The organism is Paraburkholderia sp. BR10141, from assembly GCF_056155635.1.
This window is the reverse complement of the sequence record NZ_JBMIQH010000001.1, coordinates 109503-221019: the sequence shown is the minus strand read 5'-3', so window position 1 is coordinate 221019 and position 111517 is coordinate 109503. Positions and strand designations below refer to the sequence as shown.

Here is a 111517-nt window from a genome sequence, read left to right as displayed (position 1 = left end):
GCTTATGCCATGCTGCGCCAGGCCATTGCCGACGCCGATATCTACCAGTCGCGCGAGGAAATCCGGCTCGACGAGCGCGTGCTGAGCGAATCGCTCGGCGTGAGCCGCACGCCGGTTCGCGAGGCCATGACGCTGCTCGAGCAGGAGGGCTTCCTGCGCATGGTGCCGCGCCGCGGCATCTATATCGTGCGCAAGAGCAAGCGCGAGATCGTCGAGATGATCCAGATGTGGGCCGCGCTCGAAAGCATGGCCGCGCGTCTCGCCACGATCCACGCCACCGACGAGGAAATCGCGCGGCTGCGCCACATGTTCGACGACTTCCGCGACAGCACGCCCGCCGAACACATCGCTGAGTACTCGGACGCCAACATCGCGTTCCACCAGGCGATCGTCGAGCTTTCCCGCTCGCAGATCATCCTCGACACCATCAAGAACATCTTCGTGCACGTGCGCGCCATTCGCCGCATGACGATTTCGCAGAGCGACCGGGCTTCGCGCTCGATCGTCGATCATCTGCGCATCATCGAGGCGCTGGAGAAGCGTGACACCGAGCTGGCGGAAAAGCTCGTGCGCCAGCATTCGCTCGATCTCGCGGCTTATGTCGAGAAGAACTGCGATTTTCTGGATTGACGCAGGCGGCTGACGCCGCCTCTGGGCAAAACGGGAGACCTTCGGGTCTCCCGTTTTGCGTTTACGTTCCTTCGCGTCCCATCACGCTCATTCATCACGCGTCGGCAGAACGGCCTCCGAGAGCCGACTTTATGCGCATCAACCCCTGGCAGCCCTGACCAAATCCCGGTGCAAAGCAGCCATCCTTCACACGGAATCTGGCATATCAGATGCGGCAAATGTTCGGGGTTTTCCCTCGTGTGCACCGCGTCAATGCCGTCGAACTTGCACCAAAGTCATGCTGGATAAGGCTTCGACGCGATTCTAATGGCATTCCCGATGGGCAATTCTCCTCTTGCTTCGTTGTGATATATCACATACCGTATTGCTCAAGGACGCAGATGACACGCCATCGCGCGAAACGCCTCTGCCCACGCAACCCCACCGATTTTCGAAAACTCGCCCGGCCACGATTAGATAAGGAGACATGACATGGGCAAGGCATTGAACGGCGTGCGCATCCTCGATTTCACACACGTGCAGTCGGGACCCACCTGCACACAACTGCTCGCCTGGTTCGGCGCGGACGTGATCAAGGTAGAGCGCGTAGGCGCAGGCGACATCACGCGGGAGCAGCTGCGCGACCTGCCGGACGCGGACAGCCTTTACTTCACGATGCTCAACGGCAACAAGCGTTCGCTCACGCTCGACACGAAGAACCCGCAAGGCAAGCGCGTGCTGGAGCGGCTCATTCGCGATTGCGACGTGCTGGTCGAAAACTTCGCGCCGGGCGCGCTCGAGCGCATGGGTTTCAGCTGGGAACGTATACAGACGCTGAACCCGCGCATGATCGTCGCCTCGGTGAAGGGCTTCGGCCCCGGCCCGTACGAGGACTGCAAGGTCTACGAGAACGTCGCGCAGTGCGTGGGCGGTGCGGCGTCGACGACAGGCTTCGACGACGGCCCGCCGGTCGTCTCCGGCGCGCAGATCGGCGACAGCGGCACGGGCCTGCATCTCGCGCTCGGCATCGTGACCGCGCTCTATCAGCGCACGCACACGGGGCGCGGCCAGAAGGTGCTTGCGGCCATGCAGGACGGCGTGCTCAACCTGTGCCGCGTGAAGCTGCGCGACCAGCAGCGGCTCGAGCGCACCGGCGTCATGAAAGAGTACCCGCAGTATCCCAACGACGGCTTCGGCGAGGCCGTGCCGCGCGCCGGCAATGCGTCGGGCGGCGGGCAGCCGGGCTGGATTCTCAAGTGCAAGGGGTGGGAGACCGATCCGAACGCCTATATCTATTTCATCGCGCAGGCACCCGTGTGGGACCGCATCTGCAAGCTGATCGGGCGCGAGGAGTGGATCGACGATCCGGACTACGCCACGCCGAATGCGCGCCTGCCGCGCCTGAAGGCGATCTTCGACGAGATCGAGCACTGGACCATGCATCGCACGAAGTTCGACGCAATGGCCGTGCTCAACCGCTACGACATTCCGTGCGGCCCGATTCTCTCGATGAAGGAGATCGCCAGCGACGAATCGCTGCGCGCGAGCGGCACGATCGTCGAGGTGGATCACCCGGTGCGCGGCAAGTACCTCACGGTGGGCAACCCGATCAAGCTCTCGGATAGCCCGACCGAAGTCACGCGTTCGCCGATGCTGGGCGAACACACCGACGAAGTGCTCGCCGAATTCGGCTACACGAAGGACGAGATCCACTCGCTGCGCGCGTCTGGCGCCGTTTGAAACCGAGGAGCGAAACATGGAAACGTGGATGCGTTTGATGGCGAGCGACGGCAGCATCGTGTTCGGCCGCGTCGAGAACGGTTACCTGCACGAATACGAAGGGCTCGATCAGCCGGTGCCCACTGGCGCAGTGCTGTCGCTGCGCGCGCTTACGCCGCTCGCGCCCTGTGCACCCGGCAAGATCGTTGCGCTGTGGAACAATTTTCACGCGCTCGCCGCGAAACTCGAAAAGCCGGTGCCATCGCACCCGCTCTTTCTCATCAAGCCGGCGGCTTCGGTGATCGGCTCTTCTGAATTGATTCGGCGTCCTGCTCACTATGCGGGAAAAATCGTCTTCGAAGGCGAACTCGGCATCGTGATCGGCAAGCGCTGCCGCGATGCGAGCGTGAAGGAAGCCGAGTCGGCGATCTTCGGCTACACGATCGTCAACGACGTCACGGCAGCGGGCCTCATCACCGAGAATCCGCACTTCCCGCAATGGTGCCGCGCCAAAGGTTTCGATACGTTCTGTTGTCTGGGTCCGGCGATCGTTTCCGGGTTCGACTGGCAGCGCGCACGCGTCGTCACGAAACTCGATGGCGTGGAGAGGCAGAATTATCCGCTCGACGACATGGTGTTTTCGCCGGCGCAGCAGGTGAGTCTTATTTCTCAGGATCTGACGCTCGAACCCGGCGACGTGATTGCGTGCGGCACCTCACTCGGCGTGGGCTCGATCGTTGATGGCGCAACGGTCGAGGTCACCATCGAAGGGATCGGTACGTTGAGCAATGCGCTGGGCGCCGCGTCAGCGCAAATCGAGTCGCTTGCCGCCGTAGAGGGCGCGGCTTGACGGCCTGAAACCAAAGACGCGCGCGGCAGCGATGCCGCGCGAGGAGGAGAAATGCCGGAGCAACTGGCTGGCGACCTGGCGTGGCTGGGCGCTGGCGCGCTGTTCGCATGGCTTGGCTGTGCATTTGCACAATTGGCGGCGCTCGCGCCGGTGCGTGCGTGGCCGTTGTCGCGTTCCCGCTCCACGCCGTCCTGCGCCAGGCGCGCTGGTGCGCCGCGCAGGCATCGGCTCGCCTTCGCCATTTCGTTCGCATTGCTACTGACCGTGCCGCCCGGCGTGATCGCTGCGGGCTGGATGCATGGGCCCGACGCGACCGTCGCGGTCGAAGCCGGCGTGCTGGGCGGTTTGTGCCTCGCGGGCCGGCGCGACCTCACGCGCCGCGCGCGGACGGCGGCGCTGCTGGGGGGTGTATCGGGCGCGAGTGTCTTGATCGGCGCGTTCGTTGGTTACGTGTTGCAGCCTGAGCGGAGTGCTGGCGAACGTGTAGCGCTATTCGTCGCGGCGGCGATCGGCGCATTGCTGACCGGCGGCGCGCTGCGTTTGCTCAGCCGTGGCGCGCAAGCGAGCGGCTCGGTCCGCAGGCGCGTGCCGTTCGGCCGCGGCGACCGTGTCATGCAGGTCATCGCGCTGCTGCTGGGCGCTGCGCTCGGCTACGAATTCCTGAGCGCGCGAGCTTCGCCCGATTTCGAGATCTCCGTGCTGGTCGCGGCGAGCGTGCTGTGCGCGGCGCTGGGCGTGCGGCTCATGAGCGGCGCGCGGCGGCCGCGGCTCGCCCGCACGGGCGCCGTCGAGGCGTCACCGCCACGCGAGCCCTTCAGCGCAACATTCCATGCAAGTTTTGCGGGTGTGCCGGATGAACTGCTGGTCGCGGCCTGCGGCAGCGGCGCGTTCGAACCCGCCTGGCTGGCCGCGAGCGACACGCCGCACGGAAGCGGAGGGCGCGCGGGTCATCACGCGTCACAGGATTTGCCACGGCGGCGACGCAGCCGGGGCGGTGCGCTGCGTCAGCGGCAAGGACCGCACTGACGTCTATCTGCGGGAGCAGGGGAAAACAACAGAACGCGCAATATGACGCGAATGATTAGTCATGCATGATGGTTTCTTGGCTATCCATTAAATCTTACTTATGCAAGCTCGCTTCTGACACTTTCGTAATGTTCTCGATGAGCGGCGCGCCTTCCTCCATGAGGAAGCGCTTGAACGCGAGCGCGACGGGCGGCAGGCGCTTGTTTTTCCGGTGCACGACGTACCAGTTGAGCATGACCGGGAAGCCTTCGACGTCGAGCACGGTGAGGTGACCGACCTGCAGTTCGAGGCTGATGGTGTGCGCCGAAAGAAAGGCGATGCCCATGCCCGCGATCACGGCCTGCTTGATCGTCTCGGTGCTCTGGATCTCCATGGCGATCTTGAGGTTCGTGATCTTCCCCGCGAAGCCTTCTTCCATCGAGTTCCACGTATCCGAGCCGCGCTCGCGCACGATGAACGCCTCGTTGGCGAGCGTGCTGAGCTTGATGGCGCGCTTGTTGGCGAGCGGATGCGTGGGCGCCGCAACGATCACGTACGGGTGAGGCGCAAACGGCTCGTTGATGGCGTCAGTCGCGTGGGGCGGACGCACCATCACGGCGAGATCGGTCTGATTGGTGGCGAGCTGCTGGAGCAGCTGCTCGCGGTTGTGCACGGAGAGATTGAGCGCGACGCCCTTGTAGCGGCGCGTGAACTCGGCCAGCAGGCGCGGAAAGAAGTAATCGCCGGCGCTAATGACGGCCACGTTGAGCTTGCCGCCCGAGACGCCCTTTAGCTGGCTCATCGCCTCGTCCACTTCGTGGAACTGCTGCATGATCGCGCGGCTGTAGTGGAGCATCTCCGTGCCCGCGGGCGTGAGATAGATCTTCTTGCCGAGCTGCTCGAAGAGCGGCAGGCCCGCGTGATCTTCGAGCTGCCGAACCTGCGTGGAAACGGCCGGCTGGGTGAGATGCAGCTCTTCCGCAGCACGCGAAAAACTGAGGTGGCGCGCCACGGTCTCGAAGACCTTGAGCTGGCGCAGCGTGGCGTTTCGCATCGTCATGGCCGAACCATAAAGGATACTGAATCCACATAATAACAAACTTTAATTGTGAGTAATTCAGCAATCACCCTAGCATAAGTTGAAAGGAGTCCGAATGCCGTGCAAAGCGCTCGAAGCCAGGTTCGGGTTAACGCTCGGAAATACGATTTCATAAGGGACAACACTGAGAAAAGCCCTTGTTTCACGATGTTTTCAGGGTCTGACGTAATGCCAGGGTGAATGAGGATTGACGAATATCCAATCGGATTCTTGATTCAGCCGGCGAATAAAAAACACAGCACAGCGAAGTGAAAAGCTAAAACCATAAGCCTTGATTTATGCAGACCCGTAATCATGCAGGCTGCAATGAATAGATAGCGGAGACAAGCGATATGAATGCAATCGGTCAGAGGAGCGAGAGCGGTCCGTTCTGGACGAACCGCTGGTTTCAACTGGTGGTGGGCATGCTATGCATGGCGCTCGTTGCCAATCTGCAATACGCATGGACGCTGTTCGTCGCGCCGATGAATTCGCGCCACCACTGGGGCCAGGCGGAGATTCAACTGGCGTTCTCGATTTTCATTCTGACCGAGACCTGGCTCGTGCCGGTGGAAGGCTGGCTCGTCGACAAGTTCGGCCCGCGTCCGGTCGTGGCGGGCGGCGCGGTTTGCGCAGGCCTCGCCTGGGTGATCAACTCCTACGTCACGACGCTGCCGATGCTCTACGTGTCGGCCGTGATCGCGGGTATCGGCGCGGGCGGCGTGTACGGCACCTGCGTGGGCAACGCGCTCAAGTGGTTCCCGGACCGCCGCGGTCTCGCCGCGGGCCTCACGGCCGCGGGCTTCGGCGCCGGCGCCGCCGTGACGGTGATTCCGATTGCGAACATGATCACGCGCTCCGGCTACGAGCACACGTTCTTCTTCTTCGGCGTGCTGCAGGGCGTGTCGATTCTCGTGCTCTCGCTCGTGCTCGTGAAGCCCGTGACGCGCCCCGTCACCGCGGCGGGCCGCCGTCTCGTCTCGCGCGTCGACTACACGCCGGGCCAGATGGTCAAGCAGCCGGTATTCTGGGTGATCTACATCTGCTTCGTCGCGGTGGCCGCCGGCGGCCTGATGGCAACGGCGCAGATCGGGCCGATCGCCAAGGACTGGGGCCTCGCCCGCATTCCGATGACGGTGTTCGGCATGACGCTGCCGCTCCTCACGCTCACGCTGTCGATCGACAACATCTGCAACGGCTTTACGCGTCCGCTGTGCGGCTTCATCTCCGACAAGATCGGCCGTGAGAACGCGATGTTCCTGATCTTCGTGGGTGAAGGGCTCGCGCTGCTCGGCATGATGCAGTTCGGCACGAACCCGTATGCGTTCATGACCTTCGCCGCGCTCATCTTCCTGTTCTGGGGCGAGATCTTCTCGATCTTCCCGGCCATCTGCGCGGACACGTTCGGCAGCAAGTTCGCCGCATCGAATGCCGGCACGCTGTACACCGCCAAGGGCACGGCAGCGCTGCTCGTGCCGGTGGCCTCGGTGCTGTCTGCTACGGGCGGCTGGAGCGCGGTGTTCATCGCGGCTGCGGTCATCACGATCGCGGCGGGCGTGAGCGCCAAGTTCTTCCTCGCGCCGATGCGCAAGCGTCTGATCGAACAGAGCAGCGAAGCCAGCGCTGACGCGAGCAACGAGCCCAACGTCACGCTGGCCACGAATACGGGCGCGGGGTTGCCGCACTGGTCCAACCAAAGCGGCGAATGAGGCGCGCTGGCCCGCCATGTCGATGAACGTATCGCTCCAGCAGCTCAAGGTGTTCGTCGCGGTGGCGCGGGCGCGCAGCTTCACGCGCGCTGCGCGCGAGTTCGGGCTCACGCAGTCGGCGGTGAGCCGCTGCGTGCGCGAACTCGAGGAAGCGATCGAACTCAAGCTCTTCGACCGCACCACGCGCCAGGTCGAGCTCACGCTCGCGGGCAGCGGCTTCGAGCGACGCATCGGCCGCCTGCTCGACGAGATCGAGATGGCGCTCAACGAGGGCCGCGACGCGCACCAGGCGCATAGCGGCGTCGTGCTCGTGGCGAGCAACCCGGTGCTCTCGTCGACCTGGGTGCCCGTTGCGCTCGCGCGCTGTGCAGCGGCTTTTCCTTCGCTCACGCTGCAGTTGCAGGACTTGCCGCAGGCGGCCGTGCTGCAGGCGGTCGAGCAGGGCGAGGCCGATTTCGGCGTGATCGCGGAAAGCGTGCCGTTCGCGAGCGGCAACCTCGATGTGCAACCGCTCTCGGCCACGCCGCTTTGCGCGCTCTTGCCAGCCCACCATCCGCTTGCGCTACAGGGGGCGCTGCGATGGGACGATCTCGCGCGCGAACCGCTCGTCACGCTCAATCGTGACGCTGGCTGCCGCGGCGCGGTGATGCGTGCGCTGGACGGTTTGCGGCCTGAGGGGAGGCCGCTGCAGGAGTTCGCGCACGTGGCGGGCGTGGCGCGCATGGCACAGCTCGGCATGGGCATCGGCGTGTTGCCCGTGTGCACGGATGGCGCGCGCGGGGGGCACGCGCAGCGTGCGGGCGACGTTGCGCACGCAACGTGTCACTGGCCCGTGCCCGCGGGGCCGCTCGTCACGCGTTTGCTGCATCCGGTCGTCAACGTGACGACGATGCTCGTGCGGCGTCGCCATCGTTCGCTACGGCCTTGTGCTCAGGCGGCGTGGTCCCAGTTCATGCCGGACGGGCCAGTCGCGGACGGTTCGGACCCGGAGGCCCCATCGCCGGATAGCGAGGCGCTGCCGCAAACGTCCATCGACGGCTCGCCGATGCGTGGCTCGAACGGCACGCCGATGCGCGTCGCGTTGCGCGGCGCCGATACGCCGCCGCCGCTCCAGGTAACCCGCACCCACGCCCGCATCGAATAGCGCGCGTTTCTTCTTCTGCAAAGCAAAACGGATCGCCCGAAGCGATCCGTTCTTGTTTTTCCAGCACCAGAACCGGGGCGCAAAAAAAGGCGGCGCTCGCGCCGCCCTTCGCCGCGACTTACGTTACGCCGGCTGCATCGCCATCCGCTCACGCTGCTTGACCAATGCGAGCACGGTGTCGATGGCCGGCGTCGGCTCGCCAACCAGGCTACCCATTTCCTGCACGACGGTAATCAGCGGATCGATCTCCATCGGCCGGCCGGTTTCGAGGTCGACGAGCATCGAGGTCTTGTGCGCGCCTACTGCGCCCGCACCGTCGATGCGACGCTCAACGTCCACACGGAAGTTCACGCCGAAGCGCTCGGCAATGCGCTTGCCTTCGAGCATCATCATGCGCGCTACGGCGCGCGTGGCCGGGTCGCTGGTGATGACGTCGAGCGTGGCGTGCGTGAGTGCGCTGATCGGGTTGAAGCAGAGATTGCCCCACAGCTTGAGCCAGATTTCGTCGCGGATGTTCTCGCGGATTGGCGCATCGAACCCGGCGGCCTCCATGGCTTCATGAAGCTGGACGATGCGCGGCGTGCGCTCGCCCGAAGGCTCGCCGATCGGAAACTTCTTGCCGTACACGTGGCGAATCACGCCAGGCGCGTCGATTTCGGCCGCCGGATAGAGCACGCAGCCAATCGCGCGCTCGGGCGTGAGACGGTTCCATTGCGCGCCGTCCGGATCGATGCTTTCGAGGCGGGTGCCCGCGAACTTGCCGCCATGCTGGTAGAAGTACCAGTAGGGAATGCCGTTGGTGCCCGTGACGATGGCCGTGTGCTTGCCGAGGAGCGGCTGCATCGCGTCGATCACGCCCGCCACCGAATGCGCCTTGAGCGTAATGATGACGACGTCCTGCACGCCCAGTTCGCGCGGATCGGACGTGCAGCGCACCTTCGCCACGTACTCTTCGCCGTCCATCAGCAGACGCGCGCCGTTCTCGCGCATGGCGGCCAGATGCGGGCCGCGAGCGACGAAGCTCACGTCGGCGCCTGCACGGGCGAGTTGCACGCCCATCATGCCTCCGATAGCGCCCGCTCCAAAGATGCAGATCTTCATATTGAAACCCCAATGACGTTGAAAACCGCTTGTCCGCAGGGCGTTTCGCGAGCGATGGGGAAGCTGCCCGCTCGCCGCGCCCCCGGACGATGGTTTGAGCATAGGGGGCGCTGTCGATTAACGACAGTTAAAGTTTGTCGGGAAAATCATCAAGAGAAGCTTATGGATAAGGGGCGCCTGAGGAGGCTGTTCAGGCGCGCCGCACGAGCAGAAAACTCACGCCGATCAGACCGAGAAATGCACCGCAGGTGCGATTGAACCAGCGGCGCACGGTGGTGCGGGTGAGCCAGCGGCCGAGGTACATGCCGGCGAGCGAGTAGAGCGCGATGGCCACGCATTCGAGCACGAGAAAGCTCGCGCCGAGCACGCCGAACTGCGGGGCGATGGGCCTGGCGACATCGACGAATTGCGGCAGGAAAGCCGTGAAAACGAGAATCGCTTTGGGGTTGCCCGCCGCCACGAGGCATTCGCGCCATGCGAGACGCGCGAGCGAGGCGTCGCCATCCATGCTTTCGCCGATGGGGTTGGCGTCGCTGCGCCAGAGCTGTATGGCGAGCCACACGAGGTAAGCGGCGCCCGCAAGCTTGATGACGAAGAAGACCGCCTCGGAAGCGCGCAGCACCACGGCCAGCCCCGTGGCCGCGAGCGCGATCATGGCGGCGAACGAAACGAGCCGGCCCGTGCCGCCGAGGAAGGCGCGCAGAAAACCGTGCCGCGCGGCCACATTGATCGAGAGGAGATTGTTCGGGCCCGGCGCCATATTCAGGGCGAAGCAGGCGGGCAGGAAGAAGAGCCAGGCGGTGAGGGACATGATGACGCTCGAAGAACGTTAGCGCCGTGCGCGGCGCGCCGTGAATCGGCACATTCTAGCGCGCCTCGCGCGGGCCACCAGGCCGCTCAATGGAAAATCGGCAGCATGAGAAAGAGCTTGATGGTGATGGCGTTGGCAATGTCGATGAAGAACGCGGCCACCATCGGCACCACGAGAAACGCCAGATGGGAATGGCCGAAGCGCGCCGTGACCGCCTGCATGTTCGCAATCGCCGTGGGCGTTGCACCGAGGCCGAAGCCGCAGTGCCCCGCCGTAAGCACGACAGCGTCGTAGTTCGCGCCCATCGCGCGGAACGTCACGAAGATCGCGTAGACCACCATGAGCAGTGTTTGCGCGGCGAGGATCGTGAACACCGGCAGCGCGAGCGCGGCGAGGTCCCACAGGCGCAGCGTCATGAGCGCCATGGCGAGAAAGAGCGCGAGGCTCACGTTGCCGATCAGCGCGACGGCATGCTCGGCCACGGGCCGCCCGATGAGCGCGAGCCCGTTGGCGAGCAGCACGCCGACGAACAGCACGCACACGAAGGCCGGCAATTCGAACGCGGTGCCTGCGATCAGCCCGGAAAGCGCTTCGCCCACGGCGAGGCTGATGGCGATGAGCGTGAGCGTGTTGATGAACGCGCCCGGCGTAGTGGGCTGCTCGGCTTTCGGCTCCTCGAATGCGTAGGGATCGGGCGTCGCCGCGCCGCCGGCGCCAGGCGTATCGGCGCCCGCCTGTGCGCCGATGCGTTTCATGAGGTGCTGCGCAACCGGTCCGCCAAGAATGCCGCCCATGACCAGCCCGAAGGTGGCGCACGCAATCGCCGCTTCGGTCGCGGACTGCAGCCCGTGATGCTCGGTGAACACCGCACCCCATGCGGCGCCCGTGCCATGGCCGCCCGCGAGCGAGACCGAGCCGCCCAGCAGCCCGAACAGCGGATCGACGCCGAACGCCATGGCGAGTGCGATGCCCAACACGTTTTGCAGCACGAGCAGGGCGACCACGACGGCAAGAAAGCGCACGAGTACCGGGCCGCCCTGTTTCAGGTTGGCGAGATTCGCATTGAGGCCGATCGTGGCGAAGAACGCTTGCATGAGCGGCGCCTGCAGCGAGGTGTCGAAGACCACGTCCGTGTGCGCGAAGCTGTGCAGGCCGAACACGATCAGCGCGGCGACGATGCCGCCTGCCACGGGTTCCGGTATCGTCCATTTGCGCAGGATCGGCACGGCGGCGACGAGCCACTGGCCGATCAGCAGCACGAGCGATGCGACGACGAGCGTTCCGTAGACTTTGACGTTCATGGCGGGTGTCCGGCGGGGCGATGAGAGGGCCAGGCTGGCGGCGCATCTTTCGCGCACGGTACACCAGGCGCCTGCGCGTTGCGCGCATGGTGCGCAGCCAGGCGCCGGTTCCGGCCGCGTTGCTTGCACGAAACGGGGCCCCACGCTTAAATTGGCAGGCATTCTCAGGCGCAAAGCCGCCGCCCATGCAGGACGAATACCCGCGCATTTCCCCGTTTGCCACGATCCGCGCGAGACCGTACAAGAACCGGAGAAGGTCATGAATGGGAGCACCGTTGCTGAACGCGAGGCGGCCGGGCGTGCCGCGCGCGAGCGCTCGAAACGTTCGAGCCACAAGGAAACCGGCACCATCAAGCGCGATCCGCTCGCCTTGCTGCGCGCGAGCAGCGAAGGCCGCGTGCCGAACCTCGTGCAACTGCGCTACGGGCGCATGATCGTCTCGCCCTTCACGTTCTTCCGCGGCAGCGCGATCCTCCAGGCGCACGACCTCGCGGGTGTGCCCAACACCGGCATGACAATGGAGATTTGCGGCGACGCGCATCTGCTGAACTTCGGCGCCTTCGCTACGCCCGAGCGCCAGCTCGTCTTCGATCTCAACGACTTCGACGAGGTCGCGCCCGGCCCCTGGGAGTGGGACGTGAAGCGGCTCGTGGCGAGCTTCGTCGTGGCGGCGCGGCACATGCGCTACTCGCGCGGCGTGGCCGAGGAACTGGTGATGACGGCGGTGACCAGCTATCGCGACCGGCTGCGCCAGTACGCGGAGTACGGCGCACTCGATCTCTGGTACGACAAAATCACCTTCGACCGCATGGTCGAAACCGCGCTCACGCCCGAAGGCCGTCGCCTGATCCGGCGCGGCATGGAGAAGGCCGCGAACCGCACGCACGAGAATCTGCTCGAAAAGCTCGCGGAGCGCGACGGCGACCACTGGACGATTCACGACGCACCGCCCGCGCTCTTTCACGTGCACGGCGTCAACACGCTATTCGAACCCGAAGACGACTGGTTCGCGCTTGGCGACTGGCGCACGCTGATCGAGCCCATGTACGAGGCTTACGCGAAGACGCTCGCACCCGACCGGCGCGAACTGCTCGATCACTTCGCGATTCAGGACCTGGTGTTCAAGGTGGTGGGCGTGGGCAGCGTGGGCACGCGCTGCCTCGTGATGCTGCTCGTCGATCATCACGAGAAGCCGCTCTTCCTGCAGGTGAAAGAGGCGCGCCGCTCGGTCGTTTCGCAGTACTTCAAGTCGCCTTCGATCAAGCACGAAGGCGCGCGCGTCGTGCACGGCCAGCGGCTGCTGCAGGCCGCGGGCGATATCTTCCTCGGCTGGACCACGGGGCCCAACGGCCGTCATTTCTACGTGCGCCAGTTGCGCGACATGAAGCTCTCGGTCGATCTGCAGCTGCTCGACAGTCCCCTGCTCTGCGGCTATGCGCGTCTGTGCGGCTGGGCGCTCGCGCGTGCGCACGCGAAATCGGGCAGCGCCGCCATCGAAATCTCTTCGTACATCGGCCGCAGCGACCAGTTCGCGGAGGCGCTCACGGGCTACGCATTCAGCTATGCCGACCAGGTGGAGCGCGATTACGACGTGTTCCTCAAGGCCGCGCGCAGCGGCGCGATCGTCGCGCGCAGCGACGACGACATGGCCGCCGATTTCCGCGTATGAGCAAAGGCTGAGTCGAACCTGCAGGCCAAGGCCCAAGCGTGCTGCGGAACGCGCTATCCTTGCGCTTTTCTTTCATCGCGCCGCGCATGAGCCTCGTACGCATGCACGGCACGCGCCCCATGCGTCTACGTCATATCGAAGTCTTTCACGCGATCATGCGCACCGGCTCGCTGTCCAAGGCGGCCGAGCTGCTTTGCGTTTCGCAGCCCGCGGTCAGCAAGGTGCTCGCGCATGCGGAGCGCAGTGCGGGCCTCAAGCTCTTCAGCCGCGCGCACGGCCGCCTGCAGCCCACGCGCGAGGCCGAGTTGCTGTTCGCCGAAACGCAGAAGCTGCAATCGAACCTCGACAGCATTCGCGATCTCGCGCGCAATCTTGTGTTGCGTCCGCAAGGGCTGTTGCGCATCGGCTGTCTGCCGAGCCTCGGCATGAGCCTGATCCCTGCTGCCGTGCAGACGTTTCGCGCGGGCTATCCCGAGGTGTCGCTCAGGATCCAGACGCGCCACACCGCGGAACTGCTCAACGCGCTGCTCACACGCGAACTCGATCTGGGCGTCGCGCTCAATCCACCCACGCGGCCGGGCATTGCCGCGGTCGAACTGGCGCGCACGGCCGTGGTCTGCGTCGCGCCGCCCGACGACCCGACGCCGGAACACACGCCGCTCGCGTTGCGCGATCTGGTCGATGGCGAGTGGATCAGCATCGGCAACGTGGATCCGCTTGGCGAAGCGATCGGCAACCTGCTCGAAGCCGAAGGCGTGGACGACCGGCTCGCGGCCGTCGAGGCGCAGACGTGGCACGTCGCGCGCGCACTCGCGGCGCGCGGCATCGGCCGCGTGCTGCTCGACGAACTCAGCGCGCGCGGGGCGGGCGATCCGGTGTCGATCCGGCGCGTCGAACCGGCACTCACGGTCGGCGTGTTCGCGATGTGGCGCGAAGGCGGCATGGACTCGCAGGCAGGCAATGCGTTCGTGGAGGTGCTGCGCGGTTGCCTCTCCGCTACGTGCACGGCGTGAGAGCGCCAGGACACGGGAGCCAAGGCCGCAAGACGCGAGCCGGCACGGGCGCCGGTACAATCGCGCGCAGAGGGGAGCGTTGCTGTGCGTGCGCTTCATGCGAACGAACGAGAGATCCAGTGGAGACACGGTTGAAGCGCGAGTCGAAGCCGTTGGGTATCGTCAGAAGGCTGTGCGGCCACATGCGCTACGTCGCGCTCGCGAGCGCCTGCGCGTTTGCAGGCGCGGTGCATGCCGATGAACTGGAAAGCCCCACGCTGCGCAAGATTCGCGACACCGGGACGATCGTCATCGGCGTGCGCGAGGCCACCGTGCCGTTTTCCTATATGGCCGGCGGCGAGCACGCAACGGGCTACTCGTACGAGATCACTCAGCGCATCGTGGAGAACGTGCGCGAGACGCTCAAGCTCCCCGAACTCCGCGTGCGCGAACTCGTCGTCACGCCGCAGAACCGCATCACGCTCGTGCAGGACGGCACGATCGACCTCGAGTGCAGCACCACGACGCATACGCGCGAGCGCGAGAACGACGTCGCGTTCTCCAACAGCATCTTCGAGTACGGCGTGCGCATGCTCGTGAAGCGCGGCTCGCCGGTCAAGGACTTCGGCGATCTCGCGGGCCGTACGGTGGTCACGACGGCGGGCACGTCGGAAGAGCGCCTGCTGCGCCGCTGGAACATGGACCGCGCGATGAACATGCGCATCGTCGTCGCGAAGACTCACGGCGACTGCGTCGAAGCCGTGCGCTCGGGACGCGCCGTTGCCTTCGTGATGGACGAGCCGCTGCTGCACGCCGCGCTCGCGACCGGCTACATGGCGAGCGAAACGCCGGGCGCGCCGGTCGCGCAAAGCGCGCGTATCCGGAACGACGCGCACGCTTTCGCGATCGTCGGCAGGCCGGCCAGGTCGGAGGTGTACGGCTGCATGTTCCGGCGCGGCGACACGGCCTTCAAGCGCATTGCCGACGACACCATCGCGAAGATGGCGCGCTCGGGCGAGGCGCTCGCACTTTACCGACGCTGGTTCGAGTCGCCCATTCCGCCCGCGGGCGTGAACCTCGACTATCCGATCTCGGAGCCGATGAAGGCGCTTTTCGCGAATCCTAACGACCAGCCGCTCGATTGAAGGCTCAACCGAAAGAAAGAGGCAACGATGAGTGATACGCAACAACGCAAGATCGCACTGGTGACGGGCGCGGGCAGCGGCATTGGCCGCGCGTGCGCGCAAAAGCTGCTGGCCAGCGGCTTCGCCGTCGTACTGGCGGGCCGGCGGCCCGCGCCGCTCGAAGCGCTCGAGGGCGAGGCCCGCGCGCGCGGGCAAGAAGCGCTGGCGGCGCCTTGCGACGTGACCGACGCGGCGGCCGTCGAGGCGCTCTTCGAGACGATCCGCACTCGCTACGGCCGGCTCGATCTGCTCTTCAACAACGCGGGCCGCAACGCGCCGGCCGTGGACATCGACGAGCTTTCCGTGGACGACTGGCGCGCCGTGGTCGATACGAACCTCACCGGTGTGTTCCTGTGCACGCGCGCGGCGTTCGGGCTCATGAAGCGGCAGACGCCGCGCGGCGGGCGCATCATCAACAACGGTTCGATTTCGGCGCACGCGCCGCGGCCGTTCAGCGCCGCCTACACGGCGACCAAGCACGCCATCACGGGCCTCACGAAAACCGTTTCGCTCGATGGCCGGCGCTACGACATCGCGTGCGGGCAGATCGACATCGGCAACGCGGCGACCGAGATGGCCGAGCGCATGGCGCGCGGCGTGCCGCAGGCGAACGGCGAAATCGCCGTCGAACCGCTGATGGACGTGGAGCTCGTGGCCGATGCGCTGCTGCACATGGCGCAACTGCCGCTCGAAGCGAACGTCCAGTTCATGACGATCATGGCGACGAAGATGCCGTTCGTAGGGCGCGGCTGAGCGCGCAGGCCGGGCGGGCGCTGTCGCACGCTCGGCCGCCGCGTCCCGTATACTGGCTGCTGAACCACCACGACGCCCGAGCGCCCATGTCTTTGCCCCCGCGTCCGGACGACGATCCGCGCCCCCAGCCGCCCGTATGCCCCGATAACGACGACTGCTGCCATAGCGGCTGCGACCCCTGCATCTTCGATCTGTACGACGAGGAGTTCGGCCGCTACCGCGCCGCGCTGGCCGCGTGGGAAGCGCGCGAAGCGGAACGGCAGGCGCAGGCGAAAGCCCCGCGCAAGCATCCCGCAAAACCGGCTCCGCCAACGACCGCGCCGTCGGGCGGCAAGCCCTCGCGCTGAACTGCATTGCTGCCTGCCGCCATGACCGAATCCATCCTCGTTCCCAACGCTCCCGTCCTCGACGCCGCCGCCCTCGACGCGCTGCAGGCGTTCGTCGAGCGCCATCCGCGCCTGTTCGTGCTGACGGGCGCGGGCATCAGCACAGATTCGGGCATTCCGGGCTACCGCGACGAGAACGGCGCCTGGAAGCGCTCGCCGCCCATCACGCTGCAGGAATTCCTCGGCTCCGAGAGCATGCGGCGCCGCTACTGGGCGCGCAGCCTGATCGGCTGGCCCACGGTGGGTCTCGCGCAGCCCAATGGCGCGCACCACGCGCTCGCGCGCCTCGGTGCGGCGGGCTACGCGCGCACGCTCGTCACGCAGAACGTGGACGGCCTGCATCAGCGCGCGGGCAGCCGCGACGTGATCGAGCTGCACGGCAGCATCGCGCACGTGCATTGCCTCGACTGCGGCGCGCAATATACGCGCGCCTCGATCCAGCCGGAACTCGAGGCGCGCAACCCGGCCATCGTGGGCGCGAGCGCGGAACCCGCCGCCGACGGCGACGCCCATCTCGACTTCGACGGCGCGAACGCCTTCCACGTGCCCGCGTGCGCCGCGTGCGGCGGCACGCTCAAGCCTTCGGTGGTCTTCTTCGGCGAGAACGTGCCGCGCGAGCGCGTGGCGAGCGCCTCGAACGCGCTCGACGAGGCCGACGCCGTGCTCGTAGTCGGCTCCTCGCTGATGGTGTACTCGGGCTACCGCTTCTGCGCCTGGGCGCAGCAGCGCGCCAAACCCGTGGCCGCGATCAACATGGGCAAGACGCGCGCCGACCCGCTCCTCGCCCTCAAACTCGAAGCCCCCTGCGCCGCCGTGCTCGACGCGCTGGGCGCGCGCCTCGTCCCCTGACACTCCACGACCTCACGGAACCGACGACATGCTGACCACGCTAGCCGAACTCGAAGCGCACTACGGCACGCCGCACGAACGCGCGTTGCGCAAGGAAATCGATCACGTCAACGCGGATTACCGGCGCTTCATCGAAAGCTCGCCGTTCGTCGTGCTCGCCACGGGCGGCCCGGATGGCCTCGACTGCTCGCCGCGCGGCGATGCACCCGGCTTCGTGCGCATTCTCGACGAGCACACGCTCGCGTTGCCCGACCGGCCCGGCAACAATCGCGTGGACAGCCTGCGCAACGTGGTCGCTTCGTCGCAGGTGGGACTGCTGTTCATGGTGCCGGGCGTGGGCGAGATGCTGCGCGTGAACGGGCGTGGCCGCGTGAGTACCGACCCCGCGCTCCTCGCGAGCTTCGCCGTGGATGGCAAGCCGCCGCGCTCGGTGCTCGTGATCGACGTGGAAAGCGTGTACTTCCATTGCTCCAAGGCCATCGTGCGCTCGAAGCTGTGGGACCCGTCGCACCACGTCGAACGCTCGCACCTGCCGAGCGCGGGCGAGATGCTACGCCGCGTGAATGAGGAGCAATATGGCGAGACGTTCGACGCCGAGACTTACGAAGCCGGTCTCGCCGAGCGCATCAAGACCACGCTGTACTGAGTGAACGCCGACTGAACGTCAACCAAACGCCGAAAGACCGCAAGACGATGAACGAACCGCAAGCCGTCCAACGCCTGTCCGCGCCCGCCGCCGAGCGCAACGCCGCGCCGATCCTGGAGGTGCTGCGCGGCGCGCTGCCCGCGCGGGGCACCGTGCTCGAAATCGCGAGCGGCACCGGCCAGCATGCCGTCCACTTCGCGACCGCGTTTCCTGACCTCGCGTGGCAGCCGAGCGACGCCGACGCGCGCGCCCGCGCCTCGATCGAGGCCTGGCGCGAGCACTCGGGTCTCGCCAACCTGCGTGCGCCGCTCGATCTCGACGTGTGCCGCGAGCCCTGGTCGATCGACGGTGTGGAAGCCATCGTCTGCATCAACATGATTCACATCGCGCCGTGGGAAGCGGCGCAGGCGCTCATGAAAGGCGCGGGCGCGCGCGTTGCTACGGGCGGAGCGCTCGTGCTCTACGGGCCGTACCGGCGCGAAGGCGCGCACACGGCGCCGAGCAACGAGGCCTTCGACGCCGACTTGCGCGCGCGCGACCCGTCCTGGGGCGTGCGCGACATGGAGGAAGTGGAGGCGTTGGCGCAGGCGCGAGGCTTCGCGTGCGAAGCGCGCGTGCCGATGCCCGCGAACAATTTCAGCCTGGTGTTCCGAAAACAGTAAGCGAGGTCGGCAAACGTCCGGCGCGCATGCGCGCGTTCGCGCAGCGCCGCTACGTTTCCCTTATGCTTGCACGGTTGGCGCCCCGTTGCGGCGCCGTCAATGAATGAAGTGGAGAAACAACATGAGCAAACAGCCAATCGGCGTTGTAGGTCTGGCCGTGATGGGTAGCAATCTGGCGCTCAACATCGAAAGCCGCGGCCACGCGGTCTCGGTGTTCAATCGCAGCCGCGCCCGAACCGACGAGCTGATCGCCGAGTATCCGGATCGCAAGCTCGTGCCGGCGTACACGCTCGAAGAGTTCGTGGATTCGCTGGAAAAGCCGCGCCGCATTCTGATGATGGTGAAGGCCGGCGCGCCCACCGACGACACCATCGCCGCGCTCAAGCCGCTGCTGGAGAAGGGCGACATCCTGATCGACGGCGGCAATACGCACTTCACCGACACTATCCGCCGCAACCAGGAACTCGCGAAGTCGGGCCTGCACTTCATCGGCACGGGCGTGTCGGGCGGCGAGGAAGGCGCGCTCAAGGGTCCGTCGATCATGCCGGGCGGCCAGCGCGATGCTTACGATCTGGTTGCACCGATCCTCACTGAAATCGCCGCGAAGGCGCCGACGGACGGCGAGCCGTGCGTGGCCTACATGGGCCCGGACGGCGCGGGCCATTTCGTGAAGATGGTGCACAACGGCATCGAGTACGGCGACATGCAGCTGATCGCCGAAAGCTACGCGGTGCTCAAGCAGGTGCTCGGACTCTCGAACGAAGAACTGGGCAAGGTCTACACCGAATGGAATGAAGGCGAGCTCGACAGCTATCTGATCGAGATCACCTCGAAGATCTTCGGCAAGAAGGACGAGGAAACCGGCAAGGATCTCGTCGACGTGATTCTCGACCGCGCCGCACAAAAGGGCACCGGCAAGTGGACGAGCCAAAATGCGCTGGATATCGGCGCGCCGCTGCCGCTCATCACCGAAGCCGTGTTCGCGCGCGTGCTCTCGTCGCTCAAGACGCAGCGCGTGGCCGCGAGCAAGGTGCTTTCGGGCCCGGACGCGAAGCCGTTCTCGGGCGAGCGCAAGGCGTTCATCGAGTCGGTGCGCCGCGCGCTGTATTTCTCGAAGGTGATTTCGTACGCGCAAGGCTTCTCGCAACTGCGCATGGCTTCCGACGAGTACAAGTGGGACCTGCAATACGGCACGATCGCCAAGATCTTCCGCGCGGGCTGCATCATCCGCGCGCGCTTCCTGCAGAAGATCACGGACGCCTACGCGAAGGACCCGCAGCTCGACAACCTACTGCTCGATCCCTATTTCCGCGACATCGCGGCCAACTATCAGTCGGCGCTGCGCGACGTGGTGATCCAGGCGGTAAGCGCGGGCGTGCCGGTGCCGGCGTTCTCGTCGGCCATTGCGTACTTCGACGGCTACCGCTCGGAGCGCGTGCCCGCCAACCTCGTGCAGGCACAGCGCGACTTCTTCGGCGCACACACGTTCGAGCGCATCGACAAGCCGGGCAGCTTCCACGCGGACTGGTCGTAAGGTCGCAAGACAGAAGGCCGCATTGTCGTTGCGGTCTTTGTTGGAATCGTAAGGTGAGTCCGCAGGGCTCACCTTTTTTTATTACCGAAATCGCAATGGTGTTTTGACGAATTAGGGTTTTCCCTAGCGTGATCGGACGCCTACACTGTAATCAATCGCTGACGAACACGGTGTTCCTGAAGCGGAAATAAAACAGATGGAGGTCCGATCATGAACAAGCTTATCCCCGCAGTCGTCGTTGCCGCCGCGCTTGCCATGCCGGCAATCTCGTTCGCCCAATCGAGCGAACAAGGCCTGACTCGCGCCCAGGTGCGTGCGGAACTGGTTCAACTCGAGCACGCTGGCTACAACCCGTCGGCTGACCATGTGAACTACCCGGAAAACCTGCAGGCCGCGCAAGCGCGCGTGACCCAGGAAAAGCTCGCCGCCGGCGACACCAGCGGCTACGGCGCTCCGGCGGTCGGCACGTCGCAGTCGGGTGCCGCGGTGCAACCGGCGCAAGTCGCCCCGAACCAGCGCATTTACTTCGGCCACTAAGCCCTGACCGAACGGAACCGCTTCAGGCGGTTCCGGCAAGCTACCCCCTGTAGTGAGTTGTCGCTGTACGCAGTCAGTTGTTGCAGCAGAAGTAAGCAGTGAGTGCACTAGAAGTTGCAGTTGCAAGACGCAGTGAGTGGTTGCAGTAGAAGGTGCAGTTCGCAGTGTGCAGTTGCAGTACGCAGTACGCAGTAGGTGAGTTGTTGCAGTCAGGAAGTACGCAGAGAGCAGAAGGTAGTTGAAGTTGGCTGGCGCAGTGAGAGGTGCAGCCGTGCAGTAGCAGAACGCAGTAGGCAGTACGTTGTTGCAACAGGCAGTCCAGCACGGGCCGGTTCTCCACCGGCCCGTACTTTTTTGTGGCGCGCTTTGTCCATATCTAAGGACGCCATACCGAACATTGACGGGTCCGAACGTCACTCCTATGATCGGGCGGCAGTTTCCCTGAAGTTGCCCCGCTACAGGAGACGCCCCGCCATGACCCGCTCCCCCCGCAAGCCCTTGCGCAGTCAGGCCTGGTTCGGCAAAGCCGACAAGGACGGCTTCATCCACCGCTCGTGGATGAAGAACCAGGGCATCCCACACGACGCGTTCGACGGCCGCCCCGTCATCGGCATTTGCAATACGTGGTCGGAACTCACGCCGTGCAACGCGCATTTTCGCGAACTCGCGGAGTACGTGAAAAAAGGCGTGTACGAAGCCGGCGGTCTGCCACTCGAGTTTCCCGTGATGTCGCTCGGCGAATCGAACTTGCGGCCCACCGCGATGCTGTTTCGCAACCTCGCCTCCATGGACGTCGAGGAGTCGATTCGCGGGAATCCGATCGACGGCACGATTTTGCTCGTCGGCTGCGACAAGACCACGCCGGCCTTGCTGATGGGCGCAGCGTCGTGCAACTTGCCCGCGCTCGCCGTCTCCGGCGGCCCAATGCTCAACGGGCGTTTCCGGGGCCATGAGATCGGCTCGGGCACGGGGGTGTGGCAAATGTCGGAGGAAGTGCGCGCGGGGACAATGTCGCAGGCCGAATTCGTCGAGGCGGAGTCGTGCATGAACCGCTCGCGCGGCCACTGCATGACCATGGGCACGGCGTCCACGATGGCCTCGATGGTCGAATCGCTGGGCATGGGGCTGCCGCACAATGCGGCCATTCCCGCTGTCGATGCGCGCCGCCAGGTGCTCGCGCAACTCGCCGGGCGGCGCATCGTCGAGATGGTGCGCGAGGACCTCACGATGTCGAAGATCCTCACCCGCGCGGCGTTCGAAAACGCGATCCGCACCAACGCGGCCATCGGCGGCTCGACCAACGCCGTCGTGCATCTGATCGCGCTCGCGCGGCGCATTGGCGTGCCGCTTTCGCTCGATGACTGGGAACTCGGCTCTGATGTTCCGTGCCTCGTGAATCTGCAGCCTTCCGGCCATCATCTGATGGAGGACTTTTATTACGCGGGCGGTCTGCCCGCGGTGCTGCGGCAACTGGGCGAGCAAGGGCTGCTGCATCGGGACGCGTTGACGGTCAACGGTAAAACCCTCTGGGAAAACGTGGCCGACGCGCCGAACTACAACCCCGAAGTCATCACCTCGTTTGTGCAGCCGTTCAAGCCCAAAGCCGGCATCGCCGTGCTCAAGGGCAACCTCGCGCCCGACGGCGCCGTCATCAAGCCTTCGGCCGCCACGCCGGCGCTGTTGCGGCATCGCGGCCGCGCGGTGGTGTTCGAGAACGTCGAGGAACTGCACGCGAAGGTCGACGACGCATCGCTCGATATCGACGAGCACTGCGTCATGGTCCTCAAAGGCGCCGGACCCAAGGGCTATCCGGGCTTCGCCGAGGTCGGCAACATGCCGCTGCCGAAGAAGGTGCTGCAAAAGGGCATTACCGACATGGTGCGCATTTCGGACGGCCGCATGAGCGGCACGGCGTATGGTGCGGTCGTGCTGCACGTGTCGCCCGAAGCGGCTGCGGGCGGCCCGCTCGCGCTCGTGCGCACGGGCGACATGATCGAGCTGGACGTCGCGGCGCGGCGCCTGCATCTGGAAGTCTCCGACGCAGAACTCGCGCGCCGCAAGACCGAGTGGACGGCGCCCGAGCTGCCCGAGCGCGGCTATTACCGGCTTTACGTCGAGCACGTGCTGCAGGCCGACAAGGGCGCGGATCTGGACTTTCTGGTCGGCGCGAGCGGCGCGGCCGTGCCGCGCGACTCCCACTGATCGCGCAGGAGCACACGATGAGCGCGCCAGCCAAATCCGCCGGTGCGATCGCCGGCATCTACCCGATCCTCTATGCGTACTTCGATCGCGATAACCGCCTCGACCGCGCCGCCATGCGACGCCAGGTCGAAGCGGCCGTGCGCGGCGGCGCGCCGGGCATTGCGGTGCTCGGGCTCGCGACCGAGGTCAACAAGCTTTCGCGCGCCGAACGCGAGCAGGTGATCGGCTGGGCGCAGGAGGACAGCGGCGGCGCGCTGCCGCTCGCCGTCACGGTGAGCGGTCCCACGGTTCAGGCGCAGCGCGAATTCGCGCAACACGCGATCGAACGCGGCGCGGCATGGCTGATCCTCCAGCCTCCCGTGCGCGCTCAAGGCGAGCCTGCGCATTCCGAATCGTTCTATTTCGACTTCTTCGCTGACGTGATGGCAGGGCTCGACGTGACGGTCGGCATACAGAACGCGCCAGGGTATCTGGGCGTCGGGCTCTCGCCGGGCAGTTTGCGCGCGCTTGCTGCGCAATGCCCGAACTTCCGCGTGCTCAAGGGCGAAGGCCCGGCGGTGACGATCGCCGAAACGATCGCGCAGATCGGCGACCTGATGCCCGTGCTCAACGGCCGCGGCGGCCTGGAATTGCTCGACAACCTGCGCGCCGGCTGTGCGGGGATGATCGTCGCACCGGACTGCTTCGACTGGCAGCAGCAGGTCTACGCCGCGTATTGCGCAGGCGATCTCGAGCGCGCACAAGCCCTGTACCAGCAGGTGCTGCCCGCCATCGTCTTCGTCATGCAGTCGCTCGATACGCTGATTTGCTACGGCAAGCGCATTGCGGCGTGGCGCATGGGCATCGACGTCGACTATGAGCGCGACGTGAAGCTGGCGCCGAGTAGTTTCGGCCTCGAAGCCGCCCGGCGATTCGCGCGGCAGCTCGGCCCGCTCGCGTGATCAGCGCGCATGCAGATGGGGCACGCCCTCGCTCGTCGCGACCTTGAGCTGATGCAGCGCCCGGTGTGCCTTGTTCAACTGGGCCTGCGCGGCAATGCGCTGCGCCTCCAGCTGAGCGACGTCCTTCCGTATCTGGTGCTGGCGGCCCGTCACCGTCTGCTCTTGTTCCGCATGGCGCTGCAGATCCACGCGCAGGCGTTCGGCCTGGGCTTCCGACTCCTCGATCTGCCGTGTGAGCTCCGCATTTTGCGCGATGAGTTGCACGCGGCGCGTTTCGCCGTCGGCGAGGCGCGTGGCTTGCTCCTGCATCAGGTGAAATGCCGAGCCGGCCGCGTCGAGGTCGTTGGCTTTCAGCGCGCGCCACAGTACGCTTTCTTGATGGAGCGCGACGAAGTAGCCGAGCGTGGGCGGATGGAAGAAGAGGCTGACCGTATAGGCGAAGCAGCGATAGACGCGGAAGGTCAGGAGCTCGTCGGCAGCGTGGAGCGCTTCGAATGCGGCGCCGTCGGCGATCTGCACGGGGCGGCCATTGAGGTGCGCGGGCATGACCGGCACCGGATGGAGTGTGGACACTGGCCGAGGCCCGCCGGCGCCTTCGGGCTGCACGGCTGCGCCTGCGGAAGGCTCCGCGCGAGACTCGACCTCGACGGGAGCCTCGGGCGGCGTAACGATGGGTTCGGGCGCGGATTGCGAGACGCGGCTCGCGGCTTCGCTTGCGACGGCGCGCTGCGTGGCGGCATCATGGGCGACGGCCAGGATTCGTGATGGCGCGCCAGAGAGCGCGGTGTTACGGCGGTTCAGAATGGATTTCACGGCGGTTCCCCCAGTTTGGCGCGCCAAAAACAAGGCGCTCCGCGCGCGGCAGCGTGGCACACAGGCGCCGGCGCGCAGGCAAATGGGGCGGGCGATGCGGGTAGGGCGCCGTCCGCTCCGGGTTCGCGTACTAGTGAAGCAGGCGAGGCCGGCGTGCGATGTCGTCGAAGAGCGCACGGCCGGGCTCGAGCGCGAAAAGCCAGGTTTCGTCATAGCCGCTCAGCGTATCGAGCGCGTCGCGCAAGCGCTCGATGACTACGGCGGGAATTTCCACGGACGCCTCGGTCGCGCCGGAAAGCCGTGCGATGCTGGCGTGCTGGACCAGTTCGTCGGCGGCTTCGGCCACGTCGGCCGCAAAGACGAGATGGTTGTTCAACAATTCGACGAGGCCCGGCGACGACGTGACATCTTCGACGTTGAGCTGCAGCGAAAGAAAGGTGGCTTTGTTCATTCTCGGATCCCTCAGGGCCATGGGACTGCAGCGAGAGGCCTTTCATCTGATTATCGGGTGACGCGTGAACCAGTATAGGCGTAGACCCGCGCAAACGCAGGCCGGGCGAGCATGCCGGCGAAAAAAGGCGGCTGGAGCATGAACGATATAATGGGGGACGTTCGCCATTTCCGGCTTATTCCGTCTTCATTCGCGCGGAAGGTGGCGCGCAAGCGAACGCCTGCGGCCCGCCGCGCACTCCACATGCGTATTTTTGCGTCATACGCGAGGACCAAGCGAGGAACAGCAAGATGAATCGACAACGGCGAAACCCGGGCGCGTATGCGGCGCTGGCCGCCCTCACGCTCGTCTGCAGCGCCTGTAGCAGTACCTTCGCGCCATGGGAATCCCAAAGCGCCCCCCCAATGTCCACGAGCGGCGTGCCCGCGGGCTACTACCGCGTCAATCCGGGCGACACGCTCTCGCGCGTCGCCGGGGCCTTCGGCCAGCGTCCCCAGGACATCGCGAGCTGGAACCAGCTGCCTTCCGCCAACGCCCAGATCCTGCCAGGCCAGGTGCTGCGCGTCGCGCCCCCGCCCAACTACGCAACGGCTGCGCCGCAGGCGCAGATGCCTGGCGGCGCACCGGCCGCCGCTGGCGTAGCCATGCCCGCACCCGTTGCGCCGGGCATCGCGCTCGCGTGGCCTGCGCGCGGGCCGATCCTGCAGCGCTTCGTGCCGGGCAAGTCCACTGGCATCGTGATCGGCGGCTCGCCCGGCGAGGAGGTCAAGGCCGCCGCCGCCGGCCGCGTGGTCTACGCCGGCACGGGTATCGAGGCCTACGGGCCGCTCGTGATCATCAAGCACAACGACCAGGTCGTGACGGCCTATGGCCGCAACGGCAAGCTGCTCGTGAAGGAAGACGACGCCGTTTCGCAAGGCCAGCCGATCGCGGAAATGGGCACCGGCGGCGTTCAGTTCGAAGTCCGTAGCGACGGCAAGCCCGTCGATCCGCTGCCGCTGCTCGCGCACTAGCCACGGCGAAAGCGCGCTCCGTGCCCGGCCCGGCATTGCGCTGGGCCGCCGTTTGAAAATACACTCGATGGTTCCACGCCGCACGGGCGCGCGCCCGACCAGGCGCGCGCCCGTGCGTCCCGCGCGTGCTTCAACCACGAGGATTTCATCGCAATGATCGACCTGCGCAGCGACACCGTCACCCGTCCGAGCGAAGCCATGCTCGCCGCCATGACCCGCGCCGAAACCGGCGACGACGTATGGGGCGACGACCCGACTGTGCTGCGCCTGCAGGCGCGCGTGGCGCAAGAGGCGGGCAAGGAGGCGGGACTCTTCTTCCCGAGCGGCACGCAGAGCAACCTCGCCGCGCTGATGGCGCATTGCGCGCGCGGCGACGAGTACATCGTCGGCCAGGCGGCCCACACCTATAAGTACGAAGGCGGTGGCGCGGCCGTGCTGGGCAGCATCCAGCCGCAGCCGCTCGACAACGCCGAAGACGGCTCGATCCCGCTCGAGCGCATCGCTGCAGCGATCAAGCCGTTCGACGACCATTTCGCGCGCACGCGTCTGCTCGCGCTCGAAAACACCATCGGCGGCAAGGTCCTGCCGGCGGATTACGTCGCGAAGGCCACACGGCTTGCGCATGAGCGCGGCCTCGCCACGCACCTCGACGGTGCGCGCGTGTACAACGCGACGGTCGCCTCGGGTCAGCCGCTCGAGGCACTCACGGCGGGCTTCGACTCGGTGTCGATCTGTTTTTCGAAGGGGTTGGGCACGCCGGTGGGATCGGTGCTGGTCGGCAGCCGCGCGCTCATCGACGCTGCGCATCGCTGGCGCAAGGTGCTGGGCGGCGGCATGCGCCAGTCGGGCGTGCTCGCGGCCGCGTGCCTTTACGCGCTCGATCACAACGTCGCGCGTCTCGCCGACGACCATGCGAACGCCGCGCGTCTTGCCGCCGGTCTCGCGCAGATCGATCAGGTGAAGGTGATGTCGCAGGCGACGAACATGGTGTTCGTGCAGTTCCCGCAGGAGCACTGCGCGCCGCTGGAGGCATATCTCAAGGAGCGCGGCATCCTCACGCAGATGCTGTACGCGTCGCGCTTCGTCACGCACCTCGACGTGACGGCCGCCGATATCGACACGTTCGTGGCGGCGGTGAAGGGCTACTTCGCGCGATAAGCCGGTAGACGGGCTGGCGAAGGCGCGCTTTTCCCGCGTGCCTTTGCGTCAGACTTCAGCCGTCCGCACGGACCGCATCAATCGCATCACCCGCGCTGCACCGCCCGATGCGACGGCGCGAAAAGCCGCAGCCCGCTCGCAATGGCCGCCGCGCCCGCAAAGGCGCAGCCAAGGCTTAAGGCGAGCGTCGGGCCGTGCCGGCCCACGATCTGGAAGCACAGCGCCACCAACGCAGCGCCCGTAGTCTGCCCGAGCAGACGCGAGACCGCGACGGTGCCGCTCGCGCCACCGCTGCGCTCGGGCGGCGCGCTCGCCATGATCGCCCGCAGGTTCGGCGACTGGAAAAAGCCGAAGCCCGCGCCGCAGATCGCCATCCGCACGACAATGTCAGTCACCGTGGGGTGCGCGGGCAGCAGCGCCAGCGACGCCATGCCGGCCGAGAGAATGGCGAGCCCGATCGCACCGAGCAGGCCCGGCGGATAGCGGTCGGAGAGGCGCCCCGCAATGGGCGCGGCGGCGGCCACAACCACGGGCCAGGGCGTCATCAGGAAGCCGGTCTCCACCTGGCTGCGCATCAGCACGGTTTCGAAATAGAACGGCAGGGAGACGAACGCGAGGCCCTGCGCCGCGAATGAGCAGATCGCGGTGACCGACGAAAGCGCAAAAACCGGCCGGCGGAACAGATCCACGGGCAGCATGGGCGCGGGATGGCCGGCTTCGCGCCGGATCAGCAGCGCGCCGAACACCAGCGCCACGACGGCCGCAATGCCCACTTCGATGCCGGGCGCGCGCTGCGCGGCCTCGCCGAGCGCGAAGATCAGCGCCGCGAACGTAATCACATTGAGCACAGCCGCGACGGGATCGAAGGCGTGCTTGCCGCGCGCCGTCTGCGGCAGCGCGGGCAGCGCGAACACGAGCGCGAGCACGCCGAGCGGCACGTTGATCGCGAAGAGCCACGGCCAGGTGCCCGCGGAGAGGATCAGCGAGGCCATGGTCGGACCCACGGCGAACGAAACGCCCACGATCAGCGCGTTCATGCCGAGCCCGCGCCCGAGCCGGTGCGGCGGGTAGAGAAAGCGGATCAGTGCCGTGTTCACGCTCATGATGGCGCTCGCGCCGAGCCCCTGCAGTACGCGCGCCCCGGCGAGCGCGGTCAGCGTGGGTGCGAGCGCGCAGGCGAGCGAAGCGACCGTGAAGATCGCGAGGCCGCTGATATAGATACGCCGGTGGCCGATGATGTCGCCGAGCGCGGCGAGCGGCAGCAGCGTGGCGACCATCGCGAGCTGGTATGCGTTGATGATCCACACCGAGGCGGCGGGGGCCGCGTGCAGGTCGGTGGCGATGGATGGCAGCGCGGTGTTGGCGATGGCGGTGTCGAGCGTGGCGAGCGCAACGGCGAGCATCACCGCGCCCATGGCGCGGCGGTTCTTCGCGGACATGGGCGCGTCGGGGGGCTCGATATCGCTGGTGTTGCGGGTTTCGCGCGCCGCGGAAAAGGTTTCGGACAAGACAGTCTCGGGCGGATGGACGATGAAGGCTGCGGCGCGGGCCGCGCGGACGAATTTTGCGATTGTTACAGAGCCCGCCCGGTTCTGCAGGGGAAGCCTCAGGGCGTGGGGTGACTGTAAGGCCTTGGGTAGCACTCGATCGTTCATCACGGCTCAGCAATCGCAACTAACCGCCAAGCCCGTCACGCGCAGACGTGACGCCGCGCTGCGCGCGCGCAACCCACCGCATGGCAAGGGATCGAGGCGGACGGCGGGTTCCGCGTGGCCGGCGGCCGTGCTCCGTGCCCGGCTGGCGCGCCGCCGCACGCCATTTGAAAATGCACTACTCTGCAAATTGATCTGCGCTCGCTGGCGAGCGGTGCCGGCCTTTTGCGCCGCGGCGCCGACGCGTCATTGTCCCGTTCCGTCACGTGCGGCGCAGGCCCAGAACAACCGCGCGCCCTGCACCTTTTATGGGCGCGCCGCCATTTCCGGCGCATTGCATGGGACCGCACCAGGCGCTCGTTGCCAGGTGCGGTCGACAGGAGTCAGTAGATGACAGCCATCGGTCTCGAGTTCGATCAGTTGCAAAGCAGCGTCGAAGCGCTGCGTCGTTCCCTCTCCAATCGCCTGATGTACGGTGTCGGCAAGGACGCCGTGACAGCCCGTCCGCAGGACTGGCTGCATGCTGCGGCGCTCGCCGTGCGCGACCGGCTCGTCGAGCGCTGGATGATCACCACGCGCCGCCAGTACGACCAGGACGTCAAACGCGTCTATTACCTGTCGATGGAATTTCTCATCGGCCGCACATTCTCGAACGCGCTGATCGCGCTCGGCATCCACGACCAGATGAAAGAGGCGCTGGCGAGCGTGGGCGTCGACATGGACACGGTGCTCGACTACGAGCCCGACGCGGCGCTCGGCAACGGCGGTCTCGGCCGGCTCGCGGCGTGCTTTCTCGATTCGATGGCGACGCTCGGCATTCCGGGTTTCGGCTATGGCATTCGCTATGACTACGGCATGTTTCGCCAGCAGGTCGTGAACGGCGAACAGGTCGAAGCGCCCGACTACTGGCTGCGCTATGGCAATCCGTGGGAGTTTCCGCGGCCCGAGGTCCAGTATCCCGTTCGCTTCGGCGGGCGCACCATGCAGCGCAACGGCCATGTGGAATGGGTCGACACGCAGCACGTGAACGCCATGGCCTACGACACGGTCATTCCCGGCTACGCCACTAGCGCGACCAACACGCTGCGGCTGTGGTCCGCGCGCGCGGACGAAGAACTCGATCTCTCGGCGTTCAACCAGGGCGACTATCAGCGCGCGGTGGAAGCGCGCAACATCTCCGAGAACGTCTCGCGGCTGCTCTATCCCGACGACTCGACGATGGCCGGGCGCGAACTGCGTCTGCGCCAGGAGTACTTCTTCGTCTCCGCGACGATGCAGGACCTGATTCGCCGCTACCTGCGCACGCACAGCACGTTCGGGCGCTTCTCCGAAAAGGTCGCGGTGCACCTGAACGACACGCACCCGGTGCTGGCCATTCCCGAGCTGATCCGTCTGCTCGTGGACGTGCATCATCTGCCGTGGGACGAGGCGATGGGCCACGTGCGCCGTGTGTTCTCGTACACCAACCACACGCTGATGCCCGAAGCGCTGGAAACCTGGGACGTCGAACTATTGGCGCGCCTCTTGCCGCGCCACCTCGAAATCATCTTCGACATCAACGCCGCGTTCCTGCGCGAAGCGAGCGACCGCGGCGCGCACGACCTCGACCTGATCCGCCGCATCTCGCTCGTGGACGAATACGGTCAGCGCCGCGTGCGTATGGCCTATCTCGCGATCGTGGCGAGCCACAAGGTGAACGGTGTCTCGAAGTTGCACTCGCAACTGATGACGCGCGATATCTTCGCCGACTTTGCTCGTCTCTTTCCCGACCGCTTCACGAACGTGACCAACGGCATCACGCCGCGCCGCTGGCTCGCGCAGGCGAGCGCGCCGCTCGCGCGCCTCGTGGACGAAGCGATCGGGCCGCGCTGGCGCAGCGATCTCTTCGAGCTGGGCGCGCTGCGCAAACTGCGCGGCGACGCGTCGTTCGAAGCCGCCTTCCGTGCGGCCAAGCGCAGCAACAAGGTGCGCCTCGCACATCGCGCCCTGCAGCGCACGGGCATCGTCTTCAATCCCGACGCGCTGTTCGACATGCAGGTCAAGCGCATTCACGAGTACAAGCGCCAGTTGCTCAACGTGCTGCACGTGATCACGCGCTACAACCGCATTCTCGAAGCGCCGGAGCGTGACTGGGTGCCACGCGTCGTGCTGTTCGCGGGCAAGGCCGCGTCGGCGTACCGCATGGCGAAGATGATCATCCACCTCATCAACGACGTGGCCACGAAGATCAACAACGATCCCGTAGTGGGCGATCGGCTCAAGGTGGTGTTCGTGCCGAATTACGGCGTGAGCGTGGCCGAGGCGCTGATTCCCGCAGCGGACCTGTCCGAGCAGATCTCGACCGCGGGCACCGAAGCGTCGGGCACCGGCAACATGAAGCTCGCGCTGAACGGCGCGCTCACCATGGGCACGCTCGACGGCGCGAACATCGAGATCGGCGAGGCCGTGGGGCAGGACAACATTTTCATCTTCGGCCACACGTCCGACCAGGTCGATCAGCTGCGTTGCGCGGGCTACCGGCCGCGCCAGGTCTACGAGGAAAACGCCGAGCTGCGCCGCGCGCTCGACCAGATCCGTATGGGCTTCTTTTCACCGCACGATTCGGCACGCTACACGGACATCTTCCACACGCTCGTGGACTGGGGCGACCACTACCTCGTGCTGGCCGACTACTCGGCCTTCATCGAGGCCCAGGACGCCGCCGACCAGCGTTTCATGGACGTCCCCGCGTGGACCGCGAGCGCGATCGAAAACGTGGCGGGGATGGGGAAATTCTCGTCGGACCGTGCGATCGCGGAATACGCCCGAGATATCTGGCACGTGAAGTCGATCGAGATGGAGTGAGGGGCGAGCGCCCGCGGTGCTTCCGGCAGTACTTCCGTTAGTACTTCCTGCGGTATCAGGGCGCTGAGGGCCGCGTCGTGCCGCCTTCGGCCTGCGCCGCTTGCGCGGCCTTGGCGATGCGCACCGCTTCCTGCACACGTTCGAGGAATGCCGGGTCGAGGCTCGTGACCGCCTCGCGCGATTCTCCGCCCGTCACGACATAGAGCCGGTGCACGGCTTCCTGCCAGAGCCACGCGAGCCAGCCCACCACGATCACCATCACGCCGCACGCGAGACCGGACGCCGAGCCGAGCACACCACCCACGACAGCGCCGGCGGCGCCGACCAGGCTGATCGCGATCGGCACCACGCGGCTGCGCCGCCCGATGACGATGCGCACGTCCTCGATGTTGCGCATGGGGAAGACCTGGCCGGCTGCGGAAAGCGCGTTGCGCGTCACCGAGACGGCGGCTTCGTTGAAAGGGAGTTCCATCGGTTCGATCGCTGCGAGGTGAGAGAGCGCAGCGTACCAGAAGCGGGGCCAGGGCGGGGTCGCGGCGGACATAACGTCGCAGGCCGCACGCATGGCGGGGTGGGCCGTCTGCCGGAGCCGCTATACTTGCGCGCTTTTAATGCCCCCGTCGGCACCAGGGATTCTCCATGAGCGCACTGCCACGCTGTCCGAAATGCAATTCCGAGTTCACCTACGAAGACGGTGACGTCTACATCTGCCCGGAGTGTGCACATGAATGGTCGGCGCTAGCCACCGCGCCGGCTGAAACAGCGGGCAAGGTGTATCGCGATTCGGCCGGCAATGTCCTCCAGGACGGGGATACCGTCACGGTCATCAAGGACCTGAAACTCAAGGGTTCGGGTGGCGTGATCAAGATGGGCACCAAAGTAAAGAATATCCGGCTGGTGGACAGCGACCACGATATCGATTGCAAGATCGACGGCTTCGGCGCCATGAGCCTCAAATCGGAATTCGTCAGGAAGGCGTGACGAAGGGCGTCGTTCATCGACTGCGATGAACCAAAAAAAGCGGGGCATCCAAAGGGATGCCCCGTCCGGTAAGGCGCGGCGTGCAGCGCGAGCTGCGGCGCGCCGAGCAGAGCCGGCGCTATGAGTCGCCGGCCGCCGCTGTTGCGCGAGTGACGCTGCTTAGAACTTGTGGCGGATACCGACGCGAACCGCGACTTGATCCTGCGAACCCGTGCCCGAAGGCTGGTAGATGCTCGAGCTCGAGTCGCCGATCTGCGCCTGAACCTTCTGGCCGTTCGCGAGCGTGCCCGATGCGTCCTGGTACGACACGAGGCCGTAGACGTCGGTGCGCTTGCTGAGCGCGTAGTCGAGCGATGCGTTGACCTGGTTCCAGTGAGCCGTCTGGCTGCCCGAGGTGCGCGAGTACGTGTAGCCAAGGCCAGCCGCGAGAGCCGGCGTGAAGGCGTACTTGCCGCCTGCTTCGTACGCGTTGTAGAGCGTCGAGGAACCGGCGATCGGCGAAAGCAGCGTGTTGGTCCACAGGGCCCACAGCGTTGCCGGGCCGACGATGTAGCGGCCACCGACACCGAACGAGCGCGTGTCGCGCAGCGTGCCCTGTGCAACGTTGGCGATCGTGGTCGTCGTCGACGGCGTGGTCTGGCCCGGGTACGTCTGGTTGAAGTAGGCAGCGCCGATGCTGAACGGGCCGTAGCCGTAGTTCGCGCCGAAGCTGTACGCGCGCGACGAGCCGGCGATCGGGCTGGCCGCCGGACCCGTTGCCGGTGCGCCGGCGAACGAGGTCGAGTTCGAGAAGCCGTACAACGCGCCGAACGTGAAGCCCGAGAAGTTCACGCTCTGGAACTTGACCGCGTTGTTGATGCGGCTCGACGTCAGCTGGTCGATGTCGTTGAAGTGGTACGCCCAGTTACCCGAAACCGTGTTGCCACCGGTCGAGTACTGCGCGCCGAGAATGTCCGTGTTGAGCGAGTATTGACGGCCGAACGTCAGCGAACCGATGTTCGACTGCGTCAGACCGACGAAAGCTTGACGGCCGAACATCGCGCTGCCCTGGCCTGCCGTGCCGTTACCGCTGTTGAAGCCGTTTTCGAGCACGAAGATCGCCTTCAGGCCGCCGCCCAGGTCTTCCGTGCCGCGCAGGCCCCAACGGCTGCCCTGCGCCACGCCGTCACCGTACGAGAACTGGTGCGAGCTGCCGTTCGTCGCGTTCTTCACGTTGCTGATGTAATTCACACCCGCGTCGATCACGCCGTACAGCGTTACGCTGCTTTGTGCGTGGGCGACGCCTGCGATCGAGGCCAGAATAGCGGTGGTCAGAATTTTCTTATTCAACTGTTTCTCCGGGTAAAGGACGAGATGACTACTCCGGCCTCTTATGGGCCGGTCAATGCGACGGGCTGCAATTTAAGGGTCGATAACGAAAGGAATGTGACAGTAAGACTTTGTAGGCAAAATGTCGCCATTCTGTTGTGTGGAAGCGACACACGGGTTGCACCCGCGGAGAGCGGCGCCCGAAGCCCGTCGTTATTGGCTTCGCGGGCAATTTTCCTGTCAATTTGAAAGACTGGACTGCGACAATCGGCCTTATAAGAATTTTTCCTAGGCTTTCTTCTATTTGCCGGGTTAAGCCATCTTTTGAACCTGACTTCAAGCTGAGTTTGATTCATTTCAAGGGCGCATTAACGGCCCGATCAATGCGCGCTTTACACGTCTGATTGCCATCGATTCATCGAAGCAGAAAATTAGTTAACCGAAATAATTGAAATAACCGGGAAACGCCTATAAAAAAGGCTCGCACCTATGGCGCGAGCCCTTTTACGACAAGGCGTTGCAGGTTACAGCGAAAGAAGCGAGCCGCTGCGAATGGGCTTTTCGCCGGCAATGCGTGCGACTTCCATGCCGGCCGTGGCGAAGCGCGCGCTATGGCGTGCATACATCACGCCGCTCACGCCCGCGTGCAGCGTCGTCACGGTGTCGGCGAGCGGGTCGATGACATCGGCAATGGCCGCGCCGCGTTCCACCCACGTGCCGCAATCCACGCGAAACACGAGCACGCCGCTGGCAGGCGCCACGATCGGCTCCGTGCCCGCGAGCGGCGTGGCTGCATGGGCGAGTGGCGGCAGCGGCGCGGCCGTGCCTTCGATGACGCCGCGCCCGATCAGATAGTCGACGATGGCCTGGGCGTCGTGCTCTGCGAGCTCGTGCGAGACGTCGCGCTGGCCGCGCAGCTCGACCGTTACCGAAATCGAGCCGTGAGGGATGGGGAAGCGTGTGCCGAAGTGCTCGCGCAACTCCGACCAGCAGAAGCTGTGAATCTCGTCGAACGGGTTGCCGATCGAGTTGAGCGCGAGGAGCGACGCCTTGGCATCGAGATAGCGCGCGAGCGGCTCGACGTCGGACCACAGCTCGGGGTTCGTGTAGATGTGCATGGCGGCTTCCCAGTCGCAATGCAGATCGAGCACGATGTCGGCGTCGTACGAAAGGCGCTGGAGCGCGAGGCGCATCGAATCGAGTTCGGTTTTCGGCTTCTGAGCGGCCAGCGCTTCGCCCATCGCCGCACGGATGGCCGTGCGGTTCGCGGCTTCGTCGGGCCCGAGACGCGCCTCGATGCTGGGCAGCACGAGCGCGGTGAGCTCGTGGAAATTGCGGTTGAAGTTCTGCGCCGTGTTCGATTCGAAGCGGCCGATCATATGCCCGAGCCAGTGCTGATTCAGGCCCACGGGGTTCGGCACCGGCACGATCACGACCTCGCCGCGAAGGCGGCCCGCAGCTTCCAGCTCCGCGAGCTTGCGGCGCAGCGCCCACGAGACGAGCATGCCCGGCAGTTCGTCGCCGTGGAGCGAGGACTGGATGTAGACCTTGGGACCGCCGGCCTTGCCGTAGTGGAAACTGGCAAGTTCCCGCGCGGTACCGAGGGCGGGCGCGATCAACGGGTGGTTTCGGGTTTGCATGATGGATGCGCGAGGCGCGGCGGCCCGCAAAGGTGTTGGAGTGAACGATGGCCCCGTAAGCACATGCAGGGGGCCGTATACCGATCTTAGCCGATTCGACGCGCCGCCGGAACCGGCGCGCGCTCACGCGCCTGCGGCATCGTCTGAAAATACGGAATCCGAAATAAAAATCCGGAAATGAAAAAGCCCGGACACAAGGCCCGGGCTTCGTGCGCCGTGATGCAGCGCCGGCGCGATGCGGTGCTTAGCCGCCGTACACGTCGAAGTCGAAGTACCTGGATTCGATCTTTTTATAGGTACCGTCCTTGATCATGTCGGCGATGGCCTTGTCGATCTTGCCCTTCAGGTCGGCGTCTTCCTTGCGCAGGCCGATGGCGGCAGCGCCCGTCGGGATTTCCTTGCCGGCGAACTGGAAGCCAGCGCCGCGCGGCGTCTTCAGGAAGCCCAGATCCGCTTGCACTTCATCCTGCAGCGCGGCGTCCAGACGGCCAGAGATCAGGTCGGCGTAGACCTGGTCCTGGTTCTGGTAAGGAACGACGTTCACGCCCTTCGGTGCCCAGTTTTCCTTCGCGTAGGTTTCCTGGATCGTGCCTTGCTCGACGCCAACCGACTTGCCCTTGAGCGAGTCGGCCGTCGGGGCGAGGCTCGAGCCCTTCTTCGCGACGAGACGCGTCGGCGTGTTGAACAGCTTCGCCGAGAAGGCGATCTGCTGCTCGCGCTGCGGGGTGATCGTCATCGACGAGAGCACGCCGTCGAACTTCTTGGCCTTCAGGCCCGGGATCATGCCGTCGAAATCTTGCTCGACCCACACGCACTTGGCGTTCAGGCGCTTGCAGATTTCGTTGCCGAGGTCGATGTCGAAGCCGACCAGCTTGCCATCGGGTGCTTTGGATTCGAACGGTGCGTAGCTGGCGTCAACGCCGAAACGCACGGTGGACCAGTCCTTCGCATGGGCGACGCCGGCCGAGACGGCGAGCACGGCAACCGTGAGGGTGGCAAGCAGTTTCTTCACTATGGGTACTCCTCGAGATGGTTCAGGGCGCGCCGCGTGCGGTTGTGCCGCCATGGCGCATTTCCCGGCGCGGCTCGCGCCGGATTATTGTTGGACCTGCCAGCCTGCGGCCAGCGAAGCGCGCGCAAGCTTACCAGGTCAAAATTGCTGCGTCGCTAGTGTAATACCGGATAGCGGGAAAGGGTGCCGGTAAGTGTACGCCCGTGCGCTTGTACGATTTAACGCAAAGCCTTGTCGGGCAAGGCGAACAGGCCAATGGGGACAGGCCAATGCGGGGGCTTGGGAGGGGCTGCGCGATGCTCTGCCGCAACAGTCGGAAGAATGCGATGCCGCGCGGTCGCGGCATCGTCAGCAGTCTGAATGGAAATTGAAATCGATTCGACGGCGCGCCGTTGGTTTTCGGCCCGAATAGGGCCAGACAGCGCACCGTTTTTTGTCGCGGTGCAGCAGACACATCGGCTGCACCGCGTGGATGACGTCAGACCACGCGCACGCCCGCGCGCCACGTCGCGCGCGGCACGGGCAGCGAATCGAGCATCGTCACCCGCACGAAGTCGGCGCGCAGGCCCGGCTCGATCGCGCCGCGATCGTGCAGGCCCGACTTGCTGGCGGGTTCCCACGAGACCGTAGCGAGCGCGCGCGGCAGCGTCCAGTCGGCCTTGGTCACGAGGTCGAATGCGGCGGTCAGGAGGCTCGACGGCACGTAGTCGGACGAGAGGATGTCGAGCAAACCGGCCTGGGCCAGCTCCAGCGCCGAGACGTTGCCCGAGTGCGAGCCCCCGCGCACCACGTTCGGCGCACCCATGATCGTCGCAATGCCGCGCTTTTTCGCTTCCTCGGCGGCCACGCGCGTGGTCGGGAATTCGGCGAGCACGATGCCTTCGGCCGCGGCCTGCTCGACGTGCTCCACGAGCGTGTCGTCGTGGCTCGCGAGCGGGATGTTGCGCGTGCGGCAACGCTGCACGATTTCGAGGCGGTGCGCGTCGGCGTAGCGTTCCTGCTCCGTGGCCATTTCGGTGAGCATCGTGTTGGTCTGCTCGTCGGTCCACTTGCCGTGGCGCTCCTGAAATTTGCGCCATTGCTCGCGGTCGTGCCACTGGCGCTGGCCCGGCGTGTGGTCCATTACCGAGGCGAGGCGCAGCAGCGGGTGGTCGCTCAGCATGTCGAACAGCTCGATCACGTCTTCGGTGGCGATTTCGCAGCGCAAGTGCAGGAAGTGCTCGGCGCGCAGCAGGTTGCGCTCGGAAAAACGCTTGAGCGCATGGGCGCTAGCGAGCTGCACGTCGCGGCCGCGCACGCCCACGGCCAGGCGCGTGCCGATGGCCAGCGCGTCGAATACCGTGGTGATGCCGGCGGCGGCGATCTGCGCGTCGTGAATCACGAACGCGGCGTCGGTGTTCCAGTGCACGCCGGGGCGCGGCGCGAGGTGCTTTTCCAGGTTGTCGGTGTGCAGTTCGACGAGACCGGGCAGCAGGAAGTCGCCCTCCCAGTCTTCGGCTTCGGGCGCGGCGGTCGAGCCGCGCGAGATGTCGCGGATCTTGCCGTCTGCCACGCTTAGCGTGCCGGTGAAAACTTCGTCTCGCGTCACGATGCGAGCGTTCTTGATCAACATCGTCAGGCTCCGTATCAGATATCGGTTTGCGCCGTTCAGGCGGGTTTCAGGCTGCGGCGCTGAGCGGCGCTTGCGCGCGCGGCGCGCTGAGTTCGAGTACGCGGGTGGCGACGCGCTGGCGCGTGTCCTCGTCGTGGAATACGCCGACAATCGCCGCGCCGCGCTCGCGCGCTTCGCCAATCAGGCTCGCGACGACTTCGCGGTTTTCCGCGTCGAGCGAGGCCGTGGGTTCGTCCAGCAACAGCACGCGGTGCTGCGCGATCAGGCCCCGGGCGATGTTCACGCGCTGCTGCTCGCCGCCCGAAAACGTGGCGGGCGCGAGCGGCCAGAGGCGCTGCGGCACGTTCAGACGTGCCAGCAGCGTTTGCGCGCGCTCGCGTGCTTCGTCTTCCTCCACGCCGCGCGAAACGAGCGGCGCGGCCACGATGTCGAGCGCGCTCACGCGCGGAATCACGCGCAGAAACTGGCTCACGTAGCCCACGACGTTGCGGCGCAGGCGCAGGATGTCGTGGGGCGCTGCGCCCGTGATCTCGAGATGCTCGAGCGGCGCGCCCTCGTCGCGGATCGCAATCGAGCCGCCGCTGGCGAGGTAGTTGCCGTACAGGCAGCGCAGGAAGGTGCTCTTGCCCGCGCCCGAGGGCCCGACCAGCACGATGCATTCGCCGCGCTCCACGTCGAGCGACACGCCCGCGAGCGCCTCGATGCCGATGCCGCCCTGGCCGTGCAGCGTGAAAGTCTTGCGCACGTCTTCGGCGCGCAGCATGAGCGCCGGTCTTTCGAGGAACGCGCGCGTGCCCGGTGATGAGTTCAGAGTCATGTCTTTCATCCTAGACCGGCAGCACGGATGCCACCAGCGTCTGCGTATAGGGATGTTGCGGGTCGTCCAGCACCTGGTCGGTCAGGCCCGATTCGACCACCGTGCCGCCTTGCATCACCATCAAGCGGTGCGCGAGCAGCCGCGCCACGCCGATGTCGTGCGTGACGATCAACACCGAAAGATGCAGGTTGGTCGTGAGCGTGCGCAGGAGGTCGAGCAGGCGCGCCTGCACGGACACGTCGAGACCCGCTGTGGGCTCGTCCATGAAGACGAGGCGTGGCCCCGTGACGAGATTGCGCGCGATTTGCAGGCGCTGCTGCATGCCGCCCGAAAACGCCGACGGCAATTCGTCGATGCGCTGCGCGTCCAGCTCCACGCGCTGCATCCACTGCTGCGCCGTGCTGCGGATTTGCCCGTAGTGACGTGCGCCGACGGCCATCAGCGGCTCGCCGATATTGGCCCCGGCCGAGACGCCCGCACGCAGCCCGTCACGCGGATTCTGCTGCACGAAGCCCCATTCGGTGCGCGCAAGCAGGCGCCGGCGCGGCTCGGAAAGCGTGCGCAGGTCGAGCGTTTCGCCGTTCGCGCTCGTGTAGTGCAGCGCGCCCGAGTCGGATTCGGTGCGCAGTGCGAGCGTGTTGAGCAGCGTGGTCTTGCCCGAGCCCGATTCGCCGACGATGCACAACACCTCGCCGGGATACAGGTCGAAGCTCACGTCGCGGCAGCCGTTGCGGCCGCCGTACTGCTTCGTGAGCGATCTTGCGCTTAACAGCGGCGTCATGCTTTCTCTCCTGCTTCATTCGTTGCGTGCGCATCGATCTGCTCGCGGCGGTCGTGGCAGTAGTCGCTGTCCGAGCAGACGAACATGCGTTTGCCTGCGTCGTCGACAATCATCTCGTCGAGGAAACTCTCGCGCGAGCCGCACAGGGCGCACGCATGCTCCCAGCGCTGCACTTCGAACGGGTGGTCGTCGAAGTCGAGGCTCTTCACCGGCGTGTACGGCGGAATCGCGTAGATGCGGCGCTCGCGACCCGCGCCGAACAACTGCAGCGCGGCGTTCATATGCAGCTTGGGGTTGTCGAACTTCGGAATCGGCGAGGGCGACGTCAGATAACGGCCGTTCACGGTCACCGGGTAGTCGTACGTCGTGGCGATGCTGCCGTGCTGCACGATGTCCTCATAAAGCTTCACGCTGATCAGGCCATAGTCGGCCAGTGCATGGAGCTTCTTGCATTCGGCCACGCGCGGCTCGAGCCGGAACAGCGGCTCGGGCATCGGCACCTGATACACGAGAATCTGCTTGTCCGTGAGCGGCGTTTCTGGAATTCGGTGCCGCGTCTGCACGATCGACGCCTCGCTCGTGCGGCGCGTGGTGGCCACCCCCGTGGTGCGCGCGAAAAAGCGACGGATGTTCACGGCGTTCGTGGTGTCGTCCGAGCCCTGGTCGATCACCTTGAGCGTGTCCTTCGCGCCGATGATCGCCGCCGTCACCTGGATGCCGCCCGTGCCCCAGCCATACGGCAGCGGCATTTCGCGCGAGGCGAACGGCACCTGGTAGCCCGGCACGGCCACGGCCTTGAGGAGGGCGCGGCGCAGCATCCGCTTGGTCTGTTCGTCGAGGTACGCGAAGTTGTAACCCGAGACGGCCTGAGTTTCGTGCGAGGCGACTTCGGCTGCGGTGGATTGCAAGGTATCGGGCGCGTTCATGCAGCCTCCTTGTTGTGCGCGTCGGCATTCGCGTCGCTGTCGCTTTCGTGCTGCGCGCGCAGCTTGCGCACGAGCTCCAGCTCAGCCTGGAAGTCCACGTAGTGCGGCAGCTTCAGGTGTTGAACGAAGCCCGAGGCTTCCACGTTATCGCTGTGCGAGAGCATGAATTCGATGTCCTGAGTCGGCGAGGCGATCGTCTCGCCCAGCTCCTCGGCGCGCAGTGCACGATCCACCAGCGCCATCGCCATGGCCTTACGTTCCGCGTGGCCGAACGCGAGACCGTAGCCTTGCGTGAATTGCGGCGGCACGTCTTTCGCGCCCGCGAACTGGTTGATCATCTGGCACTCGGTCAAGTCGATCTCGCCGATTTCCACGGCTTCATCGAGTTCGTCCAGCATCATTTCTACGCAGACCGAACCAAAGCGGATCTCGCCCGCAAACGGGTGCGAATGTGCGTAACCGCGCTGCGTGGCATAGCCCATCGCGAGCAGGAAGCCTTCGTCGCCGCGTGCGAGATTTTGCAGGCGCACGGTGCGATCGGCAGGGAACGCAAGCGGCTCACGCGAGAGGTCGCCGGGCTCGCGTGCTTGCGTCGAGCGCGTTTCCTGCTCGATCAGGCCTTCCTTGTCGAGCAGGGAGACCACGCGCGGCATCGCTTCTTCGGGCGGGGTGGCTCGCGGCGCGCGAGGCGTGGCGCTCGCGGCATCGTCGCCTTCGGCCAGCAGCGCGAAGTCGAGCAGGCGCTGCGTGTAATCGTAGGTCGCGCCAAGCACCTGGCCGCCGGGCACGTCCTTGAAGGTCGCGGAAATGCGGCGCTCCACCACCATGTTTTCCGTTTCGACCGGTTGTGTGTAACCAAAACGCGGCAGCGTGGTGCGATAGGCGCGCAGCAAAAAGATTGCTTCGACGAGATCGCCAGCGGCCTGCTTGATGGCGAGCGCGGCAAGTTCTTCGTCGTAGACCGAACCTTCGGCCATCACACGCGCCACGGCCAGACGCATCTGTTCGCGGATCTGCGCGACGCTCAGCTCGGGCACGCGCGTATCGCCGCGGCGAGCCTCGTCGAGCAGACGCCACGACGCTTCGATCGCGCGCTCTCCTCCTTTGACGGCGACGTACATCAGTGCATCTCCACGAGAGTGGTGCGCGGCAGGCCCATCAGGCGGTCGCCGCACACGAGATAGAAGTCGATGCCGCACGGGAAGTGCGGCGCGAGGGCGGCGCGTTCTCGCCAGAAGCGCTCTGGCAGACCGACGGGCGCGATGCTGCAGGTCGTTTCGATGCCGGGGCCGCGCAGCGTGAGCGGTGCGCCGCCGGTGAGGGAATCGACACGCGCGAACACCGTGGCCGACTGCTCCGGCGACTCGGGCGTGCCGCTCGCGAAGTCGTCGAGCGGCGGCAGGGCGGCGGCGTCGTGCACATAGGCGAACGCGGCTTCGCGCGCCTGCTGTGCAAGCGGCGCGCCTGCATGAAAGCGCAGCGCGGCCGCGAGTGCGGCGTCGGGCTGGGCGAGCCACACCGGCGTGGCGTAGTCTGCGAGTGCGAGCAGCGAGGCGAAGGCAGCGAGGCCGGCGCGCGCGGGGGACGCATCCGCCGCCGTGGGCGCCGGCAGCGGCGTTTCGATCACGCCGATCGTGCCGGGTCGCGCGAGCGCGTCGAGCAGCGTGCGGAACACCGTCTGCGTGTCGTGAACCGGATCGCCGAAGCCGGGCGCGAGCGCCGCGAGCAGATCGGGCGTCATGGCATTGCGTTGGTCGCTCATGCGTCACCTCGAACCATCGTGAAGAACTCGACCCGCGTGCTGGCGGCGTCGGCGCGGCGCGCGTCGCGTTGTGCGGCGAGACGCGCGGCGAGCGGCTCGATCAACCGGGCGTGCAACTGGTCGTGGCGCGCGGGGAGTTGCAGCAGCGCGTCGGCGAGGGCCGCCAGCTCGGCGCGGCGCTTGTCGCGGCCCAGATGGCAGGCCACGCCGACCGGGCCGGACTGGCCGGCATCGCCGCCTGCGGTGCGCTCAATGCCCGAGGCACGCAGGCGCAGCGTGGCGCGCGTGACGGTGGCTTCGCCCAGATTGAAGGCGTCGCCGGTGCCGCCAATGCGCCCACGTACCATGGCCAGTCCGGTTTGTGGCGGACGCAGCCAGTCGAAAGCGGGCTCGGGCGCACCGGCGAGCGCGGCGCTCAGCGCCGCTTCAAGCTCGGCGCGCGGGGTATGCGCGAGAACGGCCATCCATGCGCGGCGGGTCGCCGACGCGGAGGATGGGGTGGAGGAAGCGTTCATCGGAGTTCCTGTGTCGTGAACGGGGGGAACGGACATGGCAACTGCGCCTTTCGAACAGCCTTGTCTGGACCTCGATTGAACCATCTATTCGTCTAAACGTCTAGACGTTTAGTGGTACAGTCGTCCAGTGCGGACGCAATGAAGGTTTTCATATTTCCATCACGCCCTGCGCACTACAATGCACAAAACGCTATTGGAACCGAGAGGAATGACAGCACCATGACATCGAACGACGAGGCGCCGTCCAGCCTGCTTGAGCGCGGCGCGGGTGTGGCGGTGTGGCGGCAGATCGAGCAGATCCTCGCGGCCGAGATCGCCGCGAAGGGTTTCGGCGAAGACGGCCGGCTGCCTAGCGAAGGCGAGCTTGCGCGCCGCTTCGACGTGAACCGCCACACGGTGCGGCGCGCGATGCTGGGCCTTGCGGCGCTGGGGCTCGTAAGCGTGGAACAGGGGCGCGGCACTTTCGTGCAGCCCGGCGCGATCGACTACACCATCGGCAAGCGCACGCGCTTTACCGAGAACCTGAAGCGCCATCAGCATTCGGCGGCGGGCAAGCTGCTGTCGTCGTCGCGTGGCAAGGCGGACCCCACGGTCGCCAAGGCCCTGGGGCTGCGCGCGGGCGCGCTCGTCTACCGGCTCGAAACGCTGCACGAGTCGGACGGCGTGCCGCTCACTTACGCGCGCAGCTGGTATCCCGCCGCGCGCTTCGCCGATCTGCCCGTGGTCATGGAGCGCGTCGACAGCACCTCGAAGGCCCTGGCCGAATACGGCGTGGCCGACTATCTGCGCAAGTGGAGCCGTATCGGCAGCGTGCTGCCCGAGGCCGAGGTGGCGCGGCGCCTGAACATCAACCGGCAGCAGCCGGTGCTGTGGGTGGAAAACGTCGACGTCGACCTTGATGGTGTGCCGATCAAGTACGGTATCACGCACTTCGCCGCCGACCGCGTGCAGTTGATGGTGGAGCACGACATATGAGCGTGCTGCACGAAGACTGGAGCGAAGCCGCGCGCTTCGCGCTTTACTATGCGCCGCCGCGCGAGTCGGCGTGGTGGCAGGCGGGCTGCGCGTGGCTTGGCCGCGATCCGGAGACGGGCGACACGCTCGCGCCGCCGCCGTGGCTCGCAGGCCTGCCGCAGCCGCTGGAAACGCTCACGGTCGCGCCACGTCGCTATGGCTGGCACGGCACCCTCGTGCCGCCGTTCCGTCTCGCGCCGGGTGTGACGCCCGCTGCGCTCCTCGCCGCCGCGCAGCAGTGGGCGCAAGGGCAGGCGCGCTTCGACGCCAATGTCGAGGCGGCGCTGCTCGGCCGCTTCGTGGCGCTGCGCCCCGCCGACGATGCCGGCGAAACCGCCCTGCGCGAACTGGCTGCCGACGCACTGCGCGCGCTCGGTTCGCTGCGCGCCCCGCAAACGCCCGCCGAACTCGCGAAGCGCCTCGACGCGCCGCTCACGCAGCGTCAGCGCGCTTACGTCGAAGCGTGGGGCTATCCGTACGTGTTCGAAGAATTCCGCTTTCACATGACGCTATCCGATTCGCTGAACGACGCGCAAACGTGCGCGCAACTCGTCGATGCCTGGAACACGCAGATGCAGGGTGCCAACCCGCTGCCGGTGGAGGGCGCGGCGCTCTTCGTCGAGCCCGAGCCGGGCGCGCCTTTCGCGCTGTGGCGCCGCTTGCCGTTCGCGGGGGCCCGCGCATGAAGGGCGGCCTGATCTACGTGATGGGGCCTTCGGGTGCGGGCAAGGACACGTTGCTGCGTTACGCGCGCGAGCGCCTCTCCGGTGAAGACGTCGTCTTCGCGCATCGCTACATCACGCGCGAAGACAGCGGCGGCGAGAACCACATCGCGCTCACCGAGGCCGAATTCGAGGCGCGCTCGCAGCGCGGCCTCTTCGCGTTGCAATGGCGCAGCCACGCGCTGCGCTACGGCGTGGGCGTGGAGATCGACCAATGGATGGCGCTCGGCTGCACCGTCGTGGTGAACGGTTCGCGCGCCTACGCGGGCGAGGCGTTCGAGCGCTACCCGCGCATGACGCTCGTGCACATCGAGGCCGCGCAGCACGTACTCGCCGCGCGCCTCGCTTCCCGGGCGCGTGAAACGCCCGAGCAGGTCGCGTTGCGTCTTGCGCGGCGCGCGCCGTTCGAGGTGCCGTCGGGCGCCGCGTTCGCGCGCATCGACAACTCCGGGCACCTGGAGGAGGCGGGCGGGGCGTTCGTCAAGCTCGTGCTGCAGGTGGCGGCCGGATAGTCTCCGCGCCGTCCTCGAGCGCCGCTTAACAGTCGCTTAAGGGCTCGAATGGGCGTGGGGATTTTTGGTTGGGCGTGGTTGCCGTGAGAAGATGCAGGCGACCCGAGAACTCAACGAGAATGCCCTTGGACCGTTTCCAGGAGATGCAAATTTTCACGCGCATCGTCGACCGCCGCAGCTTCACGCAGGCGGCCGAGGACCTGAACCTGCCGCGCGCGACGGTCACCAACTCGATCAAGCGTCTCGAAGCGCGCCTCGGCGTGCGTCTGCTCGAACGCACCACGCGCCAGGTCAAGCCGACGCTCGATGGCGATGCCTACTACCAGCGCTGCATGCGCCTGCTCGCCGACCTCGAGGAAACCGAGGAGGCGTTTCGCGACACCGATCCGCAGGGGCGTTTGCGGGTGAACATGCAGGGCACGCTCACGCAGTATTTCGTGATGCCGCGCCTGCCCGACTTTCTCGCGCGCTATCCGCGCGTCGAGCTCTTCATCGGCTCGGGCGATCACTTCGTCGATCTCGTGCGCGAGGGCGTGGACTGCGTGCTGCGCGCGGGCGAGCTGGCCGACTCTTCGATGATCGCGCGGCGCGTGGCGCTGCTCGAGCAGGTGACCTGCGCGAGCCCCGCGTATCTGGAACGGCACGGCGACCCGGAGTCGATCGAGGCGCTCGCCGGCACGCACACGGACAATCATGGCCGGCCCGGCCATCGGGCCGTGAACTATGTGTCGCCGGCCACGGGCCGCGCGCTTCCGCTCGAATTCACGACCGCCGACGGTATCGCCCGCGTGACGCTGCCGGGCCCGGTGGCCGTGAACGGCGCGGAACTCTATACGGCGGGCGCGCTGGCGGGGCTCGGCATCGTGCAGGTGCCGCGCTACCGCGTGCGCGACCTGCTCGCCAACGGCGAGCTGTGCGTCGTGCTGCCCGCGCATCCGCCGCCGCCCTTGCCGGTCTCGGTGCTTTACCCGCAGAACCGCCAGTTGTCGCTGCGCGTGCGCGCTTTCGCCGACTGGCTCGCGCAGGTGTTCGCCGAGGTTGCCTGAAACGGCTCGAGCGCGCCGGGGCGGCTTGCCCAGGCGCGCCCGCTTGCGACCGTTGTTTTTACGTGCGCCGCGCAACCATGCCGGACACACGCGCCGCGGCTTGCTGAAGCGGATCGAGGAAGGTCTTGACCATTTGCCTGGCGGACGTGCGCTGCGCGTTGCCGCTGATGTTCATCGCGGCGATCACGCGGCCCTGCCGGTTGCGGATAGGCGCGGAGATCGAGATGAGTCCGCCTTCCAGTTCCTGATCGACGATGGCCCAGCCCTGCTGGCGCACCTGGGCGATGATCTTCTTGAGTTCGCCGACGTCGGTGACCGTGCGCCCCGTATGCGCATAGAGCGGCGAGGAGCCGAGCGTTTCGTCGAGCGCGGCTTCGTCGAGCGAGGCCAGCAGCACGCGCCCCATGGAGGTGCAGTACGCGGGCAGACGGCTGCCGATCGAGAGGTTGATCGTCATGATCTTGTGCGTGGGCACGCGCAGCACATAGACGATCTCGGTGCGGTCGAGCACGGCCGCCGAGCAGCTCTCGTGCACTTCCTGCGACAGCTCTTCCATCACCGGCTCGGCGAGGTTCCAGAACGGCATCGACGTGAGGTACGCGAAGCCCAGATCGAGAATGCGCGGGGTGAGGCGAAAGAGCCGCCCTTCGGCTTCGACGTAGCCGAGCGTCTGCAGCGTGAGCAGAATGCGGCGCGCCCCGGCGCGCGTGAGGCCCGTGGCGGCGGCGACGTCGGTGAGGGTCTGCTCGGGATGCTCCGCGTTGAATGCGCGGATCACCGAAAGCCCGCGCGCGAACGACTGCACATAGGAGTCGCCCGGTTTTTCGGGAATCTCGTGCTGGTCGGCGGAGCGGTCTGGCGAGGCACTGGAAGCGGAATTCATGGGCGTGGCGTTCGGTCTTGCTGCGGCGCTTGGAGAACCTATCAAGATAACCCAAGGGATCGGTTTCGCCAACAAGCGGCGAGGTCGGGCGGCCGCTCACTGTCGGGGCATGGCGCCTGCGTCAACATCCATAGTGCGGCGTCGCGTGACATGCGTCAAATGCGCACATCAGATCATTTGGCCGTCAGTTATTTGATTTCGGTCAATTGGATTTTGTCGAAAAATGATTGATTCGTGAGTCGATTGTTTATGTCTGAATATCGGCAATTCATGAACTTAAAACGAGATAAGAGCCATGTCGAAATTCGAATGAATCGGCACACTTTCTGACGATTCTTCGACCGCGCCGCGCGTGTCGCCGGTGCCCATCCTCGCTTGCCCGCGCACTGGGGAATCACGCTGAAACCACTGTGTGGCGGGCGTTTTCGAGATGAAAGCTATTGGAAAGATATTTGCGGCTTTCCGTCGCGCTTGCCTGGGCGTGCTTTGTCCCGCTGGCCAATCCTTAGCAAAGATCAAATTTTGAGATTGGGGTTTCCGTAGAATCGCGCTGAATACGATACGGGTGCATTTTGCGTGGCGAATATGCGATGCAAATGTGTTGGTGTTACGCGTTTTGGTGGACAACGGAAGAACAGGCAAACATGAAAGACAGAAAAGCCTTTAAAAGGTGGTTAATCCCCCTCGGCAGCGGGCTGCTCGTTTCTCTTGCGGGGTGCAGCGGCAATTTTGCCGTGCTGGACCCGAAGGGCAGCGTGGGCTCGGCCGAGAAGTCGCTCATCCTCACGGCCACATGGGCCATGCTGCTGGTCGTGGTGCCCGTCATCATCCTGACGCTCCTGTTCGCGTGGCGCTACCGCGCCTCGAACCGCAACGCGACCTACGCACCGAAGTGGGCCCACTCCACGGCAATCGAAGTGGTGGTCTGGGCCATTCCGGCCGCGATCATCCTGTTCCTCGCCATCCTCACGTGGCGCACCTCGCACGAACTCGACCCGTACAAGCCGCTGGAGTCGAGCGTGAAGCCCATCAACGTCGAAGTCGTCGCGCTCGACTGGAAGTGGCTCTTCATCTACCCCGACCTCGGCATTGCTTCGGTGAACCAGCTCGCCGTGCCGGTGGGGACGCCGGTCAACTTCCGCATCACGTCGGACGCTGTGATGAACTCGTTCTTCATCCCGCAACTGGGCACCCAGGTTTACGCGATGGCGGGCATGCAAACGCGTCTGCACCTGATCGCCGACGAAGCAGGCGATTTCGACGGTCTCTCGTCCAACTACAGCGGCAAGGGTTTCTCGGACATGAAGTTCCGCACGCTCGCCACGAGCCAGCAGGACTTCGACGCGTGGGTGCAGAAGGTGAAGACGTCGTCCACCCAGCTTTCGATGGACGAGTACGCAACGGTCGCGAAGCCGCGGGAGAAGGCGCCGGTGCAGTACTTCTCGACCGTCGACCCGAAGCTCTTCAATAACATCATCGCGAAGTACAACAACGGGCACGTCACGAATTTCGACCCGTCCTGCGTGACCAAGGGGTAAGCAGCATGTTCGGAAAACTCACATTAGAGGCGATCCCGTTCGATCAGCCCATCATCATGGGCGCGGCGGCGTTCATGGCGCTGATCGTCGTCGGCGTGCTCGGTCTCGTCACCGTGACCGGCAAGTGGAAGTACATCTGGACCGAGTGGCTCACGAGCGTGGACCACAAACGCATCGGCGTGATGTACATGATCGTGGCGGTGCTCATGCTCGTGCGCGGCTTCGCCGACGCGGTCATGATGCGTATCCAGCAGGCCATGGCGTTCGACTCGCCCGGCTATCTCCCGCCGCATCACTTCGACCAGATCTTCACGGCGCACGGCGTCATCATGATCTTCTTCATGGCGATGGCGCTCATGGTCGGCTTCTTCAACCTCGTCGTGCCCCTGCAGATCGGCGCGCGCGACGTGGCGTTCCCGTTCCTGAACTCGCTCTCGTTCTGGATGACGGCGATCAGCGCGATCCTCGTCAACATTTCGCTCGTGGTCGGCGAGTTCGCGAAGGTGGGCTGGCTCGCGTATCCGCCGCTCTCTGAGCTCCAGTTCAGTCCAGACGTGGGGGTGGACTACTACATCTGGGCAGTGCAGCTTTCCGGTGTCGGCACGCTGATCACGGCCGTGAACTTCTTCGTCACGATCGTCAAGATGCGCGCGCCCGGCATGACGCTCATGAAGATGCCCGTGTTCACGTGGACCGCGCTGTGCTCGAACGTGCTCATCATGGCCACGTTCCCGATCCTCACGATCGCGGTGGCGCTGCTCGGCCTCGACCGCTACGTCGGCACGCACTTCTTCACGAACGAGCTGGGCGGCAACGCCATGCTGTATCTGAACTTGATCTGGGCGTGGGGCCACCCCGAGGTATACATCCTCGTGCTGCCTGCGTTCGGCATCTATTCGGAAGTGATGGCCACGTTCTGCAAGAAGCCGCTGTTCGGCTACAAGACGATGGTCTACGCCTCGTGCGCGATCATGGTGCTGGCGTTCCTCGTGTGGGCGCACCACTTCTTCACGATGGGTGCGGGCGCCGACGTCAACGCGTTCTTCGGTATCGCGACGATGATCATCGCCATTCCCACGGGCGTGAAGATCTTCAACTGGCTCTTCACGATGTATCGCGGCCGTGTGCACTTCACCGCACCCGTGCTCTGGACCGTCGGCTTCATGGTGACGTTCTCGATCGCCGGCATGACCGGCGTGATGCTCGCGATTCCGGGCGCGGACTTCGTGCTCCACAACTCGCTCTTCCTGGTCGCTCACTTCCACAACGCGATTATCGGCGGCGTGGTGTTCGGCTACCTCGCGGGCCTGCAGTACTGGTTCCCGAAGGTGTTCGGCCTGAAGCCCAGCGAAAAGCTCGGCAAGGCGTCGTTCTGGTGCTGGTTCGTCGGCTTCTACGTGGCCTTCGTGCCGCTCTACGTGCTCGGCTTCATGGGCGCAACGCGTCGTACCAACCACTACGATGTGCCCGAATGGCATCCGTACTTCGTCGTCGCCGCGATTGGCGCGGCGATCATCGCGGTCGGCGTCGTGTTCCAGGTCCTGCTCTGGGTCATGGCCTTCGTGAACCGCAACAAGGCCGAATGCAAGGACGTGACCGGCGATCCGTGGGACGGCCGCACGCTCGAATGGGCAACGTCGTCGCCGCCGGCGGTCTATAACTTCGCGGTCATTCCGCACGTGGACGACATCGACGCTTTCGCGCACATGAAGGAAGCGGGCCGCGCTCCGGGCCTCGCCGCGAAATACAGCGACATCCACATGCCGTCGAACACGTCGGCGGGCCTCTTCATCGGCATGTTCAGCCTCGTGCTGGGTTTCGCGGCCGTGTGGCACATCACGTGGCTTGCGGTGCTCGGGTTCGTCGGCGTCGTGCTGACGGTCATCCTCAAGAGCTTCGGCAACAACGACGGTTACTACATTCCGGCCGCGAAGGTCCGCGAGATCGAAGAAAGCCGCTTTGGCACCGGCGCCGCCGTGGCCAAGCGCGACCTGGTCGCCGAGGAGGCAGTCTGATGTTACAGAAAACCAATGCGGCAACCCTTGCCGAACTCGATCACCACGATCACCCGCAGTCGCACTCGGTATTCGGCTTCTGGGTCTACCTGATGACCGACTGCCTGCTGTTCGCGGCGCTGTTCGCCACGTTCGGCGTGTTGAGCCAGCAGTTCGCGGGCGGCCCCACGGGCAAGGACCTGTTCGATATTCAGGGCGTGGCGCTCGAAACGGCCGTGCTGCTGTTTTCGAGCATCACGTACGGTTTCGCGATGCTCGGCGCGCATCAGCGCAAGAACGGCGTGGTGCTCGGCTGGCTCGCCGTCACCTTCATTCTGGGTGCGTCGTTCCTCGTGCTCGAACTGCGCGAGTTTTCGCACCTGATCGCAGAAGGCGCCGGCCCGCAGCGCAGCGCGTTCCTGTCGTCGTTCTTCACGCTGGTCGCCACGCACGGCCTGCACGTGTTCTTCGGCCTGCTGTGGATGCTCGTGATGATGATCCAGGTGGTTCGCGAACGGGAGTTGGGCGAGCAGGAAATCCGCCGCCTCACGTGCCTGAGCCTCTTCTGGCACTTTCTCGACGTGGTATGGATCTGCGTGTTTACTTTTGTCTATCTCGGGAGCGTGCTCTAAATGGCTCAATCTCATGCAGAGTCGCACGGCAGCCTCGGCAGCTATGTGGCGGGCTTCATTCTTTCGGTGCTGCTTACCGCGGGCGCATTCGGCGTTGTCCTGCACGGCACGCTCGATGCCTCCGCGGCCTTGATCGTGATCGCGGTGCTCGCCTTCGTGCAGGTGGTCGTGCACCTCGTGTTCTTCCTGCATCTGAACACGTCGCCGGGGCAGGGCTGGAACGTCCTGTCGCTGGCGTACACGGTGCTGGCCGCCGCGTTCCTGATCTTCGGCACGATCTGGGTCATGCACAATGTCGGCGCGCTCATGATGTCGCGTTAAGCGTTCGCCCTACTGGCTGGCGCCTCGCGCCCGCCTGAACTCGCAAAAGCCGCACGGGCCAACCGTCCTGTGCGGCTTTTTCGTTTTTGTAGCCAGGTCCGCGTGCTTGACACTCGTCCCAGGACGCGCCTATTATGGCCGTCAAATTGTTCGATCAACGATCATCGGTTCGACACTCGAACAAATCGCACGAGGACGTGCGCGCTCGATCTCCCATTTTCGCCCGCGCAGTCCGTCAATCTCAATCATCTTTGCATGGGATCGCATCAAGTGCGTGCGATCGAAAGGAGACTCACATGACGGAAGCATTCATCTGCGACGCGGTTCGCACACCTATCGGCCGCTACGCGGGCGCCCTTGCCCAGGTTCGCGCCGACGACCTCGGCGCCGTGCCGCTCAAGGCGCTGATGGAGCGCAACAAGGACGTGGACTGGACGGCGATCGATGACGTCATCTACGGCTGCGCGAACCAGGCGGGCGAGGACAACCGTAACGTCGCGCGCATGTCCTCGCTGCTGGCGGGCTTGCCGCAGGCCGTGCCGGGCTCGACGGTGAACCGCCTGTGCGGCTCCGGCATGGACGCCGTGGGCATTGCCGCGCGCGCGCTCAAGTCGGGCGAAACGGGGCTGATGATTGCGGGCGGTGTGGAAAGCATGAGCCGCGCGCCGTTCGTCATGGGCAAGTCGACGAGTGCCTTCGCTCGCGACGCCGCGATTTACGACACGACGATTGGCTGGCGCTTCGTCAATCCGCTGATGAAGCAGCAGTACGGTGTGGATTCGATGCCGGAAACGGGCGAAAACGTCGCCGTCGACTACAACGTGAGCCGCGCCGATCAGGATGCGTTCGCGGTTCGCAGCCAGCAGAAGGCGGCTCGCGCACAGGCGGATGGCACGCTTGCGCAGGAGATCGTCGCGGTGACGATTGCCCAGAAGAAGGGTGATCCGATTGTTTTCTCGCGCGACGAGCATCCGCGTGAAACGAGCCTCGAAGCGCTGGCCAAGCTCAAGGGCGTCGTGCGCCCGGATGGCTCGGTGACGGCAGGCAATGCTTCGGGCGTGAATGACGGCGCTTGCGCGCTGCTCCTCGCCAACGAGGAAAACGCGAAGCGTTTCGGCCTCGTGCCGCGTGCGCGCGTGCTCGGTATCGCAACGGCTGGCGTCGCGCCGCGCGTGATGGGTATCGGTCCCGCGCCCGCTACGCAGAAGCTCCTCGCGCGTCTGAACATGACCATCGACCAGTTCGATGTGATCGAGTTGAACGAAGCGTTTGCTTCGCAAGGCCTCGCCGTGCTGCGCATGCTCGGCGTCGCCGATGATGATCCTCGCGTCAACCCGAATGGCGGCGCGATCGCGCTTGGGCACCCGCTCGGGATGAGCGGCGCACGTCTCGTGACGACCGCCACGTATCAGCTCCATCGCACGCAAGGGCGCTTTGCGCTTTGCACGATGTGTATCGGCGTGGGGCAGGGGATTGCGATCGCTATCGAGCGCGTCTGATTTTTCGTCGCCCTGAATTGAAAGCCGCGGGTCGATTTGATCCGCGGCTTTTTCGTTAGAAATTTCGCGCTACGCAACAATTGCGCGATCCATTTCACCACGTAATCGCAGGGGAATTTGAGCCTCAGCAAACCCCTCGGCAATTAGCCGTATTGGGTTGCGGTAAGTTGACCCGCTTCCGGGCAGGCAACGTCCGCGTTCTAAAAGCCGCGCGTAGAATCGGCCGCACTTCGGCACCACACGCCGATGCGAATACGGCAATCATTTCAAACCCGTTTGACGAGGAGAATGTGAATGACGAAGGCAGCGATTCTGGCGGCGGCATGGGTGGTGGGCGTTGGCCTCTCGCAGGGGGCGTTTGCGCTAAACGACGCGGCGGCTTCGGCGCCGCAGGGGCAAAGCGCGCTCGCCAGCGCGGCGCAGCAAGCGATTGCCAACGCGGAGCCGGTGCATATCCACGCGAAGATCGTCGGCATCGATCGCGCTGCGCGCGTCGTCACGTTGCGCGGGCCGCGCGGCAATGACGTCGATATCGCGCTTAGCCCGCAGGTCAGCAACTTCGACCAGCTACACGTGGGCGACACTGTCGACGCGCTCTACAAGAACGCGCTCCTCATGACGGCCGACAAAGTAACGGGAAAGGACAAGGGTATTCGCAAGCGTGTGGATACGAATGTCTATCTGCCCGCGTCGTCGGGCTACGACGCCGCGCGCCAGGTCGAAGTCCAGGCCACGGTGCAGCACATCAACGCGAAGAAGCGCGAAGTGACGCTGCGCGGCGCTTATCAGACCGTCACGCTGCAAGCCACCCCCGATATCGACCTCAAGACCCTGAAGGTCGGCGACACGGTTCACGCCGTGTTCGTTTCCGCTTATGCGACGCAGGTGACGCCGGTTGCCGCCACGCAGTAAGCACGTAAAAAAGCCGGCGCATTGCGGCGCCGGCTTCCTTTTGCGATCCGAACGGGCGCCTCGGAATGCGCCCGTTTTCGCTGGTCGTTACATGCCTGCCATGCACATGTACTTGATCACCACGTAGTCGTCCACGCCGTAGTGCGAGCCTTCGCGGCCGAGGCCTGACTGCTTCACGCCGCCAAACGGCGCGACTTCGTTCGAGATCAGGCCGGTGTTGATGCCCACCATGCCGTATTCGAGCGCTTCGGCCACGCGCCACACGCGGCCGATGTCGCGGCTGTAGAAGTAAGCGGCGAGACCGAATTCGGTATCATTCGCCATCCTGATCACTTCGTCATCGGACGAGAAGCGGAACAGCGGTGCGAGCGGCCCGAAGGTTTCGTCGCGCGCGACCTTCATCGCGGGCGTGACGCCGGTGAGGATGGTCGGCTCGAAAAAGCCGTGGCCGAGTGCGTGGCGCTTGCCGCCCGTGGTCACCTGAGCGCCTTTCGCGAGCGCATCTTCGATATGCGATTCCACCTTCAGCACGGCCGCTTCGTTGATGAGCGGGCCTTGCGTCACGCCGGCCTCCGTGCCGAGGCCGACCTTGAGTTTTTCCACCGCGTCGCGCAGTTTGGCCGCGAACGCGTCGTACACGGCGTCGTGCACGTAGAAGCGGTTCGTGCATACGCAGGTCTGGCCGCTGTTGCGATACTTCGAGGCGATGGCGCCAGCGACGGCCGCATCGAGATCGGCGTCTTCGAACACGATGAACGGCGCGTTGCCGCCCAGTTCCAGCGAGACCTTCTTGACCGTCGAGGCGCACTGGCTCATGAGCAGGCGGCCAACCGGCGTCGAGCCCGTGAAGGAGAGCTTGCGCACGGTCGGGTTGCTCGTGAGCTCGCCGCCGATCGCCTTCGGGTCGCCCGTCACGACGCTGAACACGCCGCGCGGGACGCCCGCACGCTCGGCCAGCACGGCCAGCGCGAGCGCCGAGAACGGCGTGGCTTCGGCGGGCTTGAGCACGATCGGGCAGCCTGCCGCGAGTGCGGGGCCGACCTTGCGGGTGATCATCGCGGCGGGGAAATTCCACGGCGTGATCGCGGCGCACACGCCCACGGGTTCCTTCGTCACGACGATGCGCTTGTCGTTGGCGGGCGTGGGGATCGTGTCGCCATAAATACGCTTGCCTTCCTCCGCGAACCATTCGAGGAACGACGCGGCATAGCCGATCTCGCCCTTCGCCTCGGCGAGCGGCTTGCCTTGTTCCGTGGTGAGGATGAGCGCGAGGTCGTCGGCGTTTTCCATCATCAGGTCGTGCCATTTGCGCAGGATGACACTGCGCTCCTTCGCGGTCTTCGCGCGCCATGCGGGCCATGCGGCGTTCGCGGCGGAAATCGCGCGGCGCGTTTCGGCGGCGCCCATGCGCGGCACCGTGCCGATCACCGCGCCGGTGGCGGGGTTCTTGACTTCGAACGTAGCGCCGTCTTCGGCGCCTTGCCATTCGCCGTTGATAAAGGCGCTGGTTTGCAGCAGCGATGCGTCTTTCAGATTCATGCTTGCACTCCGGACTGACTTCGATTCATTTAGAACGACGAACGGCACAGCGGCAAGCGCCGGTGTGCCGTTTCGCGGATGGCCCGCTGCTCGCGGGCCAGCATGTGGTGGAGGCTTACGCCGGCACGCCCACGGCTTCCTTGACAGACTCTTCGAGGATCGCGAGCGCTTCGTCGAACACGGCGTCCTGGATCGTCAGCGGGAACAGGAAACGCACGACGTTCGAATACACACCGCAAACGAGCAGCAGCAGACCGCGATTCAGGGCTGCCGTTTGCACGCGCTTCGTGAAGTCGGCGTCGGCTTCGCTCGTGCCCGGTTTGCAGAACTCAACCGCGTTCATCGCGCCGGGGCCGCGCACGTCGGCGATCTGCGGCACGTCGGCCTTCATCGCGTTGAGTCTGGCCTTGAGCTTGTCGCCGAGCTTCGTGGCACGCTCGCAGAGCTTTTCCTCTTCGATGATCTCGATCACCGCGTGCGCCGATGCCACAGCCAGCGGGTTGCCCGCGTACGTGCCGCCGAGGCCGCCAGGCGCCGCCGCGTCCATCACTTCCGCGCGGCCCACCACGCCCGAGAGGGGCATGCCGCCTGCCAGGCTCTTGGCGATCGTCATGAGGTCCGGCGTGACGTCGTAGTGTTCCATCGCGAACAGCTTGCCGGTGCGCGCGAAGCCCGTTTGCACTTCGTCGGCGATCAGCAGGATGCCGTGCGTGTCGCAGATCTTGCGCAGCCCGCGCACGAAATCGGCCGGCGCCTGATAGAAGCCCCCTTCGCCCTGCACTGGTTCGAAGATGATCGCGGCGACGCGCTTCGGATCGATGTCGGCCTTGAACAGCATCTCGATGTGCTTGAGCGAGTCGGCCGTGCTGATGCCGTGGACCGAGTTCGGGTAGGGGGCGTGGTACACGTCGGCCGGGAACGGGCCGAACGCGAGCTTGTAAGGGGCGACCTTGCCCGTGAGCGCCATGCCCATCATCGTGCGGCCGTGGAAGCCGCCCGCGAAGGCGATCACGCCCGGACGGCCCGTATGGGCACGTGCGATCTTGACGGCGTTTTCGACGGCTTCGGCGCCCGTCGTGAAGAAGGCGGCCTTCTTGGCGAAGCTGCCCGGCGCGCGCTGGGCGACCTTTTCGGCCAGCGAGACGTACGACTCGTACGGCACGATCTGGTAGGCCGTGTGCGTGAACTGGTCGAGCTGCGCCTTGATGGCGGCGACGATCTTCGGATGGCGGTGGCCCGTGTTGCACACGGCGATACCGGCGGCAAAGTCGATGAAGCGGCGGCCTTCCACGTCCCACAGCTCGGCGTTTTCGGCGCGCTCGGCGTAGAAGTCGCACATCACCCCCACGCCGCGCGGGGTAATGGCGTTCTTGCGGCTTTGCAGATCGGCGTTCTTGCTCACGTTCATCTCCTGTGGAATCGGTGTCAGTTCTGAAGTTGGTTGGCGGACCGGCAAGCAGTCCATGTCGCGACTATACTCACGTTTGGCTCTAAATTTCAGAGCCATTCAGTGCAATCTTTAGGAGCCAATTTCGATGCGTGCGAGTGTTCTGTCCGATTGGCTGGCGCAACGGCTCGACCGCGGAAGCGCCCAGCCGGTGTACCGGCAACTGCACAAGCTGCTGCAGCAGGCGATCCTCTCGCGCGAACTGCCGGCAGGGGCGCGGGTGCCGTCGTCGCGGCTACTGGCGGCCGAGCTGGGAATTGCACGCAATACCGTGACGCAGGTCTACGAACAATTGGTGCTCGAAGGCTATGTCACATCGGCGACTGGGCGCGGCACCTTCGTGGCGGACACGTCACCCGACGAAATCGTGGGGGCGACTGAAATTGGCTCCATGCAGACGCGGACAAATGGAGGCGCTTCAGGAGCCGCGCTACCTGCGGGGAAAGTCGCAACTAACAGCCAGAGCGCAAAGGGCACGGACGCGCTTGCCGCGGCGGCGCCCGGAGCCGCATCGACAAGCGGAATGGAAGCCGCCACTCAGACGCAACGGTCCACGGCGCGCGCCCTCTCGGCACGCGGCACGCGCCTGATTACCAGCGCGGGCGTCTCGAAGCGCCAGGGCGGCGCGTTCATGCCCGGCGTGCCCGATGTCTCACGCTTCCCGGCGCGCGTATGGACGCGTCTGCACAACAAGTACTGGCGCAGTCTGCGCCCGGACCTGCTGACCTACGCACCCGGCGGCGGCCTCGCGCTGCTGCGCCACGTACTGGCCGACTACCTGCGCACCTCGCGCTCGGTGCGCTGCTCGCCGGAGCAGATCATCATCACGACGGGTATTCATCAGTCCATCGACCTGGCCGTGCGTCTGCTCTCCGATCCCGGCGACACCATCTGGACCGAAGACCCGTGCTACTGGGGCGTACGCAGCGTGCTGCATGTCTCGGGCCTCAACACGCGGCCGATCGCCGTGGACAGCGAAGGGCTCAACCCGTCGGCGGGCGACTTCGCCGCGCCGCCGCCGCGGCTCATGCTCGTCACGCCTTCGCACCAGTACCCGCTCGGCATGGTGATGAGCCTCGCACGCCGGCGCATGTTGCTCGAGTACGCGCGCCAGCATCAGTGCTGGATCATCGAGGACGACTACGACAGCGAGTTCCGTTACGGCAGCCGCCCGCTTGCGTCGTTGCAGGGGCTCGATACGGCGGGGCAGGTGATCTACGTGGGCAGCTTCGGCAAGACGCTGTTTCCGGGCCTGCGCGTGGGTTATCTCGTTGCGCCGGAAGCGCTGGCGGAAAGCTTCGCGACCGCGAGCGCCGAGCTGTATCGCGAGGGGCAATTGCTGCAGCAGGCTGTGCTCGCAGAGTTCATCGCCGAAGGCCATTTCACCTCGCACATCCGCAAGATGCGCGCGCTTTACGGCCAGCGCCGCCAGGTGCTGCTGGACGCCGTTGCGCGCCGCTACGGCGACGCGTTGCCCGCGATGGGCGGCGACGCGGGCCTGCACGTCGTGATGCAGTTGCCCGAAGGCAGCGACGACCGCACCGTGGCCGAAGCCGCGCTCGCGCGCAATATCGTGGTGCGGCCGCTTTCGGGGTATTACTCGTCGCGCGAGCGCGCGAACCCGGGCTTGCTGATCGGCTACGCCTGCGTGCCCGACGAGGAGATTGCACCGGCGTTCGACACGCTTGCCGAGGCGATCGATACGACGTTGCCCGCGTTCGTATGAGCGAAGCGGTCGCTGCGGCGCAGGCCAATCACAGCCGGATCAGCACCGCCCCGCAGATCACGAGCGCGCAAGCCACCATGCGGCGCGCCGTGAGCTTCTCGTTCATGAAGAGCCAGCCGATCAGCACGGCGAAGCGCGTGCCGTTGCGGCCGCAATCGTGTGATCATTCCAGCGAACGCGTCTGGCCGCCAGAAATAGGGAAAAGCCGCACGAGCCGTCGTTGTGTTTCTATTCGGCTCGCGCGGCTTTCGAGGGAGCGCGTCAGATCACGCGCGCACGCAGTCTTGCGGAGATCAGGTCGATGGCCGTGACCACGACGATCACCATGATGAGCACGGCGCTGGTCTGCTGATAATCGAACGAGCGGATTTCCTCATACAGCACGACGCCGATGCCGCCCGCGCCCACCATGCCCACCACCATCGCCGAGCGCACATTCGACTCGAAGCGGTAGAGCGCATACGAGATCCACAGCGGCATGACCTGGGGCAGCACGCCGTAGACGATCTCGTCGAGCGGCGAGGCGCCCGTCGCGCGCACGCCTTCCACGGGGCGTGGGTCGATGGCTTCCACCGCTTCCGCAAAGAGCTTCGCGAGCACGCCTGTCGTGTGCACCCACAAGGCGAGCACACCGGCGAACGGCCCGAGGCCCACGGCCACGATGAAGAGCATCGCGAATACCATCTCGTTGATGGCGCGGCACGCGTCCATCAAACGGCGCACGGGATGCAGCACCCACGCGGGCGCGAGATTGTGCGCCGACATGAGCCCGAACGGCACTGCGCAGACGATGGCGAGTGCCGTGCCCCACAGCGCCACCGCGATCGTGACCCACATCTCCTGGGCATACGTGCGCCATTCCGTAAAGTCCGGCGGGAAGAAGCCGCGCGCGAACGTGCTCATATTCGCGGAGTCGGAGAAGAGGTCGAGCGGGCGCATGTCGGCGCCGCGCCACGCCACGCCGAGGAGCACGAACACGATGGCCCAAAGCGCGAGCGAGGACCAGCTGCGCTTGCCTGTGAGGCCGCGCGCCGCTAGGGCGGCCGCTTGCGGCGCGGCGGCGACGTTCGGCGTCGCCGCCGGCCCGGCAGCGGGCCTTGCGACTTCTGCCTGCGGCACGGCGCGTGAGCTGTCGAAATCCATCGCGCCCATTACTGCTTCGCAGGTGCGGCGAGCGCGCCGATCTTCGCGTCGATGGCCGCGATCTGGCTCTTGCGGTCGTCGTCGGAGAGATGCGTGTCGGCGGCGATCTTCTCTTTCTGCTGGAACAGCGCGACCTGGCGGATCGGCAGGAGCTGCGCGTCGGTGGCGGGCGCGAAGCCTGCGTAGCCGGTGATATCGGCCATGATCTTCTGCTCGCGCGGATCGGTCTTGGCGTAGTGGTAGAAGAAGTCGCGCAGCTTCTGCTTGGTGGCCTCAGGCAGATCCTTGCGAAACACGAGCGGATCGGACGGAATGAGCGGCGAGGTCCACAGCACGCGCACCTGGGCAAAGCGGTCCGGGTGCTTCTGTTGCAGCGTGGAAAGCTCGATGGTGTTGTTGGTGGCGATGTCCACCTTGTTGTTCACCACGGCGAGCAGGTTCGCTTCGTGGCTCGAAGGCAGCACGGTCTTGAAGTTCGTCGCGTTCACCGAAACGCCGTGCTTCGCGAAGAGGTAATAGCCCGGAATCAGCGTGCCCGAAGTCGAATTGGGGTCGCCCCAGCCGAGCGTCAGATCCTTCGTATTCTTGAACACATCGTCGATCGACTTCACACGGCTGTTCACGTTGGTGATGAGCACCGACTTGTAGCCGGCATCGCCGTTCGCGTAGAGCACCTTCGCGAAGATCTCGCCATTCGAGCGGTCCACGGCTTCCATGGCCGAAGCGTTGCCGAAGTAGCCGATCTGCACCTTGTTGAAGCGCATGGCTTCGATGATGCCCGAGTAGTCCGTAGCAAAGAACGCATTCACATGCAGGCCGGTCTGCTTGTTCAGGTCGTCGATGAACGGTTGCCAGCGTTGCTTGAGCACCGCCGACGAGTCGGTCGAGATGATGCCGAAGCTGAGATCTTCCGCGTGAGCGGCCGCGCTGCCGAGCGAGGCAAACGCGACGGCGCCGGCGGCGCACCAGGAGAGCATGGAGCGGAACAGGTTCATTGGGGCGGTCCGTGGTGAGTAAAAACGTTGCGGGTTGGAAAAGGGTTGGGTTGCGCGATCAGGCTGCGCGAGGCTGCGCGCCGAAGCGCGTTGCCGCGGACGGCGCAGCATCGGGTTCGAGCAACTCGCGCGCGGCGTTGCCATAAAGCTGTTGCAGCAGGGCGGGCGTGAGCGCCGACGATGCGCCGTCGTACACCACGCGCCCGTCGCGCAGCGCGATCGTGCGCGGGCAGTACTCCATGGCGATATCCACCTGATGCAGCGAGACGACCACCGTCAAGCCGTGATCGCGATTGAGCATGCGCATCATGTCCATCACGCGGCGCGACGATGCGGGGTCGAGCGAAGCGATGGGTTCGTCGGCGAGAATCAGGCGCGCGCGCTGCACGAGTGCGCGGGCGAGCGCCGCGCGCTGCTGCTGGCCGCCCGAGAGGTTCGAAGCGCGCTCGGCGGCCTTGTGCGCGATGCCGACCTCGCCGAGCGCGGCCAGCATCAGCTCGCGCTCGGCGCGCGGAAAGCGGCCCGTGAGGCGTCGCCAGAGCGGCAGCCGCGACAGCGCGCCGATCAGCACATTCGTTTCGACCGTGAGGCGATGCACGAGATTGAACTGCTGAAACACGAAGCCGATGTCGCGGCGAATGCGGCGCACTTCGCGCACGATGCGGCCGTCCTGCTGAATAGGACGACCAAGAATCTCGATGCGCGAAGGCTGCGGGTCGGAAGCCGTGAAGCCCGCAATATGGCGGAGCAGGGTCGATTTGCCCGAGCCCGATGCGCCGATCAGCGCGACCATTTCGCCAACGCCTACGCGCAGGTTGATTTCGTCGAGTGCCTTGCGGCCGCTGTCGAAGCTTTTCGAGAGGCGTTCGATGCGTATGGCGTCCATAACAATCCGTCGCTGTGTAGTCGAGGGCTCATTCTAGGAAGGGACTGTGACGGTTGAGTGAAGGTGTCGCGACGTCTAGACGACTACATGTCTTGCGGCCTTCTAGCCGCGAAAAAATCGCGAGGGATGTGACAGGGACATGACGCCAAACATCTGTCACGCTCAATACCGCGGGAAGCGGCTATATTGATGGGCAACGTACGTGCTGTCCCTGGTTTTACTGACTTATTGCTGACTCATTGTCGACAGAGGTGGCACTCGGAAGGCCAGTTGTAGACAAAGCGGCCGCACGCGGCGGCGCGACCTGGGCGGCCCTACCTGGGCGGCCCTACCTGGGCGGCCCCACCTAGGCGGCCCCATCCAAACAAGCGACGAAACCCGGCGCCATATGCAGGCACTGAGCTTCCTACCCGATAGCTTCGAGGAATACGAGGATCTCAAGATGATCCTCGATGCCGGCGCACGCTGGCTCGACATTCGCAGCGAGGGCGAAGTCGAGGTGCGCGGCCGCACGTTTCCTCTCTACGTGGCGGCCATCGGCTCGCGCGATCCGGCCGCACCCGGCATTGGTTTTTTCGGGGGCATCCATGGGCTCGAGCGCATTGGCTCGCAGCTCGTGCTCGACTACATGCGCGCGCTCGTGGGGCGTCTCGCCTGGGACGAACTGCTCCTGCGCCAACTCGAGTCCGTGCGCATCGTCTTCGCGCCGATTCTCAATCCCGGCGGCATGTGGCTCGCCACGCGTGCAAATCCGAACGGCGTCGACCTCATGCGCAACGCGCCGCAGGACGCCGACGAGCGCGTGCCCTTTCTTGCGGGCGGCCAGCGCGTCGGCTCGTGGCTGCCGTGGTATCGGGGGCGGCGCGGCGCGGCCATGGAGATCGAGGCGCAGGCGCTCCTGAAGATCGTCGACGAAGAACTCACGCGGCGCCCGCTTTCCTTCGCGCTCGACTGCCATTCCGGTTACGGCTGGACCGACAGCATCTGGTTTCCATACGCACGTACGCGCCGTCTCATCCGCCATCTGCCCGAAATGTACGTACTCAAGACGATGTTCGAGCGCGCGCATCCGCATCACGGCTACACCTTCGAGCCGCAGAGTCACCAGTATTTGCTGCACGGCGACTTGTGGGATTGCGCATACGATCGCGCGCCCGACAGCAACATCTTCCTGCCGCTCACGCTCGAATTGGGCTCGTGGTTGTGGATCAAGAAGAACCCGCGTCAGATCTTTTCGCGCCAGGGCATGTTCAATCCGCTCTTGCAGCATCGCACCGCGCGTGTGTTGCGGCGCCACGCGAATCTGTTCGAGTTCCTCACGCGCGCCGCGTATTCCTCGCAGCGCTGGTTGCCCGAGGGTGTGATCCGCGATGAGGTGCTGAAAAGCGCGATCGGGCACTGGTATCGCAAGCCGGGCACATGAGCGAACCGTGGATCCTGCTGCGCGGCCTCACGCGCGAATCGCGCCACTGGGGCGCGTTCGCCACGCTGCTTGCGGCCCGTGACGGCGTGCTGCCCATCGACCTGCCGGGCAACGGCACGGCGGTGCACGAACGCTCGCCGCTCGCGGTGGACGACTACGTGGACACGCTGCGCGCCCAGGCGCTGCGGTACGGGGCGCGCCAGCCATACCGCGTGCTGGCGATGTCGCTGGGCGGCATGGTGGCGACGGCGTGGGCGCTGCGCTACCCCGACGAAATTGGGCGGCTCGTGCTCGTGAACACGAGCATGCGGCCGTTCAGCCGCGTGGCCGAGCGCTTGCGGCCGTCGGCGTGGGCCGCCCTCGTGCGCGTGGCGCAGCATTGGGATGGCCGCGACACCGGCGGCATTGCCGAGACGCTGATCTACGGGCTCACCTGCGCGCGCCGCGACACGCTCGCTGCCGACCTCGAAACGTGGCGCGCGATCCGCGCGAGCGCCCAAGTGAGCCGCGCGAACGCGCTGCGCCAGCTGGCCGCCGCCGCGCGCTTCAAGGCGCGCGCGGTGCCGCGCTGCGCGGTGCTGGTGGTGTCGTCGCGCGGCGACCGGCTCGTGAACCCCGTTTGCTCCGCGCGGCTCGCGCGGGCCTGGGGCGCGCCGCACGTGGCGCATCCGTGGGCGGGGCACGACCTGCCGCACGACGATCCGCAATGGCTCGTCGATACGCTCCACGCGGGCGACGTCGCCGGGAACGCGGCGGACCAGGCCGCCGGGCGCGGCTGAGCGGTGCCGCGGCGTGTGCGCGCCGCCCGCATCGCCAGTCCGGCGATTGCCCCATAATACGAAAACTCATCCGGCACTTTCAGGACGATTTCCAGACATGAACGACAAACCCGCCATTGGCGCCGCCGTGCCGCGCCTCACGAGCCTTTCGCACGGCGGCGGCTGCGGCTGCAAGATCGCGCCGGGCGTGCTTTCTGCGCTGCTCGCCCGCAGCACCCCGCTCACCACCGCGTTTCCGAACCTGCTGGTCGGCACCGAGACCGCCGACGACGCCGCCGTCTACAAGCTCAACGACGAGCAGGCCATCGTCGCGACGACGGACTTTTTCATGCCGATCGTCGACGATCCGTACGACTTCGGCCGCATCGCCGCGACCAACGCGCTCTCGGACGTCTACGCCATGGGCGGCAAGCCGATCCTCGCGCTGGCACTCGTGGGTATGCCGATCAACGTGCTGCCGCACGATGTGATCGCGCAGGTGCTGCGCGGAGGCGAGGATGTGTGCGCGGCGGCGGGCATTCCCGTGGCGGGCGGCCATTCGATCGACTCCGTGGAGCCCATTTACGGCCTCGCGGCGCTCGGCGTCGTGCATCCCTCGCGCGTGAAGCGCAACGCATCGGCAAAAGCCGGCGACGTCCTCGTGCTCGGCAAGCCGCTCGGCGTGGGCGTACTTTCCGCCGCGCTCAAGAAGGAAATACTCGGCGACGCGGGCTACAAGGCGATGGTCGCCGCCGCGACCCTGCTCAACAAGCCGGGCGCAACGCTCGCGGAACTACCGGGCGTGCACGCCATGACCGACGTGACGGGCTTCGGCCTGCTCGGCCACACGCTCGAGATCGCGCGCGGCGCGAATCTCACCGCGCGCGTGCACTACGCCGAGCTGCCGTGGCTGCCGGGCGTGCAGAAGTTCGTCGACGACGGCGTGTACACGGGCGCGTCGGGCCGCAACTGGGCCTCGTACGGCGACGCCGTCACGCTCGCGCCCAGCCTGCCCGAAAGCGCGCGCACGCTGCTCACCGACCCGCAAACCTCGGGCGGCCTGCTCGTGGCCTGCGCGCCGGAAAACGTGGACGACGTGCTGGCGATCTTCCGCGCGGAAGGCTTTGGCGACGCTCGTGTGATCGGCGAACTGAGCGAAGGCCCGGCGCGCGTGGACGTCGCATGAGGACCGTATGAGCGGAGAATCGCCGAAAGCCATCTTCTACGCGCTCGCTGCGAACTTCGGCATAGCGGTCTGCAAGTACGCTGCCGCGGCGTTCACGGGCTCGGGATCGATGTTCGCGGAGGCGATTCACTCCACGGCCGACTGCGGCAATCAACTGCTTTTGCTGTTCGGCCTGCGCCAGTCGCGCGAGCCGCCCACGCCGCTGCATCCCATGGGCACGGGCCGCGCGATCAACTTCTATTCGCTGCTCGTGGCGCTGCTGCTGTTTTTCGTGGGCGGCGCGTTCTCGGTCTACGAGGGCGTGCATCGGCTGATCGCGCGCGAGCCGTTGCGATTCGTCTATGTGGCGCTCGTCGTGCTCGGCATTTCCGTGGTGCTCGAAGCGTTTTCGCTTTATGGCGCGATGCGTGAAATTCGCAAGGGCGCGCCCACGAAATCGCTGTGGCGCTGGGCGCGCGAAACGCGCGATTCCGACCTGCTCGTCGTGGCGGGTGAAGACATCGCGGCGCTGGCGGGTCTCGCCATTGCGTTCGCCGCCGTGCTGCTCACGGTCATCACGGGCAATCCGGTATGGGATGCGTGCGGCTCGATCGGCGTGGGCATTTTGCTCATGCTGATTGCGTGGTTTATCGCGCGTGAAGTGAAGTCGATGATCGTCGGCGAATCGGCCGGCCCGGAAATGCGGCGCGATATCGAATCGTTCCTGCGCGCGCGGCCCGAAATTCAAAGCATCATCAGCCTCATTACCCTGCAATGGGGCAAGGAGGTGATGGTGGCGGTGCAGTGCGAAATGCTCGAGTACGACCACAGCCGCACCATGGTCGAGGCGATCAACGCGATCGAAGCCGACCTGCAGGCGCGCTTTCCTCTTGTGCGCTGGGTGTTTTTCGAGCCGGATTTCGTGAACCGGTAATGCAAGGGCCCGGCGGTTGCAAAACCGCCGGGCCCTTGCACACGAGTCACATCTTCACGCGCGCTTCACATTTCAATGCCGAAACGGCGTCCACACGGGCGTGGTGTTGTCCCACTGCTCGAGTTCGGAAGGTACGGTCGGATTCATATTGGACTCCTACGTTTTTTGTCTTGCAATCGAAATGCCGGTGCGTCTTGCGGGCTTATTCGGCCGCCTGCGCGACGCGCTGGGCGCGGTTCGCGCGGCTTTCCTGCAGCGCGATGCGTTGCGCTTGCGTGCGGCCGATCAGGCTTTGCTCGGGGTAGCTCGTCTTGTTAAGCGAGGGCAGCGTGCCGTCGCGATACGCGGCGGCAATTTCCGCCTTCACTTCAGCGCGGGTTTTCGGCGCGCTGTTGTCCTGGGCGAAGACCGAGGCGCTTGCGGCGAGCGAGAGGACGAGCGTGGCGCCAATGGCAGTTGCGAGAGTGCGTTTCATGATCTGCTCCTTTTGTACTGGTGCCACGTGGGTCGCGGCGACAGGAGCAAATGTAGTTGCGCAGCCGTTTGCGATAAACGGCCGGAACGCGAAAGCAATTGTCGAAAATCCGGAACAATCGCTGCGCCGCGCCCGCGAAAGCCTCTGCGGGCGCGGCTTCGAGGGTTGGCGCAGCGCGACGGCGTTACGCCGCTGAGCTTATGCGGCCCATTCCGAAATGACAGGCGTTTCGAGCGCTGGCGCGTTTTCGCGCTCTTCGAGCGTGCGCATCGTGCAGGCCTTGTCGAGCGAGGCGCGGCCGCTCAGCAGTGGGCAGCGGTCGAACACCTCGGCGATCCAGTCCACGAACACGCGCACTTTGGGTGACAGATGGCGGCTGTGCGGATAGACGGCCGAAATCGGCATGGGCAGCGGCTTGTAATCGGGCAAGACCTCGACTAGCGCACCCGACTTCAGGTGCGGCAGCACCATGTAGCGCGGCCCCTGGATCAGGCCGAAGCCTTCGATGCCGCAGGTCACATAAGCGTCCGCGTCGTTTACCGAGACCATGCTCTTGAGCTTGACCTCCACTTCCTTGCCGTCGACGAGAAACGCCCAGTCCATCACGCGCCCCGTACGCGACGAGAAGTAATTCACGGCGCGATGCTCGGCCAGTTCTTCGAGCGTCTGCGGCATGCCGTGGCGCTCCAGATACGACGGCGCCGCGCACGACACGCCTTCGAAAATGCCGATGCGCCGCGCGACCAGCGACGAATCCTGCAGCGCACCCACGCGCACCACGCAGTCCACGCCTTCCTGCAGCAAGTCCACGGGGCGATCGGATAGCCCGAGTTGCAGGTCGATGTCCGGATAGCGCCCGTGGAATTCGCACAGCGACGGAATCACGATGAGCCGCCCGATCGAGCCGGGCATGTCGATGCGCAGCTTGCCGTGCGGTTTGCGGTTGCGATCCTGGAATGTGGTTTCCGTTTCCTCGACGTCCGCGAGAATGCGCACGCAGCGCTCGTAGTACGCGGCGCCATCGGGCGTGAGCGACAGACGGCGCGTGGTGCGGTGCATGAGGCGCACGCCGAGAAACGCTTCGAGATTCTGAATGATCGTCGTGACCGACGCGCGCGGCATGTCGAGCGTTTCGGCAGCACGCGTGAAGCTGTTGGTATCGACGACGCGGGTGAACACCTGCATGGCCTGAAGGCGGTCCATTGCCACTCTCCAAAAAGCTTCGGTCGCACGGCGCGCGGCGTTCGAAACTAACGCCCGCGCAGAAAGAGGAGACAGATTGTTCAGGTGCGCCGAATTGTGTTGCCGGATTATAGGCATTTATTTGCAAGTCTGCCGAACCCACAATTCGCCTCATTCGAATCTACTCTCGCGCATTGCGCCGATTTGACATGGATGTCTTTAAACGCCCAACGTCTTGGACCTCCGCGGAGGAAGCGCCGCTGGCCGAAGTGCCCGCGGCCTTGCCTGCTACCGCGTCCGCCAAGCCTGGCAAGGTGCGCGCGGTGCTCACGACCGACGTGGCAATCGAAGGCTACGCCCAGCAGATTCCGCTGCGGCTGTACCGTCCCGAAGCCGCGAATGGTCTGCCGGTGTTGCTGTATTTCCACGGCGGCGGCTTTGTGCGCGGGTCCATCGAGGAAGCGGATGCGGTGGGGCGGTTTCTCGCAGAACGCTTACCAGCGCTCGTGGTGAGCGTCGGGTATTCGCTCGCGCCCAGGCACCCGTTTCCCGCCGCCCCCGAAGATGCGCATCGCGCGGCGCTGTGGGCGCTTACGCGGGCCCGCGCGTTCGGCGGCAACCCGAAGCGCGTGATCGCGGCGGGCCACGACGCGGGCGGCCAGATCGCCAACGTGCTCGCCTTCATGGGCCGCGATCGCGGCGACGTGAAACTCGCGGCGCAGGCATTGTTTGCGCCGATGCTCGATCCGAGCCTCACGCGTCTTGGCGACGAGGCGCGCCTGGGCTCCGATATCACCGCAAGCGAATGCGCGGCGTGTTATCGCGCGTATCTGCCCGATGCGACGCAGCGCATGCATCCGTACGCGGCGCCGCTCGAATCGCTGCGTCTTGGCGGCTTGCCGCCCACGCTCATCGTGACCGCACAGAACGACGTGCTGCACATCGAAGCGGAGAAGTACGCTAGCCGCCTGATCGACGCGGGCGTGCGCACCCAGGTGGTGCGCTACCCGAGCGTCTCGCACGCGAATCTCGCGGCGCATCCGGCCGCGCTCAGCGAAGCCGTACGGTTTTTCCAATGTTGCTTCGACGCGGGCGCGTCATAGACGAAGCACCTTGCGGCGGTGCTGCCGAACCAGTGAAGAACATCAACCATTATTTCTGGAGTCCGACATGTCACTTTTTTCGCAATCCCGAACCCGTATCGCGCTAGCGGTCATTGGCGTGCTGGTGGTCGCGGGCCTCGGCACCCTCGGTGCCATCCGCCTCGACTCGCACCCTGCCGTTGCCGCTGAAGCGCCGCCTGCACCCGAGGTCGACGTCGCACCCGTGCTCAATCGCACGATCACCGACTGGCAGACCTACTCGGGCCGCATGGCCGCCGTCGAGAAAGTGGAGATACGTCCGCAGGTTTCCGGCACGATCGTCTCCGTGAACTTCCGTGACGGCGCGCTCGTGAAGCAGGGCGAGACCCTGTTCGTGATCGACCCGCGCCCGTACCAGGCGGCCGTCGATCAGGCCGCTGCGCAGCTTGCCGCCGCGCAGGCGCGCACGGGCTACGCGCAAAGCGACTGGGAGCGCGCTCAGCGTCTGATTGGCGATAACGCCATCGCCAAGCGCGATTACGACGAGAAGCAGAACGCCTCGCGCGAAGCGAACGCGAATCTCAAGGCCGCGCAGGCCGCCCTCGAAGCCGCGCAGATCAACCTGGGTTACACGCGCATCGTCGCGCCGGTTGCCGGACGTGTGTCGCGCGCCGAGATCACGGTGGGCAACGTCGTATCGGCAGGGGCAAGCGCCGCGCCGCTCACGACGCTCGTTTCCGTTTCGCCCATCTACGCCGAATTCGACGCCGACGAGCAGACCTATCTCGACTACATCAGCCACATGAAGAACGGCTCGAAGGTGCCTGTGGAACTGGGTCTGGCGAACGAATCGGGCTATTCGCGCACGGGCACGATCGAGTCGGTGGACAACCGTCTCGACACCACGTCGGGCACCATCCGCGTGCGCGCGCGCTTCGACAACGCCGACGGCGCGCTGGTGCCGGGGCTTTACGCACGCATCAAGGTGAGCGGCAGCGCCCCGCACCCGGCGCTGCTCGTGGACGACGCCGCCATCGGCACCGACCAGGACAAGAAGTTTGTTTACGTCGTCGATAACAGCGGCAAGATCGCCTACCGCACGGTGCAAACGGGCGGCCAGCAGGGCAACCTGCGCGTGATTCTGGGCGGCCTGAAGGCGGGCGACCACGTGGTGGTGAACGGCACGCAGCGCGTGCGCCCCGGTGAAGCCGTGCGCTCGCACATGGTGCCGATGAATGGCGACCCCGACGCCGATTCGTCCAGCACGGCAGCGAACCCCGGCGCCAAGGCAGCGAAAACGTCCTGACGAGCGGCGGGCGTAGGCGATCGCGGCCTGCGCCTGTGCTTCCGTCAGGATGACTAAGCAGCAAGATTCGCGTCAAATTGAGCGTCATGAACAAGAGCAACCCATGAACATATCGAAATTCTTCATCGACCGGCCGATCTTCGCGGGCGTGCTGTCCGTGCTGATCCTGCTGGCCGGCGTGATCGCGCTGTTCCAGTTGCCGATCTCCGAGTATCCCGAGGTCGTGCCGCCTTCGGTGGTGGTCCACGCGCAGTATCCGGGTGCGAACCCGAAGGTGATCGCCGAGGCCGTCGCCGCGCCGCTCGAAGAGCAGATCAACGGCGTCGAGAACATGCTGTACATGCAGTCGCAAGCCAATAGCGACGGCAATCTCACGCTCACGGTCACGTTTCGCCTCGGCACCGACCCGGACAAGGCCACGCAGCTCGTGCAGAACCGCGTGAACCAGGCGCTGCCGCGCCTGCCGGAAGACGTGCAGCGCCTCGGCATCACGACCATCAAGAGCTCGCCCACGCTCACGATGGTGGTGCACCTGATCTCGCCGGACAACCGGTACGACATGACGTACCTGCGCAACTACGCGCTGCTCAACGTGAAGGACCGACTCTCGAACATCCAGGGCGTGGGCGAGGTGCAGCTGTGGGGCTCGGGCGACTACGCCATGCGCATCTGGCTCGATCCGCAGAAGGTGGCACAGCGCAATCTCACCGCGAACGACGTGGTCAACGCGATTCGCGAGCAGAACGTGCAGGTGGCGGCCGGCGTGATCGGCGCCTCGCCTAGCGTGCCTGGCACGCCGTTCCAGCTCAACGTGAATGCCCAGGGCCGTCTGCGCACGGAAAGCGAGTTCGGCAACATCATCGTCAAGACGAATCCCGATGGCGGCGTGACGTACCTGCGCGATATCGCGCGTATCGAACTGGCGGCCTCCGAATATGGCCTGCGTTCGCTGCTCGACAACAAGCCGGCCGTAGCGCTCGCCATCAACCAGGCGCCGGGGGCGAACTCGCTCGCGATTTCGGACCAGGTGCGCGCGGCGATGAAGGAGCTCAAGCAGGACATGCCCGCGGGCGTGGATTACAAGATTGTCTACGACCCCACGCAGTTCGTGCGCTCCAGTATCGAAGCCGTCGTGCATACGCTGCTCGAAGCGATCGCGCTCGTGGTGATCGTGGTGATCGTGTTCCTGCAAACGTGGCGTGCCTCGATCATTCCGTTGATCGCAGTGCCGGTCTCGATCGTCGGGACGTTCTCCTTGCTGCTTGCGTTTGGGTTCTCGATCAACGCGCTATCGCTGTTCGGGATGGTGCTCGCCATCGGCATCGTGGTTGACGACGCGATCGTGGTCGTCGAAAACGTGGAGCGCAATATCGCCAGTGGGTTATCCGCGCGCGATGCAACCTACAAGGCCATGCAGGAAGTGAGCGGGCCGATCATCGCCATTGCGCTCACGCTCGTGGCCGTGTTCGTGCCGCTCGCGTTCATGAGTGGTCTCACGGGCCAGTTCTACAAGCAGTTCGCGATGACCATCGCGATTTCCACGGTGATCTCGGCGTTCAACTCGCTCACCCTTTCGCCCGCGCTTTCGGCGCTGCTGCTGCGTGGTCACGGCGAGAAGGAAGACTGGCTCACGCGTGGCATGAACCTCGTGCTGGGCGGCTTTTTCCGCCGCTTCAACCGGGTGTTTCATCGCGGCTCGGAAAGCTATGGGCGCGGCGTGAACGGCGTGCTGCGCCACAAGGGCGCGATGCTCGCGGTCTACGTGGTGCTGATCGCCGCCACGGTGCTGATGGCGCGTATCGTGCCGGGCGGCTTCGTGCCCGCGCAGGACAAGGAGTATCTGATCGCGTTTGCGCAATTGCCCAACGGCGCCGCGCTCGACCGCACCGAGAACGTGATTCGCGACATGAGCGCCATTGCGCTCAAACAGCCCGGCGTGGAAAGCGCCGTGGCGTTCCCCGGCCTGTCGGTGAACGGCTTCACGAATAGTTCGAGCGCGGGCATTGTGTTCGTCACGCTCAAGCCGTTCAAGGAACGCAAGGGCAAGGCGCTGTCGGCCGGTGCGATTGCGGGTGCGCTGAACCAGCAGTACGCCAGCATCAAGGATTCGTTCATCGCCGTGTTCCCGCCGCCGCCGGTGCTCGGCCTCGGTACGCTGGGCGGCTTCAAGTTGCAGCTGGAGGACCATGGTGCGCTCGGCTACGAGGCGCTCAACCGCGCGACCCAGGACTTCGTCAAGCGCGCGGCGCAAACGCCGGAGCTGGGCCCGACGTTCACGAACTATCAGATCAACGTACCGCAGCTGAACGTCGATCTCGACCGCACGAAGGCGAAGCAGCTCGGCGTGCCGGTCACCGACGTCTTCGACACGATGCAGATCTATCTGGGTTCGCTCTACGTGAACGACTTCAACCGCTTCGGACGCGTGTATCAGGTGCGCGTGCAGGCCGATGCGCCGTTCCGCCAGCGCGCCGACGACATTCTGCAACTGAAGACGCGCAACGCCGCGGGCGAGATGGTGCCGCTCTCGTCGCTCGTCACGGTGACGCCCACGTACGGCCCCGAGATGGTGGTGCGCTACAACGGCTACACCGCGGCCGACATCAACGGCGGCCCGGCGCCCGGTTATTCGTCGGGCCAGGCACAGGCGGCGGCGGAACGCATTGCGGCTGAAGTGCTGCCGCGCGGCGTGAAGTTCGAATGGACCGACCTCACCTACCAGCAGGTGCTGGCGGGCAATGCGGGCATCTGGGTGTTCCCGATCAGCGTGCTGCTCGTGTTCCTCGTGCTGGCGGCGCTCTATGAGAGCCTGACACTGCCGCTCGCGGTGATCCTGATCGTGCCGATGAGCGTGCTGTGTGCGCTAACGGGCGTGTGGCTCACGCAGGGCGACAACAACATCTTCACGCAGATCGGCCTGATGGTGCTGGTGGGACTCGCTTCGAAGAACGCGATTCTGATCGTCGAGTTTGCGCGCGAGCTGGAGCATGACGGACACACGCCGCTTACCGCTGCCATCGAGGCGAGCCGCTTGCGTCTGCGCCCGATCTTGATGACGTCCATCGCGTTCATCATGGGCGTGGTGCCGCTCGTGCTCTCCAGCGGCGCGGGTTCGGAAATGCGTCACGCGATGGGCGTGGCCGTGTTCTTCGGCATGCTCGGCGTGACCGCGTTCGGCCTGTTGCTGACGCCGGTGTTCTACGTGGTGCTGCGCACACTCGCGGGCGGCAAGATTCACGTCGCGCAGAAGGACAATGCGCGCAAGCCGCAATCGATGGTCGACGCGTAAGGCGACAAGGGAAAATGAACAACATGACTAACGAATCCATCTTGCGCTATCGCGCGAATGCCGCGCCGGGAGGCGGGCATCTCGCGCGTATCACACGAATCGCGGCGAGCGTCGCGCTCTTTGCCTGGCTCGCGGCATGCTCGGTCGAGCCGACCTACAAGGTGCCCGACGCTGCCGTGCCCGCGGCCTACAAGGAAGCGCCGCAGCAAACGCAGAGCACGAATCCGCACGATGTGGGCACGTGGACGCCGGCGCAGCCCGCCGACGGCACCCATCGCGGCGAATGGTGGACGGTGTTCGGCGACCCGACACTCGACAAGCTCGAGCAGCAGGCGCTGGAAGCGAACCAGGACCTCAAGGCGGCGGCCGCGCGCGTGCAGCAGGCGCGCGCCGTGACACAGGCTGCGCGCGCCTCGTGGTTCCCGTCGATCGATGCGGGCTTCGGCCCGACGTATCAGCGCGCCTCGCCGGCTTCGCTGTATTACCCGCAAAATTACAATGTGCCCGCTCAAACGCTGTGGCGCGCACAGGCTACGGCAAGCTATGAAGTCGACTTGTTCGGCCGTGTGAGTTCGAACGTTCACGCGGCGCAGGCGGACGCCCAGCAAAGCGAAGCCCTGTTCCTCTCGGTGCAGCTCGCCTTGCAGGCCGATGTCGCGCAGAACTACTTCCAGCTGCGCCAGTTCGACTCCGATGTCGATCTGTACCGTCGCACGGTGTCGCTGCGCGAAGACGCGCTCAAGCTCGTCGATCGCCGCTTCAAGGAAGGCGACATCAGCGCGCTGGACGTGGCGCAGGCGCGCAACGAACTCGCGAGCGCACGCGCCGACGCGGTGGGCGTCGCACGTCAGCGCGCGGCTTCGGAGCACAGCCTCGCGATCCTGCTCGGCAAGGCGCCCGCGGACTTCACGTTCCCCGAAACGCCGCTCGCACCGGTCGTCGTGCAGGTGCCGCCGGGTTTGCCCTCCACGCTGCTGGAGCGCCGCCCCGACGTGGCCGCCGCCGAGCGCGCCATGGCGGCCGCGAACGCACGCGTGGGGCTCGCGAAGTCGGCGTTCTTCCCGCAGCTCAACATCACGGGTGCAGCGGGCTTCGAGTCGGCCACGCTCGGCGACCTGTTCATGTGGTCGAGCCGCGCGTTCCTGCTCGGGCCGCTCGCGGGTACGGCGCTCACGCTGCCGCTGTTCGACGGCGGCCGGCGCAAGGCGAATCTCGCCCAGTCGCGCGGCAAGTATGAAGAAGATGTTGCGCAATACCGCCAGCAGGTGCTCGTGGCCTTCCGCGAGGTCGAGGACAATCTCTCCGACCTGCGCCTGCTCGACGACCAGATCCGCGAGCAGAACGACGCGGTGAGCGCTTCGCGGCAGTCGGCGCAGCTTTCGCGCACGCAGTACGAGGAAGGCGAGGTCAGCTATCTGAACGTGATCGACAGCGAACGGACGGTGCTCGTGTCGCAGTTGCAGGCCAGCCATCTGCAGGGCTCGCAGGCCGTGGCGACGGTCAACCTGATCCGCGCGCTCGGCGGCGGCTGGGGCGACGCGAAGCCCGGCGACGCTACGCCGCCTCCGCCGGCGCCGCTCGCGGCGCGCTAAGCCGCGCCTTACAGCCCGCATAACTAGCCGCAACGCTCGCCGCCTGTGCATATCGCAGGCGGCGATTTCCTTTGCGCAATCGCTTCGTAGACCCGGCCCCGCCGCCCCCCTATCATCGTCTGGACCCATCTGGAGCCAACGCGATGGGCCCTCATCGCGTCGCTCCTCACTGAACGAAGTCCAACTTCCATCGAGGAACGCGATGATCCGTGCCGTGCGCGCCGTGGGGCGCCCTTCCTTTTTCCAGCGCTTCGGCCTGCTGACGGCAATCGCCGTGTCGCTTGCGGCGGCGGCGCTCGACGCGCACGCCGACACCGCTACGCTCAAAATCGGCATTGCCACCACGCCACAAACGCCCGCGCTCCAGGAAGCGGCGCGCGAGGCGAAGGCGGAGGGCGTGGACGTGAAGATCATCGAATTCACCGACTGGAACACGCCCAACGCCGCGCTGGCGAACAAGGATATCGACGCCAACTACTTCCAGCACAAGCCGTTTCTGGAAAACGCCGAACTGCAGGGCGGCTACAAGTTCGTCGCCATCGCGCCGGGCACGATCATGAAGATCGGCCTGTATTCGAAGAAAGTGAAACGCTTCGAAGATCTGAAGGATGGCGCGACGGTCGCGATCGCGAACGATCCCGTGAACGGCGGCCGCGGCCTCCTGCTGCTGCAGCGCGCGGGCCTCATCAAGCTCAAGCCGGGCGTGGACTATCGCGCCACGACGCTCGACATCGTCTCGAATCCCAAACACCTCAAGATCGTGCAACTCGAAGCGTCGCAACTCGCGCGCTCGCTCGACGACGTCGATCTCGCACAGGGCTACCCGAGCTTCATCAAGCTCGCGGGCACTACCGATCCGAACAGTGCGCTGCTCTTCGACGGCGTCGAGAACAAGGCGTTTGCGATCCAGTTCGTCGTGCGGCCCGAGAGCGTGAACGATCCGCGCATTCGCAAGTTCATCGACATCTACCAGCATTCGCCGGCCGTGCGCAAGGAGCTCGACAAAGCCTTCGGCAACCTCTACGCGGTCGCCTGGTAAAGCGCGCGCAATCTACGCACGAGGAGAGCAGCGATGATGAAATGGTTCGGAGCGGCGCGCTTTATCGAGGCGGGGCCCGCGGCGGGTGAGGCACAGGGCAATGCCGATGCATCGCTGCCTGCGGTGGTGTTCGAAAACGTGGGCAAGACCTACGCGCCAGGCGCGCCGGCGGCGCTCGCGGGCGTCGACTTGCAGGTGGCGCGCGGCGAAGTGTTCGGCATCATCGGGCGCAGCGGCGCGGGCAAGTCCACGCTGCTGCGGCTCGTGAACGGTCTCGAAAAGCCCACGAGCGGCGGCGTGCGAGTGAACGGCGTCGACGTGGGCGGACTCGACGAGCGCGCCCTGGTGGCGCTACGGCGGCGCATCGGCATGGTGTTCCAGCACTTCAATCTGCTTTCCGCCAAGACCGTGCACGACAACATCGCACTGCCGCTGAAAATTGCGGGTGTGCCGAAGGCCGACATCGAGGCGCGCGTGAACGTGCTGCTCGATCTCGTCGGCTTGAGCGAACGACGCGACGCGTGGCCCGCGCGCCTTTCCGGCGGCCAGAAGCAGCGCGTGGGTATTGCACGCGCGCTCGTGCACGAGCCCGACATCCTGCTCTGCGACGAGGCGACTTCGGCGCTCGACCCGGAAACCACGCGCGCCATTCTTGCGCTGCTGCGTGACATCAACCGGCGGCTCGGCGTCACTGTCGTGCTCATTACGCACGAGATGGAGGTGATCCGCGACGTTTGCGACACGGTCGCGGTGATCGAGCGCGGCGAGGTGGTGGAACAGGGGCCCGTTTGGCGCGTGTTCGGCGATCCGCGGCACGAAGCGACGCGCGCGCTCCTGCACACGCCCGGCCACGAGTTGCCCGACGACCTGGCGGCGCGTATTCACGCTGCGCCGCAAGTGGGTGCGCACGCGCTGTTCGACGTGCGCTTCACCGGCGACGAGGCGCAAGAGCCCGACCTCGCCACGCTCGCGCAGGCGTTCGGCGCGCAGGGCGTGCGCTTCGTGCATGGCGGTATCGAGCGTATCCAGGGGCGTGCGCAAGGGCGGCTAGTCGTTTCCGCGCCGGTGCAGAACGCCGCCGAGGCCGCGTCGCTCGCCGAGCGGGCACGTGGTCATGCGAGCCGCGTGGAGGTGCTGGGCTATGACTGACGTGTGGATCACCGAGCTCCTCGAAGGCATACGCGACACGTTGCTGATGGTCGGCGTTTCGGCGATATTCGCACTCCTGATTGGTATTCCGATCGCGCTGCTGCTCGTCACGACCGCGCGCGGCGGCATTCTGGAGCGGCCCGCGCTCAACACCACGCTGGGCGCGCTCGTCAATGCATTCCGTTCCACGCCTTTCATCATCCTGCTGGTCGCGTTGTTGCCGCTCACGCGCTTCCTCGTTGGCACGACGATCGGCGTGTGGGCCGCCGTGGTGCCGCTTTCCATCGCCGCCATTCCGTTCTTCGCGCGCGTGGCCGAGGTGAGCTTGCGCGAAGTCGATCGCGGTTTGATCGAGGCGGCCCAGGCCATGGGCGCACAGCGCCGCCACATCGTATGGCATGTGCTGCTGCCCGAGGCGCTGCCCGGCATGCTCGGCGGCTTCACGATCACCGTGGTGGCCATGATCGGCTCCTCGGCGATGGCGGGCGCCGTCGGCGCGGGTGGTCTCGGCGATCTCGCGATACGCTACGGCTATCAGCGCTTCGACACGACGGTCATGGTCACCGTGATCGTGCTGCTGATCGCGATCGTCGCGGCGGTGCAGTTCACGGGCGACATGCTGGTGCGGCGTCTTTTGCGGCGAACCTGAGCGGCGCAAGCCGTTCGACATGACGCGCGCAGCGCCCTTGCTGCGCGCTTCGTTTTTCGGGCATCACATTCGGGAACTATGGGTATGAACGAGGCACAGCGCCCACGCGGGCAGGAACAGGACGCGCGTTTCGCCGCGCTGCTCGAAGCGCTGCGCGCGAACGCCGCGCAACGCGATCTCGCAGGCGGTCACGCAGCCGCCGAAAAGCAGCGCATTGCCGACGCCGGGCTGCTCACGCTCGCTGTGCCGCGCGAATTCGGCGGGCAGTTCGGCCAGGACGGCGTGCGCTGGAGCGACATCTACGCGACGATCCGCGCGCTCGCGCGCGTCGACAGCGCGCTTGCGCATCTGCTCGGCTTCCAGTGTTTGCAAATAGCGAGCGTCGCATTGTGGGGCAGCGCCGCGCAGCGCACGAACTGGCTGCAAGGCACCGTCGAGCATCGCTGGTGGTGGGGCAATGCCGTGAATCCCATCGACACACGGCTCGTCGCGCAACCGGACAAGGAAGGCGGCTGGCGTCTGCATGGCAGGAAGGGATTCTGTTCTGGTACCTACGGTTCGCAGATGATGACCGTGAGCGCGCACGATCCCGCCGCGGGCAGTCCGGTGTTCGCGGTCGTGCCCACCACGCGCGCCGGGATCACGGTGCACGACGACTGGGACCCGATCGGCCAGCGTCAGACCGATAGCGGCACCGTGTCTTTCGAGAACGTGGAGGTCCGCGCCGCCGAAGTATTGCAGCGCCCCGACACACCGCGCGCCACGCTGCGCACACTGGTCTCGCAAGGCGTGCTGACGAATCTCTTCGTGGGGCTCGCCGAAGGCGCGCTCGAAGAGGCGCGCGCCTACGTGCTCGCGAACGGCCGCCCGTGGGTCAATTCGGGCGTGCAGCACGTGTCCGACGACCCGTTCCTGCAGCAGCGCTTCGGCGAAATGCGCGTGCAGTCGCTCGCGGCGGCGGTGCTGGCCGATCGTGCGGGCGCGCTGCTCGACGCCGCGTGGGACGAAGGCGAGGCGTTGAGCGCGGCCACGCGCGCCGGCGTCTCGCTGGCGATTTCGGAGGCGAAGATCGTCGCGCACCGCGCCGCGCTCCAGGGCGGCGAGCAGCTTTTCGAGGCGTGCGGCGCACGCGCCACGGGCGCGGCGCTCGCGCTCGACCGTTTCTGGCGCAATGCGCGCGTGCATACGCTGCACGATCCGCTCGACTACCGTCTGCGCGACGTGGGTCGCTATACGCTCTTGAGAGAAGTGCCGCAGCCGACGCTGTACACTTGAGGGCTCGATCGCGGCACGTGCCGCGACGCGTCAACCCTTGAGGATCGAACCGTTGGAGTTCCGACTACCGACCACGGCAACGGCGCCGTTTTGCCCTTCCGAAGTGCAGGGCAGTATCGAGGTTTCGCCGCGTGCGCCGTTCTGGAAGAAGTTCTGGCAATTCGCTGGTCCTGGCCTGCTGGTGTCGATCGGCTACATGGACCCGGGCAACTGGGCCACCGACATCGAGGCGGGCTCGCGCTTCGGTTACAGCCTGTTGTTCGTGGTCGTCCTCTCGAGCCTCGCGGCGATCGCGCTGCAATGCCTTTCCATGCGTCTTGGCATCGTCACGCAACGCGATCTCGCGGAGCTTTCGCGCGAGCGCTATTCAAGGCCCGTGGCGCTCGGCCAGTGGGTGCTCGCCGAGCTTTCGATCATCGCCTGCGATCTCGCCGAGGTGCTGGGCGGCGCGCTCGCGTTCCACCTGCTGCTGGGCTGCTCGCTGATGGTGGGCGTGGTGCTCACGGCGTTCGACACGCTCATCGTGCTGGGCTTGAAGGGCAAGAACTTCCGTTCGCTCGAGGCGATCATGGCCGGGCTCATCGCCACGATAGGCTTGGGCTACGTGATCCAGCTTGCGCTCGTGAAGCCGCACTGGCCTTCGGTATTCGCGGGCGCGGTGCCGTCGTGGCACGCGATTTCCTCGGCGGAGCCGCTGTATCTGGCGATCGGCATTCTCGGCGCGACCATCATGCCGCACAACCTCTACCTGCATTCGTCGATCGTGCAGACGCGCGCCGTCAAGCGCGACCGTGCGAGCCTCGCTCAGGCCATCGGCCTGTCGCGCCTCGACACGATCGTCTCGCTGCTGATCGCGCTGCTCATCAACGCGGCCATCCTGATTCTGGCTGCGGCAGCCTTTCACGCCAACGGGCACACCCAGGTCACCGATATCGAACAGGCCTACAAGCTGCTCGCACCGATCGTCGGTACGGGCGCGGCGGCGGTGCTGTTCGCGATTACGCTGCTTGCCTCCGGGCAAAGCTCGACGTTCACGGGCACCGTGGCGGGCCAGGTCATCATGGAAGGCTTCCTGCGAATGAAAATTCCGTGCTACCAGCGGCGGCTCATTACGCGCGTGCTCGCGTTGATCCCCGCCTTAGCGGGCGTCGCGCTGCTCGGCAACGGCGCGGTGGGCAAGCTGCTGGTCGCAAGCCAGGTGGTGCTGAGTCTGCAACTGCCATTCGCACTCTGGCCGCTCATTCGCATGACGAACGATCGTGCGCTGATGGGCGAGTTCGTGAACCGGCTCCCCACGCGGTTGCTGGCATGGTTCCTGTTCGTCGTGATCTCGGCGGCGAACCTGTGGCTCGTCTGGCAGACGTTCAGCGGAAACTAAAGAAGGGGAAAGGTGTAACAGGCGCGCGCCATAGAGGCGGCACGCAGAGGCGGCAAGCAAAAGCGGCAATCGGAAAGCGCTTCGCCGTCCGGTGCGCTCAGGCACCGGACGGGTTCGCGTCTTGGTCTCGCGTCCGGTTAGTCCGGATCTGCTCTCCTACGCTTACGCAGCCTCGGCAATGCCATCCGACGTTACCACTGCCGGAAGGTCGCTCTCGGTCTGCTCGGCGCCCCGTCGCGCTGCAGCCGCCTTTTTCGTCTTGCCGGCTCGCGAAGGAGGCTGGCATGCGCCGCACACGACGTTGTGCTGAAGGTCGTGGCGATGCGCGACGAACTTACCGCCGCAACGGCAGCAAGGCGTCAACTGCAGAATATCGGCATCGAAAAATCGCACCAGGGTCCACGCACGCGTGAGGTCGAGCGCCGGCTCGGCCCCGCTGTGGCGGCAGTGTTCCAGATACAGCCGGAACCCCTTGGTGAGCGCGTCGAGATGCGAGCAACGCGCTTCGTTCTTGAGGAACAGGTACGTGTTATAGAACAGCGAGGCGTGGATGTTGGCCAGCCACGTCATGTACCAGTCCGCCGAGAACGGCAGCATACCTTTGGGCGGCGATACGCCACGGATCTCGCGATACAGGCGGATCATGCGGTCGCGCGAGAGCGTGAGTTCGCTTTCGAGCACCTGCATGCGCGCGCCCAGCTCGATCAGTGCGATCGCGCGGAATACTTCCTGAGCGTCTTCGGTGAGGCTGCGCCGCGTAGTCATGGACGTCACCCTCAGGCGAATTGACCAGCCGGCTGTCCCGCAAGCAGGATGGCCGCATGGGTAGCCGCCACGTCGGCATGCTTCGAAGTCTGCGTGAGCGCGGACAACATTGCATGATCGTCGAAGCGGAAAAAACAGAGAAGTTGGTCGGAAGAGGCCAACCTGACGATCTGCGCGAGCGACAGAGCGCCAAGCAGATCGGCCAGTTCCGACGACAGTCCCAGTCGGAACATGCCGACTGGCTTGTCCTCGCGCAGCATGCGCTGTGCGAGCATCAGATACGACAAATTAATTTCGCGGATAGATTCCAGCGTCTCGCTGCTACGGTCCATTTCTCTAGTTTCCGAAGCCCCGAATTTAACCCCCCGGCTTTTTCGCCGTTGTATCTTTTCTGATCTTGTGGTCGATCTTCGCTCGTTGGCTCGATCTGACTCTTTGATACAGGTTGTTACATCTCGTAACAACCTTGGAGGGAATTGTATGAGGGCTTATCTCAGAAATCAATCCCTCGGATCAAAAATAATCGTACTGTTGTAAATTATTTTCGGTAAGTTTTGCTGCAATTTGAAGGCCGGGTGGCGACAAGCCGTCGTGACACTGATCGGGTGCCAAAACTGGCCGTAGCACCTTGGTTTATCAGGGTTTTCGCCAACGCGCCGCTGCGTGCGCAACGAATCATCGAAGGACAAAAATCGCCCGCCCGGTGGAATAAACGTTTAGAAAGGAGTTGGGTTGACAGGTAAAAAATACGGCTCTTTCGATTAATACCTATGACTATTCAGTTTGTAACAGATGTTTCGACCCCGGCGACCTGTAACAGGGCAATGTGTAACCAGGATGTTACGAGTGCAGACGGTGGGATGCACCGTTGGTTTCCGGAATATATGCGGACTGGATATTGCGCGAAGATCGCACTTGTGAAACGTTTGCGATCGACGGTCGACGCGCAATCCGGGTGGGGCGGTTCTTTTGCCGCTTCAGGTCAGCCAGGGCACTGCTTCGTTGAGGGCGCCGGGCAGTAACAGACCGACCCGACCGACCCGCGCGCCGACGATACGCGGGCGACGAGCGGCCCGCCGATTTCAAAGTCGTTGTCGATAACCATCGCGCCTCCTATACCGTATACAACGACTGTCGATGTGCTGGTTATATCATAACGTGATATAAATAAATAAAGCGGCATTGCGGGTACGGCGCGTTCGCCCGCCCGGCACCGGGAATCATCGGGGGAGGGATCATGGCCTCGTTCAACAGGATTCTGCTGTGTTACGACGCAACGCGCGAAGGCCGCCGGGCTTTGCGTGAGGGCGCCGACCTTGCACGCGAATGCCACGCGCAAACGCATTTGCTGGCCGTGCTCGACCAGGCGCCGCTGCAATGGGGGACGGACATCGCGTCCGCCGTGCCGTTCGAAGCCGCGGAAGAAGCGGCGCGCGAGATTCTGCGTGACGGGGTGGCGTGCCTGCAGGACAAGGGGCTCGTGGCGACGGGGCACTTCGTGGTGGGCCGGCCGATCGACGTGATCGCAAGCTACTGCGAGGAACTCCAGCCCGATCTCATCGTGGTGGCGCACCACCGGCGCGGGCCGCTCAAGCGCTGGTGGGATGGGCGCGACGACCGCCTGCTGCTCGACCGCGTGTCGTGCAGCGTGCTGGTCGTTACCGCGGCGGACCCGGAGCCCGCGAAAGCGGCGGCCTGAGCCGCCGCCGCCACGCCCTCCCGCGCCGGAAATGCTATCGGGGGCACCTGGCGCAGCCGCCGACCGCGCGTCACGGCGCCCGGTCGCGCAATGCCTGAGCGGTCTGCGGATCGGCGGGAAAGAACGCTTCGATCGCTAGCTCCGATAGCGTGATGTCGACCGGTGTGCCGAACACGGTGGTCGTGCTATAGAACGCCAGTTCGCCAAGCACGGTGCGCACGCGCAGCGGCACGGCAATGTGATGCGCGATCGGCTCGGCGCTCACGTTCGCGACGCCCGGCGGCGGCGGATACGCCGCGAGTTCCTCGTGCAGCGCGGCGAGCGCGGGGTCGCCGCTCGCGTCGATCTGACGTTGCAGGCGCGTGAGCAGATGCGTTCGCCACGCGTGCCAGTTGACGATGCGCGGCGCCATGCCCTCGGGATGCAGCGATAGCCGCAGCGCGTTGATGGGCGCAGCGAGCAGCGCAGGCGAAGCGTCGCCGATGAGCGGCGCGAGCGCGCCGTTCGTCGCGACGATATTCCAGTGGCGGTCCACGGCCACGGCGGGATACGGTTCGTGACCGCGCAGCACCAGATCGACTGCCTCCCGCGCGGCGGCGAGTTGCGGGTCGTCGAGCGCGCGCTCGCGATAGAGCGGTGCATAGCCCGCCGCCACGAGCAGCGCATTGCGCTCGCGCAGCGGCACATCGAGCTGCTCGGCCAGATGCATGACCATCTCGCGGCTCGGCAGCGCGCGGCCCGATTCGACGAAGCTCAGATGGCGCGTCGAAATCTCGGCTTCGGTCGCGAGCAGCAACTGGCTCATGCGCCGGCGCGTGCGCCAGTCGCGCAGCATCTCGCCGACGCTGGGGCGCCCGGCGCCGGACGGCGCGGCGGGGAGGAGGGAAGCGAGTGTGTTCATGCTGCCGATTCTAGCCAAACGCGAGAACAAGGCGATTACGTCTGAGGTAAAGAAGCGGCCGGCAACGGATATATGAAAACCTCGGGTTTTACGCCCCTGCTGCATTCGTGGACGACGTTTACCGTGCGCCGCGCTATCGCCTAGAATAAAAATTCTCACGGACTGTGGCGTCGCGCAGAGGAGACTGCCATGAGGGAAACCGTTGCTGCTTATCTGCTCGGACCAGGCGTCATGTTGCTGGTATGTGCGGCTATGTGGGCCGTGTCGCGCCGCAGCAGAGGCACGCTCGAAGCGCGCCTGACTCGCTGGCTCGACGCGCATCGGCCGCACGGCATGCATCACAAGCATTGAGCGTGCCAGCGCCGCGTCGGTTTGCGCGTTTGCCCGGCGTTTGCCCGAGAACATCGCGAACGGATCGCGGCAAGGCGCGGCGGGCAAATTCCATAGCATTCCGAATCAACTCCCGAGTTAGTTCGTTTCGCTCCGGCACGCAGTGCGGCCTTTGCGCGTGCCGGCTCGTCTGCCGTTGCCGCCTCATGTCGAGGGAACTGAGCGTGCGCTCCGCGGTCATTCCGATACTGCATACCGGAGCCCTCCATGACCCGTCCCGCCGATTCCTTCATCATCTTCATCGCCCGCATCGCGCTCGCCATTCTGTTTCTCTGGGGCGGTGCCATGAAGCTGCTGGGATACGCGGGGTTTGTCGGCTACCTGCATTCGAAGGGCGTGCCGTATGCCTCGTATGGCGCGATCGCGGCAACCGCCGTCGAACTGCTCGGCGGCATTGCGATCGTGCTGGGCGTGCGCACGCGCGCGGTTGCGTTCCTGCTGGCCGTGTACGCTATCGTGACGGCGATACTCGGCCACGACTTCTGGAACATGACTCAGGCCGCGGCGCAACAGGACGCGGTCATTCATTTCTGGAAGAACGTGGCGATCGCGGGCGGTTTCCTGCTGCTGGCCGTGACGGGCGCGGGACGTGCTTCCATTGATGGTCTGCGCGCGCCGCGCGGCGGCGGCCTGCGAGGCTGACGCCCTCGCGTGGCGAAGCGCGAGTGTCGAATTGCAACCACCGGGCAACCGGGTGTAGAGGGAGCAGGCCTTGATACAGAACTTCGACTTCAACGTGGCAGGCAAGACCGGGCAGTTCTGCGCGAGCCTTGCGGAAGACGGCACGCGGCGCGTGTTCATCAGTGAGGCGGATACCGCGAAGACGCTGGTGATTCTCGACGCCACCGGCCTCATCGGCGCGCTCAAGGCTGAGCTCGAGGAGCCCGACCAACTGATCGCTCACGCCATCCGCAAGGCGCAGAACGATGGTTTGATCGCCCGCGCGATCGACTCCGGTGCGATCCAGGAGGCGTCGCTGTAGTTCGGCACGCCAGTTCGCTGTCGAATCAGCGAGATTCCGGTTCGTTCACGCGCGCCGGCGCGATGCGGCGCACGTCCGCATGCGCCGGTTCGGTTCTCACGAACCAGGCCAACCCGGCCGCCGTGAGCAGGAGCGCCGTCGAGACCGCGGTTTCCGCACGCAGGCCGGCCACCACCTGCGCCGCGCCCGCCCCGCCCGCAAGCGCGCCGAACGCCGCCACCCCCACTGCACCGCCCGCCTGACGCGCCGTATTGAGCAGCGCCGAGGCCGTCCCCGCACGCGCCGGCTCCACCGAGGAGAGCACGGCCGTGGTCATCGCCGGCACGGCGAGGCCCATGCCGGAAGGAATCAGCAGGAAGGCGAGCAACATGAAGGCGAGCGGCGTCGCGGCATCCACGCTGACCAGCAATGCGTAGCCGGCTCCCGCAATCAGCGCGCCGATGATCATCGGCCGGCGCGTGCCGTAATGCGCTACCACATGGCCGCTCACGATGTTCGAGAGCAGGAAGCCGGCGGTGAGCGGAATGAACGCGAGTCCCGCCTGCAATGGCGTCTCGCCCCGCGCATGCTGCAGATAGAGCGCGAGCACGAACACGGTGCCGTAATAGGTGAGATTCACGCAGATACCGAACAGCACCGCCGCGCTGAACGTGCGGTTGCGCAGCATGGCGAGCGGCACCATGGGGTCGTGTGCGCGCGCTTCGAGCGAGACGAACGCTAGACCCGCCACGAGCGCGAGCGCAAAGCCGCCCGCCACGGCCCAGTGCGTGAAGCCGAGCGGCCGCCATTCGATGACGGCGCCGGTAAAGGCCGTGAGCGCCACGATGGCGAGCAGCTGGCCGCGCACGTCGAGGCTGCGCACGGCGGGCGCGCCGGCAGCGCTGGCATCGTGCGTATGACGGCGCGGCGCGGGAATCCGGGCGAGCGTGGCCCAGAGGCCGGCCGCGCACAGCGGCAGGTTCACGAGGAAAATGCTGCGCCAGCCGAACGCCGCGATCAGCAGGCCGCCCACCACCGGGCCGGCGGCGATCGAGATGGCGCCGGCGGCGGTCCAGAAACCCACTGCACGCGCCCTGAGCGCCCGGTCGTGGCGGCACGCTTCGTTGAGCAGCGCGAGCGAATTGGGCAGCATGGCCGCGGCGCCCGCGCCCTGCAGCGCGCGGGCGGCAATCAGCATGACCGGATTGGCCGCGAGCCCGCAGGCCAGCGAGGCGAGGGCGAACACCATGAGCCCGATGGCGTAGAGGCGGCGTGCGCCGTAGCGGTCGCCCAGCACGCCGCCCGAGAGCATCAGCACGGCGAAGGCGAGCGTATAGGCGTCGACGATCCATTGCAGGCCCGCGACGGTCGCTTGGAGATCGGTTGCGATGCGCGCGAGCGCAATATTGACGATGGTCACGTCGAGCTGCGTGACGACGAACCCGACGCTGACGGTCGCGACGATACGCGTGAGCGCGGGCGTGAAGTGGACTGGGGTGGGGTGTGAGGTATTCATGCGCCCATGGTAGGGCGCTCGCAGGCTTCGACGTTTCAGCGCGAGGTGAATCGTCGAAGCCGGCGAAAAGTGGTGTCCGACCAGTAACGGCCGCCCAGTGCGCAGTAAGTGCACACTGGGGCGCACTTACTGCTCCCGATGCGCGTCCTTGAAGAACAGCGTCGTGATCGCACCGAGGACGCAGATCGCGGCCACGTAGTAGGTGGGCGCGAGCGGCGCGGACTTCATCAGCAGCGCGACGACGATCGGCGTGAGGCCGCCGAACACGGCGTATGCCACGTTGTACGAGAACGAGATGCCCGAGAAGCGCACCACGGGCGGAAACGCGTTCACCATCACATAGGGCACCGCGCCGATCGTGCCGACCAGCAGCCCGCAGAGCGCATAAAGCGGCATGAGCATCGAGCTGTCCACGGCGATCTGGCGGAACATCGTGTAGTAGGCGATCGCGAGAGCGATGCCGCCGATGGCCAGCACGCGGCGCGCGCCGAAGCGGTCCGCGAGCGCGCCCGCGCTCACGCAGCCCACCGTGAGGAAGAGCGTCGCCAGGCAGTTCGCGAGCAGCGACGTGGTGGCGTCGAGATGGAACTGCTTCTGCAGGAGCGGCGGCGTCATCAGGATCACGACGACGATGGCGGCCGAAAGCATCCACGTGAGCAGCATCGAGACGATCACGGCGCGGCCGTGGTCGCGCAGCACGGCCTTGAGCGGGATTTCGTCGGCGAGCGACTTGCGCGCCTTCATCTCCGCGAACACCGGCGTTTCGTGCAGCCACTGGCGCAGATACACCGAGAACATGCCGAACAGCCCGCCAATCAGGAACGGAATGCGCCAGGCATACGCGGCGATGTCGCCCGGGGCGTAGTGATGATTGACCGCCGCGGCGATCAGCGAGCCGAGCAGGATGCCGAACGTGAGGCCCGCCGTGAGCGTGCCGCATGCATAGCCGATATGGCGGCGCGGCACGTGCTCGGAGACGAACACCCACGCGCCCGGCACCTCGCCGCCCACGGCCGCGCCTTGCAGCACGCGCAGCGCGAGCAGCAGCACGGGAGCGAGCACGCCGATCGTCGCGTAGGTGGGCAGGCAGCCCATGGCGAGCGTGGGCAGCGCCATCAGCAGCACGGAGAGCGTGAACATGCGCTTGCGGCCGAGCAGGTCGCCAAAGTGCGCCATGACGATGCCGCCGAGCGGCCGCGCGAGGTAGCCCGCCGCGAAGATGCCGAAAGTCTGCAACTGGCGCAGCCAGTCCGGGATCGTTGCGGGGAAGAACAACTGGCCGATAGCCGGCGCGAAGAATACGAAGATGATGAAGTCGTAGAACTCGAGGGCGCCGCCGAGTGCGGCGAGCCCGAGCGTCTTGTAGTCGCTGCGGGTGAGCGCGCGCGCAGCGGCAGGCGTGCGCACGCCAATTTCTGTTGCTTGCATTTCCGAAAAACCAGGGTGTTGTTATGTACGACGTTGTATGTAGCGCGTGCGGAACGCGTGGACGTCCGGGATGGCCAGAATTTGCCTGGTGCGCGCGTGGCGCGGGGGCGGCGGTCGTCGGATAGGCGGGCGCAGGGGTGGGGCACGGCAACAGCGCGTCCGCGAGGGTGGGCGGACGTGCGACGACTTCAGGCCAGTGCGCGATTCTACAGGAAGCCTGGGAGCTGCCCGATGCGCGGCCCGTCAGGACGCTCCCGCGCCGCTGTGGGGAAACAGTGAAGCGCTCTGGAATTCGGACTCGTCCGATGGGCAGATTTTGCACATATCCACAAAATTGCCCGGTTTCATCATCGATCCATCAGGGGCCCCCACCATGCGCATCGCGATCCTCCAGCGCGACGCTGACCATCGCCAGCAGCTCGAGCGCGTGCTGACGCAATGCGGTCACGCCTGCGTTGCGTCCAGCGACGCACTCCTGCTTGCCAGGACCTTGGCCGCATCGACGGTCGATATGCTCCTGCTCGACTGGCAGGGCTCGCAAATCGCCGGCGCCGAGCTGCTGAGAACCTTGCGGGCCGTGAACGGCAGCCAGCTTCCGGTGCTGTTCGTCTCGGAGGACGCCTCCGACGAGAACGTGGTGCGAGCGTTTTCTATCGGCGCCGACGACTACGTGTGCCTGCCGGTTTGCCCTTCGGTACTGCGCGCTCGCGTGAACGCGCTCCTGCGCCGCGCGTTTCCCGACCGGTTCGAGAACCTGACGATCGACGCCGGCCCCTATCGCTTCGACTTGCGGCATCAGGCGGTCAGCGTGCACGGCAAGCCTGTGCTGCTCTCGACCACGCAATACCGGCTGGCTGCGCTGTTCTTCTCGAATATCGGGCGCATGCTCTCGCGCGATCACATTTACGCGATGGTGTGGGGGCGCGAGTTGCAGACCTTGACCCGCACGATCGACAGCCACGTGTCGCGGCTGCGTCTGGTGCTGGAGATCGACACGCCGAACGGGTTTCGGCTGCAGCCGGTGTACAAGAGCGGCTACCGGCTGTTGTGCCTGCAGGATGAAAGTGAGGCGCTCGCCGCCGAAGGCGCGGGACTCGAGTCGGCTTGAGGGGTAGCGCGGCGATTCATTCTGTCGTTCGATAAAAAAAGACGGCGGCACGCATGGCGTGCCGCCGACTTTTTTGGCTGGTGCGTTACGCGCCGCGCGCGGCAACCTCAGCGTGCGAGGCCGAGTCCTTGCAGCACGGCGTTGCCTTCCGTCGTCAGGCGGATGCGCGGGTCCCCGGCGTCGTCCTGGACCTGCTCGACGAGGCCGGCTTCCTTGAGCATCGGAATCTCCGGTTTGGCGTGCGCGTCGATCGGCGCATGCAGCAGCAACAGGAGGGTCGCAAGCTCGTGGTGGCTCAGCAACCGGCGCAACAAGGTGCGGCGAGCGGGCTTCGCGCCGGGCGCGGCCTCGCTGTCGACCTGGTTTGTCGCCTGGATTTGCGGGTCTTGCTGTTTCACGGAACCTCCTGCAGCGCTCGTTTCTTTTGGGTGAAGCGATGATGCGGACGAAGACTTAAGCGATTCTTAAAACGCCCGGCGAAAATGTGTCATCGCGCTACACGGCGCGCATCGATGTAAAAGGCTGTAATTGAAAGGGCGCGAAGGCGCGGCGAAGCGCCGCGCAAAGCGACCCGGCAAAAACGGCCTGTCAAATGTTCAAGGCGCGCAGGTTTTACTCGCGCCTTCGATCCACAGGTTCGAGGCGTGGCGTTTGCCGGCGTAATAACGGTAGGTCGTCGCGCCGTTATCGGTGCGAACCTTGATGACGTTCGAGTCGCCGAACTCGAGCATCTGGCCTTGCGGCAGCGGCGAGGTGGTGAAGCTGGCGCCGTGACGCGAGGCTTCGACGGTCAGGCACGAGATGACGTCCTGGACCGACCGGTTGGTTGTGGAATCGATGACCGGCTGACCGGCGTCCGGGTTGCTCTGAAACCACGCGCACGCGCCGAGCGCGAGCGAAAGGGCAAGGGGCACGGCAAGCTTCTTCATATTTCCCGGTATCCAACGAAGTAGCCAATCATTATATCGGGAGCATGTCCCGTGCCACGGCGCCGGCGCAACATGCCGCAAAACTGTCACGCGCCGGGCATCCGTGTTGCGGCAGTGCGACGTGCGTGCGAAGCCCTACATACTGGCGCGCAAGAACGTACGGAGCGAGATAGACTATTTAAGGGGTGCCGTCTGGAAATCTGACGTGACGTCAGGAGAATACGCATGAACCGCCCATCGGTACGCTTTCCTGTTCGCGCCGCTGGCGCTGGCTCACTCTTCAGGTGGGTCAAGTGGGGATTCGTCGTCGCGTTTCTGGCCGCCCTCGTCATCATCGCGCGCATCGTTCAGATCGAAATCGACACGTCGCGCCTGCAGGCGCGCTATCTCTCCGAACTCACGCGCGACATCGGCTTTACGGTCGAGAACGGGCCGAGCCACAATATCCGCTTTCCCACCACGAACGGGCCGTACGACGTGCGGCTCGGTTATGCGCAGCTGCCCACCTTCGAGAACCGGCTTGCGGAACGCGGTTTCGCGATCGCCGCGCAGGCGCGCGATTCAGATCGCATGATCGCCGTCGCCGACCAGGGGCTTTTCCTGCCATTCGAAGAAAAGGACCAGGCCGGCATCGTGCTGCGCGACGCTTCCGGTGCGACGCTTTTCCATACGCGCTATCCGCAGCGCGCGTACGAGAATTTCGACGCGGTGCCGGCCGTGGTGCGCGACTCGCTGCTTTTCATCGAAGACAAATACCTGCTCGCCCAGGACCAGCCGAACCGCAACCCAGCCATCGACTGGGGGCGCTTTAGCCGGGCGCTCGTCGACCAGGGTGCGCGCCTCGTGAACCAGCATCAGCAAACGCCGGGCGGCAGCACGCTCGCCACGCAGATCGAGAAGTTCCGGCACTCGACGGGCGGTCGCACCTCCACGCCGCCGGAGAAGCTGCGCCAGATCGCGTCCGCTTCGCTGCGCGCGTATCTGGACGGCCCGCAGACCATGCCCGCGCGCCAGCAGATTCTCGTGCGCTACCTGAATTCGGTGCCGCTCTCCGCCAAGCCGGGCGTGGGCGAAGTCAACGGTCTCGGCGACGGCCTCGCCGCCTGGTATGGCCGCGACTTCCGCGAAGTCAATCGCATCCTGCGCGCGCCGCTGACGCCTGAGACGCTCGACGCGCAGGCGCTGGCGTTCCGCCAGGTGCTCTCGCTGCTGATCGCCCAGCGCGCGCCTTCGTATTTCCTGCAAAAGAACAACGAGGCGCTCGCGAAGCTGACCGACAGCTATATCCGCCTGCTCGGCGCCGGCGGCGTGATTACGCCGGCGCTGCGCGACGCCGCGCTCGGCACGCAGCTTACGCTCGACCGCTCGAAGCCGTCGCAGCGTGTGCCGGTTTCCTTCGTGGAGCGCAAGGCGGTGCTGACGCTGCGCACCCAGCTCATGCAGGCGCTGGGGCTGAAGACGCTTTACGACCTCGACCGCCTCGATCTGACCGCCACGGCCACGCTCGTCGACAGCGTGCAGCAGGCCGTGAGCGACCGCCTCGCCGATGCCGCGACGAAGGACGGCGCGCGCCAGGCGGGTCTGGTCGGCTTCGAGATGCTGCGCCCGTCCGACGATCCTTCGAAGATCGCCTATAGCTTCACGCTGTTCGAGCGCAGCAGCGGTGAGAACCTCGTGCGCGTGCAAACGGACAGCGTGAACCAGCCGTTCGACATCAATTCGGGCGCGCGCCTGAATCTGGGGTCGACGGCGAAGCTGCGCACGCTCGTGACGTATCTGCAGATCGTGAGCGCGCTGCACGCGCGCTACGCGGCCGACGACACAAAGTCGTTGCGCGCGATGCTGCCGCAAGTCGATCCGAGCGACGCGCTCACGCGCTGGGCGATCGACTATCTCTCGAAGACCTCCGACCGCTCGCTGCATTCCATGCTGGAAGCGGCCGTTGAGCGCAAGTACTCGGCCAGTCCCGGCGAGACGTTCTACACCGGCGGCGGCGCGCAGAGCTTCAACAATTTCGAGTCGAGCGACAACGCGCAGATTCTGACTGTGCATCGCGCGTTCCAGCATTCCGTGAATCTGGTGTTCGTGCGGCTCATGCGCGACATCGTTCACTACGAGATGATCCAGACGTCGGGGCCGCCCGCGCAATGGCTCGACGATCCTGTCGTGCGCACGCGTTTTCTCACGCAGTTCGCCGATGGTGAGAGCCAGGTCTACATGAAGCGCTTCTACACGCGCTACGCAGGCAAGAGCAACGACGAAGCGCTCGCGATCCTGCTGCAGCACACGCGCAAGGGCCCGGCGCGCATTGCGACCGTGCTGCGCAGCGTGAAACCCGACGGCAAACTGCCGTGGTTCGATGCACAGATGCGCGCGCAACTCAAGAACACGAAGTTCCAATGGCTCGATGACGAAGACCTTGCGCGCTACTACGACAAGTACGCCGTCGACAAATTCAACCTCAACGACCGCGGCTATATCGCGGGCATTCATCCGCTCGAATTGTGGCTGCTGAATTACATGCGCCTGCACCCGGATGCAACGCTTGCGCAGGTCCAGCAGGAGAGCCGCGACACGCGCCTTTACACCTACAGCTGGCTCTTCAAGACGAAGTATCACGTGACCCAGAACCGGCGCATTCGCCACATGATCGAGCTGCGCGCGTATGACGCGATCGGCAAGTCCTGGCGCGCGGTCGGTTATCCGTTCGACAACATCACGCCTTCTTATGGCGCGGCAATCGGTGCTTCGGGCGACCGCCCCGCAGCGCTCGCGCAGCTTATCGGCCTGATTTCGAGCAATGGCGAAAAGCTGCCGACGCATAGCTTCGAATCGCTCGACTTCGCGCGCGGCACGCCTTACGAGACGCACTTCGTTCATGCGTCCGCGCAGCCGCAAGCGCTGATCTCACCGGAAATTTCTCAAGTGGTGCGCGAGTTGCTGACGTCGGTGGTGGAGGGCGGCACCGCCAAGCGCCTCGCCGACGGTATGACGCTCCCCGACGGCAAGACGCTGCCGGTCTACGGCAAGACGGGAACCGGCGACCAGCGCTTCAACGTGTACGCGCCGGGCGCGCGGCTCATCGAATCGCGCAAGGTGAACCGGAGCGCGACCTTCGTGTTCGTGATCGGCAACCGCTTCTACGGCACGCTTACGGCATGGGTGCATGAGCCGTACGCGGCGCGCTATACGTTCACGAGTGCGCTGTCCGTGCAACTGCTGAAGTCGCTCGCGCCGGTGTTGCAGCCGCTGCTCGAATCCAGCTCGGCGACGGACCGCCGTGAGAAGCCCGATCCCGTCCACGCCGCGCAGCAGATGACGCTCATCGACCCGCAGTCGGGCGAAATGCGCCGTGTGGTGTGGAACGGCAACGCGCTCGAATTCGACGACGCGCACTGATTCAGCTTATTCGGAATCCAAAGCAAAACGCGAGGCTGGCGCAATTGCGTCAGCCTCGCGTTCTTCCTAATGCGGCCTATATCCGCTTCAATATCCGCTCGGCGGCGGAGGCGGCGACCCCGGCGGGGGCGGCGGCAAATAACGCGGTTGCGGCGCTGTCTGGAACTGCTGCTGAGGCGCCTGGAACTGCTGAGGCTGCGACATCGTCATGTTGCCGGGCGCCGGGATGCGGTTGCCGGTGGCGTACATGCATTGCAGATAAGCGTAGTCGTAGCGGCGCTGCACGTCCCATGCGGAACCCTGTGCGTTGCCCATGCCCACCGCGCTGCCCGCCAGCAGGCCCGCGCCCGCGCCGATGGCCGCGCCGTGGCCGCCGCCAAATGCGGCGCCCGCGGCAGCGCCGAGCGCCGTACCGACCACGGCGCTGCCCACGCCGGCACCGGTTGCCGCCTGGTTCGATGTGACGCCGCCTACCTGCTGGAAAGCGAACTGGCGGCAGTTCGCGTCGTCGGCACGGAACTGATCGAAAGTCTTGCCCGTGCCAGGCAGGGCCATCACGCTCGGCCCCGTGGGCGTCACGGCGCATGCGCTCAGCAGCCCCGCTGTGGCGAGTAGCGCGAGATACGTGTATTTCATGTGCGGCTCGATATTTTCAAGGTTTTTAGTTCGACGGCGCCGGCTGGGCGGGAACCGCGCGCCAGCCCGACGAACATTGCTTCACATACGGATAGTAGGTTTTCGACTCGTCGCAGTAATACCAGGTGTCGGCGTTCGCCTGCTGGTCGCCCGCTGCATCGCCAGGCGCGGCGTTGACGGGGCCTTGCTGCGGGTCCATCGCGGGGGCCTGCCCCTGCTCGATGTAATCGGGCGCCTGCGGCGGCGGCGCGACGATGACGGGCGCCGGCGCGTAATAGTAGGGCGCGGGCGCGACCGGGTAGTAATACGGCACGCCGGCGCCGAAATACACGCCGACACGCGCCGCCTGTGCTACGCCGCACACGCTGAGAAGCGCGGCCGCAGCGGCCCCGAGAAACAGTTTCGACCTTCTCACACACGATCTCCAGAAACGGGCAGGCCGGAGCAACGGCGCGCGCCAGCCGATTATCGAACGCTAAGACATTGCGGGAACCAATGCAATTACGCGAGTTGCACCGATTTTTCGAGTTGTTACAGAAGGCTCGGGGCTGATGGGGCGCGAAGGGTGGCCGTAGTTCGTACGGCGCGCAACGGCTCGCATCGCGCTCCATATTTCACAGAAAAGCGTGCAATGAGGCGCGAGCGCGCGTCGACGGGCTGTAATAATTGGATAGATCGATATCGACTCTTCGCACTTCGCCGTTATCGCACGCCGCCGTGGTCTCGCAATTAATAAGGAATCCGACATGAATAGATGTTTTGCTGGTCTTGTCGCGACTTCGCTGCTCATGTCGTGGGCCGCGACCTGACGCTGGCGGCTATGACCGCCGGGCAAGGGCACGCTGATGCTCCTCGACCCCGCTTCGCTCTGCGCGCGCGTGGCCGAGGAGGCGGCCGTCTGATCGACCGCCAGGGCGCGCCGCCTAGCGCGCGGCGCGTTCGCGCTCGAGCCGGCGCACGGCTTCGCCCACGTCCTGGCTGAACTGCGCGAGCGCGGCGAGTTCGAGGTTGGGCGGCTGCAGTGCGGACCAGAGTGCGTCTACGAGGCGTTCTGCCGTAGCGTCGATGTCCGTGCGGCGGTTGGCGAGCGTCGCGTCCCACAGCACATGCTCCATGGGCCCGAATACCAGCGAACGCAGTAGCCGCAGCGGCAGGTCGTTGCGGATCTGTCCGCTTTCCTGGCCGCGCGCCAGCACGCGCATGAGCGGCGCCGTGTAGCGGCGCTGCATTTCCACGAGCGCTTCGCTCAGATCGTGGTGCCGCGTGCGGCCTTCCGAGAGCACCAGTTCGCAGATACCGGTGCCGCTCTCCAGCATCAACTGCAGATGCATGCGCACGATGAATGCAAACTGCTGGCGCACGGTGCCGTCGCGCGGCAGGCCGCCTTCGATCGCGGCGATCGATTCGTCATACCAGTCGCCGATCACGCGCGCGCACAGCTCCCGTTTGCCCCGGAAGTAGCTGAACACCGTCGCCTCGGACACACCAAGGCGCTGGGCGATCTCGGCCGTGGTGGCGCGTGCGTACCCTTTTTCCGAGAACACTTCGCGCCCCGCCTGCAGGATCTCGCGCACACGCTGCTGCGACTTGCGGCCCGCCGGCTGGCGGCGCGACGCGGGCAGGACGGCTTTGCGGGCAACGGCTTCCATATTGAGCTTGATTCAATTTGCGTCAGGATGGAATTGATTATCCGTGAAAAAAACGCCGCCAGACAAGGAAATTTCGTCGCCATGAAAACTTGAGCGTCACTCAGAAATACCTATTGACGTTAACGTAAATCTGGCGTGAAATGTGCGTCCATGGGGCGAAGCTACGCCCGGTTCGAGATTCCCTGGAGACACACATGAGCAACGTACCCGGTTTGCAGTTCCCGCTTGGCGAGGAAGTCGAAATGCTGCGCGACAGCATCGCTGGCTTCGCGGCGAAGGAAATCGCGCCGCGCGCGGGCGAAATCGACCGCACCGACCAGTTCCCGATGGACCTCTGGCGCAAGTTCGGCGACCTGGGCGTGCTCGGCATGACGGTTTCCGAGGAATACGGCGGCGCGAATATGGGCTACACGGCGCACATGGTCGCGATGGAAGAAATCTCGCGCGCGTCCGCATCGGTCGGCCTTTCGTACGGCGCGCATTCGAACCTGTGCGTGAACCAGATCCACCGCAACGGCACCGAGGCGCAAAAGCGTAAATATCTGCCGAAGCTCGTTTCCGGCGAGCACGTCGGCGCACTCGCCATGAGCGAGCCCAACGCCGGCTCGGACGTCGTGAGCATGAAGCTGCGCGCCGAAAAGAAGGGCGACCGCTACGTGCTCAACGGCACGAAGATGTGGATCACCAACGGCCCGGATTGCGACACGCTGGTCGTCTACGCGAAAACCGATCCTGAAGCGGGTTCGCGCGGCATTACGGCGTTCATCGTCGAGAAGGGCATGAAGGGCTTTTCGGTTGCGCAGAAGCTCGACAAGCTCGGCATGCGCGGTTCGCACACGGGCGAACTGGTGTTCCAGGACGTGGAAGTGCCCGAAGAGAACATCCTCGGCCAGCTCAACGGCGGCGTGAAAGTGCTGATGAGCGGCCTCGACTACGAGCGCGCCGTGCTGGCGGGCGGCCCCACCGGCATCATGGCGGCGGTCATGGACGCGGTCGTGCCGTACATCCACGATCGCAAGCAGTTCGGTCAGGCCATCGGCGAATTCCAGCTCATCCAGGGCAAGGTCGCGGACCTCTATACGACCTACCAGGCGTGCCGCGCCTATCTCTACGCGGTGGGCCGCCAGCTCGACACGCTTGGCCGGGACCACGTGCGCCAGGTGCGCAAGGACTGCGCGGGCGTGATTCTCTACACCGCAGAAAAGGCAACGTGGATGGCCGGCGAAGCGATCCAGATTCTGGGCGGCAATGGCTATATCAACGAGTATCCGGTCGGACGTCTCTGGCGCGACGCGAAGCTCTACGAAATCGGCGCGGGCACGAGCGAGATTCGCCGCATGTTGATCGGCCGCGAGCTGTTCGCGGAAACCATGTAATCCTAAGCAACTCACGGTAACGAAGGGAGGACGGGATGCCGGTCATCGAATCGAAGCTCAATCCGCGTTCGGACGACTTCAAGGCCAATACCGCGGCACTCGAAGCGCTCGTCGCGGACCTGCGCGAGAAGATCCAGAAGCTTGCGCTGGGCGGCGGCGAGGCCGCGCGCGACAAGCACCTCTCGCGCGGCAAGCTGCTGCCGCGCGATCGCATCGCGCAACTGGTCGATCCGGGCACGCCGTTTCTGGAGTTCTCGCAGCTCGCGGCCTACGGCATGTACAACGACGACGCGCCGGGCGCGGGCATCATCACGGGCATCGGGCGCATTGCGGGGCAGGAATGCGTGATCGTCTGCAACGACGCCACGGTAAAGGGCGGCACGTACTATCCGGTCACGGTGAAGAAGCACGTGCGCGCGCAGGAAATCGCCCAGGAAAACAACCTGCCCTGCGTGTATCTCGTCGATTCGGGCGGCGCGAACCTGCCGAATCAGGACGAGGTGTTTCCGGACCGCGATCACTTCGGCCGCATCTTTTACAACCAGGCGAATCTCTCTGCGCAGGGTATTCCGCAGATTGCGGTGGTGATGGGCTCGTGCACGGCGGGCGGCGCGTATGTGCCGGCCATGAGCGACGAGTCGATCATCGTGAAGAACCAGGGCACGATTTTCCTCGGCGGCCCGCCGCTCGTGAAGGCGGCGACGGGCGAGGAAGTGAGCGCCGAAGACCTGGGCGGCGGCGATGTCCATACGCGCCTTTCCGGCGTGGTCGACCATCTCGCGCAGAACGATGCGCATGCGTTGGCCATTGCGCGTTCGATCGTCGGCAATCTGAACCGCACGAAAACGCCGCCCGTGGTGCTGCGCGAGCCGCTGCCGCCGCGCTTCGACGCGAAAAGCCTGTACGGCGTGATTCCAATGGATACGCGCAAGCCCTTCGACGTGCGCGAGGTGATCGCCCGCATCGTGGACGACTCGGCGTTCGACGAATTCAAGGCGCGCTACGGCACCACGCTCGTGACCGGTTTTGCGCACATCTGGGGCCACCCGGTCGGCATCATCGCGAACAACGGCATTCTGTTTTCCGAATCGGCGTTGAAGGGCACGCATTTCATCGAGCTGTGCTGCCAGCGCAAGATTCCACTGGTGTTCCTGCAGAACATCACGGGCTTCATGGTCGGCCGCAAGTACGAGAACGAGGGCATTGCGCGCAATGGCGCGAAGATGGTGACGGCCGTGGCCACGGCAAAGGTGCCGAAGTTCACGGTGATCATTGGCGGTTCGTTCGGCGCGGGCAACTACGGCATGTGCGGCCGCGCGTATTCGCCGCGCTTCCTGTGGATGTGGCCGAACGCGCGTATCTCGGTGATGGGCGGCGAGCAGGCCGCATCCGTGCTTGCCACAGTGCGCCGCGACGGCATCGAAACGAAGGGCGGCACGTGGAGCGCCGAAGAAGAAAATGCGTTCAAGCAGCCGATTCGCGATCAATACGAGCTGCAGGGCCATCCGTATTACGCGAGCGCACGCCTGTGGGACGACGGCGTGATCGACCCGGCGCAAACGCGCGACGTACTCGGCCTCGGTCTTTCCGCCACGATGAACGCGCCGATCGAAGAGACGCGCTTCGGCGTGTTCCGCATGTGATGCATTGAGGACCAGACAATGCAATACGAAACGCTCATCGTAGAAGTTGCCGGACACGTGGCCACTGTTACGCTCAATCGCCCTGAAGTCCGCAACGCGTTCAACGAAGCGATGATCGCGGACGTCACGGCCGCGTTCACCGCGCTCGGCGCGCGCGACGACGTGCGTGCGATCGTGCTCGCCGGCAACGGCAAGGCCTTTTGCGCAGGCGCGGACCTGAACTGGATGCGCAAGATGGCCGGCTACTCCGACGCGGAGAATCGCGCGGACGCCATGCGTCTCGCGCAGATGCTCTCAGCGGTCTATCGCTGCCCGAAGCCGGTCGTCGCACGCGTGCACGGCGACGCCTACGCGGGCGGCATGGGCCTCGTGTGTGCGGCGGACATCGTGGTGGCCGTGGAAACTGCGCACTTCTGCCTTTCCGAAGCGCGCCTCGGTCTCATGCCCGCCACGATCGCGCCTTACGTGATCCGCGCGCTGGGCGAGCAAGCTTCGCGCCGCTACTTCGTCACGGCTGAGGCGTTCGACTGCGCCACCGCGCAGCGGCTCGGCCTCGTGAGCGAAGCGGTGAGCGCCGAAGACCTCGACGCCACCGTGCAGCGCATGACCGAAACGCTCTGCGCGAACAGCCCGAATGCCGTACGCGAGTGCAAGCAGCTCGTGCAGGACATCGCCGGCCAGACGATCGACGACGCCTTGATCGAAGACACCGCCGTTCGCATCGCGCGTATTCGCGCGAGCGAAGAAGGGCGCGACGGCGTGTCGTCATTCCTTGAGAAGCGGACGCCGCGCTGGCGCGATCAATAAGGCAAGAAGCAGGAAACGAAGCGAGGACAGCACATGTTCAACAAAATCCTGATCGCCAACCGCGGCGAAATTGCATGCCGGGTCGCGGCAACTTGCAGGCGGCTCGGCGTGAAGAGCGTGGCCGTGTACTCGGACGCCGACGCGAACGCCAAGCACGTCGCGGCCTGTGACGAAGCCGTGCATATCGGCGAAGCGGCCGCGGCGCAAAGCTATTTGCGCTACGAGCGCATCATCGAAGCGGCGCGCGCCACGGGTGCACAGGCCATTCACCCCGGCTACGGTTTTCTTTCCGAGAACGAAGACTTTGCCCGCGCGTGTCAAGCGGCCGGCATCGTCTTCATCGGGCCGCCGGTCGAGGCGATCGCCGCCATGGGCTCGAAGGCGGCCGCGAAGGCGCTGATGCATGCGGCGGCCGTGCCGCTCGTGCCGGGCTACCACGGCGACGAACAGGCCCCCGCACTCCTGCAGCGCGAAGCCGATGCAATGGGCTACCCCGTGCTGCTCAAGGCGAGCGCGGGCGGCGGCGGCAAGGGCATGCGCGTGGTCGAGCGCAGCGAAGACTTTGCGGCGGCGCTCGCTTCGTGCAAGCGCGAGGCGGCCAGCAGCTTCGGCAACGACCGCGTGCTGATCGAGAAGTACCTCACGCGGCCGCGTCACGTCGAAGTCCAGGTGTTCGCCGACAAGCACGGCGGCGCGGTTTACCTGTTCGATCGCGACTGTTCGGTGCAGCGCCGTCACCAGAAAGTGCTCGAAGAGGCGCCCGCGCCGGGCCTCGAAGACGGCGTGCGCCGCGCGATGGGCGAGGCGGCCGTGGCCGCGGCGCGCGCGGTGCATTACGAAGGCGCGGGCACCGTCGAATTCATCATGACGGGCGCCGACTTCTACTTCATGGAGATGAATACGCGCCTGCAGGTCGAGCACCCCGTAACGGAGATGATCACGGGCCTCGATCTCGTCGAATGGCAGTTGCGCGTGGCGGCGGGCGAGCCGCTGCCGCTCGGGCAGTCGGAGCTTTCGATCACGGGCCACGCACTCGAAGCGCGCATTTACGCGGAAAATCCGGCGCGCGGCTTCCTGCCTTCCACGGGCACGCTCAAGCATCTGCGCATGCCGGAGGGCGTCGAGTTCCGGCTCGGCGACGCGGGCCAGCGCGCGAGCGTGCGCATCGACAGCGGCGTGCGCGAAGGCGACACCATCACGCCGTTCTACGATCCGATGATCGCGAAGCTGATCGTACACGGCGCCACGCGCGAGGACGCGCTTGCGCGTATGAAGCGTGCGCTCGAAGCGTGCGAGGTGGTGGGGCCGCATACGAACGTCGAGTTTCTGCAGCGGCTCGTGACCTGTGAGCCATTCGCAAGCGCCGATCTCGACACGGGCCTGATCGAGCGTAACCATGACGCGTTGTTCTCGCCGCAGCAGAAGCCGGTTCGCGAAGCGCTCGCGCTTGCGTGTGCGGCGCTGCTGGGCCGTGAGGGCGGCGCGGCGCATGGCGCGTCACCGTGGCACGCGCTTTCGCACTGGCGCCTGAATAGCGGTTTCGCGCAATCGCTCTCCTGGCGCGACGTCGAAAGCGATACCGCATTCACGGTGGCCCATACGCATGACGGCGGCGAGGAAACCCTCGCCTATGCGGGGCACGCGGCGCGCTACACGTGGTGGCGCGGCGAGGGCGTGGACGAATACGGCGCGACCATCGGCGACAAGCGCGTGACGGGTCGCGTATTCATCGACGGCGATGTGTTTCATGTGTTCTGTCTCGGCACGGCGATGGCGTTCGAGTGGCAGAACCTGCTCGCGCATGCGGCCGACGCGGAGCACGGCGAGGGCCGTCTGACCGCACCCATGCCGGGCAAGGTGATCGCCGTGCTGGTGGAACCGGGCGCCGTCGTCGAGAAGGGCACACCGCTCATCGTCATGGAGGCGATGAAGATGGAACACACCATCGGCGCCCCTGCGGCTGGTAAGGTCACCGAAGTCTTGTATGGCGTAGGCGACCAGGTGGCCGACGGCGCGCAATTGCTCGTGCTCGAGGCTGCTTGATGCCGCTTTAACCCGCCTTAACCCGCTTGAAGCGGTTTGACTTGCAGGGCCGGGCAGTTCCTTCCGGCCTCCCCTGTAGCCGCAGAACGATGTTAGAGTTTTGCCCTGGGGCGCTCTGCTAAAGCGGAGCGCCCTTTTTTTCGCGCTTCGCGGACGAGAACCGCTCAGTGTTCCTTCACATGCGCGGCGAGCAGCTCTCGATGTCGCGCTTCGGTGGCGTCGTCGGCGGGGAACATGCATTCGAGGCGCAATTCCTGGGCGGCGATGTTTTGCGGCGTGCCCACGCTCGTCACCATCGAGAAATAGCGCAGCACACTGCCGTCGTCGATGAAACTGAGCGGAATGACCGGCATGGTGGGCGTGCCGCCCGATCCATGATGCGCTTTCCAGTCGCCCGGCACGCCGGGGAACGCGAGCAATTCGTCCAGCAGCGTGCGTGTTTCGTCGTCGATCACGCGGCCGACCGCTTCGCGATACACGCGTTGCAGAAGGCTTCGCGAAACGTTCTCCCAATCCGCGAGGAATGGGCGCATGCCCTGAGGATCGAACATCAAACGCAGCAAGTTGCGTGGGGCTGGGTGCGCGGCCATATCGAAGAAGTGGCCGAAGAAGCGCGGCGCGGCGTCGTTGGACATCAGCACGTTCCAGTGCCGGTCCATGACGATGGCCGGAAACGGATCGTGCTGTCGAATGACCCGCTCGAGCGCCCGCACGACATGCTGCATTTCCTGCGCATTCCACGGCGCATCCGAATAGACGGGCGCGTAGCCGGCGGCGAGCAACAAGGCGTTGCGTTCGCGCAGAGGCACGTCGAGCGTCTGCGCAAGGGTCAGCAGCGTGTCGCGGCCCGGTACGCTGCGTCCGCTTTCAATGAAACTGATTTGCCGCTGGGAAATCCCCGCGTCCAGCGACAAATCGAGTTGGCTCATGCCGCGCGCATCCCGCCAATAGCGCAGCAGGGTGCCGAGTTCGCTTTGCGGTGCGTTCAGGTCGGGGCGCGTGGGGTTCATCGGTTCTCCCAGGTTGGATGCGGACTCGATCATCAGTGGAGGATAGGCGCTCATGCGCGGCTCACCAATTACATGTGATGTAATCGCCGAGTTGCGCAGGCAGTGCACGCGCCGGGTGCGGCCGCCTTCACTCGCGCGCACTTCGCGCAAAAACAGTGCGATGATTAAGGTTATCTCTTCGGCCGACCTTTCAGGCCCGAACCTTGGGAACGCGTCGCGGAGCGGATTCGCTACATGGTGAGATCCGGGGTCGGAAGGCAAATCCCGCTCCCTTCACCATGGCCGTACCGCCCCTCTACCAGACAGGTGAGGTCATCATGCTTGGTGTTCGTAAAGCTGTGTTCCCGGTGGCCGGAATCGATACGAGCTTTCTGCCGGCAACGAAGGCGAGCCCGAAGGAAATGCTGCCGGTCATCGACAAACCGCTCATTCAATATGCCGTTGAAGAGGCCATCGGTGCAGGCATTACCGAGCTTATCTTTGTGACGGGCCGCGGAAAGCGCGTCATCGAAGATCACTTCGACAGGTCCTACGAGGTCGAACACGTGCTTAGGGCGCGCGGCCGGCAGAATCTCGTCGAACTCGTGCAGAGCATCAAGCCGGCCAATGTGGAGTGCGTCTATGTCCGGCAAGCCGAACCGCTCGGTCTCGGGCACGCCGTGCTTTGCGCGGAAAAGCTGATTGGCGACGAACCGTTTGCGGTCGTGCTCGCCGACGATCTGCTCGACGGCAAGCCTCCGGTTCTCGCGCAAATGGTCCATATCTTCAGCCATTACGATTCCTCGGTTCTTGCGGTGGAAGAATTCGAGTCGTGGGAGTCGACGAGTCATGGCGTGATCGACGGCCGGCATTGGGACGAGCGCGTGATCAGCGTGAGCCGCATCATTGAAAAGCCGACGCCCGAACTGGCGCCGTCGAGCTTCGGAGTGGCCGGACGTTACGTGCTCATGCCGAGCATCTTCCACCATTTGCGCGCGCTGAAACCCGATGCCAACGGCGAAATCGAGCTCACTCCCGCCATTCACTCGATGCGTGAAGAGGAGCAGGTGCTGGCCTATGAGTTCGTTGGCAAGCGCTACGACTGCGGCACCAAGCTCGGCTATGTGCAGGCGACGGTGGACTTCGCCCTGCGGCATGCGGAATTGCAGGAAACCTTCGATGCGTGGCTGCGCGAGCGCATGGGCGCGGCGCAACTGGACGCGTGGGCAGCGGGTTCGATGCTGAGCCAACCGGCGCCGGTCGCGCCCGGGCTCGCACATTGAAGCCATGCCGTTTGCGCAGGAGAGTTGAACGTTACCCGTGAACGGGCAGCCTCGATAGCATGACATCGCTTTGACCGGGCGGGATCTAACGATGCCACCCTTTTCAAGGCGATGCAAGGAAAGGATTGGTAAGAAACCGTGCAAGGTTCCGCCCGTCGCACTGCTTTAAAATCGCGGCATGAACCCCAGCGTCCTCATTGTCGACGACGATCCCGTCGTGCGCGATCTGCTGAGCCGCTTCTTGCGCTCGCATAACTTCGATACCGCCGTGCTGCACGACGGCGTCCACCTCCAGCGCCGCCTCGAGCGCGAACGACCGTCCATTGTGGTGCTGGACATCATGATGCCGGAGACCGACGGCCTCGAAGCCATTGCCGCCTTGCGCGCGGCCGGCGACGACATTCCCGTCATTTTCGTCACTGCGCGCGGCGCCGTGAGCGATCGCATTCGCGGGCTCTCGCTGGGGGCGGACGACTATTTGCCGAAGCCCTTCGATCCGCACGAACTGCTCGTGCGGATCCAGAATATCCTGCGGCGGCGCGGCCCGTCCACCGCGAGCGCGCCTGAGGCACGCCGGCGCTACCGGTTCGGCGACTTCGAACTCGACTTCACGATGCGCACGCTCTCCTGCGGCGACACGCAAATCCCGCTGAGGGAGAGCGAATTCGCGTTGCTGAAGGTATTCGCCACACATCCCTACAAAGTGCTTTCGCGCACGCTGATCCACGATATCGTGCATCGCGACGAGCGCGAATTCCACGAACGCAGCCTCGACGTGCCGATCTGGCGCCTGCGCCGCGTGATCGAGGCCGATCCGTCGAATCCGCGTCATATCCAGACAGTGCGCGGAAAGGGCTATGTATTCGTGCCGGATCCGGCGAATTATTCGGAGGCGCACGGCGCAGCAATTCAGTGAGAAGTCCGTTGAATACGCTGTTCGGGCGCATGGCATTGCTCTCGGCCGCGGTTTTGCTTTCCATGCAGCTGGGCTGGTTTTTGCTGCTTGCCCGCCAGCCGCCGCGCCATGAAGTCGATGGCTTTGCGCGTGGCGTCCTGCTCGCGCTACGCGTGGCGAGCGAAGAGCACGTCGGGGGCGGCACGGTGCCGCCCCCGGTGCATCTCGGCAGTTCGCTCGAGCCGCCGAAGGACCGCGATCTGAGCGACGTGTTGCGCGTGCACCGCGTGCCGGTGTGGAACGTGCCCAAGGACGTTCACTTGCACGAACCGACGCGCAGGCCGCTGGTCGACTTGACGCGCCATCTGCGCGAACAATTGCCGCCCGGCACGCAGTTCGCCGTGGATGACGGGCGCCCGCCGCAGCTGTGGGTGCGCTTTCCGGGCAGCACGTCCTGGGTCGTTGTGCCGGTCGATATTCCGCCGCCGCCGCGCTTTGTCATCGAAGGGATTTCGATGCTGCTGGCGGCGCTCACGCTGTCGTTCCTCGCTGCCTGGCAGATCCAGAAGCCGCTCGCGAGCCTCGCCCAGGCGGCGCGCCGGTTCGGCACGGGCGAGCGCATTGCGCCGCTCGAGGGCAAGGGGCCGCGCGAACTGCGCGACGTGAGCGCGTCGTTCAACGACATGATGCGCTGCGTGAACGAGGCCGAAGACGATCGCGTGGTGATGCTGAGCGGCATCGCACACGATCTGAAGACGCCGCTCACGCGGCTCAAGCTGCGCGCGACCCTGATGGCAGAGGAGGCGGAGCGCAACGGCATGCTGCGCGACGTCGATTCGCTCACCCACATCGTCCAGCAGTTTCTGGAGTTCGCGCAGCAGTCGCCCGACGCGGGCAGGCTATTGAGTGTCGACGGCTTCCTGCAAAGCCAGTTTGGCAATCCTGACGAAATCGAGGGCGGCAACGGGCCGCTGTTCGTGCTCGATCTGCGTGCCGGTTCGCGGTTCAAGCTGCCCCATGTCTCGCTGGACCGGCTCGTCACGAATCTCGTCGATAACGCACTCGAGTATGGCGCGCCGCCAATCGAAATCTCGACGGCGATCGAAGACGGATCGTTCCTGATACGCGTACGCGATCACGGCGCCGGCATCGAGCCCGAGCGCATTCCCGCCGCGATGAGGCCGTTCGTACGCCTGAATGCGGCGCGCGGCGGCGAAGGCCACTGCGGCCTCGGGCTGGCCATCGTCGCGCGGCTCGTGCGCGATAGCGGCGGCCAATGCGACGTCAAAAACCACCCCGATGGCGGCCTGCTCGTGCAGCTCAGCTTTCCTGTCGCTCACGGCTGATACGCCACAACAAAAAACGCGCCGAGCCCTCGCGGACCGGCGCGCAAACGTGCCGACGCTTGAAAAAGCGGGCGCTCGTGGACGTCGTGGTCAGGCCGTCGTGCTGACGAACAGGCCGCTCGCGGCGCCCGAGCCCTGCTGCTGCAGGTTGCTCGCGAGCGTCGTGAGGAATTGCTGAAGCTCGGACGTCGTGCCGCTCGACGAACTGCTCGATGAGGCGCCCATTGCCGTCAAAAGGTTCTGGAAGTCAGACGTCAATTCGCTGTCCGAACTGCTGCTGCTCGACGAACTGCTTGCCGTGCTCGAATCGGAGGACGTGCTGCTCGAAGCCGACGAGAGCGACTGCGCGAGGTTCGAGATCGCCGAAGCGAGATCGCTGCCGTAACCGCCTGCCGACGAGGGCGGCGGAGGCGGCGGCGGGGGCATCATCGCTGCGGCAGTGGTCGTCGTGCTCGAATCGCTCGATGTGGACGACGTGCTGGAGCTGGAAGCCGTAGTCGCAGACGTTGCGCTTGCCGACGAAACCGCGCTGCTGCTGTCGCTGCTATCGCCCGTGGCCGTCGTGGTGACGCCGCTCTGTTGCGCGGCGACCTGAAACAGCGCGCCGAGGAATTGCTGGAGCGCGGCGGCAAGCGCATCGGGCGACGTGGACGACGTGCTCGACGTCGAACCGGTGGAGTTCGACGAAGAATCAGAACCGGTGGTGCTCGCGGACGCGCTGGCCGTGCTGTCCGTGGTGAAGCCGAGCGACGAGAGCGCCGAGGCGATGGCGGCGGCAAGCGGATTGACGTTGTTCGAGTCCGACGAGGCGTCCGAAGCCATGGGCATGCCCGACATCTGGCTGGTGCTCGTGGATTGCCCTTCTGCCTGGTAAGCAGCCCAGGTCGAATACAGTGAGTTTGAGCTGGATAACGCGCTTATCGACATGTTTAACCCCCCGGTGAATGTGCGATATGGTCGATGCCCGACCGAGACGGCTGGTCAGGCCACTCAGTCGGCGCAATCGTATGTCGTCTTTCGCCGCGGGGGGCGGCTTTGTAATTCGAGGAAAGAGTTCAGGTAAGGAATTAGTGCCATCCTTACTTTTCCTTTCCTCAGGCTGCTGCGTCGCGCACCGGCGGCGCGAAGCGCAGCGCTACCGCAATGCGGTTCCACGCATTGATATTCGCCACGGCGGCGGTCAAGAATGCCATCTGCTCGCCGGGAAACTGGCGCGCCACGTCCTCGTAGAGCACGTCGCTCACACCGTCATGGAGCTTCGCGGTCAGCGCTTCCGTGTAAGCCAGCGCGGCGCGTTCACGTTCACTGAAGTATTCCGGCGCCTCGTGCCATGCGGCCACGAGATCGAGCTTGACGCGCGGCACGGCTTTCTCGCGCGCAATGTTGAGGTGGTACTGAATGCAGAACGCACAGCCGTTGATTTGCGAGGCGCGGATTTTCAGCAGCTCGGTGAGCGGCTTTTCGAGCCCCGAGGCATCGACCGCCTTGCTCATGGCGGAGAGCGCAGCGGCCACCGGGGCGGCGTCGCGCGCGAAGGTATCGTAAGCAATGCGGGTAGACGTGCTGGACATGACTGGACCTCGCGAAGTCTGGGCGTTAATATCAGAGCACGAACATCATATTCGAACTCTGACATCATGCGCAAGACAGTGAAGAAAGACCCGGTTTCGGAAAGGGGCGAACCCACGAGCGCTATTCCGGCGGTCGGCGAGGGCAAGCGCGGCGAGGCGGGCTATTTCGGCTACCTGCTGCGCCAGGCGGGCGCGGCGCACCGTTTGCGCATGGAACGCGCACTCGACGATCTCGGCATTACGCCGCCGCAATTCGTCGTGCTGACCATGCTGGCCGCCTACCCCGGCATTTCGGGCGCCGATCTCGCGAGGCTCGCGGCGCTCACGCCGCAAACGGTGAGCGTGATCGTCGCGAATCTGGAGCGCGGTGGCGCGATCGTGCGTCGCCCGCACGCAATGCATGGGCGCATTCAGCAGATCGACGTGACCGATGAGGGCGAAGCGCTGCTCAGGCAGTGCCGCACGCGCGTGAAGAAGCTGGAGGCGCGCATGGCCGCGGGCTTCACGGCCGAAGAAGAACAGGTGATACGCCGCTGGCTGGTGAGCGTCGCGCGCGAGGATGACGTGGGCTGAATGCAGCCGCGCTCGACCGCGCGTTACTGCGAAGCACTCTTCGCTTGCGCGAGGCTGCACGAATGGTCGAGCAGGCCTTCCGCCGTGCCGGTCCCGCCATCGACATCGAGCCCGCTGTTCACGACGAGCCAGCCGTCGTGCTTTGCATCGGGGCCGGCGCCCGTCACGAGTATCGTCTGCACGGCCATGGTCTGTTGCGGGCCGAGATCGCGCTCGACCACGCGAAAAGGATTGTTGTTGTCCGAGAGGCTCGTCACACGCGTGACGCGGTAGCGCGATCCGTCGAGCGTGGTCCAGCGCCACGTGCCCGGCGCGATGTCGGCATACGGCGCGAGCGCTTTGGTGATGTCGGGGCGCATGCAATCGACGTGGATATGCAGTTGATTCTGCGTGCGGCGCTCCGAGGAGTTGATCTCGAGGCCGAGCTGGTTGCCGGCGAGCGGCATGCCGAGCTTCGCTTCCACGAAACGTCCCGCGCCCCATGCGCCGACCCAGTACTCAGGCGCGCCGCCGTAGAGAATTTCGGGGCTCTCGATGCCGGCCACGCGGTCGGTGGGAATCACGAGATACTGCGCACGCCCTGCGATGTCCTTGAGCACGGCATAGCGCTTCTGGAAGTCGACGGTGGTGCAGGGGCCGGGCTTGCCCTTGTCGCGCATATTCGGCACGCACTGGCCGCCGACGACTTGCCAGAGACCGTTGGAGTCGACCGCGGAGAGGCGCACGCACGCGCCGGTGGCGGCGAGCGCCACGACCGCCGCCGTGGCGACGGCAAACCGGGACATCCGCATGAAAGGGGCAAGGCGCAGGGATCGCATCGGCACGAAGTGTCTGGGTTGAGTCGATCAAACGCGCCGCGCTGCGAAGTCTGCACGCGTTGCGGCGCAACGCTGCGCGCAGTGTAGCGCAATGCCAGTGACAGTCGCTTGTGCTCGGTTGTCGAGGCTTATTTGCGGCGCGGATGAAACGTGACCGGTTGCGCGTTCGAGGCGTCCGTTGCCGCAGGCGTCGGTCCGCACGTGCCGCACGTGCCGCAGGTGCCGCAGCCGTCGCCGCAATCGCCGGTTGCGCCTTTGGGCTGCACGAAACGCCCGAGGCGCTGCGCGAATGCATTACGTTGCGGGCGCAACAGTTTTGCGGTCACCGCGGCCTGCACGCGCGTGGCCGTTTTCGGTGCAAGCTTGCGCAGCGTATAGACGAAGCTCGCGGTCACGAGCAGCGCGATCACCGCATATTGCGCGACGAGTCCGGCGCTCATACGAAGTGCCTCGCGACCTGATACGTGACGAACGAGGCCGCATAGGCCACGACGAACATGTAGCCGAACGAAACCACGACGGCGCGCCACGAGCGCGTTTCGCGGCGAATCACGGCGAGCGTGGACATGCATTGCGGCGCGAATGCGAACCACACCATCAGCGAGAGGGCGCTGGCGAGCGAGAAGTTCTGCGCGAGCGTGTGGCCGAGCGCGGCGGTGTCCGCGTCGCCGCCCGCCACGGAGTACACGGTGGCGAGCGCGGCCACCGCCGTTTCGCGCGCGGCAAACGCGGGGATCAGCGAAAGGCTCATTTGCCAGTTGAAGCCGAGCGGCGCGAACGGCCATTGCAGCGCGCGGCCAAGATAGCCGGCGATGGAGTAATCGATGGCGGGCAGTGTTGCGCCGGCGGGCGGCGAGGGGAACGTGGAGATGAACCACATCAGCACCGTGAGCGCGAGGATGATGCCCGTCAGGCGCTTGAGGAAGATCGCGCCGCGCTCCCACAGGCCGATGGCGACGTCGCGTGGGCGCGGCAGCCGGTACGAGGGCAACTCCATCAGCAGCGCGTGTTCACGGTGGTCGCGGCGGAGTTTCTTCATGACCCAGCCCACCGCCATCGCGCCGGCAATGCCGGCGGCGTAAAGCGCGAAGAGCACCAGGCCCTGCATGTTGAATACGCCGAAGATCATGCGGTGCGGAATGAAGGCGCCGATCAGCAGCGCATACACTGGCAAGCGCGCCGAGCACGTCATGAGCGGCGCGACGAGGATCGTGGCGAGCCGGTCGCGCGGGTCGGAGATGCTGCGCGTGCCCATCACGCCGGGAATCGCGCACGCGAAGCTCGACAGTAGCGGAATGAACGAGCGCCCGGTGAGCCCCACCGCTACCATCATGCGATCGAGCAGGAAGGCCGCGCGCGGCAGATAGCCCGACTCCTCCAGTACGAGGATGAAGAAGAACAGCACCAGAATCTCGGGTAAAAAGCCGAGCACGGTGCCGACGCCGCCGAACAGCGCGTCCGTCACGAGGCTGCGCAGCGGGCCGTCGGGCAGTGCCGTACCGGCGGCCGCGCCGAGCCAGGTGAAGCCGTCGCCGATGGCATCGGTGAGCGGCTTGCCGAGCGAATACACGGCCTGGAACACGAGGAACATCACGAACGCGAGGATCAGCGGGCCGAGCACGGGGTGCAGTGCGAAGCGGTCGATGGCGTCGTCGCGCGCGTCGGTGGCGCGCGGCATCGTCACGGCGCTCGCGAGGATGGCGCGCATCGTGCCGTGCAGGTCGTCGGCCGCTGCTGCTGCTTGCGCCTGCGGTTTTTCAGGCGTCGTGTGGTCGATCAGCTCGATGAGCGCTTGCGCGCCGCCGCGCCGCACGGCCACGGTTTCGACCACGGGCATGCCGAGCTGGCGCGCAAGCTCGCCCACATTTACCTCGACGCCGCGGCGCTTTGCGGCGTCCATCATGTTCAGCGCGAGCACCATCGGGCGCCCCATGCGCTGTACTTCAAGCACGAAGCGCAGATGCAGGCGCAGATTCGTCGCATCGGCCACGCAGACGATGAGATCCGGCGCGGCCTCGCCCGAGTAGCGGCCGAGCAGCACGTCGTGCGTCACGCGCTCGTCGGGGCTTGTCGAGTCGAGGCTGTAAGCGCCCGGCAGATCGAGCAGTTGCACCTTGCGGCCCGAGGGCGTGGCGAAGCGCCCTTCCTTGCGCTCGACCGTCACGCCCGCGTAATTGGCGACCTTCTGGCGCGCGCCGGTCAGCAGATTGAAGAGCGCGGTCTTGCCGCAGTTGGGATTGCCGACGAGCGCCACGCGCAGCGGCGTAACAAGAGCCAGGCTCATTTCGCGGCCTCCCCGTCCGTCGTCACGCTCACGCGC

General features: G+C 65.5%; 105 protein-coding genes and 1 pseudogene (2 of these 106 only partly in view). 62 read left to right on the top strand and 44 right to left on the bottom strand.

Annotated features, from left to right (window positions below):
• The 4 genes from ACOJB8_RS01055 to ACOJB8_RS01040 all read left to right on the top strand — a co-directional run.
• Positions 1-630, top strand: the 3' portion of a protein-coding gene (locus tag ACOJB8_RS01055; RefSeq protein WP_069261627.1) for a GntR family transcriptional regulator. Its footprint begins 99 nt before the window's first position; the window shows 630 of its 729 coding nt (coding positions 100-729); its start codon lies beyond the left edge, outside the window; it ends in the stop codon at positions 628-630.
• A gap of 471 nt (positions 631-1101) precedes the next feature.
• Positions 1102-2349, top strand: coding sequence for a formyl-CoA transferase (gene frc, locus ACOJB8_RS01050; RefSeq protein ID WP_069261628.1), 1248 nt, complete (start codon positions 1102-1104; stop codon positions 2347-2349).
• A gap of 16 nt (positions 2350-2365) precedes the next feature.
• On the top strand, positions 2366-3178 hold the full coding sequence (locus tag ACOJB8_RS01045; protein WP_342946793.1) for a fumarylacetoacetate hydrolase family protein: 813 nt from the start codon (positions 2366-2368) through the stop codon (positions 3176-3178).
• 51 nt (positions 3179-3229) lie between these two features.
• Positions 3230-4204 carry a hypothetical protein gene (locus ACOJB8_RS01040; protein ID WP_342946792.1) on the top strand — a complete coding sequence of 325 codons (975 nt, stop codon included), beginning with the start codon at positions 3230-3232 and terminating at the stop codon, positions 4202-4204.
• 94 nt (positions 4205-4298) lie between these two features.
• Here ACOJB8_RS01040 and ACOJB8_RS01035 read toward each other — a convergent pair whose 3' ends face one another.
• Positions 4299-5243, bottom strand: a complete 945-nt coding sequence (locus ACOJB8_RS01035) for a LysR family transcriptional regulator (RefSeq protein ID WP_069261631.1) — start codon at positions 5241-5243, stop codon at positions 4299-4301.
• Positions 5244-5614: 371 nt separating this feature from the next.
• On the opposite strand from ACOJB8_RS01035, the gene oxlT reads away from it, so the two are divergent.
• Both oxlT and ACOJB8_RS01025 read left to right on the top strand, forming a co-directional pair.
• Positions 5615-6970: an oxalate/formate MFS antiporter gene (oxlT, locus tag ACOJB8_RS01030; protein WP_342946791.1), complete on the top strand. Its 1356-nt coding sequence runs from the start codon at positions 5615-5617 to the stop codon at positions 6968-6970.
• Positions 6971-6992: 22 nt separating this feature from the next.
• Complete coding sequence (locus ACOJB8_RS01025) at positions 6993-8114, top strand: LysR family transcriptional regulator (RefSeq protein WP_475010942.1); 1122 nt, start codon at positions 6993-6995, stop codon at positions 8112-8114.
• Between the two features lie 123 nt (positions 8115-8237).
• Here the strand turns inward: ACOJB8_RS01025 and ACOJB8_RS01020 are convergent, their stop codons facing one another.
• The 3 genes from ACOJB8_RS01020 to gltS form a co-directional block, all read right to left on the bottom strand.
• Positions 8238-9215, bottom strand: coding sequence for a 2-dehydropantoate 2-reductase (locus ACOJB8_RS01020; protein ID WP_342946790.1), 978 nt, complete (start codon positions 9213-9215; stop codon positions 8238-8240).
• A 190-nt stretch (positions 9216-9405) separates the two neighbouring features.
• Positions 9406-10026 (bottom strand): LysE family translocator, encoded by a 621-nt coding sequence (locus ACOJB8_RS01015; protein WP_342946789.1) that lies wholly within the window; start codon positions 10024-10026, stop codon positions 9406-9408.
• Positions 10027-10112: 86 nt separating this feature from the next.
• Positions 10113-11327 carry a sodium/glutamate symporter gene (gene gltS / locus ACOJB8_RS01010; protein WP_475010602.1) on the bottom strand — a complete coding sequence of 405 codons (1215 nt, stop codon included), beginning with the start codon at positions 11325-11327 and terminating at the stop codon, positions 10113-10115.
• A gap of 259 nt (positions 11328-11586) precedes the next feature.
• On the opposite strand from gltS, the gene ACOJB8_RS01005 reads away from it, so the two are divergent.
• The 12 genes from ACOJB8_RS01005 (at position 11587) to ACOJB8_RS00950 (ending at position 23682) form a co-directional block, all read left to right on the top strand.
• Complete coding sequence (locus tag ACOJB8_RS01005; protein ID WP_475010600.1) at positions 11587-12996, top strand: DUF2252 domain-containing protein; 1410 nt, start codon at positions 11587-11589, stop codon at positions 12994-12996.
• Positions 12997-13115: 119 nt separating this feature from the next.
• A complete protein-coding gene (locus ACOJB8_RS01000) occupies positions 13116-14009 on the top strand; it encodes a LysR family transcriptional regulator (RefSeq protein WP_342947162.1) in 894 nt (297 codons plus the stop codon).
• Between the two features lie 182 nt (positions 14010-14191).
• Entirely contained in the window at positions 14192-15133 is a 942-nt protein-coding gene (locus ACOJB8_RS00995) for a transporter substrate-binding domain-containing protein (protein ID WP_475010938.1), read from the top strand.
• 27 nt (positions 15134-15160) lie between these two features.
• Positions 15161-15925 carry an SDR family oxidoreductase gene (locus ACOJB8_RS00990; RefSeq protein WP_475010598.1) on the top strand — a complete coding sequence of 255 codons (765 nt, stop codon included), beginning with the start codon at positions 15161-15163 and terminating at the stop codon, positions 15923-15925.
• Positions 15926-16011: 86 nt separating this feature from the next.
• The gene (locus ACOJB8_RS00985; RefSeq protein ID WP_069261640.1) at positions 16012-16272 is read left to right on the top strand and encodes an oxidoreductase-like domain-containing protein; all 261 of its coding nucleotides are present in this window, start codon (positions 16012-16014) and stop codon (positions 16270-16272) included.
• Between the two features lie 21 nt (positions 16273-16293).
• Positions 16294-17160, top strand: a complete 867-nt coding sequence (locus ACOJB8_RS00980) for an NAD-dependent protein deacetylase (RefSeq protein WP_475010597.1) — start codon at positions 16294-16296, stop codon at positions 17158-17160.
• Positions 17161-17188: 28 nt separating this feature from the next.
• Positions 17189-17806: a pyridoxamine 5'-phosphate oxidase family protein gene (locus tag ACOJB8_RS00975; RefSeq protein ID WP_342946783.1), complete on the top strand. Its 618-nt coding sequence runs from the start codon at positions 17189-17191 to the stop codon at positions 17804-17806.
• A gap of 47 nt (positions 17807-17853) precedes the next feature.
• On the top strand, positions 17854-18468 hold the full coding sequence (locus ACOJB8_RS00970) for a DUF938 domain-containing protein (protein WP_475010594.1): 615 nt from the start codon (positions 17854-17856) through the stop codon (positions 18466-18468).
• Between the two features lie 121 nt (positions 18469-18589).
• Positions 18590-20002: an NADP-dependent phosphogluconate dehydrogenase gene (gndA, locus tag ACOJB8_RS00965; protein ID WP_368605441.1), complete on the top strand. Its 1413-nt coding sequence runs from the start codon at positions 18590-18592 to the stop codon at positions 20000-20002.
• A gap of 210 nt (positions 20003-20212) precedes the next feature.
• Entirely contained in the window at positions 20213-20539 is a 327-nt protein-coding gene (locus ACOJB8_RS00960) for a DUF4148 domain-containing protein (RefSeq protein ID WP_069261645.1), read from the top strand.
• A 474-nt stretch (positions 20540-21013) separates the two neighbouring features.
• On the top strand, positions 21014-22741 hold the full coding sequence (locus tag ACOJB8_RS00955) for an IlvD/Edd family dehydratase (protein ID WP_475010589.1): 1728 nt from the start codon (positions 21014-21016) through the stop codon (positions 22739-22741).
• A 17-nt stretch (positions 22742-22758) separates the two neighbouring features.
• Positions 22759-23682: a dihydrodipicolinate synthase family protein gene (locus tag ACOJB8_RS00950; protein WP_368605443.1), complete on the top strand. Its 924-nt coding sequence runs from the start codon at positions 22759-22761 to the stop codon at positions 23680-23682.
• Here the strand turns inward: ACOJB8_RS00950 and ACOJB8_RS00945 are convergent, their stop codons facing one another.
• The gene (locus tag ACOJB8_RS00945; RefSeq protein WP_475010585.1) at positions 23683-24495 is read right to left on the bottom strand and encodes a DUF2968 domain-containing protein; all 813 of its coding nucleotides are present in this window, start codon (positions 24493-24495) and stop codon (positions 23683-23685) included.
• 130 nt (positions 24496-24625) lie between these two features.
• Complete coding sequence (locus ACOJB8_RS00940; protein WP_069261648.1) at positions 24626-24946, bottom strand: hypothetical protein; 321 nt, start codon at positions 24944-24946, stop codon at positions 24626-24628.
• Positions 24947-25236: 290 nt separating this feature from the next.
• Between ACOJB8_RS00940 and ACOJB8_RS00935 the strand changes: the two genes are divergently transcribed.
• Both ACOJB8_RS00935 and ltaE read left to right on the top strand, forming a co-directional pair.
• Positions 25237-25959 (top strand): peptidoglycan DD-metalloendopeptidase family protein, encoded by a 723-nt coding sequence (locus tag ACOJB8_RS00935; protein ID WP_342946779.1) that lies wholly within the window; start codon positions 25237-25239, stop codon positions 25957-25959.
• A 153-nt stretch (positions 25960-26112) separates the two neighbouring features.
• A complete protein-coding gene (ltaE, locus tag ACOJB8_RS00930) occupies positions 26113-27117 on the top strand; it encodes a low-specificity L-threonine aldolase (protein ID WP_368728021.1) in 1005 nt (334 codons plus the stop codon).
• Between the two features lie 86 nt (positions 27118-27203).
• Here the strand turns inward: ltaE and ACOJB8_RS00925 are convergent, their stop codons facing one another.
• The gene (locus ACOJB8_RS00925) at positions 27204-28556 is read right to left on the bottom strand and encodes an MFS transporter (RefSeq protein WP_406951757.1); all 1353 of its coding nucleotides are present in this window, start codon (positions 28554-28556) and stop codon (positions 27204-27206) included.
• A gap of 603 nt (positions 28557-29159) precedes the next feature.
• Here ACOJB8_RS00925 and ACOJB8_RS00920 point away from each other — a divergent pair.
• Complete coding sequence (locus ACOJB8_RS00920) at positions 29160-31613, top strand: glycogen/starch/alpha-glucan phosphorylase (protein ID WP_368616620.1); 2454 nt, start codon at positions 29160-29162, stop codon at positions 31611-31613.
• Between the two features lie 55 nt (positions 31614-31668).
• Here the strand turns inward: ACOJB8_RS00920 and ACOJB8_RS00915 are convergent, their stop codons facing one another.
• Positions 31669-32085, bottom strand: a complete 417-nt coding sequence (locus ACOJB8_RS00915) for a DUF6232 family protein (RefSeq protein WP_475010579.1) — start codon at positions 32083-32085, stop codon at positions 31669-31671.
• A gap of 167 nt (positions 32086-32252) precedes the next feature.
• On the opposite strand from ACOJB8_RS00915, the gene ACOJB8_RS00910 reads away from it, so the two are divergent.
• Positions 32253-32594, top strand: coding sequence for a zinc ribbon domain-containing protein YjdM (locus ACOJB8_RS00910; RefSeq protein ID WP_069261654.1), 342 nt, complete (start codon positions 32253-32255; stop codon positions 32592-32594).
• Between the two features lie 159 nt (positions 32595-32753).
• Here ACOJB8_RS00910 and ACOJB8_RS00905 read toward each other — a convergent pair whose 3' ends face one another.
• From ACOJB8_RS00905 to phnG, 10 genes are all read right to left on the bottom strand, one after another.
• Complete coding sequence (locus tag ACOJB8_RS00905; protein WP_342946777.1) at positions 32754-33923, bottom strand: porin; 1170 nt, start codon at positions 33921-33923, stop codon at positions 32754-32756.
• A gap of 503 nt (positions 33924-34426) precedes the next feature.
• Positions 34427-35542, bottom strand: a complete 1116-nt coding sequence (locus tag ACOJB8_RS00900) for a succinylglutamate desuccinylase/aspartoacylase family protein (RefSeq protein ID WP_475010574.1) — start codon at positions 35540-35542, stop codon at positions 34427-34429.
• A 244-nt stretch (positions 35543-35786) separates the two neighbouring features.
• The gene (locus tag ACOJB8_RS00895) at positions 35787-36554 is read right to left on the bottom strand and encodes an ABC transporter substrate-binding protein (protein ID WP_069261657.1); all 768 of its coding nucleotides are present in this window, start codon (positions 36552-36554) and stop codon (positions 35787-35789) included.
• 478 nt (positions 36555-37032) lie between these two features.
• On the bottom strand, positions 37033-38166 hold the full coding sequence (locus tag ACOJB8_RS00890) for an alpha-D-ribose 1-methylphosphonate 5-triphosphate diphosphatase (RefSeq protein WP_475010571.1): 1134 nt from the start codon (positions 38164-38166) through the stop codon (positions 37033-37035).
• Positions 38167-38212: 46 nt separating this feature from the next.
• Positions 38213-38983: a phosphonate C-P lyase system protein PhnL gene (gene phnL / locus ACOJB8_RS00885; RefSeq protein WP_176732806.1), complete on the bottom strand. Its 771-nt coding sequence runs from the start codon at positions 38981-38983 to the stop codon at positions 38213-38215.
• A 10-nt stretch (positions 38984-38993) separates the two neighbouring features.
• On the bottom strand, positions 38994-39764 hold the full coding sequence (phnK, locus tag ACOJB8_RS00880) for a phosphonate C-P lyase system protein PhnK (protein ID WP_475010569.1): 771 nt from the start codon (positions 39762-39764) through the stop codon (positions 38994-38996).
• Positions 39761-40690 (bottom strand): alpha-D-ribose 1-methylphosphonate 5-phosphate C-P-lyase PhnJ, encoded by a 930-nt coding sequence (locus ACOJB8_RS00875; protein WP_324161765.1) that lies wholly within the window; start codon positions 40688-40690, stop codon positions 39761-39763. Before ACOJB8_RS00875 ends, phnK begins: the two co-directional genes overlap by 4 nt.
• Entirely contained in the window at positions 40687-41811 is a 1125-nt protein-coding gene (locus ACOJB8_RS00870; RefSeq protein WP_342946774.1) for a carbon-phosphorus lyase complex subunit, read from the bottom strand. The genes ACOJB8_RS00875 and ACOJB8_RS00870 overlap by 4 nt, the downstream gene beginning before the upstream one ends.
• Complete coding sequence (phnH, locus tag ACOJB8_RS00865; RefSeq protein ID WP_069261663.1) at positions 41811-42452, bottom strand: phosphonate C-P lyase system protein PhnH; 642 nt, start codon at positions 42450-42452, stop codon at positions 41811-41813. The genes ACOJB8_RS00870 and phnH overlap by 1 nt, the downstream gene beginning before the upstream one ends.
• Positions 42449-42967: a phosphonate C-P lyase system protein PhnG gene (gene phnG / locus ACOJB8_RS00860; protein WP_342946773.1), complete on the bottom strand. Its 519-nt coding sequence runs from the start codon at positions 42965-42967 to the stop codon at positions 42449-42451. The genes phnH and phnG overlap by 4 nt, the downstream gene beginning before the upstream one ends.
• Before the next feature lie 219 nt (positions 42968-43186).
• Here phnG and phnF point away from each other — a divergent pair, with 219 nt between their 5' ends.
• From phnF to ACOJB8_RS00840, 4 genes are all read left to right on the top strand, one after another.
• Positions 43187-43942, top strand: a complete 756-nt coding sequence (gene phnF / locus ACOJB8_RS00855; RefSeq protein WP_342946772.1) for a phosphonate metabolism transcriptional regulator PhnF — start codon at positions 43187-43189, stop codon at positions 43940-43942.
• Positions 43939-44667, top strand: coding sequence for a DUF1045 domain-containing protein (locus ACOJB8_RS00850; protein ID WP_342946771.1), 729 nt, complete (start codon positions 43939-43941; stop codon positions 44665-44667). The genes phnF and ACOJB8_RS00850 overlap by 4 nt, the downstream gene beginning before the upstream one ends.
• Positions 44664-45215, top strand: a complete 552-nt coding sequence (gene phnN / locus ACOJB8_RS00845) for a phosphonate metabolism protein/1,5-bisphosphokinase (PRPP-forming) PhnN (RefSeq protein ID WP_069261879.1) — start codon at positions 44664-44666, stop codon at positions 45213-45215. The genes ACOJB8_RS00850 and phnN overlap by 4 nt, the downstream gene beginning before the upstream one ends.
• A gap of 125 nt (positions 45216-45340) precedes the next feature.
• Entirely contained in the window at positions 45341-46261 is a 921-nt protein-coding gene (locus tag ACOJB8_RS00840; RefSeq protein WP_342946770.1) for a LysR family transcriptional regulator, read from the top strand.
• A 58-nt stretch (positions 46262-46319) separates the two neighbouring features.
• On the opposite strand, the gene ACOJB8_RS00835 is transcribed toward ACOJB8_RS00840, so the two are convergent.
• Positions 46320-47144: an IclR family transcriptional regulator gene (locus ACOJB8_RS00835; protein ID WP_069261668.1), complete on the bottom strand. Its 825-nt coding sequence runs from the start codon at positions 47142-47144 to the stop codon at positions 46320-46322.
• Between the two features lie 644 nt (positions 47145-47788).
• On the opposite strand from ACOJB8_RS00835, the gene cyoA reads away from it, so the two are divergent.
• From cyoA to ACOJB8_RS00805, 6 genes are all read left to right on the top strand, one after another.
• The gene (gene cyoA / locus ACOJB8_RS00830; protein ID WP_475010561.1) at positions 47789-48682 is read left to right on the top strand and encodes a ubiquinol oxidase subunit II; all 894 of its coding nucleotides are present in this window, start codon (positions 47789-47791) and stop codon (positions 48680-48682) included.
• Positions 48683-48687: 5 nt separating this feature from the next.
• A complete protein-coding gene (gene cyoB / locus ACOJB8_RS00825; RefSeq protein WP_475010559.1) occupies positions 48688-50697 on the top strand; it encodes a cytochrome o ubiquinol oxidase subunit I in 2010 nt (669 codons plus the stop codon).
• Positions 50697-51308, top strand: coding sequence for a cytochrome o ubiquinol oxidase subunit III (gene cyoC, locus ACOJB8_RS00820; protein WP_475010557.1), 612 nt, complete (start codon positions 50697-50699; stop codon positions 51306-51308). The genes cyoB and cyoC overlap by 1 nt, the downstream gene beginning before the upstream one ends.
• Positions 51309-51629 carry a cytochrome o ubiquinol oxidase subunit IV gene (cyoD, locus tag ACOJB8_RS00815; protein WP_069261672.1) on the top strand — a complete coding sequence of 107 codons (321 nt, stop codon included), beginning with the start codon at positions 51309-51311 and terminating at the stop codon, positions 51627-51629.
• 296 nt (positions 51630-51925) lie between these two features.
• Positions 51926-53128, top strand: coding sequence for a 3-oxoadipyl-CoA thiolase (gene pcaF / locus ACOJB8_RS00810; RefSeq protein WP_069261673.1), 1203 nt, complete (start codon positions 51926-51928; stop codon positions 53126-53128).
• A gap of 294 nt (positions 53129-53422) precedes the next feature.
• Positions 53423-54040 (top strand): hypothetical protein, encoded by a 618-nt coding sequence (locus tag ACOJB8_RS00805; protein ID WP_475010553.1) that lies wholly within the window; start codon positions 53423-53425, stop codon positions 54038-54040.
• A gap of 87 nt (positions 54041-54127) precedes the next feature.
• Here the strand turns inward: ACOJB8_RS00805 and gabD are convergent, their stop codons facing one another.
• A complete protein-coding gene (gene gabD, locus ACOJB8_RS00800; RefSeq protein WP_368605457.1) occupies positions 54128-55579 on the bottom strand; it encodes an NADP-dependent succinate-semialdehyde dehydrogenase in 1452 nt (483 codons plus the stop codon).
• Between the two features lie 115 nt (positions 55580-55694).
• Positions 55695-56987, bottom strand: coding sequence for a 4-aminobutyrate--2-oxoglutarate transaminase (gene gabT / locus ACOJB8_RS00795; RefSeq protein WP_069261675.1), 1293 nt, complete (start codon positions 56985-56987; stop codon positions 55695-55697).
• A 127-nt stretch (positions 56988-57114) separates the two neighbouring features.
• Between gabT and pdxR the strand changes: the two genes are divergently transcribed.
• On the top strand, positions 57115-58752 hold the full coding sequence (gene pdxR / locus ACOJB8_RS00790) for a MocR-like pyridoxine biosynthesis transcription factor PdxR (RefSeq protein ID WP_475010550.1): 1638 nt from the start codon (positions 57115-57117) through the stop codon (positions 58750-58752).
• Between the two features lie 28 nt (positions 58753-58780).
• Here pdxR and ACOJB8_RS00785 read toward each other — a convergent pair.
• The 4 genes and pseudogenes from ACOJB8_RS00785 to phnC all read right to left on the bottom strand — a co-directional run.
• Positions 58781-58885: pseudogene (locus tag ACOJB8_RS00785) on the bottom strand (EamA family transporter); the annotation flags it as partial.
• A gap of 128 nt (positions 58886-59013) precedes the next feature.
• Positions 59014-59904, bottom strand: coding sequence for a phosphonate ABC transporter, permease protein PhnE (gene phnE / locus ACOJB8_RS00780; RefSeq protein ID WP_342946762.1), 891 nt, complete (start codon positions 59902-59904; stop codon positions 59014-59016).
• Complete coding sequence (phnD, locus tag ACOJB8_RS00775; protein WP_368728009.1) at positions 59904-60890, bottom strand: phosphonate ABC transporter substrate-binding protein; 987 nt, start codon at positions 60888-60890, stop codon at positions 59904-59906. Before phnD ends, phnE begins: the two co-directional genes overlap by 1 nt.
• 58 nt (positions 60891-60948) lie before the next feature.
• Positions 60949-61776 carry a phosphonate ABC transporter ATP-binding protein gene (phnC, locus tag ACOJB8_RS00770; RefSeq protein WP_254316685.1) on the bottom strand — a complete coding sequence of 276 codons (828 nt, stop codon included), beginning with the start codon at positions 61774-61776 and terminating at the stop codon, positions 60949-60951.
• Between the two features lie 388 nt (positions 61777-62164).
• On the opposite strand from phnC, the gene ACOJB8_RS00765 reads away from it, so the two are divergent.
• The 4 genes from ACOJB8_RS00765 (at position 62165) to ACOJB8_RS00750 (ending at position 66056) form a co-directional block, all read left to right on the top strand.
• Entirely contained in the window at positions 62165-63199 is a 1035-nt protein-coding gene (locus ACOJB8_RS00765) for a M14 family zinc carboxypeptidase (RefSeq protein WP_069261679.1), read from the top strand.
• The gene (locus ACOJB8_RS00760) at positions 63196-63978 is read left to right on the top strand and encodes an alpha/beta fold hydrolase (protein WP_475010545.1); all 783 of its coding nucleotides are present in this window, start codon (positions 63196-63198) and stop codon (positions 63976-63978) included. The genes ACOJB8_RS00765 and ACOJB8_RS00760 overlap by 4 nt, the downstream gene beginning before the upstream one ends.
• A gap of 97 nt (positions 63979-64075) precedes the next feature.
• Positions 64076-65143 (top strand): selenide, water dikinase SelD, encoded by a 1068-nt coding sequence (gene selD / locus ACOJB8_RS00755; RefSeq protein ID WP_342946760.1) that lies wholly within the window; start codon positions 64076-64078, stop codon positions 65141-65143.
• A gap of 7 nt (positions 65144-65150) precedes the next feature.
• On the top strand, positions 65151-66056 hold the full coding sequence (locus tag ACOJB8_RS00750; protein WP_368682510.1) for a cation diffusion facilitator family transporter: 906 nt from the start codon (positions 65151-65153) through the stop codon (positions 66054-66056).
• A gap of 202 nt (positions 66057-66258) precedes the next feature.
• On the opposite strand, the gene ACOJB8_RS00745 is transcribed toward ACOJB8_RS00750, so the two are convergent.
• Positions 66259-66531, bottom strand: coding sequence for a DUF4148 domain-containing protein (locus tag ACOJB8_RS00745; RefSeq protein ID WP_475010541.1), 273 nt, complete (start codon positions 66529-66531; stop codon positions 66259-66261).
• Between the two features lie 198 nt (positions 66532-66729).
• Complete coding sequence (locus ACOJB8_RS00740; protein WP_069261683.1) at positions 66730-67734, bottom strand: LysR family transcriptional regulator; 1005 nt, start codon at positions 67732-67734, stop codon at positions 66730-66732.
• Between the two features lie 188 nt (positions 67735-67922).
• Here ACOJB8_RS00740 and ACOJB8_RS00735 point away from each other — a divergent pair, with 188 nt between their 5' ends.
• From ACOJB8_RS00735 to ACOJB8_RS00695, 9 genes are all read left to right on the top strand, one after another.
• The gene (locus ACOJB8_RS00735; protein WP_083245001.1) at positions 67923-68816 is read left to right on the top strand and encodes an alpha/beta hydrolase; all 894 of its coding nucleotides are present in this window, start codon (positions 67923-67925) and stop codon (positions 68814-68816) included.
• A gap of 67 nt (positions 68817-68883) precedes the next feature.
• Positions 68884-70101: an efflux RND transporter periplasmic adaptor subunit gene (locus ACOJB8_RS00730; RefSeq protein WP_069261684.1), complete on the top strand. Its 1218-nt coding sequence runs from the start codon at positions 68884-68886 to the stop codon at positions 70099-70101.
• Positions 70102-70204: 103 nt separating this feature from the next.
• Positions 70205-73390, top strand: coding sequence for an efflux RND transporter permease subunit (locus ACOJB8_RS00725; RefSeq protein WP_342946757.1), 3186 nt, complete (start codon positions 70205-70207; stop codon positions 73388-73390).
• A 23-nt stretch (positions 73391-73413) separates the two neighbouring features.
• Positions 73414-74982: an efflux transporter outer membrane subunit gene (locus ACOJB8_RS00720; RefSeq protein WP_368728006.1), complete on the top strand. Its 1569-nt coding sequence runs from the start codon at positions 73414-73416 to the stop codon at positions 74980-74982.
• Positions 74983-75184: 202 nt separating this feature from the next.
• Entirely contained in the window at positions 75185-76021 is an 837-nt protein-coding gene (locus tag ACOJB8_RS00715; RefSeq protein WP_368728005.1) for a MetQ/NlpA family ABC transporter substrate-binding protein, read from the top strand.
• A 33-nt stretch (positions 76022-76054) separates the two neighbouring features.
• Positions 76055-77170 (top strand): methionine ABC transporter ATP-binding protein, encoded by a 1116-nt coding sequence (locus ACOJB8_RS00710; RefSeq protein ID WP_475010534.1) that lies wholly within the window; start codon positions 76055-76057, stop codon positions 77168-77170.
• Positions 77163-77819 (top strand): methionine ABC transporter permease, encoded by a 657-nt coding sequence (locus tag ACOJB8_RS00705; protein ID WP_475010532.1) that lies wholly within the window; start codon positions 77163-77165, stop codon positions 77817-77819. Before ACOJB8_RS00710 ends, ACOJB8_RS00705 begins: the two co-directional genes overlap by 8 nt.
• 78 nt (positions 77820-77897) lie before the next feature.
• Positions 77898-79094 carry an acyl-CoA dehydrogenase family protein gene (locus tag ACOJB8_RS00700; RefSeq protein WP_475010530.1) on the top strand — a complete coding sequence of 399 codons (1197 nt, stop codon included), beginning with the start codon at positions 77898-77900 and terminating at the stop codon, positions 79092-79094.
• 52 nt (positions 79095-79146) lie between these two features.
• Positions 79147-80472: an Nramp family divalent metal transporter gene (locus tag ACOJB8_RS00695; protein WP_069261690.1), complete on the top strand. Its 1326-nt coding sequence runs from the start codon at positions 79147-79149 to the stop codon at positions 80470-80472.
• A 162-nt stretch (positions 80473-80634) separates the two neighbouring features.
• Here ACOJB8_RS00695 and flhC read toward each other — a convergent pair whose 3' ends face one another.
• Both flhC and flhD read right to left on the bottom strand, forming a co-directional pair.
• Entirely contained in the window at positions 80635-81237 is a 603-nt protein-coding gene (flhC, locus tag ACOJB8_RS00690; RefSeq protein ID WP_069261691.1) for a flagellar transcriptional regulator FlhC, read from the bottom strand.
• 11 nt (positions 81238-81248) lie between these two features.
• On the bottom strand, positions 81249-81569 hold the full coding sequence (flhD, locus tag ACOJB8_RS00685; RefSeq protein ID WP_028202636.1) for a flagellar transcriptional regulator FlhD: 321 nt from the start codon (positions 81567-81569) through the stop codon (positions 81249-81251).
• A 905-nt stretch (positions 81570-82474) separates the two neighbouring features.
• On the opposite strand from flhD, the gene ACOJB8_RS00680 reads away from it, so the two are divergent.
• Entirely contained in the window at positions 82475-82936 is a 462-nt protein-coding gene (locus tag ACOJB8_RS00680) for a universal stress protein (RefSeq protein ID WP_368605472.1), read from the top strand.
• Positions 82937-83006: 70 nt separating this feature from the next.
• Here the strand turns inward: ACOJB8_RS00680 and ACOJB8_RS00675 are convergent, their stop codons facing one another.
• Positions 83007-83837: a helix-turn-helix domain-containing protein gene (locus tag ACOJB8_RS00675; protein ID WP_342946752.1), complete on the bottom strand. Its 831-nt coding sequence runs from the start codon at positions 83835-83837 to the stop codon at positions 83007-83009.
• A 189-nt stretch (positions 83838-84026) separates the two neighbouring features.
• On the opposite strand from ACOJB8_RS00675, the gene ACOJB8_RS00670 reads away from it, so the two are divergent.
• From ACOJB8_RS00670 to ACOJB8_RS00660, 3 genes are all read left to right on the top strand, one after another.
• Positions 84027-84188, top strand: coding sequence for a hypothetical protein (locus ACOJB8_RS00670; protein WP_165979491.1), 162 nt, complete (start codon positions 84027-84029; stop codon positions 84186-84188).
• 246 nt (positions 84189-84434) lie between these two features.
• Complete coding sequence (locus ACOJB8_RS00665; RefSeq protein WP_342946751.1) at positions 84435-84869, top strand: DoxX family protein; 435 nt, start codon at positions 84435-84437, stop codon at positions 84867-84869.
• Positions 84870-84939: 70 nt separating this feature from the next.
• Positions 84940-85209 (top strand): hypothetical protein, encoded by a 270-nt coding sequence (locus ACOJB8_RS00660; protein ID WP_069261695.1) that lies wholly within the window; start codon positions 84940-84942, stop codon positions 85207-85209.
• Positions 85210-85234: 25 nt separating this feature from the next.
• Here ACOJB8_RS00660 and ACOJB8_RS00655 read toward each other — a convergent pair whose 3' ends face one another.
• A complete protein-coding gene (locus ACOJB8_RS00655) occupies positions 85235-86704 on the bottom strand; it encodes an MFS transporter (RefSeq protein ID WP_475010522.1) in 1470 nt (489 codons plus the stop codon).
• Positions 86705-86830: 126 nt separating this feature from the next.
• Positions 86831-88132 (bottom strand): MFS transporter, encoded by a 1302-nt coding sequence (locus tag ACOJB8_RS00650; RefSeq protein WP_368682518.1) that lies wholly within the window; start codon positions 88130-88132, stop codon positions 86831-86833.
• Between the two features lie 373 nt (positions 88133-88505).
• Between ACOJB8_RS00650 and ACOJB8_RS00645 the strand changes: the two genes are divergently transcribed.
• Positions 88506-89240: a response regulator transcription factor gene (locus tag ACOJB8_RS00645; RefSeq protein ID WP_342946748.1), complete on the top strand. Its 735-nt coding sequence runs from the start codon at positions 88506-88508 to the stop codon at positions 89238-89240.
• A 107-nt stretch (positions 89241-89347) separates the two neighbouring features.
• Here ACOJB8_RS00645 and ACOJB8_RS00640 read toward each other — a convergent pair whose 3' ends face one another.
• Both ACOJB8_RS00640 and ACOJB8_RS00635 read right to left on the bottom strand, forming a co-directional pair.
• Positions 89348-89617: a hypothetical protein gene (locus ACOJB8_RS00640; RefSeq protein ID WP_368616731.1), complete on the bottom strand. Its 270-nt coding sequence runs from the start codon at positions 89615-89617 to the stop codon at positions 89348-89350.
• A gap of 219 nt (positions 89618-89836) precedes the next feature.
• Positions 89837-90169 carry a hypothetical protein gene (locus tag ACOJB8_RS00635; RefSeq protein ID WP_069261699.1) on the bottom strand — a complete coding sequence of 111 codons (333 nt, stop codon included), beginning with the start codon at positions 90167-90169 and terminating at the stop codon, positions 89837-89839.
• Positions 90170-90394: 225 nt separating this feature from the next.
• On the opposite strand from ACOJB8_RS00635, the gene ACOJB8_RS00630 reads away from it, so the two are divergent.
• The gene (locus ACOJB8_RS00630; RefSeq protein WP_368605477.1) at positions 90395-93568 is read left to right on the top strand and encodes a transglycosylase domain-containing protein; all 3174 of its coding nucleotides are present in this window, start codon (positions 90395-90397) and stop codon (positions 93566-93568) included.
• 87 nt (positions 93569-93655) lie between these two features.
• On the opposite strand, the gene ACOJB8_RS00625 is transcribed toward ACOJB8_RS00630, so the two are convergent.
• The 3 genes from ACOJB8_RS00625 to ACOJB8_RS00615 form a co-directional block, all read right to left on the bottom strand.
• Positions 93656-94204: a glycine zipper family protein gene (locus ACOJB8_RS00625; RefSeq protein WP_069261700.1), complete on the bottom strand. Its 549-nt coding sequence runs from the start codon at positions 94202-94204 to the stop codon at positions 93656-93658.
• A gap of 25 nt (positions 94205-94229) precedes the next feature.
• A complete protein-coding gene (locus ACOJB8_RS00620; RefSeq protein WP_069261701.1) occupies positions 94230-94619 on the bottom strand; it encodes a hypothetical protein in 390 nt (129 codons plus the stop codon).
• Between the two features lie 508 nt (positions 94620-95127).
• A complete protein-coding gene (locus ACOJB8_RS00615) occupies positions 95128-95853 on the bottom strand; it encodes a TetR/AcrR family transcriptional regulator (protein WP_069261702.1) in 726 nt (241 codons plus the stop codon).
• Positions 95854-96047: 194 nt separating this feature from the next.
• On the opposite strand from ACOJB8_RS00615, the gene ACOJB8_RS00610 reads away from it, so the two are divergent.
• From ACOJB8_RS00610 to ACOJB8_RS00595, 4 genes are read left to right on the top strand one after another with little or no spacing between them, the layout of a single operon-like run.
• The gene (locus tag ACOJB8_RS00610) at positions 96048-97229 is read left to right on the top strand and encodes an isovaleryl-CoA dehydrogenase (RefSeq protein WP_342946745.1); all 1182 of its coding nucleotides are present in this window, start codon (positions 96048-96050) and stop codon (positions 97227-97229) included.
• Positions 97230-97264: 35 nt separating this feature from the next.
• Complete coding sequence (locus ACOJB8_RS00605) at positions 97265-98872, top strand: carboxyl transferase domain-containing protein (RefSeq protein WP_368727997.1); 1608 nt, start codon at positions 97265-97267, stop codon at positions 98870-98872.
• A gap of 18 nt (positions 98873-98890) precedes the next feature.
• The gene (locus tag ACOJB8_RS00600; RefSeq protein ID WP_368727996.1) at positions 98891-99679 is read left to right on the top strand and encodes an enoyl-CoA hydratase/isomerase family protein; all 789 of its coding nucleotides are present in this window, start codon (positions 98891-98893) and stop codon (positions 99677-99679) included.
• Positions 99680-99712: 33 nt separating this feature from the next.
• Complete coding sequence (locus tag ACOJB8_RS00595) at positions 99713-101722, top strand: acetyl-CoA carboxylase biotin carboxylase subunit (protein ID WP_368727995.1); 2010 nt, start codon at positions 99713-99715, stop codon at positions 101720-101722.
• Between the two features lie 164 nt (positions 101723-101886).
• Here the strand turns inward: ACOJB8_RS00595 and ACOJB8_RS00590 are convergent, their stop codons facing one another.
• Positions 101887-102732, bottom strand: a complete 846-nt coding sequence (locus ACOJB8_RS00590) for a helix-turn-helix domain-containing protein (RefSeq protein ID WP_368728043.1) — start codon at positions 102730-102732, stop codon at positions 101887-101889.
• Between the two features lie 317 nt (positions 102733-103049).
• Between ACOJB8_RS00590 and galU the strand changes: the two genes are divergently transcribed.
• The 3 genes from galU (at position 103050) to ACOJB8_RS00575 (ending at position 106235) form a co-directional block, all read left to right on the top strand.
• Complete coding sequence (galU, locus tag ACOJB8_RS00585) at positions 103050-103994, top strand: UTP--glucose-1-phosphate uridylyltransferase GalU (RefSeq protein ID WP_368605481.1); 945 nt, start codon at positions 103050-103052, stop codon at positions 103992-103994.
• A 178-nt stretch (positions 103995-104172) separates the two neighbouring features.
• The gene (locus ACOJB8_RS00580) at positions 104173-104910 is read left to right on the top strand and encodes a response regulator (RefSeq protein WP_028202613.1); all 738 of its coding nucleotides are present in this window, start codon (positions 104173-104175) and stop codon (positions 104908-104910) included.
• Positions 104907-106235 (top strand): ATP-binding protein, encoded by a 1329-nt coding sequence (locus ACOJB8_RS00575; RefSeq protein ID WP_368616648.1) that lies wholly within the window; start codon positions 104907-104909, stop codon positions 106233-106235. Before ACOJB8_RS00580 ends, ACOJB8_RS00575 begins: the two co-directional genes overlap by 4 nt.
• Positions 106236-106325: 90 nt before the next feature.
• On the opposite strand, the gene ACOJB8_RS00570 is transcribed toward ACOJB8_RS00575, so the two are convergent.
• The gene (locus tag ACOJB8_RS00570; protein ID WP_368605483.1) at positions 106326-106664 is read right to left on the bottom strand and encodes a hypothetical protein; all 339 of its coding nucleotides are present in this window, start codon (positions 106662-106664) and stop codon (positions 106326-106328) included.
• Positions 106665-106683: 19 nt separating this feature from the next.
• Between ACOJB8_RS00570 and ACOJB8_RS00565 the strand changes: the two genes are divergently transcribed.
• Both ACOJB8_RS00565 and ACOJB8_RS00560 read left to right on the top strand, forming a co-directional pair.
• Positions 106684-106830 (top strand): hypothetical protein, encoded by a 147-nt coding sequence (locus tag ACOJB8_RS00565; RefSeq protein WP_342946738.1) that lies wholly within the window; start codon positions 106684-106686, stop codon positions 106828-106830.
• Positions 106831-106881: 51 nt separating this feature from the next.
• The gene (locus tag ACOJB8_RS00560) at positions 106882-107109 is read left to right on the top strand and encodes a hypothetical protein (protein WP_475010507.1); all 228 of its coding nucleotides are present in this window, start codon (positions 106882-106884) and stop codon (positions 107107-107109) included.
• Positions 107110-107329: 220 nt separating this feature from the next.
• Here the strand turns inward: ACOJB8_RS00560 and ACOJB8_RS00555 are convergent, their stop codons facing one another.
• Positions 107330-107806: a carboxymuconolactone decarboxylase family protein gene (locus ACOJB8_RS00555; RefSeq protein WP_475010505.1), complete on the bottom strand. Its 477-nt coding sequence runs from the start codon at positions 107804-107806 to the stop codon at positions 107330-107332.
• Positions 107807-107872: 66 nt separating this feature from the next.
• On the opposite strand from ACOJB8_RS00555, the gene ACOJB8_RS00550 reads away from it, so the two are divergent.
• Positions 107873-108379: a MarR family winged helix-turn-helix transcriptional regulator gene (locus ACOJB8_RS00550; protein ID WP_368616652.1), complete on the top strand. Its 507-nt coding sequence runs from the start codon at positions 107873-107875 to the stop codon at positions 108377-108379.
• Positions 108380-108402: 23 nt separating this feature from the next.
• Here the strand turns inward: ACOJB8_RS00550 and ACOJB8_RS00545 are convergent, their stop codons facing one another.
• The 4 genes from ACOJB8_RS00545 to ACOJB8_RS00530 all read right to left on the bottom strand — a co-directional run.
• A complete protein-coding gene (locus ACOJB8_RS00545) occupies positions 108403-109170 on the bottom strand; it encodes a CDP-diacylglycerol diphosphatase (RefSeq protein ID WP_475010502.1) in 768 nt (255 codons plus the stop codon).
• Positions 109171-109325: 155 nt separating this feature from the next.
• Entirely contained in the window at positions 109326-109637 is a 312-nt protein-coding gene (locus tag ACOJB8_RS00540; RefSeq protein ID WP_475010500.1) for a DUF6587 family protein, read from the bottom strand.
• Positions 109634-111481: a ferrous iron transporter B gene (gene feoB, locus ACOJB8_RS00535; RefSeq protein ID WP_475010498.1), complete on the bottom strand. Its 1848-nt coding sequence runs from the start codon at positions 111479-111481 to the stop codon at positions 109634-109636. Before feoB ends, ACOJB8_RS00540 begins: the two co-directional genes overlap by 4 nt.
• Positions 111478-111517, bottom strand: partial view of a FeoA family protein gene (locus tag ACOJB8_RS00530; RefSeq protein WP_475010496.1) — the 3' portion only. Its footprint extends 212 nt past the window's final position; 40 of the gene's 252 nt are visible here — the last part of the coding sequence; its start codon lies off the right edge, out of view; it ends in the stop codon at positions 111478-111480. Before ACOJB8_RS00530 ends, feoB begins: the two co-directional genes overlap by 4 nt.

What these genes read in the sequence shown, in the direction of transcription:
- frc (WP_069261628.1), top strand. Translation starts at nt 1,102, where the DNA reads ATGGGCAAGGCATTGAACGGCGTGCGCATCCTCGATTTCACACACGTG.
- ACOJB8_RS01045 (WP_342946793.1), top strand. Translation starts at nt 2,366, where the DNA reads ATGGAAACGTGGATGCGTTTGATGGCGAGCGACGGCAGCATCGTGTTC.
- ACOJB8_RS01040 (WP_342946792.1), top strand. Translation starts at nt 3,230, where the DNA reads ATGCCGGAGCAACTGGCTGGCGACCTGGCGTGGCTGGGCGCTGGCGCG.
- ACOJB8_RS01035 (WP_069261631.1), bottom strand. Translation starts at nt 5,243, where the DNA reads ATGACGATGCGAAACGCCACGCTGCGCCAGCTCAAGGTCTTCGAGACC.
- oxlT (WP_342946791.1), top strand. Translation starts at nt 5,615, where the DNA reads ATGAATGCAATCGGTCAGAGGAGCGAGAGCGGTCCGTTCTGGACGAAC.
- ACOJB8_RS01025 (WP_475010942.1), top strand. Translation starts at nt 6,993, where the DNA reads ATGAACGTATCGCTCCAGCAGCTCAAGGTGTTCGTCGCGGTGGCGCGG.
- ACOJB8_RS01020 (WP_342946790.1), bottom strand. Translation starts at nt 9,215, where the DNA reads ATGAAGATCTGCATCTTTGGAGCGGGCGCTATCGGAGGCATGATGGGC.
- ACOJB8_RS01015 (WP_342946789.1), bottom strand. Translation starts at nt 10,026, where the DNA reads ATGTCCCTCACCGCCTGGCTCTTCTTCCTGCCCGCCTGCTTCGCCCTG.
- gltS (WP_475010602.1), bottom strand. Translation starts at nt 11,327, where the DNA reads ATGAACGTCAAAGTCTACGGAACGCTCGTCGTCGCATCGCTCGTGCTG.
- ACOJB8_RS01005 (WP_475010600.1), top strand. Translation starts at nt 11,587, where the DNA reads ATGAATGGGAGCACCGTTGCTGAACGCGAGGCGGCCGGGCGTGCCGCG.
- ACOJB8_RS01000 (WP_342947162.1), top strand. Translation starts at nt 13,116, where the DNA reads ATGCGTCTACGTCATATCGAAGTCTTTCACGCGATCATGCGCACCGGC.
- ACOJB8_RS00995 (WP_475010938.1), top strand. Translation starts at nt 14,192, where the DNA reads ATGCGCTACGTCGCGCTCGCGAGCGCCTGCGCGTTTGCAGGCGCGGTG.
- ACOJB8_RS00990 (WP_475010598.1), top strand. Translation starts at nt 15,161, where the DNA reads ATGAGTGATACGCAACAACGCAAGATCGCACTGGTGACGGGCGCGGGC.
- ACOJB8_RS00985 (WP_069261640.1), top strand. Translation starts at nt 16,012, where the DNA reads ATGTCTTTGCCCCCGCGTCCGGACGACGATCCGCGCCCCCAGCCGCCC.
- ACOJB8_RS00980 (WP_475010597.1), top strand. Translation starts at nt 16,294, where the DNA reads ATGACCGAATCCATCCTCGTTCCCAACGCTCCCGTCCTCGACGCCGCC.
- ACOJB8_RS00975 (WP_342946783.1), top strand. Translation starts at nt 17,189, where the DNA reads ATGCTGACCACGCTAGCCGAACTCGAAGCGCACTACGGCACGCCGCAC.
- ACOJB8_RS00970 (WP_475010594.1), top strand. Translation starts at nt 17,854, where the DNA reads ATGAACGAACCGCAAGCCGTCCAACGCCTGTCCGCGCCCGCCGCCGAG.
- gndA (WP_368605441.1), top strand. Translation starts at nt 18,590, where the DNA reads ATGAGCAAACAGCCAATCGGCGTTGTAGGTCTGGCCGTGATGGGTAGC.
- ACOJB8_RS00960 (WP_069261645.1), top strand. Translation starts at nt 20,213, where the DNA reads ATGAACAAGCTTATCCCCGCAGTCGTCGTTGCCGCCGCGCTTGCCATG.
- ACOJB8_RS00955 (WP_475010589.1), top strand. Translation starts at nt 21,014, where the DNA reads ATGACCCGCTCCCCCCGCAAGCCCTTGCGCAGTCAGGCCTGGTTCGGC.
- ACOJB8_RS00950 (WP_368605443.1), top strand. Translation starts at nt 22,759, where the DNA reads ATGAGCGCGCCAGCCAAATCCGCCGGTGCGATCGCCGGCATCTACCCG.
- ACOJB8_RS00940 (WP_069261648.1), bottom strand. Translation starts at nt 24,946, where the DNA reads ATGAACAAAGCCACCTTTCTTTCGCTGCAGCTCAACGTCGAAGATGTC.
- ACOJB8_RS00935 (WP_342946779.1), top strand. Translation starts at nt 25,237, where the DNA reads ATGAATCGACAACGGCGAAACCCGGGCGCGTATGCGGCGCTGGCCGCC.
- ltaE (WP_368728021.1), top strand. Translation starts at nt 26,113, where the DNA reads ATGATCGACCTGCGCAGCGACACCGTCACCCGTCCGAGCGAAGCCATG.
- ACOJB8_RS00925 (WP_406951757.1), bottom strand. Translation starts at nt 28,556, where the DNA reads ATGTCCGCGAAGAACCGCCGCGCCATGGGCGCGGTGATGCTCGCCGTT.
- ACOJB8_RS00920 (WP_368616620.1), top strand. Translation starts at nt 29,160, where the DNA reads ATGACAGCCATCGGTCTCGAGTTCGATCAGTTGCAAAGCAGCGTCGAA.
- ACOJB8_RS00915 (WP_475010579.1), bottom strand. Translation starts at nt 32,085, where the DNA reads ATGGAACTCCCTTTCAACGAAGCCGCCGTCTCGGTGACGCGCAACGCG.
- ACOJB8_RS00910 (WP_069261654.1), top strand. Translation starts at nt 32,253, where the DNA reads ATGAGCGCACTGCCACGCTGTCCGAAATGCAATTCCGAGTTCACCTAC.
- ACOJB8_RS00900 (WP_475010574.1), bottom strand. Translation starts at nt 35,542, where the DNA reads ATGCAAACCCGAAACCACCCGTTGATCGCGCCCGCCCTCGGTACCGCG.
- ACOJB8_RS00890 (WP_475010571.1), bottom strand. Translation starts at nt 38,166, where the DNA reads ATGTTGATCAAGAACGCTCGCATCGTGACGCGAGACGAAGTTTTCACC.
- phnL (WP_176732806.1), bottom strand. Translation starts at nt 38,983, where the DNA reads ATGACTCTGAACTCATCACCGGGCACGCGCGCGTTCCTCGAAAGACCG.
- phnK (WP_475010569.1), bottom strand. Translation starts at nt 39,764, where the DNA reads ATGACGCCGCTGTTAAGCGCAAGATCGCTCACGAAGCAGTACGGCGGC.
- ACOJB8_RS00875 (WP_324161765.1), bottom strand. Translation starts at nt 40,690, where the DNA reads ATGAACGCGCCCGATACCTTGCAATCCACCGCAGCCGAAGTCGCCTCG.
- ACOJB8_RS00870 (WP_342946774.1), bottom strand. Translation starts at nt 41,811, where the DNA reads ATGTACGTCGCCGTCAAAGGAGGAGAGCGCGCGATCGAAGCGTCGTGG.
- phnH (WP_069261663.1), bottom strand. Translation starts at nt 42,452, where the DNA reads ATGAGCGACCAACGCAATGCCATGACGCCCGATCTGCTCGCGGCGCTC.
- phnG (WP_342946773.1), bottom strand. Translation starts at nt 42,967, where the DNA reads ATGAACGCTTCCTCCACCCCATCCTCCGCGTCGGCGACCCGCCGCGCA.
- phnF (WP_342946772.1), top strand. Translation starts at nt 43,187, where the DNA reads ATGACATCGAACGACGAGGCGCCGTCCAGCCTGCTTGAGCGCGGCGCG.
- ACOJB8_RS00850 (WP_342946771.1), top strand. Translation starts at nt 43,939, where the DNA reads ATGAGCGTGCTGCACGAAGACTGGAGCGAAGCCGCGCGCTTCGCGCTT.
- phnN (WP_069261879.1), top strand. Translation starts at nt 44,664, where the DNA reads ATGAAGGGCGGCCTGATCTACGTGATGGGGCCTTCGGGTGCGGGCAAG.
- ACOJB8_RS00835 (WP_069261668.1), bottom strand. Translation starts at nt 47,144, where the DNA reads ATGAATTCCGCTTCCAGTGCCTCGCCAGACCGCTCCGCCGACCAGCAC.
- cyoA (WP_475010561.1), top strand. Translation starts at nt 47,789, where the DNA reads ATGAAAGACAGAAAAGCCTTTAAAAGGTGGTTAATCCCCCTCGGCAGC.
- cyoB (WP_475010559.1), top strand. Translation starts at nt 48,688, where the DNA reads ATGTTCGGAAAACTCACATTAGAGGCGATCCCGTTCGATCAGCCCATC.
- cyoC (WP_475010557.1), top strand. Translation starts at nt 50,697, where the DNA reads ATGTTACAGAAAACCAATGCGGCAACCCTTGCCGAACTCGATCACCAC.
- cyoD (WP_069261672.1), top strand. Translation starts at nt 51,309, where the DNA reads ATGGCTCAATCTCATGCAGAGTCGCACGGCAGCCTCGGCAGCTATGTG.
- pcaF (WP_069261673.1), top strand. Translation starts at nt 51,926, where the DNA reads ATGACGGAAGCATTCATCTGCGACGCGGTTCGCACACCTATCGGCCGC.
- ACOJB8_RS00805 (WP_475010553.1), top strand. Translation starts at nt 53,423, where the DNA reads ATGACGAAGGCAGCGATTCTGGCGGCGGCATGGGTGGTGGGCGTTGGC.
- gabD (WP_368605457.1), bottom strand. Translation starts at nt 55,579, where the DNA reads ATGAATCTGAAAGACGCATCGCTGCTGCAAACCAGCGCCTTTATCAAC.
- gabT (WP_069261675.1), bottom strand. Translation starts at nt 56,987, where the DNA reads ATGAACGTGAGCAAGAACGCCGATCTGCAAAGCCGCAAGAACGCCATT.
- pdxR (WP_475010550.1), top strand. Translation starts at nt 57,115, where the DNA reads ATGCGTGCGAGTGTTCTGTCCGATTGGCTGGCGCAACGGCTCGACCGC.
- phnE (WP_342946762.1), bottom strand. Translation starts at nt 59,904, where the DNA reads ATGGGCGCGATGGATTTCGACAGCTCACGCGCCGTGCCGCAGGCAGAA.
- phnD (WP_368728009.1), bottom strand. Translation starts at nt 60,890, where the DNA reads ATGAACCTGTTCCGCTCCATGCTCTCCTGGTGCGCCGCCGGCGCCGTC.
- phnC (WP_254316685.1), bottom strand. Translation starts at nt 61,776, where the DNA reads ATGGACGCCATACGCATCGAACGCCTCTCGAAAAGCTTCGACAGCGGC.
- ACOJB8_RS00765 (WP_069261679.1), top strand. Translation starts at nt 62,165, where the DNA reads ATGCAGGCACTGAGCTTCCTACCCGATAGCTTCGAGGAATACGAGGAT.
- ACOJB8_RS00760 (WP_475010545.1), top strand. Translation starts at nt 63,196, where the DNA reads ATGAGCGAACCGTGGATCCTGCTGCGCGGCCTCACGCGCGAATCGCGC.
- selD (WP_342946760.1), top strand. Translation starts at nt 64,076, where the DNA reads ATGAACGACAAACCCGCCATTGGCGCCGCCGTGCCGCGCCTCACGAGC.
- ACOJB8_RS00750 (WP_368682510.1), top strand. Translation starts at nt 65,151, where the DNA reads ATGAGCGGAGAATCGCCGAAAGCCATCTTCTACGCGCTCGCTGCGAAC.
- ACOJB8_RS00745 (WP_475010541.1), bottom strand. Translation starts at nt 66,531, where the DNA reads ATGAAACGCACTCTCGCAACTGCCATTGGCGCCACGCTCGTCCTCTCG.
- ACOJB8_RS00740 (WP_069261683.1), bottom strand. Translation starts at nt 67,734, where the DNA reads ATGGACCGCCTTCAGGCCATGCAGGTGTTCACCCGCGTCGTCGATACC.
- ACOJB8_RS00735 (WP_083245001.1), top strand. Translation starts at nt 67,923, where the DNA reads ATGGATGTCTTTAAACGCCCAACGTCTTGGACCTCCGCGGAGGAAGCG.
- ACOJB8_RS00730 (WP_069261684.1), top strand. Translation starts at nt 68,884, where the DNA reads ATGTCACTTTTTTCGCAATCCCGAACCCGTATCGCGCTAGCGGTCATT.
- ACOJB8_RS00725 (WP_342946757.1), top strand. Translation starts at nt 70,205, where the DNA reads ATGAACATATCGAAATTCTTCATCGACCGGCCGATCTTCGCGGGCGTG.
- ACOJB8_RS00720 (WP_368728006.1), top strand. Translation starts at nt 73,414, where the DNA reads ATGACTAACGAATCCATCTTGCGCTATCGCGCGAATGCCGCGCCGGGA.
- ACOJB8_RS00715 (WP_368728005.1), top strand. Translation starts at nt 75,185, where the DNA reads ATGATCCGTGCCGTGCGCGCCGTGGGGCGCCCTTCCTTTTTCCAGCGC.
- ACOJB8_RS00710 (WP_475010534.1), top strand. Translation starts at nt 76,055, where the DNA reads ATGATGAAATGGTTCGGAGCGGCGCGCTTTATCGAGGCGGGGCCCGCG.
- ACOJB8_RS00705 (WP_475010532.1), top strand. Translation starts at nt 77,163, where the DNA reads ATGACTGACGTGTGGATCACCGAGCTCCTCGAAGGCATACGCGACACG.
- ACOJB8_RS00700 (WP_475010530.1), top strand. Translation starts at nt 77,898, where the DNA reads ATGGGTATGAACGAGGCACAGCGCCCACGCGGGCAGGAACAGGACGCG.
- flhC (WP_069261691.1), bottom strand. Translation starts at nt 81,237, where the DNA reads ATGACTACGCGGCGCAGCCTCACCGAAGACGCTCAGGAAGTATTCCGC.
- flhD (WP_028202636.1), bottom strand. Translation starts at nt 81,569, where the DNA reads ATGGACCGTAGCAGCGAGACGCTGGAATCTATCCGCGAAATTAATTTG.
- ACOJB8_RS00680 (WP_368605472.1), top strand. Translation starts at nt 82,475, where the DNA reads ATGGCCTCGTTCAACAGGATTCTGCTGTGTTACGACGCAACGCGCGAA.
- ACOJB8_RS00675 (WP_342946752.1), bottom strand. Translation starts at nt 83,837, where the DNA reads ATGAACACACTCGCTTCCCTCCTCCCCGCCGCGCCGTCCGGCGCCGGG.
- ACOJB8_RS00670 (WP_165979491.1), top strand. Translation starts at nt 84,027, where the DNA reads ATGAGGGAAACCGTTGCTGCTTATCTGCTCGGACCAGGCGTCATGTTG.
- ACOJB8_RS00665 (WP_342946751.1), top strand. Translation starts at nt 84,435, where the DNA reads ATGACCCGTCCCGCCGATTCCTTCATCATCTTCATCGCCCGCATCGCG.
- ACOJB8_RS00655 (WP_475010522.1), bottom strand. Translation starts at nt 86,704, where the DNA reads ATGAATACCTCACACCCCACCCCAGTCCACTTCACGCCCGCGCTCACG.
- ACOJB8_RS00650 (WP_368682518.1), bottom strand. Translation starts at nt 88,132, where the DNA reads ATGCAAGCAACAGAAATTGGCGTGCGCACGCCTGCCGCTGCGCGCGCG.
- ACOJB8_RS00645 (WP_342946748.1), top strand. Translation starts at nt 88,506, where the DNA reads ATGCGCATCGCGATCCTCCAGCGCGACGCTGACCATCGCCAGCAGCTC.
- ACOJB8_RS00635 (WP_069261699.1), bottom strand. Translation starts at nt 90,169, where the DNA reads ATGAAGAAGCTTGCCGTGCCCCTTGCCCTTTCGCTCGCGCTCGGCGCG.
- ACOJB8_RS00630 (WP_368605477.1), top strand. Translation starts at nt 90,395, where the DNA reads ATGAACCGCCCATCGGTACGCTTTCCTGTTCGCGCCGCTGGCGCTGGC.
- ACOJB8_RS00625 (WP_069261700.1), bottom strand. Translation starts at nt 94,204, where the DNA reads ATGAAATACACGTATCTCGCGCTACTCGCCACAGCGGGGCTGCTGAGC.
- ACOJB8_RS00615 (WP_069261702.1), bottom strand. Translation starts at nt 95,853, where the DNA reads ATGGAAGCCGTTGCCCGCAAAGCCGTCCTGCCCGCGTCGCGCCGCCAG.
- ACOJB8_RS00610 (WP_342946745.1), top strand. Translation starts at nt 96,048, where the DNA reads ATGAGCAACGTACCCGGTTTGCAGTTCCCGCTTGGCGAGGAAGTCGAA.
- ACOJB8_RS00605 (WP_368727997.1), top strand. Translation starts at nt 97,265, where the DNA reads ATGCCGGTCATCGAATCGAAGCTCAATCCGCGTTCGGACGACTTCAAG.
- ACOJB8_RS00600 (WP_368727996.1), top strand. Translation starts at nt 98,891, where the DNA reads ATGCAATACGAAACGCTCATCGTAGAAGTTGCCGGACACGTGGCCACT.
- ACOJB8_RS00595 (WP_368727995.1), top strand. Translation starts at nt 99,713, where the DNA reads ATGTTCAACAAAATCCTGATCGCCAACCGCGGCGAAATTGCATGCCGG.
- ACOJB8_RS00590 (WP_368728043.1), bottom strand. Translation starts at nt 102,732, where the DNA reads ATGAACCCCACGCGCCCCGACCTGAACGCACCGCAAAGCGAACTCGGC.
- galU (WP_368605481.1), top strand. Translation starts at nt 103,050, where the DNA reads ATGCTTGGTGTTCGTAAAGCTGTGTTCCCGGTGGCCGGAATCGATACG.
- ACOJB8_RS00580 (WP_028202613.1), top strand. Translation starts at nt 104,173, where the DNA reads ATGAACCCCAGCGTCCTCATTGTCGACGACGATCCCGTCGTGCGCGAT.
- ACOJB8_RS00570 (WP_368605483.1), bottom strand. Translation starts at nt 106,664, where the DNA reads ATGATGCCCCCGCCGCCGCCTCCGCCGCCCTCGTCGGCAGGCGGTTAC.
- ACOJB8_RS00555 (WP_475010505.1), bottom strand. Translation starts at nt 107,806, where the DNA reads ATGTCCAGCACGTCTACCCGCATTGCTTACGATACCTTCGCGCGCGAC.
- ACOJB8_RS00550 (WP_368616652.1), top strand. Translation starts at nt 107,873, where the DNA reads ATGCGCAAGACAGTGAAGAAAGACCCGGTTTCGGAAAGGGGCGAACCC.
- ACOJB8_RS00545 (WP_475010502.1), bottom strand. Translation starts at nt 109,170, where the DNA reads ATGCGGATGTCCCGGTTTGCCGTCGCCACGGCGGCGGTCGTGGCGCTC.
- ACOJB8_RS00540 (WP_475010500.1), bottom strand. Translation starts at nt 109,637, where the DNA reads ATGAGCGCCGGACTCGTCGCGCAATATGCGGTGATCGCGCTGCTCGTG.
- feoB (WP_475010498.1), bottom strand. Translation starts at nt 111,481, where the DNA reads ATGAGCCTGGCTCTTGTTACGCCGCTGCGCGTGGCGCTCGTCGGCAAT.